The sequence below is a fragment of the Vagococcus martis genome, from assembly GCF_002026305.1.
Lineage (GTDB): Bacteria > Bacillota > Bacilli > Lactobacillales > Vagococcaceae > Vagococcus > Vagococcus martis.
On sequence record NZ_MVAB01000001.1, the window covers coordinates 634,385 to 749,727 of the forward strand.

The 115,343-nt window shown below is 34.0% G+C and carries 90 protein-coding genes, 3 rRNA genes, 1 other RNA gene and 5 pseudogenes (2 of these 99 running past the window's edge); 27 read left to right on the top strand and 72 right to left on the bottom strand.

The window, feature by feature from the left end:
• Positions 1-457, bottom strand: the beginning of a protein-coding gene (locus BW731_RS03065; RefSeq protein ID WP_079345611.1) for a YeeE/YedE family protein. Its footprint begins 857 nt before the window's first position; only the first 457 of its 1,314 coding nucleotides appear in the window; the start codon lies at positions 455-457; the stop codon falls past the left edge of the window.
• A gap of 163 nt (positions 458-620) precedes the next feature.
• Between BW731_RS03065 and BW731_RS03070 the strand changes: the two genes are divergently transcribed.
• Positions 621-1,511, top strand: coding sequence for a LysR family transcriptional regulator (locus BW731_RS03070; protein WP_079345613.1), 891 nt, complete (start codon positions 621-623; stop codon positions 1,509-1,511).
• Positions 1,512-1,529: 18 nt separating this feature from the next.
• Here the strand turns inward: BW731_RS03070 and dltD are convergent, their stop codons facing one another.
• The 14 genes from dltD to BW731_RS03135 form a co-directional block, all read right to left on the bottom strand.
• Positions 1,530-2,789: a D-alanyl-lipoteichoic acid biosynthesis protein DltD gene (dltD, locus tag BW731_RS03075; protein WP_079345615.1), complete on the bottom strand. Its 1,260-nt coding sequence runs from the start codon at positions 2,787-2,789 to the stop codon at positions 1,530-1,532.
• Positions 2,786-3,022 (bottom strand): D-alanine--poly(phosphoribitol) ligase subunit DltC, encoded by a 237-nt coding sequence (gene dltC / locus BW731_RS03080; protein ID WP_079345617.1) that lies wholly within the window; start codon positions 3,020-3,022, stop codon positions 2,786-2,788. Before dltC ends, dltD begins: the two co-directional genes overlap by 4 nt.
• 13 nt (positions 3,023-3,035) lie before the next feature.
• Positions 3,036-4,259, bottom strand: a complete 1,224-nt coding sequence (dltB, locus tag BW731_RS03085) for a D-alanyl-lipoteichoic acid biosynthesis protein DltB (RefSeq protein WP_079345619.1) — start codon at positions 4,257-4,259, stop codon at positions 3,036-3,038.
• Positions 4,259-5,770 (bottom strand): D-alanine--poly(phosphoribitol) ligase subunit DltA, encoded by a 1,512-nt coding sequence (gene dltA, locus BW731_RS03090; RefSeq protein WP_079345621.1) that lies wholly within the window; start codon positions 5,768-5,770, stop codon positions 4,259-4,261. Before dltA ends, dltB begins: the two co-directional genes overlap by 1 nt.
• 17 nt (positions 5,771-5,787) lie before the next feature.
• Positions 5,788-5,943 carry a teichoic acid D-Ala incorporation-associated protein DltX gene (locus BW731_RS03095; protein ID WP_079345623.1) on the bottom strand — a complete coding sequence of 52 codons (156 nt, stop codon included), beginning with the start codon at positions 5,941-5,943 and terminating at the stop codon, positions 5,788-5,790.
• A gap of 287 nt (positions 5,944-6,230) precedes the next feature.
• Positions 6,231-7,289, bottom strand: a complete 1,059-nt coding sequence (locus tag BW731_RS03100) for an IS30 family transposase (RefSeq protein ID WP_079345625.1) — start codon at positions 7,287-7,289, stop codon at positions 6,231-6,233.
• A gap of 1,335 nt (positions 7,290-8,624) precedes the next feature.
• Positions 8,625-8,740 (bottom strand): 5S ribosomal RNA (gene rrf, locus BW731_RS03105).
• A 78-nt stretch (positions 8,741-8,818) separates the two neighbouring features.
• Positions 8,819-11,730, bottom strand: a 23S ribosomal RNA gene (locus BW731_RS03110).
• Between the two features lie 227 nt (positions 11,731-11,957).
• Positions 11,958-13,516, bottom strand: a 16S ribosomal RNA gene (locus tag BW731_RS03115).
• Together the 16S, 23S and 5S rRNA genes form the textbook arrangement of a ribosomal RNA operon.
• Positions 13,517-13,845: 329 nt before the next feature.
• Positions 13,846-14,967: a DNA polymerase IV gene (dinB, locus tag BW731_RS03120; protein ID WP_079345627.1), complete on the bottom strand. Its 1,122-nt coding sequence runs from the start codon at positions 14,965-14,967 to the stop codon at positions 13,846-13,848.
• 239 nt (positions 14,968-15,206) lie between these two features.
• On the bottom strand, positions 15,207-15,881 hold the full coding sequence (locus BW731_RS03125; RefSeq protein WP_158080144.1) for a DUF975 family protein: 675 nt from the start codon (positions 15,879-15,881) through the stop codon (positions 15,207-15,209).
• Positions 15,868-16,017, bottom strand: coding sequence for a hypothetical protein (locus tag BW731_RS12580; RefSeq protein WP_158080145.1), 150 nt, complete (start codon positions 16,015-16,017; stop codon positions 15,868-15,870). Before BW731_RS12580 ends, BW731_RS03125 begins: the two co-directional genes overlap by 14 nt.
• A 76-nt stretch (positions 16,018-16,093) precedes the next feature.
• Positions 16,094-19,840: a helicase-exonuclease AddAB subunit AddA gene (addA, locus tag BW731_RS03130; protein ID WP_079345631.1), complete on the bottom strand. Its 3,747-nt coding sequence runs from the start codon at positions 19,838-19,840 to the stop codon at positions 16,094-16,096.
• The gene (locus tag BW731_RS03135) at positions 19,833-23,450 is read right to left on the bottom strand and encodes a PD-(D/E)XK nuclease family protein (RefSeq protein ID WP_158080146.1); all 3,618 of its coding nucleotides are present in this window, start codon (positions 23,448-23,450) and stop codon (positions 19,833-19,835) included. Before BW731_RS03135 ends, addA begins: the two co-directional genes overlap by 8 nt.
• 100 nt (positions 23,451-23,550) lie before the next feature.
• Here BW731_RS03135 and BW731_RS03140 point away from each other — a divergent pair, with 100 nt between their 5' ends.
• Complete coding sequence (locus BW731_RS03140) at positions 23,551-24,909, top strand: APC family permease (RefSeq protein WP_269844063.1); 1,359 nt, start codon at positions 23,551-23,553, stop codon at positions 24,907-24,909.
• Positions 24,910-25,026: 117 nt separating this feature from the next.
• Complete coding sequence (locus BW731_RS03145; protein ID WP_079345637.1) at positions 25,027-27,213, top strand: GH92 family glycosyl hydrolase; 2,187 nt, start codon at positions 25,027-25,029, stop codon at positions 27,211-27,213.
• Between the two features lie 14 nt (positions 27,214-27,227).
• Here BW731_RS03145 and BW731_RS13045 read toward each other — a convergent pair.
• Together BW731_RS13045 and BW731_RS03160 are read right to left on the bottom strand one after the other, a co-directional pair.
• Positions 27,228-28,888, bottom strand: a pseudogene (locus BW731_RS13045) (beta-N-acetylglucosaminidase domain-containing protein).
• 26 nt (positions 28,889-28,914) lie between these two features.
• Positions 28,915-29,970 (bottom strand): GntR family transcriptional regulator, encoded by a 1,056-nt coding sequence (locus BW731_RS03160; protein ID WP_079345643.1) that lies wholly within the window; start codon positions 29,968-29,970, stop codon positions 28,915-28,917.
• Between the two features lie 146 nt (positions 29,971-30,116).
• Between BW731_RS03160 and BW731_RS03165 the strand changes: the two genes are divergently transcribed.
• Positions 30,117-31,418 carry a glycoside hydrolase family 125 protein gene (locus BW731_RS03165; protein ID WP_079345645.1) on the top strand — a complete coding sequence of 434 codons (1,302 nt, stop codon included), beginning with the start codon at positions 30,117-30,119 and terminating at the stop codon, positions 31,416-31,418.
• Positions 31,419-31,435: 17 nt separating this feature from the next.
• The gene (locus tag BW731_RS03170) at positions 31,436-34,132 is read left to right on the top strand and encodes an alpha-mannosidase (RefSeq protein WP_079345647.1); all 2,697 of its coding nucleotides are present in this window, start codon (positions 31,436-31,438) and stop codon (positions 34,130-34,132) included.
• Between the two features lie 46 nt (positions 34,133-34,178).
• Here BW731_RS03170 and BW731_RS03175 read toward each other — a convergent pair whose 3' ends face one another.
• The 24 genes from BW731_RS03175 to fadE form a co-directional block, all read right to left on the bottom strand.
• Positions 34,179-35,126, bottom strand: a complete 948-nt coding sequence (locus BW731_RS03175) for a metal ABC transporter substrate-binding protein (RefSeq protein WP_079345649.1) — start codon at positions 35,124-35,126, stop codon at positions 34,179-34,181.
• Entirely contained in the window at positions 35,113-35,970 is an 858-nt protein-coding gene (locus BW731_RS03180) for a metal ABC transporter permease (RefSeq protein WP_079345651.1), read from the bottom strand. Before BW731_RS03180 ends, BW731_RS03175 begins: the two co-directional genes overlap by 14 nt.
• Complete coding sequence (locus BW731_RS03185) at positions 35,970-36,752, bottom strand: metal ABC transporter ATP-binding protein (protein ID WP_233120425.1); 783 nt, start codon at positions 36,750-36,752, stop codon at positions 35,970-35,972. Before BW731_RS03185 ends, BW731_RS03180 begins: the two co-directional genes overlap by 1 nt.
• 165 nt (positions 36,753-36,917) lie before the next feature.
• A complete protein-coding gene (locus BW731_RS03190; protein ID WP_079345653.1) occupies positions 36,918-37,112 on the bottom strand; it encodes a hypothetical protein in 195 nt (64 codons plus the stop codon).
• A gap of 16 nt (positions 37,113-37,128) precedes the next feature.
• Positions 37,129-37,818 (bottom strand): CPBP family intramembrane glutamic endopeptidase, encoded by a 690-nt coding sequence (locus BW731_RS03195; protein ID WP_079345655.1) that lies wholly within the window; start codon positions 37,816-37,818, stop codon positions 37,129-37,131.
• Between the two features lie 85 nt (positions 37,819-37,903).
• Complete coding sequence (locus tag BW731_RS03200) at positions 37,904-39,421, bottom strand: DUF1846 domain-containing protein (protein WP_079345657.1); 1,518 nt, start codon at positions 39,419-39,421, stop codon at positions 37,904-37,906.
• 59 nt (positions 39,422-39,480) lie between these two features.
• Positions 39,481-40,431, bottom strand: coding sequence for an NAD-dependent epimerase/dehydratase family protein (locus BW731_RS03205; protein ID WP_079345659.1), 951 nt, complete (start codon positions 40,429-40,431; stop codon positions 39,481-39,483).
• A 76-nt stretch (positions 40,432-40,507) separates the two neighbouring features.
• Positions 40,508-42,106, bottom strand: a complete 1,599-nt coding sequence (locus BW731_RS03210) for a CTP synthase (protein ID WP_079345661.1) — start codon at positions 42,104-42,106, stop codon at positions 40,508-40,510.
• 185 nt (positions 42,107-42,291) lie between these two features.
• Positions 42,292-43,479 carry a glycine C-acetyltransferase gene (locus tag BW731_RS03215; RefSeq protein WP_079348534.1) on the bottom strand — a complete coding sequence of 396 codons (1,188 nt, stop codon included), beginning with the start codon at positions 43,477-43,479 and terminating at the stop codon, positions 42,292-42,294.
• A 118-nt stretch (positions 43,480-43,597) separates the two neighbouring features.
• Positions 43,598-44,767: a SulP family inorganic anion transporter gene (locus tag BW731_RS03220; protein ID WP_079345663.1), complete on the bottom strand. Its 1,170-nt coding sequence runs from the start codon at positions 44,765-44,767 to the stop codon at positions 43,598-43,600.
• A 137-nt stretch (positions 44,768-44,904) separates the two neighbouring features.
• Positions 44,905-46,311 (bottom strand): dihydrolipoyl dehydrogenase, encoded by a 1,407-nt coding sequence (gene lpdA / locus BW731_RS03225; RefSeq protein ID WP_079345665.1) that lies wholly within the window; start codon positions 46,309-46,311, stop codon positions 44,905-44,907.
• Positions 46,312-46,323: 12 nt separating this feature from the next.
• Positions 46,324-47,928: a dihydrolipoyllysine-residue acetyltransferase gene (locus tag BW731_RS03230; protein ID WP_079345667.1), complete on the bottom strand. Its 1,605-nt coding sequence runs from the start codon at positions 47,926-47,928 to the stop codon at positions 46,324-46,326.
• A 46-nt stretch (positions 47,929-47,974) separates the two neighbouring features.
• Complete coding sequence (locus tag BW731_RS03235) at positions 47,975-48,952, bottom strand: alpha-ketoacid dehydrogenase subunit beta (RefSeq protein ID WP_079345669.1); 978 nt, start codon at positions 48,950-48,952, stop codon at positions 47,975-47,977.
• 3 nt (positions 48,953-48,955) lie between these two features.
• On the bottom strand, positions 48,956-50,068 hold the full coding sequence (gene pdhA / locus BW731_RS03240) for a pyruvate dehydrogenase (acetyl-transferring) E1 component subunit alpha (RefSeq protein ID WP_079345671.1): 1,113 nt from the start codon (positions 50,066-50,068) through the stop codon (positions 48,956-48,958).
• A 439-nt stretch (positions 50,069-50,507) separates the two neighbouring features.
• Complete coding sequence (gene mgtA, locus BW731_RS03245; RefSeq protein WP_233120426.1) at positions 50,508-53,036, bottom strand: magnesium-translocating P-type ATPase; 2,529 nt, start codon at positions 53,034-53,036, stop codon at positions 50,508-50,510.
• A 341-nt stretch (positions 53,037-53,377) separates the two neighbouring features.
• Entirely contained in the window at positions 53,378-54,037 is a 660-nt protein-coding gene (locus BW731_RS03250) for an MIP/aquaporin family protein (RefSeq protein ID WP_079345675.1), read from the bottom strand.
• Between the two features lie 22 nt (positions 54,038-54,059).
• Positions 54,060-54,923, bottom strand: coding sequence for a YtnP family quorum-quenching lactonase (locus tag BW731_RS03255; RefSeq protein WP_079345677.1), 864 nt, complete (start codon positions 54,921-54,923; stop codon positions 54,060-54,062).
• 21 nt (positions 54,924-54,944) lie between these two features.
• Entirely contained in the window at positions 54,945-56,231 is a 1,287-nt protein-coding gene (locus BW731_RS03260; RefSeq protein ID WP_079345679.1) for an acetyl-CoA hydrolase/transferase family protein, read from the bottom strand.
• Positions 56,232-56,233: 2 nt separating this feature from the next.
• Positions 56,234-57,058 (bottom strand): enoyl-CoA hydratase-related protein, encoded by an 825-nt coding sequence (locus BW731_RS03265; protein WP_079345681.1) that lies wholly within the window; start codon positions 57,056-57,058, stop codon positions 56,234-56,236.
• A gap of 15 nt (positions 57,059-57,073) precedes the next feature.
• Positions 57,074-57,928 carry a 3-hydroxybutyryl-CoA dehydrogenase gene (locus BW731_RS03270; protein ID WP_079345683.1) on the bottom strand — a complete coding sequence of 285 codons (855 nt, stop codon included), beginning with the start codon at positions 57,926-57,928 and terminating at the stop codon, positions 57,074-57,076.
• A 1-nt stretch (position 57,929) separates the two neighbouring features.
• Positions 57,930-59,063, bottom strand: a complete 1,134-nt coding sequence (locus tag BW731_RS03275; protein WP_079345685.1) for an acyl-CoA dehydrogenase family protein — start codon at positions 59,061-59,063, stop codon at positions 57,930-57,932.
• Between the two features lie 25 nt (positions 59,064-59,088).
• Positions 59,089-60,270 (bottom strand): acetyl-CoA C-acetyltransferase, encoded by a 1,182-nt coding sequence (locus BW731_RS03280; RefSeq protein WP_079345687.1) that lies wholly within the window; start codon positions 60,268-60,270, stop codon positions 59,089-59,091.
• Positions 60,271-60,544: 274 nt separating this feature from the next.
• Positions 60,545-61,447, bottom strand: a complete 903-nt coding sequence (locus BW731_RS03285) for a LysR family transcriptional regulator (RefSeq protein ID WP_079345689.1) — start codon at positions 61,445-61,447, stop codon at positions 60,545-60,547.
• Positions 61,448-61,626: 179 nt separating this feature from the next.
• On the bottom strand, positions 61,627-62,829 hold the full coding sequence (gene fadE / locus BW731_RS03290; RefSeq protein WP_079345691.1) for an acyl-CoA dehydrogenase FadE: 1,203 nt from the start codon (positions 62,827-62,829) through the stop codon (positions 61,627-61,629).
• Between the two features lie 290 nt (positions 62,830-63,119).
• Here fadE and BW731_RS03295 point away from each other — a divergent pair, with 290 nt between their 5' ends.
• Positions 63,120-63,542 carry a cupin domain-containing protein gene (locus BW731_RS03295; protein ID WP_079345693.1) on the top strand — a complete coding sequence of 141 codons (423 nt, stop codon included), beginning with the start codon at positions 63,120-63,122 and terminating at the stop codon, positions 63,540-63,542.
• 186 nt (positions 63,543-63,728) lie between these two features.
• On the opposite strand, the gene ffs is transcribed toward BW731_RS03295, so the two are convergent.
• Positions 63,729-63,827, bottom strand: an RNA gene (gene ffs, locus BW731_RS03300) — signal recognition particle sRNA small type.
• A 7-nt stretch (positions 63,828-63,834) separates the two neighbouring features.
• On the bottom strand, positions 63,835-64,365 hold the full coding sequence (tadA, locus tag BW731_RS03305) for a tRNA adenosine(34) deaminase TadA (RefSeq protein WP_079345695.1): 531 nt from the start codon (positions 64,363-64,365) through the stop codon (positions 63,835-63,837).
• Positions 64,366-64,449: 84 nt separating this feature from the next.
• On the opposite strand from tadA, the gene BW731_RS03310 reads away from it, so the two are divergent.
• Complete coding sequence (locus BW731_RS03310; protein ID WP_079345697.1) at positions 64,450-65,310, top strand: helix-turn-helix domain-containing protein; 861 nt, start codon at positions 64,450-64,452, stop codon at positions 65,308-65,310.
• Here BW731_RS03310 and BW731_RS03315 read toward each other — a convergent pair.
• The gene (locus BW731_RS03315) at positions 65,307-66,005 is read right to left on the bottom strand and encodes a zinc metallopeptidase (protein WP_079345699.1); all 699 of its coding nucleotides are present in this window, start codon (positions 66,003-66,005) and stop codon (positions 65,307-65,309) included. The two genes, BW731_RS03310 and BW731_RS03315, sit on opposite strands and share 4 nt — an antisense overlap.
• A 242-nt stretch (positions 66,006-66,247) precedes the next feature.
• Between BW731_RS03315 and BW731_RS03320 the strand changes: the two genes are divergently transcribed.
• The 5 genes from BW731_RS03320 (at position 66,248) to BW731_RS03335 (ending at position 70,883) form a co-directional block, all read left to right on the top strand.
• Positions 66,248-67,753, top strand: a complete 1,506-nt coding sequence (locus BW731_RS03320; protein ID WP_079345701.1) for a helix-turn-helix domain-containing protein — start codon at positions 66,248-66,250, stop codon at positions 67,751-67,753.
• An 11-nt stretch (positions 67,754-67,764) separates the two neighbouring features.
• Positions 67,765-68,943 (top strand): GGDEF domain-containing protein, encoded by a 1,179-nt coding sequence (locus BW731_RS03325; protein ID WP_079345703.1) that lies wholly within the window; start codon positions 67,765-67,767, stop codon positions 68,941-68,943.
• 75 nt (positions 68,944-69,018) lie between these two features.
• On the top strand, positions 69,019-69,531 hold the full coding sequence (locus tag BW731_RS03330) for a PHP domain-containing protein (RefSeq protein ID WP_233120427.1): 513 nt from the start codon (positions 69,019-69,021) through the stop codon (positions 69,529-69,531).
• 32 nt (positions 69,532-69,563) lie between these two features.
• Entirely contained in the window at positions 69,564-69,800 is a 237-nt protein-coding gene (locus BW731_RS12825) for a PHP domain-containing protein (protein WP_233120428.1), read from the top strand.
• A gap of 132 nt (positions 69,801-69,932) precedes the next feature.
• A complete protein-coding gene (locus BW731_RS03335; protein ID WP_158080147.1) occupies positions 69,933-70,883 on the top strand; it encodes an AEC family transporter in 951 nt (316 codons plus the stop codon).
• 41 nt (positions 70,884-70,924) lie between these two features.
• Here BW731_RS03335 and treC read toward each other — a convergent pair whose 3' ends face one another.
• Positions 70,925-72,547, bottom strand: a complete 1,623-nt coding sequence (treC, locus tag BW731_RS03340) for an alpha,alpha-phosphotrehalase (RefSeq protein ID WP_079345707.1) — start codon at positions 72,545-72,547, stop codon at positions 70,925-70,927.
• 15 nt (positions 72,548-72,562) lie between these two features.
• Positions 72,563-74,524, bottom strand: a complete 1,962-nt coding sequence (gene treP / locus BW731_RS03345) for a PTS system trehalose-specific EIIBC component (RefSeq protein ID WP_079345709.1) — start codon at positions 74,522-74,524, stop codon at positions 72,563-72,565.
• Positions 74,525-74,829: 305 nt separating this feature from the next.
• Between treP and treR the strand changes: the two genes are divergently transcribed.
• Positions 74,830-75,552, top strand: coding sequence for a trehalose operon repressor (gene treR, locus BW731_RS03350; RefSeq protein ID WP_079345711.1), 723 nt, complete (start codon positions 74,830-74,832; stop codon positions 75,550-75,552).
• Between the two features lie 52 nt (positions 75,553-75,604).
• Here the strand turns inward: treR and pnp are convergent, their stop codons facing one another.
• Both pnp and rpsO read right to left on the bottom strand, forming a co-directional pair.
• Positions 75,605-77,770, bottom strand: a complete 2,166-nt coding sequence (gene pnp, locus BW731_RS03355; protein WP_079345713.1) for a polyribonucleotide nucleotidyltransferase — start codon at positions 77,768-77,770, stop codon at positions 75,605-75,607.
• A 158-nt stretch (positions 77,771-77,928) separates the two neighbouring features.
• Positions 77,929-78,198: a 30S ribosomal protein S15 gene (gene rpsO / locus BW731_RS03360; RefSeq protein ID WP_071457431.1), complete on the bottom strand. Its 270-nt coding sequence runs from the start codon at positions 78,196-78,198 to the stop codon at positions 77,929-77,931.
• 246 nt (positions 78,199-78,444) lie between these two features.
• On the opposite strand from rpsO, the gene BW731_RS03365 reads away from it, so the two are divergent.
• Positions 78,445-79,830, top strand: a complete 1,386-nt coding sequence (locus tag BW731_RS03365; protein ID WP_079345715.1) for an ISNCY family transposase — start codon at positions 78,445-78,447, stop codon at positions 79,828-79,830.
• A 137-nt stretch (positions 79,831-79,967) separates the two neighbouring features.
• Here BW731_RS03365 and gndA read toward each other — a convergent pair whose 3' ends face one another.
• The gene (gene gndA / locus BW731_RS03370) at positions 79,968-81,392 is read right to left on the bottom strand and encodes an NADP-dependent phosphogluconate dehydrogenase (protein WP_079345717.1); all 1,425 of its coding nucleotides are present in this window, start codon (positions 81,390-81,392) and stop codon (positions 79,968-79,970) included.
• A 231-nt stretch (positions 81,393-81,623) separates the two neighbouring features.
• Between gndA and def the strand changes: the two genes are divergently transcribed.
• Entirely contained in the window at positions 81,624-82,187 is a 564-nt protein-coding gene (gene def, locus BW731_RS03375; protein ID WP_071457433.1) for a peptide deformylase, read from the top strand.
• Between the two features lie 48 nt (positions 82,188-82,235).
• Here the strand turns inward: def and BW731_RS03380 are convergent, their stop codons facing one another.
• Positions 82,236-83,030 (bottom strand): formate/nitrite transporter family protein, encoded by a 795-nt coding sequence (locus BW731_RS03380; RefSeq protein ID WP_079345719.1) that lies wholly within the window; start codon positions 83,028-83,030, stop codon positions 82,236-82,238.
• Positions 83,031-83,411: 381 nt separating this feature from the next.
• Here BW731_RS03380 and rpsD point away from each other — a divergent pair, with 381 nt between their 5' ends.
• Positions 83,412-84,023 carry a 30S ribosomal protein S4 gene (rpsD, locus tag BW731_RS03385; RefSeq protein WP_079345721.1) on the top strand — a complete coding sequence of 204 codons (612 nt, stop codon included), beginning with the start codon at positions 83,412-83,414 and terminating at the stop codon, positions 84,021-84,023.
• 49 nt (positions 84,024-84,072) lie between these two features.
• On the opposite strand, the gene BW731_RS03390 is transcribed toward rpsD, so the two are convergent.
• From BW731_RS03390 to BW731_RS03410, 5 genes and pseudogenes are all read right to left on the bottom strand, one after another.
• On the bottom strand, positions 84,073-84,975 hold the full coding sequence (locus tag BW731_RS03390; protein WP_158080148.1) for a magnesium transporter CorA family protein: 903 nt from the start codon (positions 84,973-84,975) through the stop codon (positions 84,073-84,075).
• A 70-nt stretch (positions 84,976-85,045) separates the two neighbouring features.
• The gene (gene mgtE, locus BW731_RS03395; protein WP_079345725.1) at positions 85,046-86,416 is read right to left on the bottom strand and encodes a magnesium transporter; all 1,371 of its coding nucleotides are present in this window, start codon (positions 86,414-86,416) and stop codon (positions 85,046-85,048) included.
• A gap of 15 nt (positions 86,417-86,431) precedes the next feature.
• Positions 86,432-87,316 (bottom strand): RluA family pseudouridine synthase, encoded by an 885-nt coding sequence (locus BW731_RS03400; protein WP_079345727.1) that lies wholly within the window; start codon positions 87,314-87,316, stop codon positions 86,432-86,434.
• Positions 87,313-88,131, bottom strand: a complete 819-nt coding sequence (locus tag BW731_RS03405; RefSeq protein WP_079345729.1) for an NAD kinase — start codon at positions 88,129-88,131, stop codon at positions 87,313-87,315. The genes BW731_RS03400 and BW731_RS03405 overlap by 4 nt, the downstream gene beginning before the upstream one ends.
• A gap of 52 nt (positions 88,132-88,183) precedes the next feature.
• A pseudogene (locus BW731_RS03410) lies at positions 88,184-88,795 on the bottom strand (GTP pyrophosphokinase); the annotation flags it as partial.
• Positions 88,796-88,929: 134 nt separating this feature from the next.
• Between BW731_RS03410 and BW731_RS03415 the strand changes: the two are divergent.
• Positions 88,930-89,511 (top strand): CYTH domain-containing protein, encoded by a 582-nt coding sequence (locus BW731_RS03415; RefSeq protein ID WP_079345733.1) that lies wholly within the window; start codon positions 88,930-88,932, stop codon positions 89,509-89,511.
• A 103-nt stretch (positions 89,512-89,614) separates the two neighbouring features.
• The gene (locus BW731_RS03420; RefSeq protein WP_079345735.1) at positions 89,615-90,214 is read left to right on the top strand and encodes a DsbA family protein; all 600 of its coding nucleotides are present in this window, start codon (positions 89,615-89,617) and stop codon (positions 90,212-90,214) included.
• Positions 90,215-90,257: 43 nt separating this feature from the next.
• On the opposite strand, the gene pepF is transcribed toward BW731_RS03420, so the two are convergent.
• Both pepF and BW731_RS03430 read right to left on the bottom strand, forming a co-directional pair.
• Entirely contained in the window at positions 90,258-92,069 is a 1,812-nt protein-coding gene (gene pepF, locus BW731_RS03425; RefSeq protein WP_079345737.1) for an oligoendopeptidase F, read from the bottom strand.
• A 23-nt stretch (positions 92,070-92,092) separates the two neighbouring features.
• Positions 92,093-93,238, bottom strand: a complete 1,146-nt coding sequence (locus BW731_RS03430) for a competence protein CoiA (protein WP_079345739.1) — start codon at positions 93,236-93,238, stop codon at positions 92,093-92,095.
• 103 nt (positions 93,239-93,341) lie between these two features.
• On the opposite strand from BW731_RS03430, the gene queG reads away from it, so the two are divergent.
• Together queG and yjeM are read left to right on the top strand one after the other, a co-directional pair.
• Positions 93,342-94,490: a tRNA epoxyqueuosine(34) reductase QueG gene (gene queG, locus BW731_RS03435; protein WP_079345741.1), complete on the top strand. Its 1,149-nt coding sequence runs from the start codon at positions 93,342-93,344 to the stop codon at positions 94,488-94,490.
• 188 nt (positions 94,491-94,678) lie between these two features.
• Positions 94,679-96,178, top strand: a complete 1,500-nt coding sequence (yjeM, locus tag BW731_RS03440) for a glutamate/gamma-aminobutyrate family transporter YjeM (RefSeq protein WP_079345743.1) — start codon at positions 94,679-94,681, stop codon at positions 96,176-96,178.
• 271 nt (positions 96,179-96,449) lie between these two features.
• Here yjeM and BW731_RS03445 read toward each other — a convergent pair whose 3' ends face one another.
• Complete coding sequence (locus tag BW731_RS03445) at positions 96,450-98,387, bottom strand: ABC-F family ATP-binding cassette domain-containing protein (protein WP_079345745.1); 1,938 nt, start codon at positions 98,385-98,387, stop codon at positions 96,450-96,452.
• Between the two features lie 187 nt (positions 98,388-98,574).
• Here BW731_RS03445 and BW731_RS03450 point away from each other — a divergent pair, with 187 nt between their 5' ends.
• Positions 98,575-99,210: a redox-sensing transcriptional repressor Rex gene (locus tag BW731_RS03450; protein WP_079345747.1), complete on the top strand. Its 636-nt coding sequence runs from the start codon at positions 98,575-98,577 to the stop codon at positions 99,208-99,210.
• 35 nt (positions 99,211-99,245) lie between these two features.
• Here BW731_RS03450 and BW731_RS03455 read toward each other — a convergent pair whose 3' ends face one another.
• A complete protein-coding gene (locus BW731_RS03455; RefSeq protein WP_079345749.1) occupies positions 99,246-99,836 on the bottom strand; it encodes a CPBP family intramembrane glutamic endopeptidase in 591 nt (196 codons plus the stop codon).
• A gap of 143 nt (positions 99,837-99,979) precedes the next feature.
• On the opposite strand from BW731_RS03455, the gene groES reads away from it, so the two are divergent.
• Together groES and groL are read left to right on the top strand one after the other, a co-directional pair.
• Positions 99,980-100,279 carry a co-chaperone GroES gene (gene groES, locus BW731_RS03460; RefSeq protein ID WP_269844047.1) on the top strand — a complete coding sequence of 100 codons (300 nt, stop codon included), beginning with the start codon at positions 99,980-99,982 and terminating at the stop codon, positions 100,277-100,279.
• Between the two features lie 26 nt (positions 100,280-100,305).
• Positions 100,306-101,934 carry a chaperonin GroEL gene (groL, locus tag BW731_RS03465; RefSeq protein ID WP_071457451.1) on the top strand — a complete coding sequence of 543 codons (1,629 nt, stop codon included), beginning with the start codon at positions 100,306-100,308 and terminating at the stop codon, positions 101,932-101,934.
• Positions 101,935-102,030: 96 nt separating this feature from the next.
• On the opposite strand, the gene BW731_RS03470 is transcribed toward groL, so the two are convergent.
• The 6 genes and pseudogenes from BW731_RS03470 to BW731_RS03490 all read right to left on the bottom strand — a co-directional run bounded on the left by BW731_RS03470 (position 102,031) and on the right by BW731_RS03490 (position 106,126).
• Positions 102,031-102,531, bottom strand: a complete 501-nt coding sequence (locus BW731_RS03470) for a phosphoribosylanthranilate isomerase (RefSeq protein WP_079345753.1) — start codon at positions 102,529-102,531, stop codon at positions 102,031-102,033.
• Between the two features lie 21 nt (positions 102,532-102,552).
• On the bottom strand, positions 102,553-103,218 hold the full coding sequence (aac(6'), locus tag BW731_RS12830) for an aminoglycoside 6'-N-acetyltransferase (RefSeq protein WP_408645959.1): 666 nt from the start codon (positions 103,216-103,218) through the stop codon (positions 102,553-102,555).
• A gap of 24 nt (positions 103,219-103,242) precedes the next feature.
• Positions 103,243-103,401, bottom strand: a pseudogene (locus BW731_RS13050) (NUDIX hydrolase); the annotation flags it as partial.
• A gap of 36 nt (positions 103,402-103,437) precedes the next feature.
• Entirely contained in the window at positions 103,438-103,833 is a 396-nt protein-coding gene (locus tag BW731_RS13055) for a cysteine hydrolase family protein (RefSeq protein WP_079345757.1), read from the bottom strand.
• Positions 103,834-103,953: 120 nt separating this feature from the next.
• Entirely contained in the window at positions 103,954-105,246 is a 1,293-nt protein-coding gene (locus BW731_RS03485; RefSeq protein WP_079345759.1) for a hypothetical protein, read from the bottom strand.
• A 142-nt stretch (positions 105,247-105,388) separates the two neighbouring features.
• A pseudogene (locus BW731_RS03490) lies at positions 105,389-106,126 on the bottom strand (IS30 family transposase).
• A 433-nt stretch (positions 106,127-106,559) separates the two neighbouring features.
• Between BW731_RS03490 and BW731_RS03495 the strand changes: the two are divergent.
• From BW731_RS03495 to BW731_RS03505, 3 genes are all read left to right on the top strand, one after another.
• The gene (locus BW731_RS03495) at positions 106,560-107,789 is read left to right on the top strand and encodes an ammonium transporter (RefSeq protein ID WP_079345761.1); all 1,230 of its coding nucleotides are present in this window, start codon (positions 106,560-106,562) and stop codon (positions 107,787-107,789) included.
• A gap of 25 nt (positions 107,790-107,814) precedes the next feature.
• Complete coding sequence (locus tag BW731_RS03500) at positions 107,815-108,156, top strand: P-II family nitrogen regulator (protein ID WP_079345763.1); 342 nt, start codon at positions 107,815-107,817, stop codon at positions 108,154-108,156.
• A 153-nt stretch (positions 108,157-108,309) separates the two neighbouring features.
• On the top strand, positions 108,310-109,587 hold the full coding sequence (locus tag BW731_RS03505) for an ISL3 family transposase (protein WP_079345765.1): 1,278 nt from the start codon (positions 108,310-108,312) through the stop codon (positions 109,585-109,587).
• Positions 109,588-109,750: 163 nt separating this feature from the next.
• On the opposite strand, the gene BW731_RS03510 is transcribed toward BW731_RS03505, so the two are convergent.
• From BW731_RS03510 to BW731_RS03540, 7 genes and pseudogenes are all read right to left on the bottom strand, one after another.
• A complete protein-coding gene (locus BW731_RS03510) occupies positions 109,751-110,260 on the bottom strand; it encodes a hypothetical protein (RefSeq protein ID WP_079345767.1) in 510 nt (169 codons plus the stop codon).
• 77 nt (positions 110,261-110,337) lie between these two features.
• Positions 110,338-111,666 carry a leucine-rich repeat domain-containing protein gene (locus BW731_RS03515; RefSeq protein ID WP_079345769.1) on the bottom strand — a complete coding sequence of 443 codons (1,329 nt, stop codon included), beginning with the start codon at positions 111,664-111,666 and terminating at the stop codon, positions 110,338-110,340.
• A gap of 80 nt (positions 111,667-111,746) precedes the next feature.
• Complete coding sequence (locus BW731_RS03520) at positions 111,747-112,163, bottom strand: NUDIX domain-containing protein (RefSeq protein ID WP_079345771.1); 417 nt, start codon at positions 112,161-112,163, stop codon at positions 111,747-111,749.
• Between the two features lie 24 nt (positions 112,164-112,187).
• Positions 112,188-112,658: a cysteine hydrolase family protein gene (locus BW731_RS03525; protein WP_079345773.1), complete on the bottom strand. Its 471-nt coding sequence runs from the start codon at positions 112,656-112,658 to the stop codon at positions 112,188-112,190.
• Positions 112,659-113,069: 411 nt separating this feature from the next.
• On the bottom strand, positions 113,070-113,276 hold the full coding sequence (locus BW731_RS03530; RefSeq protein ID WP_079348536.1) for a helix-turn-helix transcriptional regulator: 207 nt from the start codon (positions 113,274-113,276) through the stop codon (positions 113,070-113,072).
• 98 nt (positions 113,277-113,374) lie between these two features.
• Positions 113,375-113,815 (bottom strand): annotated as a pseudogene (locus tag BW731_RS03535) (phosphoribosylanthranilate isomerase).
• A gap of 82 nt (positions 113,816-113,897) precedes the next feature.
• Positions 113,898-114,251: a MerR family transcriptional regulator gene (locus tag BW731_RS03540; RefSeq protein WP_079345775.1), complete on the bottom strand. Its 354-nt coding sequence runs from the start codon at positions 114,249-114,251 to the stop codon at positions 113,898-113,900.
• Positions 114,252-114,408: 157 nt separating this feature from the next.
• Between BW731_RS03540 and BW731_RS03545 the strand changes: the two genes are divergently transcribed.
• Positions 114,409-115,343: the 5' portion of an IS30 family transposase gene (locus BW731_RS03545; RefSeq protein ID WP_079344899.1), read on the top strand. The gene runs 25 nt beyond the window's last position; only the first 935 of its 960 coding nucleotides appear in the window; the start codon lies at positions 114,409-114,411; the stop codon falls past the right edge of the window.

The window sequence follows — 115,343 nt, forward strand, 5'->3', positions numbered from 1 at the left end:
TTAACGTTCCTGAAGCACACCCACCAGCGAATATCATCCCTATCCCGAATAACATTCCTCCTAAAACAGTTGCCAAGTTCGCCATATAAACATTTTGTGTGCCTGGGATAATCGCATCTCCTTCATTGGCTAAAAAGGCTGGAATCGCACCATTTTGTGCTGCATACCATTGAATTCCCATAAATAGAAACATCGTAACAAAAAGCATAATTAATAGCGCTTTCGTTAAACTGCCTTCTCCTCTAACATAGATTCGTTTAATTCCTCCTGCAAATCCAAAGCGAGCTCTTGTTAGAGTTGCTCCTAATAAAACTCCTGAAAATAATTGAATAGGTAAAACTGCTTTTTCATTTCCAAGATAACTACCAAACATTAATAATAAAATCACAATAATAATTGCTATGAATGGTTGCACTCGGTTAAATGATTCCCTTTCATCGATGTGAACATTTTCCATCACATTTCCTCCTTTTTGTTACTTATTACACAATCTATATTAGTGCAAACTATCACAAAAAGAAAATAACGCTTTGTTATAGATCTATGCTATTTTATTATAGATAAACAAATCAGTCACTTAATGATGTATAATACAGGGGAAGGTATAAGGAGGAAGTAAGATGTTAGATTATCGGTATGATACATTTTTAATTTTAGTAGAAACAAAAAATTACACAAAAACAGCTCAATTATTAAATTTTACACAACCTGCTGTGACAAAACATATTCAATATATTGAAAAAGAACTAGGTGTGTCTCTAGTCAAGTATCAAGATAAAACATTAACGATTACACCTGAAGGGTTATATCTTTATAAAAAAATCAAATATCTAAAAAGTGAAATTCAACAAATTACCTCTCATTTGACGAATACAGTCTCTCTTCGCATAGGTGCTAGTAAAACTATTGGTGAATACTGGATTCCACAATATATCACCGAATATTCAAACCACTACCCAAAGTCAACTATTTCTCTGATGGTTGATAATACAAAAGGGCTAATTGAATTAATTCATGCTCACAAAATTGATTTAGCCCTCATATCAGGTCCTATTGAAGATAAATCCCTAATAAAAAATATTTTTTTTAAAGATAATATTATTTGTATTTGCTCCAATTCTCATCCACTAGCAAATCAAGAAGTATCTTTAAAAGATTTGGAAAATGAAACCGTTATTTTCAGAGAAAAAGGCTCAGGTATTAGTGATGCTATGATGCAATTATTTGATAAACAAAATCTATCGCTCGATTACTTTTCTCATAAACAATATGTCGGCAATATTAATTTAATTAAACAAATGATTTTACACAATAGAGGAATTAGTTTTATCTATGAATCATCCATTAATTTAGAATTAATGAATCAAACTATTAGTCAAATTCATCTAAGCGATATTGATTTACATCAAAATTTTTATGTCGTGATGAATCAAAATCAACCAATCAATGCATCAACTCGTTTTTTCTTAAACTCTCTAAAAGACACAAAAAAACCATTTCTCCCAATATAGGAAGTAATGGTTTTTATTTTACTGATAATCTTTCGTTTGCCATTCTTTACTGTAAAAAAGTTCTGGATTCATTTTATAGTCTGGTTTTTGATTAGATTTTAGAAATTCTTGTAAATAGGTATCCATTTCTAACCAACCACGCCATCCAATATGAATAGTATCTTCCATAAAATATTTTTCTCCACGCTTGTCAGTAAAATCAACAACATTATTAAATCCTTGAGATTTTAGTTGATAATTAATTTTCTTAGAAAAATCGTCTAACATCTCAGTCGATAATCCGGTATAGTCCGACCATAATTTATTGACTGGTGGAATAACAAACATGGCATCAATATTATTTTTATCTAAAAGTTCTAAAAACGCCTCAAAATCGCCATATTCAGGTGATGACATATAATTAAATTTCTTTTGAGAATCTTTTAACTTACCTTTCATAGGCATAATTCGATTTGAATAAAAACTATTAGAAATTTCAAATGGATTATTATCTGTTTTATCATGTCCAATTTTGTAAGCTAAAGTATCTAGTTCATTAAAATTATATTGATCTGGAAGTTTAGTTACTTGTTTATCAATACGTTTATTTTTAGACACAATACCAATTTGTCCAAATAATAAATCTTCATTTTTAAGACGTTTGTATTTATAATAAGCTTTTCTTCTATCAGCTTTTGATAATTCTTCGCCATTCTTTACTTTCAACAACATTTTCTTTAACTGTGTATCAGACTTAACACTTTCAAACTCAAGTAAGCGTCCAGCGACATATTGATCCGTTTTATCAGTTTCATCTAAGTCAACTAACCACTCATACGTTTCAATTGGTGAATAAAATAATGAGTACATTGGACCGGATACACCTTTTTTGACAAACCATTGAGGCGAAATAATAAACACAAGTTTTTTATTTTCCAATGGCTTTTTAACAGAGTTAAGCATAAAAAAGTGGGTTAAAGATTGCGTTCCTGGCGCTCCTAATAGAAACGGCTCATAAGACCTATCATATTTTTTTGCCAATACAGATGGATGGAAAGGATTCACACGGCTTAATTCGGATGAACCAAAAAAAGGTAAGTACTTTCCAGATTCCATTGCTTGTCGTTTTATTTCAGAACCTTTTAATACATTAACAGACATAGAAGATGCTGCTTGATGCACCTTCTCGTCTGATGGATCCTTAATAAACTCAATTGGTGAATATAATAAAGCGACTATGAACAGTGCTGCTACAGCAAATGGTCCAACAGCGAAAAATATCTTTTTCTTTAATGTCATGATTGTAAAGCTTCAACCTGTGCGATAATTTGTTCAGGAGTCGCCCATTCGCTTCTTTCATATTCAGAAACTGGTACTGTGATACCTAATTGTCCATCCACTTCAACTAACATTTGCACAGTTGCCATTGAGTCTAAGATACCTTCTTCATATAAATCGACAGTCATTTGATCAGAAAAATCTGTTCCTGTTAAATCTTCTAAAATACTTAAAATTGTCTCTTTTACGTTCATTTTTACCCATCTCCTATACTAAAATAAAGTGCTTAATTAGTGTATCTAAAAACCCTGAGAATATCAAGAAACTAAAACATACCGCATTAAATGTAATGAAAATTGCTAAAGCATGTGTAAAACGATTGCTTGGTAATTTGTCTTTGTGTTTCTTTTTATATCTCAACCATGCATCGTTAATACATATTAGTAACGCATGATAAATACCATATACGATATAATACCAGGTTAAACCATGCCATAATCCCATTAAAAGAAAAAGGCCAAAATAACCAACATTTGATGCCACAATTCGACTCTTAAACACTTTTTTCTTGAGTAATGTAAACATTAATCTCATGTATACATAATCTCTAAACCAAAACGAAAGAGTCATATGCCATCTATTCCAAAACTCTTTAATGTTTGGACTAATAAATGGTTTATTAAAGTTCATTGGTGTTTCATATCCTAGTAAATAACTCGTTCCAACTGCAAACAGACTATATCCTGCAAAGTCAAAGAATAAATAAAAACTATACACATACATATACCCAATTGTTCCTAATACAGGAGTGGTTCCTCCTAATGCAACACCTTGAACGGCTGGTAGTAAATGACTACCTAATACATATCCTATAATGAATTTATACAACAAACCTAAAAATATGTAATGAATGCCTTTTTGTAATAAATCAACATATTTTTCTTTATCTGGTGGATTCAAATAATCTTTTAAGAATCGACGATATCGATCAATCGGACCTGATGAAATCGTTGGGAAGAAAATTAAAAATTGAATATAGTACTTAATATTAAATTCTTTTAAAATCCCATCACGAATTTCCATTACCACTTGAACTGACTTAAATGTCAGATAAGAATAACCTAGAAAGGCCAAAATCGATTGAGAACCAAAGAATGGTGACAGTTTAATAATAAACATAGGTAATAAGTTCAGTAAGACAGCTAAATAGAACACACCACTTTTATTCTCTTTTTGTCTATATTTAAAGTAGACTGATGTTAACAGTGTTTGCCATATAATATAAGCAATTAAAGCTAACCCTTGCTTTGAATTTGGACCACCAAAACTAATCCATAAAAAGAAAATCGTTAGGAAATTTTGATACCACATCATCCTCTTACCATTTAACGATAAAATAATTGATGGGATAAATAATACACCTAGTAAAATAAAGTAAAAAGGTTTCTCGTAAGGAGTCAAGTACGGGATAAACTGAGTTAACTGACTCATTAACTATTCACCTCATTTATTAATTGTTTGCGGTCAACTTTTCCATTTTGCGTCATTGGAAGATTTTCCACATAGATAAAACGATGTGGTACCATATAGTCCATCACAGTTTTATTTAAATCTTCTTTTAATCGTTGTGTCAAAGCTCTCTCATCTGATGCGTCTACATCGTCTTCTAGAACAATGTAAGCAAGTAATTGTTGTACTTTCCCTGCTTTATTATATTTTGGCACAGAACACGCTGCTCGTACCTCTGTGAGTGTAATCAAATGATGGTCAATATCACCCAATTCCATACGATACCCATTCAATTTAATTTGGAAATCCATACGACCTTTATAAAACAATAAACCATCGTCTAAAAGACCTGCATCTCCAGTTCTATATGATGGAACACCCTCAAATTCAAAGAAAACTTCATTTGTTTTTTCAGGATTATTGAAATAACCAACTGAGACACTTGGTCCAGAAATAACAATTTCACCTATTTCTCCATCAGGTAATTTTTCACCTTTATCATTTAAAATATGAATTTCTGTATCACTTTTAACTTTTCCAAGAGGCACACGTTCATATTTATCTAATATATCAGAATCTAGTGAAATATTTGTAACAGCAACTGTTGTTTCTGTCGGACCATATGTATTGAATATCTTTGCATTCGGGAATCTCTCTAACAACTTTTTCGCTGTATTTTTGGGTAATTCCTCACCACAAAATTCAAAATTTTCTAAACTTGGTAAATGTTCTCCATCAAATTCAGGATTTAATAATACCATTTCAATTAATGATGGTGTTGATACCCAGACATTTAAATTCATTTCCGGAATTGACTTAAACAATAAAGGGAAATTCTCAATCATTGTTTTAGGCATTGGAATTAATGTCCCTGCTGTTAACAGTGCTGGATATAAATCCATCACAGACAAATCAAATGAAAATGGTGCCTGACATAAAAAGCGTTGGTTTTCTTTTAAACAAAAATCACTCAACATCCAACTAGTAAAACTAATTAGATTATTATAAGTAATCTGTACACCTTTAGGCTTTCCAGTTGTCCCTGAAGTAAAAATAATATAATAGATATCATTTTCACACACAACTTGTTTACCTAGGTAGTTTTTATTATTTTTCATTAAAGAAATAACAGTTTCTCTGTTATAAACATTCTCTGTATTAAGAGGCCATTCAGATAAAGATAAAACACATGATGCGTTAGCCTCTTCAACAATCATTGATACGCGTTCTTTTGGCGTATGATCATCAATTGGAACATAAGAATGCCCAGCTTTCGTACATGCTAAAAATGATACAACCATCATAGCTTCTTGCCCACCATAAACAATGATGGGTGTTTTAGAAGGATAAGTTTCTTCTAAATAACCTGCAAGAGAATCGGATAGTTCATCTAACTCTTTATATGTATACTGACGATCAGCTTCTTCAAAAAAGACAGTTTCCTCACTATTTAATGAAATGTCTTTAATTTTTGTTACAATTTCATTTAACATTATTCACTAGCTCCTTTTTAAAATTGATTATAAATGAAAGAGCCCCCACCTACGTGACTATATTGATACAAATAAATTAACACAAGTATAATAGCAGCATATAAAACGGAGCGAGCTATAAAACTTAACCATCTTTTTGTTGTATCTGGTATCTTTCTTTTTTTTAATTCCATAAAAACCACTCCCTTAGCTTCAACTTATTATACAATCATTTAAACCAAATAATATCAAACATATGATTGAAATCAAGATACGACCTAAGACGTATTTTATTTCCCGTATTTCTTAAAAATTCTTCATATATGATTCTATCATATATGAAGAATTTTTTATAACATTTTGTGTATTTTCATATTTTATTCTAGTTTTATTAATAAAAAATATACCTAAATTGCAATATTAAGTTAGCCACCTAGGCAAAAATATCTAAATTTCTATGTTATTCTATTAAAATCCATTTTTACCAACATGTTTTGATTTTAAGCTTTAGAATTTCTTCTAAAAATAATGTTGCTGGTTGTCTATAATTTAAGATTTTACGTGGTAAAAGATTAATCTTTTCAGTAGCTAGTTGAATGAACTGTTTTGAGTAGTGACAAATCGGAGTTCCTTTCGGAATAAATTGTCTTAATAAACCATTATGTCTTTCATTTGTGCCTCGTTCCCAAGAAGAATAAGGATGAGCAAAATAGACATCAGTTATTTGTTGGAGAGCATCATGTAGCGAGCTAAATTCACTACCATTATCAGCAGTAATTGATTGAAACATCTTGCTAAAGCTAGCTTGTCCGAGCTCAGATTTTAATCGATTAACAGCATAACAAACAGACTCTTCTGTGTGATCATCTAACACAACAGTAATCATGTAACGCGTTTTTCTTTCAACAAGAGTAAGTAGAGCATTATCATCTTTAGATTTTGAACCAATAACGCTATCTATTTCCCAATGACCAAAGCTTTCTCTATTGTTAACTGTACTTGGTCGTTCATCAATTGATTTTCCTAGTTCTTTTTTATGCTTACGACTTCTTTTCTTTTTAGATGAGAGCCTAAGCTTCATCTTGAGGTGATGGTTTCTAATAGGTAAAAATCCTTTATCAATATAGTTATAAAGTGTTTTAGTAGAAACAAGAGGTTTATCCCACGTCCTTAAGGACTTGACAAAACCAACAATGGCATCAGGTGACCAATTAAAGTCAATAATCTGTTTACAGGCATAATTAATAAAGTCAACAGCACTGAGTAGCTTAGACTTAGCACCACAACGTTTTCTGTTTTCTATATATTTAGCTTGTCCTGTTTCAGCAAAATAGAGTTGTCTAGGTTTGTTATTTTCTTTGATTTGTGTTGTTGTACCACGTTTCAGCTCATTATTTATTGTTTGATGGTGTCGACCTAATCGTTTACCGATTTCTCTATTAGAATCACCTCTATTATGCCAAACTTCAATAAGTTGTCTTTCCTCAAAGGAAAGATGTTTATAAGTCAGTTTTTGTGTGGTATTCTGAGTTTGCGCCATGATAAAAATTCCTTTCGTTGTTGGGTGGATACTTCAATGATACATGAATTTTTACCATGGTGTTTTTTTATTATTTTAGGGTGGCTAACTTGATTCTACAATTAACCAATAAAAAATATACTTTTTATAATCAAAAATAAATATATATTATTTTTAACATTCCTATTGTAAAAATAAAGTATACCAAAATTCTCTATTACCATATCTATATTCGCCGATTGTAAAATTAAGCTAGACAACAAAAAAATCATTTGAGATACACTCAAATTGTATTTCTGACAAAAGAAAACAGGGAGAATGACCACAAATGACCTATCCCCACTTACTACAGATGAACTCGTTTTATATAGAATCTTATTATCATACACATAAAAAAGTAATACTTGTTGCTAAGCTACTAAAACAAACAAAACAGACTATCTATAACGTTTACAAAGCTTTAATGAGGGACTATCTTCACTAGCTTACTACAGAAGATACAAAAATAATAAAAAGAATCGTGGCAAACGCCCTATTTTATGTTCTATCAGTACTATTTAGAAAAGGACTGTTTGATTTGACTGCATTATCTATGAAGGGAAAAATAAAAGCCAATGGTTATAAAGAAAAAAGGCAAACAATCCTTTTAAAAAAAAACATCCATCAACGTAATAGGGACTATCAATTCTTTAACCATTGAACTTGGTCACCTTGAAGATGACCAGATTGGGAGTATTTTTGAGTGTGTAGACAACGATATTTGGTCTAGCTTAATTGGACAAATGAACATTTAAAATTAGCATATCTATCAGATTTTATCAATTAACGTCATAGATATTTTTTCATTTATTCTCAAATTGACAAACTTACCCATTATAATAATTTTTATGGTGGAGAAGGTTTGTTTTTCGACTGAAAGTCTCTATTACCGGCCTAACCATAAAAGGATCAATGAAACTTTTACCTCATGCATCAGATTCACTCGCTAATCCTAAAAGAATCTCTTTTCTATAATGAACCTCCTATATAATTGATATATTGTGGTCGGGAAACCTAATTTATCTTATCATTTTAAGAGGCTTTTTTAACACCACGCTCAAAGCTATTTCTTCCACGCCCAGTACACGTGGTTTTTCTGTTTTGCACTATTTCGTACTCAATTGACTAAAGTCATTAATAAAAAAGTGAGAGAATCTCTTCCCTCACTCCAATTAATTCTATTTCTTTTTTAGATTTTTTTTATCAAAATTATTGCTCATCAATACGATTAAACATTGAACCATTTTACAAAGGGCCATTTTCAAAACATAAAAAAAAGGATATAAAAAACATTCAGTTTTCTAAATCCTACACTTAGCACGGCAACGTCCTACTCTCACAAAGGGAAACCCTTCACTACCCTCGGCGCTAAGAAGCTTAACTTCTGTGTTCGGCATGGTTACAGGTGTATCCTTCTTGCCATCGTCACCGCACTTATATATTATTGAGTAATTGCTCACTCAAAACTGAATGTTAAAGTTATCTATCATCATAATTGTCCACCGCTTATTTTGGTTAAGTCCTCGACCGATTAGTACTAGTCCGCTCCATACATCACTGTACTTCCACTCCTAGCCTATCTACCTGATCATCTTTCAGGGGTCTTACTTCCTTAAAGGAATGGGAAATCTCATCTTGAGGGGGGCTTCACGCTTAGATGCTTTCAGCGTTTATCCCGTCCATACATAGCTACCCAGCAATGCCCTTGGCAGAACAACTGGTACACCAGAGGTATGTCCATCCCGGTCCTCTCGTACTAAGGACAGCTCCTCTCAAATTTCCAACGCCCGCGACGGATAGGGACCGAACTGTCTCACGACGTTCTGAACCCAGCTCGCGTGCCGCTTTAATGGGCGAACAGCCCAACCCTTGGGACCGACTACAGCCCCAGGATGCGACGAGCCGACATCGAGGTGCCAAACCTCCCCGTCGATGTGAACTCTTGGGGGAGATAAGCCTGTTATCCCCAGGGTAGCTTTTATCCGTTGAGCGATGGCCCTTCCATGCGGAACCACCGGATCACTAAGCCCGACTTTCGTCCCTGCTCGAGTTGTAGCTCTCGCAGTCAAGCTCCCTTCTGCCTTTGCACTCTACGAATGATTTCCAACCATTCTGAGGGAACCTTTGGGCGCCTCCGTTACCTTTTGGGAGGCGACCGCCCCAGTCAAACTGTCCATCTGACACTGTCTCCCACCACGATTAGTGGTGCGGGTTAGAATGGTCATAACACAAGGGTAGTATCCCACCATCGCCTCCATCGAAACTAGCGTTCCGACTTCTACGGCTCCTACCTATCCTGTACATGTGTCACAAACATTCAATATCAAACTACAGTAAAGCTCCATGGGGTCTTTCCGTCCTGTCGCGGGTAACCTGCATCTTCACAGGTACTAAAATTTCACCGAGTCTCTCGTTGAGACAGTGCCCAAATCGTTACGCCTTTCGTGCGGGTCGGAACTTACCCGACAAGGAATTTCGCTACCTTAGGACCGTTATAGTTACGGCCGCCGTTTACTGGGGCTTCAATTTTGAGCTTCGCTATTGCTAACCCATCCTCTTAACCTTCCAGCACCGGGCAGGCGTCAGCCCCTATACGTCATCTTTCGATTTTGCAGAGACCTGTGTTTTTGATAAACAGTCGCTTGGGCCTATTCACTGCGGCTGAACTTGCGTTCAGCACCCCTTCTCCCGAAGTTACGGGGTCATTTTGCCGAGTTCCTTAACGAGAGTTCTCTCGCTCACCTTAGGATTCTCTCCTCGACTACCTGTGTCGGTTTGCGGTACGGGTCATTTGTTTCTAACTAGAAGCTTTTCTTGACAGTGTGACATTGAGACTTCGGTACTTTATTTCCCTACTCATCACAACTTGTCCTTAAAGATAAAAGCATTTGACTCTTATCAAGACTTGTTGCTTGAACGTGCACTTCCAGTCGCACGATCTCATAGCCTCCTGTGTCCCTCCATTGTTCAAACAAAACAAACGAGTACAGGAATCTCAACCTGTTATCCATCGCCTACGCCTATCGGCCTCAGCTTAGGTCCCGACTAACCCTGGGAGGACGAGCCTTCCCCAGGAAACCTTAGTCATTCGGTGGACAGGATTCTCACCTGTCTTTCGCTACTCATACCGGCATTCTCACTTCTAAGCGCTCCACCAGTCCTTACGATCCAGCTTCAACGCCCTTAGAACGCTCTCCTACCATAGAACCAAAGGTTCTATCCACAGCTTCGGTAACATGTTTAGCCCCGGTACATTTTCGGCGCAAGGGCACTCGACTAGTGAGCTATTACGCACTCTTTAAATGGTGGCTGCTTCTAAGCCAACATCCTAGTTGTTTGTGCACCCTCACATCCTTTTCCACTTAACATGTATTTTGGGACCTTAGCTGGTGGTCTGGGCTGTTTCCCTTTCGACAATGGATCTTATCACTCACTGTCTGACTCCCGGATATAAATGAATGGCATTCGGAGTTTATCTGAATTCGGTAACCCAAGACGGGCCCCTAGTCCAAACAGTGCTCTACCTCCATCATTCTCAAATCCGAGGCTAGCCCTAAAGCTATTTCGGAGAGAACCAGCTATCTCCAAGTTCGTTTGGAATTTCTCCGCTACCCACACCTCATCCCCGCACTTTTCAACGTACGTGGGTTCGGTCCTCCAGTGCGTTTTACCACACCTTCAACCTGGACATGGGTAGGTCACATGGTTTCGGGTCTACGACAACATACTCATTCGCCCTATTCAGACTCGCTTTCGCTACGGCTCCGCTTCTTCAGCTTAACCTCGCATGCTATCGTAACTCGCCGGTTCATTCTGCAAAAGGCACGCTATCACCCATTAACGGGCTCTAACTTCTTGTAGGCACACGGTTTCAGGTTCTATTTCACTCCCCTTCCGGGGTGCTTTTCACCTTTCCCTCACGGTACTGGTTCACTATCGGTCACTAGAGAGTATTTAGCCTTGGGAGATGGTCCTCCCGGATTCCGACGGAATTTCTCGTGTTCCGCCGTACTCAGGATACTCATAGGTGTGTTGTCAATTTCGTCTACGGGGCTTTTACCCGCTACGGCTGACCTTTCCAAGTCGATTCGACTATCCACAACAGCTACCACAGCTGAGTCCTACAACCCCAACAAGCAAGCTTGTTGGTTTGGGCTGTTTCCGTTTCGCTCGCCGCTACTAAGGAAATCGATTTTTCTTTCTCTTCCTGCAGGTACTTAGATGTTTCAGTTCTCTGCGTCTACCTTCTAATAGCTATGTATTCACTATTAGATAATATCCTATAAAAGATATTGGGTTCCCCCATTCGGAAATCTCCGGATCATAGCATACTTACTGCTCCCCGAAGCATATCGGTGTTAGTCCCGTCCTTCATCGGCTTCTAGTGCCAAGGCATCCACCGTGCGCCCTTATTCACTTAACCTTTTCTAACCTTACGGTTAGCTTTTTTTAATTAATGACTAACTAGCGATAGATAATCATTAATACATTTCACAGTTCTTTTTAAAGAAACTGTTCAACGCGGTGTTCTCGGTTTATGTTGATGTCTAACTTCAACTATCCAGTTTTCAATGAACAATTCGTTTGAGAGTAGACCTCTCAAAACTGAACAAAGTAAAGACAAAATGTGTTTTCCGTAATTATCCTTAGAAAGGAGGTGATCCAGCCGCACCTTCCGATACGGCTACCTTGTTACGACTTCACCCCAATCATCTATCCCACCTTAGGCGGCTGGCTCCAAAAGGTTACCTCACCGACTTTGGGTGTTACAAACTCTCGTGGTGTGACGGGCGGTGTGTACAAGGCCCGGGAACGTATTCACCGTGGCATGCTGATCCACGATTACTAGCGATTCCGGCTTCATGTAGGCGAGTTGCAGCCTACAATCCGAACTGAGAACAGCTTTAAGAGATTAGCTAAACCTCGCGGTCTCGCAACTCATTGTACTGTCCATTGTAGCACGTGTGTAGCCCAGGTCATAAGGGGCATGATGATTTGACGTCATCCCCACCTTCCTCCGGTTTGTCACCGGCAGTCTCGCTAGAGTGCCCAACTGAATGATGGCAACTAACAATAAGGGTTGCGCTCGTTGCGGGACTTAACCCAACATCTCACGACACGAGCTGACGACAACCATGCACCACCTGTCACTTTGTCCCCGAAGGGAAAGCTCTATCTCTAGAGTGGTCAAAGGATGTCAAGACCTGGTAAGGTTCTTCGCGTTGCTTCGAATTAAACCACATGCTCCACCGCTTGTGCGGGCCCCCGTCAATTCCTTTGAGTTTCAGCCTTGCGGCCGTACTCCCCAGGCGGAGTGCTTAATGCGTTAACTGCAGCACTGAAGGGCGGAAACCCTCCAACACTTAGCACTCATCGTTTACGGCGTGGACTACCAGGGTATCTAATCCTGTTTGCTCCCCACGCTTTCGAGCCTCAGCGTCAGTTACAGACCAGAGAGTCGCCTTCGCCACTGGTGTTCCTCCATATATCTACGCATTTCACCGCTACACATGGAATTCCACTCTCCTCTTCTGCACTCAAGTCCTCCAGTTTCCAATGACCTTCCTCGGTTGAGCCGAGGGCTTTCACATCAGACTTAAAAGACCGCCTGCGCTCGCTTTACGCCCAATAAATCCGGACAACGCTTGCCACCTACGTATTACCGCGGCTGCTGGCACGTAGTTAGCCGTGGCTTTCTGGTTAGATACCGTCAAGGTGATAACAGTTACTCTATCACTTGTTCTTCTCTAACAACAGAGTTTTACGATCCGAAAACCTTCTTCACTCACGCGGCGTTGCTCGGTCAGACTTTCGTCCATTGCCGAAGATTCCCTACTGCTGCCTCCCGTAGGAGTCTGGGCCGTGTCTCAGTCCCAGTGTGGCCGATCACCCTCTCAGGTCGGCTATGCATCATGGTCTTGGTAAGCCGTTACCCCACCAACTAACTAATGCACCGCGGGCCCATCCATCAGCGACACTTAAAGCGTCTTTTATGATCTCGCCATGCGGCAAAATCAATTATGCGGTATTAGCACCTGTTTCCAAGTGTTATCCCCCTCTGATGGGCAGGTTGCCCACGTGTTACTCACCCGTCCGCCACTCATTTCTTTTCGGTGGAACAAGCTCCGGTGAAAAGAAATGCGTTCGACTTGCATGTATTAGGCACGCCGCCAGCGTTCGTCCTGAGCCAGGATCAAACTCTCAATAAAAAGTTGATAACATCTTACGATGTTTAAGCTCATTTGTTTAAAACTTGCTAGCGAATTGTATTCACTAAATATGGTTTGTTTCTACATAGTAGAAACGCCCTACACATTTGGTTTGTCTTACTTTGTTCAGTTTTCAAAGGTCTAAACTTAGTTGCGTTAGCAACTTTTATATCATACCAACTATCGAAACATTTGTCAATAACTTTTTTAAAAGTTTTTAAAAGTTTGTTTCAATAATTTTGTATCGCTCGTAGCGACATGAATTAATATAACAATTATATCGCAATTCGTCAACAATTTATTTACATTTTTTTATAATTAATATTAAACTATCCTTTTTTAATAAAAAGTGGTAATTCAATTGCTTCATACATTTGTTTATCAAGTGTTGTTACCGTAACACCTACCAATCTAACATTAATAGTTTGCCAGTTTAATTCTTCCCAAATCTGCGTTGCATAAAAAAATATATCTTCAGATTGATAAATATAATGATTAATCGTTATGCGTTTTGTTGCTGTTTCATATAAATTATTTCTAATCTTTAATACAACTGTTTGAGCTTTTAATTCATTAGCAATTAACTTCTTACTCACTTCTTCAGCCATTTCCCTAATATTTTTCAAAACATCTTGTTCTTGCATCAGTGTTTTAGAGAAAGTCCTCTCTCTACCAATTGATTTTCTCTCACGATTATTTTCTACTGGATCATTATGGATTCCTCTAACTTTACGATATAAGCTGTAGCCTTTTTTCCCAAACAAATCAATCAAGGTCATTTCTGGAATGTTATATAAATCTTTCCCTGTATATACTCCTAGATCATGCATTAACGGAATAGTTTTCTTTCCAATGCCATAAAATTTTTCTATTGGTAACTCAAACAAAAACTTTTGTGCTTGTTCTGGCAGGATAACTGTTAATCCTTTTGGTTTTTCAAAATCCGATGCTATCTTGGCTAAAAATTTATTATAGCTTACACCAGCAGAACTTGTTAATTGAACTTTTTCATATATATCGGATTGAATCATTCTAGCGATTTTTATCGCACTTTTAATTCCTTTTTTATTATGTGTCACATCTAAGTATGCTTCGTCTAAAGATAAAGGTTCAATAATATCAGTATATTCTTTAAATACTTCATGTATTTGTTTCGATATTTCCGAATAGTACTCTCTATTTCCTGCTACAAATGTGGCATGTGGACATAATTCATAAGCTTTCTTGGCACTCATAGCCGAATGAATCCCGTATTTTCTTGCTTCATAATTTGCTGTTGTCACCACCCCACGACCGTTTGTATCTTTGGGGTGTTTTGCGATGACTAATGGGTTTCCTTTGAGCTTTGGATTATCTCTTTCTTCTATAGAAGCATAAAAAGCGTCCATATCAATATGAATAATTTTTCTTGATAAATCATTTATTAACGGAAATTTCAATCCATTTGACATTATTTGCCCTCCTAATAGAATGTGTGTTCGCTTTATTATATCATGAAGACACAAAAAAACCACCAAAGCCGTCGCTCTAGTGGAAATGAAGGTTGTAAATGATTCTATCTAAACTTAAATAGAAGTCAAAAACCAATTCGGGATAATTGGTATGCCACCCATCATACGACTTAAGACTTAAATAAATCTGACTATATGGTATCAATACACTAAAAAAAGAATGAGAATAATCTCATTCTTTAGAAATTCGTCCAAATCTCATCATCTTCTTCCACAACAGCTTCTAAAAATTTCCCTTTAGATAAATCATCATAGAAAGCTGCTTTTGTTGCATTTACATATGGGTTAATCCATAAGAAACCTATCCCTAATGTCAACAAACCTAGAAGATACCAACCTAAAAAACTAACATCTAGCCAAAATAATCTTTCTTTATGACCATTCATTAAGTCACGGCTTTCAGTAATAAATGACGTTGCTCCCATACTGCGAGTATCTCTTGTAGCTGCTAAGTCTTTATAAATAAAGTTTGCTTGTGAATATGAATAAATCTTAACAATACCCGGAATAATAAACAATAATGACCATAAATATCGGAAAATATATGTCAAAATATTAATTAATAATACTGGCACAAAGTCATTTCCATTAAATAACCGAAAAGACTGCCTAAAGGATAACTCTGCTTCTCTACCTTTTCGAATAACATCAAGAAATGTAAAAGAAATACCAATTGTTAAAAAAGTCATGACAAAACTCATAATTGGACTAGCAAAGGGGATAGATGTTACTGAAGCAAAGACCTCTGAAACATTTGAACTAAAAGAATCATCATCATACTCTTCTGCCCACATTATTTCTTCTTTGGCACTACCATAATCACTATCAGTTGCATCAAAATTATCCGTCGCCATCAACCCAATAAATATCGTGATTCCTATTACCAGAAGCATCGAAATTATTTGAATAATGGATGGCAACGGCTTCTTTCCAACGTCCTCTTAATGATTCTCTTGCTTGTTGTTTTAGCTCTTTAGATGACTTATACATCCTATCGCACCCTTCTCCTTTTTAATTTAAAATTATTTTATCACTTTTTTAAATAAATGAACATCTTTTATATCTTTTATATCATTTCTATAATGTCTCCACTATTCAATAGTATTAACTTAGATGACGTAACGGGGCGTTGGTAGATTTCTTCTAAGGCTAATTTATAAAGTGTCATCTGACCTTTATACCTGTCTGTTAATTTCTCTAAATCCTTTTGTGTACGTTGTTTAGGAACATAGTCTGTTTTAAAATCATATAAAATAAGCTCCTTATCAGTTAAAATAAAACCATCTATAATCCCGTGAATCAACACTTCATCATTTTTCTTTGTCACATAATCTTGATACAACTCTTTTGCTGGTAATAATAAAGAGAAAGGTTGCTCTCGTCTAATGACCTCATGATGATCAATCATGTATTGACCAAAATCTGATTTAAAAAACGTCTCAATAAGTTTTATAGGTAACCTGCTAGCTAATTCTTTTGTAAACACATCTTCATCAACGAGGTGCTGAACTAATCTTTCTAGTTCGCTCATTGTGGGTTGTTTATCTAAAGGTAGCATTTGTAATAGTAAATGAATAGCCGATCCGATGTCTGTAGACCCAATAACAACATCGCCTTGCATAAACTCTGGTTTTGCCATCTCTTTTACCACTTCACGATGGGCTTTTATTTGTCGTTCTTTCGAAAAATCAAGCGTTGGTAAATCTTTCATATCCGGATCTTCAAATAATCGTTTTACTTCTGATACTGATTGATAACTTGTTGTCATTGTGGCATCTTTTTCTGGATAAGAATAATTCAGTCGATCAACTACTTCTTTAAGTAACTTCACATTTGGTTCAATATCAGATTGTTTATACTCGATTTGTTCGTCTTGTTGCAGTGTATGATTAGCTAGAATAGCATCTTCTTCATAAAAATGAATGGAAAAATTACCAGGATGTTTTTTTAGTCCTGGTAGAACAGAAATTTCACTATCCGGGAAGAACTCTGCAAAACTTGGGTGTCTGACTAACGTCATCCCAACCCAATCCATTAAAGTATAACTTGATTGTCTTGTTGCTGTTGGTAACACCATATGATCCGTTTGTGCGGTTGTTTGCCATTTTTTATAGGCTGCATCCATACTTTTATAGGAACCAACTAGATATAATTTTTCTTCCGCACGAGTTAAGGCCACATATAATTTTCGCATCTCTTCAGCTAATAGCTTTTGTTTTTTATGCTCTCTTATCACACTGAATGGAAAGGTATCATATTCCACACGTTTGGTTACATCTTTATACTTTACTCCCACACCAAGTTCTTCATCAAATACAAATTTTCGTTGTCTTACATCCATTAGATTAAATTGTTTGGTCATATCTAGTAAAAAGACAACAGGAAATTCTAACCCCTTGCTAGCATGGATAGTCATGACTCTTACAGCATCAGCTTCTTCATTGATATTAGATGCTTCAGCTAAGTCTTTGTTCTTTTGCTGCATTTTTTCAATGAAGCGAATAAATTGAAAAAGTCCTTTAAAACTCATCTCTTCATAACTAGATGCACGATGATACAACGCATGTAGATTGGCTTTTCTTTGAGCTCCTGAAGGTAGTCCCGCCACATAATCAAGTAAATCTGTGTCTTTATAGATACGCCATATCAATTCAACCAAGCGTTTCCTTCTTGCTAGTTCACGCCATTCGTTAAATTGTTGATTAAAGGTCTCAATTATCTGGTATAACTCAGTTGTTGAGTCAGCTTCTTTCAAAAATTGTTTCAGAGCATCATAATAATAGCCTTGCATATCATAACTTTTAATTAAAACCATATCGTTTTCCACGATACCAACAATTGGCGAGCGTAATATTGCCGCTAATGCGATATCTTGATATGGGTTGTCTATCAATTGTAAAAGTGAAATCATGATTTTGATTTCAGTCGCTTGAAAATAGTTTTGTGTGTCATTAACCATCAATGGAATATCGTATTCTTTAAAAATATCAAGAATATCTAAATTATTTTTCTTAGTTGGTGTCAGTAACACAATATCTTTATAAGAAATCGGACGAGTCACTTTTTCTTTTTTATCAAACAATGGGAACTTTCCATCTATTAGTTCACGGATTTTTAGTGCAACTAAACGCAGTTCGCCTTCTGTTTTTCCGTCTAATTGAAATTCTAAAGAGTCTTCTACCTTATCTTCAGATTCCGTTTGATAAATCAATAATTCCGTATCATAATCCTGACTTTCTGGATAAGATTTATTTCCAACAATTAATTCAGCACTAGAATCATAATCTAATTGACCAAGTTCTTTATCCATTAATTGAGTAAAAACTAAATTGGTAAAATCGAGCACGTTACTTCGCGAACGGAAGTTTTCAGCCAAAATAATTCTACGACCATCATCTTCTGTAGCAAACTGCTCATATTTTTCTATAAAAAGAGTTGGGTCAGCTAAACGGAAACCATAAATTGATTGTTTTACGTCCCCTACCATAAACAAGTTTCCTTCATTCTTTGTAGGACGGCGTAACCAATATAAAATCGTTTCTTGTAGTCGGTTAATATCTTGGTACTCATCAACTAATATCTCGTTAAATTTATGACGGTAATAAGTCGATGCTTCCGACTCGACCCATTTACCGTCTTCAAATTTACGTAAAATAGCCAGTGTCAAATGTTCCAAATCATTAAAGTCGAGCACATGTCTTGTGTCTTTTTCTTTTGTAAATCGGTCAATAAACTGTTTGGTTACATGGATTAACTCGTGAATCAATGGTAGTGAAACTTCTAGTATCTCTAACATCTCTTTTGGACTTTGCTTAAAGTATTGTTTACGTACTTTTGAGATACTCTCTTTCACTTCATCACGAGTTGATTTTATCTCTTGGTACTCCTCCATCACTTCTTCAGAGGCTGTTTTTTTAGATGGTGCTTTAATTCGTGAGAAAGGTGTGCCAACTAGATACTCATAAAACTCATCCAATCGATCATCAGATAATAAAGATAACAGTGTATCGACAATTTCTTTATCACTCATCATTGTTTCGAGAGTTTTTTTCAATTCTTCATCACCTTGACAACGATTAACTAACTCATCAACAGTCGCTTGACTTAACACCAGCTGGTTCATCAATTGAGGCTTCATATAGTCTTGATACAGTGAGGACGTCACTAAACTATCACTTAACTGATAATTAATGAGTAAGTCATCCAACCATTTTTGTGGCTCTGAGTTGGCTTGAGCGAAAAGGTGTAAAGAAAAAATGAGTTCCATTAGTCCATTATCATTGCGGTCATTTGAAAAATTCTCTGTTAATTGATAAAAAATTTCTCTTTCCTCACCGTATAATTCTTCCCTTAATTCATCCCAAACATCTTCTTTTAACAAGAGATTTTCCGTTTCATCGGTTAGTAATCGAAAAACTGGATCAATATGAATCAAATAATAATATTTTTGAATGACTCGTAAACAAAAAGCATGCAATGTACTGATTGCGGCTGTTGGTAATAAACCTAATTGTTTGACCAAATGTTCTTTTTGCTTGTTATCAACTTCTTCGGTAATGGCTGATTGGATTGCCACTTTTATTCGCTGTTTCATCTCTTTTGCTGCTGCTTCAGTGTACGTTACAATTAATAACTCATCGACATTGACACCAGATTTTATTTTTTGAATCACACGTTCTACTAACACCGTTGTTTTACCAGAACCAGCAGAAGCAGAAATCAACAAATTATCCCCAGAATCATAAACAGCTTGCCACTGCTTGTCTGTAAAATGACTACTTTCGGGTTTTAACGGGATATTCACTTTACTCATTTGTCTCCTCCTTTAGCTCTGTTTGTATTTTTTCGATAATCGTTTCTTTGTCTAGCGACTCTAAACGATGATAATTATTTTCTGGTAGCATCACATCAAACTGACAGACACTACGATAAGGACAAAATCCACATGCTATTCTCTTTTGTTCTTTATAAGCTGGGTTTAATTTTGTACTACCCTCGTATATTTTTTCGCCTGCTTCTTTAAAGTTTTCACGGTTATGCGTGACTAAACTAGATAATTCGTCAGACGAAATAAAACTTGCCGACTTCATTTTGCCACTCTTTAGTTGCTGATAAGGATACACTAATGACTTAACTTGTGGATCTATCGTTTTATCTAAGTTTTCTAAAATCAACTCATCTTCAACCAATAAACCATTGTACCTATATTCCTCCAATAACCTTTCATCTAAAGTATCCGGTGAAAATTTCTCGTCAACACTGATGACAGGATTTTTGATATGCATATATAATGCCCCAGCAGGTTTTGCCGTTTGTCCAACTAATTCAACAGCATTGGTTAGGGCAACATCAAGATACGTAATCATCTGCATAGCTAAACCATAATAAGCGTCAACAAAATCAAAATTATGTTTACTTGATTTATAATCCACGACACTCAAATAAATATCATCTTCCAAGACCATTTTATCTAAGCGGTCGATTTTCCCTCTAACTTTGACTTTCTTTTTATTGTTTAAAACAATCTCTAAACTATTTAATCCAGCTTGTTTCAAAGACTCACCAAATAAAACTTCTGTTTGAATTGGTGTCATATTGCTTCTTTTAGCTTGTTCTTTTAACGATAAGCAAACTCGCTGAATTGTTTTTTCAAGCTGATAAGACACATATTTCATACGATTGGTCGTTGATAAAATAGAGAAACGCTTATCTCCCAGAACTTCTTGTAACACAGTTTGTGCCAAACGACTGACCTCGTCATCCGTCATATTTGTCAGTTGTACTTTTTGTTTAATCAATTCTTTAAAGAATAAATCTAGGGCTTCATGATAAAATTCTCCCGCCGCAGCTGGTGATAACTCAAACTGCTCTCTTTCCTGTAAGCCAAGACCATAACGTAAGAAGTATTTGTACTGACACTGGTAAAAATTCTCGATTTTTGAAACAGACGCATAAATCGTGTCACCATATAATGTATCAACTGAATGATTATCCAATGTTTCTGGAATATTTTTATGTGTCAGACTAGCAAACAATCGTTTTGACGCCACTGGTAATTCTTTATGAACACGTTTTTCTAATTGTAAGAATAACCATGGTACACATTCTTTATTTTCTTCATACGTTCTGTATGCCCCTATTAAATCACTTAGTAGGATTTTATCTGTAGAAATAGAATCTAGTACTGTTTCATCCGCTGCCAATCCCACTTCTTTATGCTCAATTGGGATAGCAAAATGACGACTTAGTTGCTCAACATATGGTGAGACTTTGACATCTTTTACTTGATCGCGGTTTTTGGGTGCACTTAGTACTATTTTCTCTGTCGCTGATAATAAAGCTAAGTAAAAAATGAACGGCTCATTTGCCATTGATTCAGTTAAACTATTATTTAAAAAGCTATCTGCTCTTAGTAACTGTGAAAAGACATCTCTTTCTTCATTACTTAACAATGTTTTATTATCAATTTTTTTAGGTAGCACTTGATCTGTTGCGCCAAAAATAAACGTCGCACGATATTTTTTAGCACGTACTCTATCAAGAGACGTTACCACGACTTCATCAATCGAAGCTGGGACTTTACTATAGCTAACCCCTTCTAACCCACTAAGTAAGATTTCTTTAAATATCTCAAATTCAAAAACATCTTCGCCTAATACATTATAATATTCATCCATTAAATCCATTAATGCTTGCCATGTTTGCTCGTGATTTTTTGCTTCCGTTAAATTACCACGTTCTATTTCTTGTTGTTGCATCGCTTGTAATTGTCTATCTACTCCAACAGCTAATAAAAATTGATAAAACAATACGATAGCTTCTTTATTAGTTGTTGCTTGTTTGATTTCTTTGAAAAAATTTAGCAAGAAATCACGAATTAAATGCCTAATATCATTTGATTGCTCTTGAATAATTTGCTCGTTGTCTAAAGATTCTTCATCCGTATCGTATTGATATGTTACATACTCCCAATCAGATTTTTTTATCCAGTCAGATCCACTATAGCCATAAGCTAAGACCACATTTTCAGTGTAGTCAACCGCTTGTCTAAAGGCTTGCATCTTTTCTTCCCACGTTTCAAAATCTTTTGTCAATTCAACATCAGGAAAACACAGCTCTGTTCTTAAAAAACGCATGACATCTTTGTATTGATAAAACGACTCATCCATTTTAAAGAGTGAACGTAACCATTCTACTAACGGGTGATTTGCCATGTCTTCTTCTTCATTGATGTAATAAGGAATGTCCATATCATCAAATACTGACATAATTTCAGACGTGTACGTTTCGATATCTCGGCTAATTAAGGCAATTTCTTCGTAACGATATCCTTCAGTAGAAACTAGGTCTCTAATTTTTGTTCCGATTGCTTTCACTTCTTGATATGTATCTGTGCAACTCCATAATGACAGTACATTCGTTACAAGATTGTCCTCTAATTTTTTAGGGACTAATTCTTGGAGGTTTTGCCATTCACTGGCAAGTTGTCTCATTGGTGTCATATTGGTTACTTTTTTTCGGTAATCAAACATCACAGGAATACTATTTTCTCTTGCTACATGATAGAGGTCTTGATACATTCTTGATGTATTATAAAATAATTGATAACTATCGAGTGTATTATCCTTTGGTGCCTGATCTAGAATAAAGTTCATTTTCACCTCACCAGCAACACGCATTAAAGTCTCGATTAGTTGTTTTTCAATCGCTGTAAAGTTAGTAAATCCTGATACAATAAATTGAACATGTGATAAATCTTTATCTTGTAAAAATAAAGCGAGTTCCGTCAATAAATCTTTATCAGCAATATGATGTGATATCAACATATCTTGATATGTTTGATAGATTAACTGAATATCCACTAATTTTGTGACATAGTCTTCTTGATTCGTTGACTCAAGAGTATCCACACCTTCTATTACCTCTTTTAATTCTAATGGAGAAATATTGCCTTGTTGCAATTCATTAAACAAATCTAATAACTGCTGAATAAATCCTGGACGATCTACTTCACGTTTAAATAAGACTAGCTCATCTTTACATGTGATCAAACTTTTTCTAATCAACATAAACTTCCCTGAATCACTTAGTCTAGTTGCTTGATAACTTTTTGTTTGCTGCATATAATACCACGCAAGCCTAGAAAAACTAAACACTTGTAGTCTCATGCTCGCCATATATTGTTGCGTACTAAATTTAGGTAGCGTATGCATTTTTTTCAGCACGTTAATCTCTGTTTCAAATTTGACATGGTTAGGTACTAAATAAAACACCTCATGATGCATAGATTTATCTAGCCATTCAACTGACATGGTTAGTAAGTCTTCTACAATGTCTTCATCTGCTGTATTTAATACAAACTGGAGACTCAATATTAACACCTCAATCCCTTTATTTATCTCCTTAATTTTAACATATCTCATCATTTAAAACTCTCTCATTACTTCTTTATAATTCATGAAATTTTCATTCAATTAATTGTTATTTATGATATATTGCTAATATTGAAATGGAGGTTTTATTATCGACGAGAAAAAACAATATGGTCTTTGGACCGCAATTGCGATGATTATCGGTATTTGTGTAGGGTCTGGAATCTTTTTCAAAGTAGGAAACATCCTAGCTTTTACTGGAGGTAACGTTTTCTTAGGTGTGTTGGTTTTTATCATTGGGGCGTTATGTATTATATTTGGTAGCCTATCTTTGACAAACCTAGCTGAACGCACCACTAAAAACGGTGGAATGGTTGCTTATTTTGAAGAATTCTTTTCAGAACCAGTAGCTAGTGCTTTTGGTTGGTATCAAACATTTTTATACTTTCCAACTATTGGTGTTGTGGTCTCATGGGCCGCTGGAACCTACACAACCCTATTACTGAACTTGCCACAAACTCTTCCCTATCAAATGGGTATTGGATTTTGCTATATGATTTTTTTCTATCTATTAAATATCGTGTCTAGTCAATTTGCTGGATGGTTTCAAATTATTTCAACCATCACGAAACTAATTCCTTTAATTGGTATTGGATTAATCGCTATTTTTTGGACGAAAGACACACCAATTGTTCCTGCTACTGTTACACTTGTTGAACCAACAGATGTTGGACTTGGTTGGTTAGCCGCTTTAGCTCCCATGGCTTTTTCATATGATGGTTGGCCTATTGCTCTATCTATTTCTCACGAAGTAAAAGGTGGTAGTCAAACGATGAAAAAAGCGTTGTGTTTTGGACCGATTATTGTATTAGTCGTTTATCTATCTTACTTTTTAGGTTTAACACATATATTAGGACCAGAATACATCTTATCAATGGGCGAGGGTGCTGTCATGGAGATTGGTGAAATGCTATTTGGTCATATTGGACAAAAAGTGATTTTACTCTTTATCTTAGTTGCACTATTTGGTGTGATTAATGGTGTCACCTTAGGACATATTCGTATGCCTTATGCTTTAGCAACAAAAAATATGTTACCAAACAGTCAAAAAATTATAGACAATTATCATCATAAAAAATCTGTTAGCACTTCAGCTATTATTGCCCTCTTAACTGGATGTGGTTGGTTTATCATTCACTACATCACACAAGCATTCCAATTAATGGGACTAGGTGATATTGGGGAAATTGCCATTGTTTTTGGTTACATGTGGTATATGGCTCTTTATTTTAAAGTCATTCAACTTTATTTAGATAAAGATATTAAAGAAACCTTCACAGGACTTATTTCTCCTATTTTAGCTATTGTTGGTGGATTAATTATTCTGTTTGGTGGTTTCTATGAAAATCCTATTTTTGAATTTGTATCATTTGGTATTTGTTTCCTATTTTGTTTAATGGGCTATATCACCTTTAGAAAAAACCAATCCAATAATATGATAAAACAGTAAAAAAAGAAACGATTTTTTTCGTTTCTTTTTTTATACCCTCTTTTTATTTCTCAATCAACATGTTATGATATATCATATAAAAATAAATTTAAAATGATATATCAAAGGAGAGTTTAAATGTTACTTTCAAACATCGATACACGTCATGGGACAGCTAATCAACATAGCTATTCTAATGGAAATACCTTACCTTATACCGGTGTGCCATTTGCAATGAATTACTTCTGCCCGCAAACCACACATCAAAATGGGAGTTGGTGGTTTCATCCAAAAGATCATACTTTTCAAGGGATCCGTTTAACACATCAACCAAGTCCGTGGATGGGAGACTTTTCTCATTTATTACTTTCACCTGTGTCAGGAGCAATAAATTCCACTGATTTATTTTTTAACCAAGGATCTTATCGGCCTGAAGAAGCAACTTTTCAACCACATTACTTATCAATTTATTCTGAAAGACATCGTATCTTAACAGAATTGGTAGCGCATACTTATGGTGCACATATAAGATTTACCTTTAACCGAAAAAATATGACAACCGGAATGCTTTTTACCGCTCCTGGTATTAAATCAATCACTATTAAAAACAATCATGTAACTGGCTATATTTCTAATATGGCTGGTTGTGAAGATAAAGAGTTAAAAATGTATATCGACCTTTCTTTTTCTACAAATATTGAGTCTTTAAAATGCCAAGAAAATAATCACATGATTGATTTAGGAACTCAATACAAAGGAGAAGAAAAAACACTTTATCTGTCATTTGACAAGTTAGATTCTGATGGAGTGCTTGATTTACAACTTGCGACATCATTTATTAGTCAAGAACAAGCGACACTCAACCTAGAACGTGAATTACCTCATACTTTTGATGAACATAAAAATCTAGCTGCAGATAAATGGCTAAATTATCTCAATCGAATTGAAGTGAGCGACAAAAATAAGGAAAAAGTCGCACTATTTTATCAAATGATGTATCGTTGTTTCTTGTTTCCACAGACCTGGTATGAATTAGACAAAGACAACCAACCAATTCACTATGACACGTTAACTAAAACCATTAAATCAGGTTATTACTATACTAATAATGGCTTTTGGGATACTTGTCGTTCACTTTTTCCTCTGTATTCACTTATCGCAACAGAAGAATATGAAAAAATGCTAGCAGGTTTCTATAACGCGTACAAAAATAGTGGCTATTTACCAAAATGGCTCTCTCCTGATGAGAGAGGTTTAATGCCTGGCACATTGATTGATGCTGTCATCGCTGACGCTGCAGTAAAACATATTGCGACAGACAAGATGCCTGATTTTCTTGAAGCCATGTTAAAAAGTGCCACAACCGTTAGTGGAAAGGATAATTATGGTCGATCTGGCACACTTGATTATCTAACTTATGGCTATGTACCAAATCACTATCACGAAAGTGTCAACCACACTCAAGATTATGCTTATAGTGATTTTTGTATTTCACAAGTGGCTGAGGTGTTAGATGATAAAAACTTGGCACAAAAATACGCTAAACAATCACTTAATTATCGAAACTTAATTGACTTTGACTATGGTGTCTTACGTTCAAAAGATAAAAATGGACAGCCAAGAACACCTTTTAATCCCTATGCTTGGGGACGTGATTATGCTGAAGGAAGTGCCTACCAAAATAGTTTTGCTGCATTTCATGATTTTAGCGGTCTGATTCAATCTCTTGGTGGAAAGGAACGTTTCAAAGAAATTATCACAGATTTGTGCAATTCTTACCCTATTTTTGATGTTGACGGATATGGCTTTGAAATTCATGAAATGAGTGAAATGGCAGCCATTGACTTTGGACAAATTGCCATTTCTAACCAACCTAGTTTCCATCTACCATTTTTATTTAACTATGTTGGAGAACTATCAACTACCCAACACATTGTAAAAGAATTACTATCAAAAGCCTTTAAATTAGGATTTGATGGCTATCCGGGTGATGAAGATAACGGTAGCATGAGTGCTTGGTTTGTCTTGAACAGTTTAGGGTTTTATCCTGTGACTCCAGGTAGTGGTGAATATGTCATAGGCATTCCTTTTGTTGATAAAGCGGTGATTCATTTATCAAATGGAAATGACTTAACCATTCAGACAAATAATAATGTCCCGCAATATCACTATTCCAAAAATATTTTGAGAAATAATCAACACTACAACCAGCTCTTCTTTACCCATAATGATTTAATGACAGGTGGAAACATAGAATTTGACTTATGCTTAGTTCCACCAATCAAACACTACACAGAAACTGATTTACCTTTCTCATTAACATAAAAAATCTAGCGGAATTATTCCCCGCTAGATTTTTTTAGATAGGTTTCATAATAAATAATCGGTATCTGACTTCCCACACGATGTTTTTTAGTCATTAACTCCTGATACAGAGTATGTGCTTTTTTATCATTTTTTGATATCATGGCTTGCCATAACTGGTCTTCTAACATCACTCTATCAAACCAAGGTGTAATCTCTGTCAAAAAGTTAGGATTGTTCATTTTTTTCAGTCTTTCAAATGCTTGACTTAATTCTTTCAAAATATCTGTCAAGGCATCAATATCTTGTAGATTTACTAACTGCTGCCACTCTACTGGTATGCTTGGTTCAATATGTCTGTTGGTAAAATGTTTTGATAAAATATCTAATGCTCGGGCATTCTCTTCTGTTTGACCATACTCCTGTAATACTTGATACCACATCGCTAAATCATTTGCTCGATCTGTTTGCCACATATATTTTGCACTGTGTCCAACCGTTATTTTAGAAAGTTCCCACTGTGCCATTGGGTTTAATACAATTCCATTTACATTATACTGTTCATCTGATAGATGCTTACTGCGATTGCTATATTGACTTAAAAAAATTAATTCATTGTCTTGTTCAAAATCATTAACCGGTACATTATCCCAAATAATCATCTGACGTCGATAAATATTAGACATTTTTTTATGTCTTCTGTTGTAATATGTCGAGATAGTGTTGTTGGACCTGTCCAAAACAGTGGAATATCTTGATGTAACAATCTTGTCAATTCTTCTAAATATGGAGAATCATAGTGATTATCATATTCTGTTGGACAAGCAACAAATTTAACATAAGGGATTTCTTCTACTAAACAATCATAAATAGTGTTCATCAAATAAGCATGCGCTTGAGCACTTGTTTTAAATTTTTTCTTCACATCATCACTTAATTCATAAGCAATATCATCCATTAATAATCCAAAATGCGTCACACCTAATTGCAACATTTGTTTCAATTTATGTTTTAATACAGATAAATCTGTGTCATCTAAATAATCCAAGTCATTTCCTGGACTTATCATATACCAAAAATCAACGTGATTAGCTTTTGATAGATTTAATAACTCTCTAAATTCATCTAGTTTCTCTTTGGGGTATAACTCTCGCCAAAGTTTTCGTTGATAGTCATCATCTTTTGGGGCATACATATAAGTGTTCATTCTCTGTGAAGATAAAAAAGTAAGACAATTCTTTCTCATCTCATGTGTCCATGGAATACCATAAAACCCTTCGATTACTCCTCTCACTTCAAATGACGGAGTATGCGTCACTTTTACTATCGGTAGAAATAACTGGTTTTTATTTTTAACAATCAATCTTTGTAATAATTCGATAGCAAATCGGCAGCCATTCATCGAGTGACTGTCAATCAAAATCGTCTTATCTTCCTTGATAGATAATAGAAAGCCATCATTTGATAGGGTTCTGTTAAATCGATGCTTGACTTGAAATTCTCCGTGTTCTTTCTCCCATAAAATAAATGGATGAGCTAAATTGCACTGGTCAAAACAATTATCTAAACTTTCAAATCGAAAAAACGTTCCCGAAAAAGTCATTGATATATTTTTACCTTCTACTACATGGTATTGTTTTGTAAACACCACATCATCATATTCAGCTAATACTTTCAACGTTTGGTCTATCATCATATGGTCATCTCTTTTCTACTATTCTTTTATGTACTTTGTCTTGGAATAATGGAAACAGGAATCACATTAACTAATGAGTAAACTGGTTCTTTATTTAACTGTTTAAGTAATACCTCTCCAGCGACTTCCCCCATACGATAGAAATCTTGTGCAATAGTTGTCAAAGGTGGATCAACTAATTGTGTGGCTTGAATATTATCAAACCCAATAATACCAATTTTCTCTCCAATATCCATGCCTTGTTGTTTTAAATACGTCATTAATCTAATAGCAACAATATCATTTTCACAGACTAAACCAACAGATTCTTTTTTGTTATGACACATAACGTCATAGACTGACTCAAAGAGCTGATCCATAGTTTGTACAGGTGTTTTCACAATATGTTGAGGTATTAAAGAGGCCTCGTAAACTGCTGATAAATAGCCCATGTAACGATCACGAACAGACGAACTTTCTGTTAGACCTGTCCCACTAACAAAAATAACCTCATCATAACCTTTACTGATTAACTCTTTTGATGCAAGAGAGCCACCAGATTCATTATCTGCTACAACGCAAGGGTAATGAATTTTTTCGATTTGTTTATCTAATAAAACGACTGGTATATTTTGCATATGGCATTGGTATAAAAAATCAATGCTTTCTTGCATATTAATGGGGTAATAAATCACTCCAGCATAATCACTTGATAAATACAGAGCATCCTCAGTCTGTAACCAGTCATGAGATTGCATGTGCAAACGATAATCTGATGCGTTAAGTGAAGCAAGTATTCCTTCTGCATAATTCCCTAATCCCTCATTTTGAGCAAACGGCATAACAAACAGTAAGGTATTATTTTTTTCTTGCTGTGCTACTTCTTGACGTTTTTTAACAAAACTTCCTTTTCCACGTACACGATAAATTAGTCCTTCTGTTTCAAGTTCCATTAGTGCTCGCTTAGACGTAATCCGACTAACATCATATTTTTCAGATAATTCTAATTCTGTTGGCACTTGTGTTTCTTCAAGATACACACCAGTTAGTATATCTTTTTTTAATTCTTGATATATTTTTTTATATAATGGCTGTTTTGACATCTTTTTCCCACTCCCGACTCCTTATTTTCATTGTATATCATACCATATATATCAAAATAAAAAATATAATGAAGCACTAGACACTTATAATGATATATCATATAATGGTAATTGTAAACAAAAGATATATCATTAGGAGGGCTATTATGGCTTATACTGAAATACCAAAATCAGTGCAACACTTTATGGAACAAATGACACAAAAATGTCACGAGGTCAATCAACCTAGATGGGCAGAAAACTTTAATGCAGGATTTGCTAATACATTACTAACCACTGTTCGACGTTATGATGATGGAACAACGTTTCTTTTGACAGGTGATATCCCTGCCATGTGGTTAAGAGATTCAACAGCTCAATTTCGTCCCTACCTAGTTATCGCGAAAGATGATGATGACATTCGTTCACTGATTACCGGCCTAGTTAAACGACAATTTAAATATATTAATATGGATCCTTACGCTAATGCTTTTAATGAAACCCCTAACAATAAAGGACATCAAACTGATCATACTGAGATGACACCCTGGATTTGGGAAAGAAAATATGAAATTGACTCATTATGTTACCCAGTCCAACTAGCCTATCTTCTATATAAACAAACGGGAGAAACATCTCACTTTAACGAAGATTTTCATGAAGGGGTAAAAAAAATACTCACTGTATGGAAAACAGAACAACACCATAATCACTCTCCTTATCGTTTTGAAAGAGACACAACAAGACTAGAAGATACTTTAACTAATGATGGAAAAGGCACACCTGTTGACGATACAGGCATGACATGGTCTGGTTTTAGACCGAGTGATGATGCTTGTCAATATGGTTATCTTGTTCCATCGAACATGTTTGCTGTGGTCGTTTTAGGTTATATTGTTGAACTCTATTCAACCTTATTTACAGACAATACTGTGCTAGAACAAGCAAATAAATTAAAAAAAGAAATCGATGCTGGTATTAAAGAACATGCCATTGTTAAAAATAATGATGGAGAAAATATCTTTGCTTATGAAGTAGATGGAAAAGGACATTATTCTATTATGGATGATTCCAATGTGCCGAGTTTAATGGCCGCTCCTTACCTTGGCTATCTAGATAAAAATGATCCACTCTATCTTTCAACAAGAAAAACATTGCTAAGTAAAGAAAATCCTTATTTTTATGAGGGAGAATTCGCTAAAGGGATTGGTAGCTCACACACACCTGAAAATTATGTTTGGCCAATTGCTTTGGCTATAGAAGGTCTAACAACAGATGATAAACAAGAAAAAGAACGGATTTTAAATTTACTCGTTGATTGCGATGGCGGAACACACTTGATGCACGAAGGATTTGACGTTAATAATCCAAATCACTTTACTCGAGAATGGTTTTCTTGGGCGAATATGATGTTTTGTGAGCTGGTTATGGATTACTTTGATATCACCATTAATGCACATTACAACTAAGCAAGGGAGATTCTGACATGAAAAATAAAAAAGTGTATATCATATCTCATAGTCATTGGGATAGAGAATGGTACTTACCTTACGAGCAACATCATATGAGATTGATTCGTTTGATGGATGATTTATTAGAAATTTTTGAAACCAATCCAGATTTCAATAGTTTTCACTTGGATGGCCAAACGATTATTTTAGATGACTACTTACAAGTACGTCCTGAAAAAAAAGAAGCGGTAGAACGTGCCATTAAAAACGGCAAATTACGTATTGGACCATTTTATATTTTACAAGATGATTTTCTTATTAGTAGTGAAGCCAACACGCGTAATACGCTGATAGGTCTAGAAGAAAGTAAAAAATGGGGAAATCCTGTCATGTTGGGTTACTTCCCTGATACCTTTGGAAACATGGGACAAACCCCTCAAATGATGAAAGAAGCAGGGATTAAAGCAGCAGCCTTTGGACGTGGTGTCAAGCCAACCGGATTCAACAATGCCGTGATCAATGACGAAAAATATGCGTCTCAATTTTCTGAAATGTGGTGGGAAGGACCAGATAGCACTAAAATATTTGGCTTATTATTTGCCAACTGGTACAGTAACGGCAATGAAATTCCAACAACGAAAAAAGAAGCAATTGAATTTTGGGAGAAAAAATTGGCAGACGCTAACCAATATGCTTCGACGGATCATCTTTTAATGATGAATGGTGTGGATCATCAACCCGTTCAAAAAGACGTTACACAAGCCATCGCTTTAGCCAATGAACTCTATCCAGATATTGAGTTTATTCATAGTAATTTTGATGATTATTTAGCTGCTGTCATGTCTGATTTACCTGACAACTTGAGTACAGTGACTGGGGAATTAACGTCTCAAGAAACAGATGGTTGGTACACATTAGCTAACACAGCTTCTGCTAGAATTTATATCAAACAAAAAAATACTGAAGTCCAACGACAATTAGAAAATGTCACAGAACCATTGGCAACTATGGCCTATGACATGACAAAATCTTATCCACACGATGAGCTTCGTTATGCTTGGAAAACCTTAATGCAAAATCACCCACACGACAGTATTTGTGGCTGTAGCGTGGATGAGGTTCATCGTGAAATGATGGCACGTTTTGATAAAGCATTAGAAGTTGGCAAATACTTATCAGATGAGGCTACTTTGGCTTTAACAAGCAATATTGACACAAGTAAACTACCAAAAAATAGTAAACCGTTTGTTGTTTTTAATACAGCTGGTGTCGAAAAAAATGACGTCATTGAAACAACGATTGAATGGATGCGTCGCCCATTTTCTGAAGGGAAGCCGAATGAATTATATGATGAATTAAAACAAATCGCCGAAACATTGAATGAATTTCATGTAGTAGATAGTGATAGAAATGTCATTCCAAGTGAATTAGTGACTGTGGATGTCGCCTTTGATTACGATTTACCAACTGACCGTTTTAGAATCCCTTATATGGCAATTTTTGTCACAATCAGATTATCTCTTGCGTCATTCAATGAAATGAGCTGGCAGTCATTTGCCTTAGTCGAAGGGGCATCCCAAACTAAGGATAAGACTTTGTTTGATAAAAACACTCAAACAATTGAAAATGATTATGTTAAAGTCGCTATACAAAATAATGGACTGATTGATATAACCAATAAAGAATCCAACATCACTTACCCAAGTGGATTAATATTTGAAAATGTAGGAGATATTGGGAATGAATACATTTTTAAACAACCGGAAAATGATATTCCTCTATACGCACATGATTTTCCTACGACAATTACCGTTGTAACAGATACACCATTAGTATGTGAAGTGTTGATTGAACAACAAATGATGATTCCACTTTCAGCGGAAGACTTATTACAAGAAGAAATGAAAGCTGTCATTGAAATGCGGGATAGACAAGCACAACGCAGTAAAGATTTAGGCACATTTACTCTTAAAACAACTTTAAGAGTAGAAAAGAATAATCGTCAAATTAAATGTCACACTGAATTTGATAATCAAATGCGAGATCATCGTTTACGCGTTCTTTTTCCAACTGGTTTAACAACAGAAACTCATGTTGCTGAAAGTATTTTTGAAGTAGTTGAACGACCAAACACTGTACAAAATAAACATTGGGAGAACCCAACAAATCCACAACATCAACACTCTTTTGTAGCGTTAAGAGATGAAAAAAATGGCATCACCATATCAAATTACGGTTTAAATGAGTATGAAATTCTAACTAACAATACTATTGCTGTGACATTGCTACGCGCTGTTGGTGAATTAGGAGATTGGGGATATTTCCCAACACCAGAAGCTCAGTGTCGTGGCAAACAATCGGTTGATTTTGCCATAGAAGTCACAACTGAAAACACATTATTTGATTCTTACAAACGTGCTCAAAGTTTCCAAATCCCAACAACAGTCAAACAAACAACACATCACACAGGCGTATTAGCTCCTAATTATCAATTCTTATCCATTGATGGTAAACAGTTTGCATTGACTGCTCTTAAAAGACAAGAGTTTGGAGAAGATATTATTACAAGAGGATTTAACTTATCCAATCAAACCTCTTCTACTCTTAACCTAGAAATAAATGAGTACACACCATTTGAAGCCAATATGATTGAAGAATTTAAAGAAAATACATCGGTCTCTACTATTATGGAACCTGCGAAAATCCAAACATTACGTTGGAAAAAGAAATAAAAAATAACACTCTATTTAGTCAGATGATTAAATAGAGTGTTTTTCGTTATTTCATTAATCCTTCATGAATGGTATCTAAATTCCATTTCAACATATCATAATAAGTATCTCCTGTTTCACCTTTTTTCGCTAATGAATCAGTAAATATCGTATCATAAATTGGAATACCTGTTTCTCGCGAGACAGTCTCCATACTGCGAGCATCCACACTTTGTTCAACAAATAGATTGGGCACTTTTGTTTGTTTAATCTTATCAATAATCTGACTCATCTGATCAGGTGTTCCTTGGTTTTCTGTGTTGATTTCCCAAATATACGCTGCATTTACCCCGTAAGCTTTAGAGAAATATTTAAATGCGCCCTCACTCGTTACAAGTAAGTTTTTCTCCTTAGGAATATCTGCGAAACGACTGGTATTTTCATTGTGTAACGCTTCTAATTTTTCTGTATAGGCTTTGGCGTTTTTTTCATAATCATCTTTATGTTTTGCATCTTTCTCAACTAAAACATCCTTGATGTTATTCACATAAGTGATACCATTTTTTAATGATAGCCAAGCATGAGGGTCTTGCTCACTTTCTTGCCCCTCACTCGTTAGATACATTGGCTCAACATTTTTACTGACAACAAAATAATCTTCATTTTCTTTTTTCTTACTTGTTTGCATTAATTTTAAGAACCAACCATTGCCACCTGTTTCAAGATTCAACCCATTATAGAAAATCACATCCGCATCGGTTGATTTTGAGATATCCTCAGGAAGTGGCTCATATTCATGTGGGTCTGTACCTCTAGAAACAATACTGTGAACATCAACATGTTCCCCACCCACATTTTCAACCATATCTGCAATAATCGAATTCGTTGCTACTACTTTAAACTTATCATTCGCTGAATTTTTCTCTGTAGATGATTCTCCCGTTGAGCATCCAGCTAAAACGAATAACATTAAACCGGCAATAATACTTGATAAAATAAGACTAGACTTCTTCAATGACAACTTCCTCTTTTCTTTTAAAAATGAATCCTTGTTTTGGTGAAAATATAAACGCAATGATAAAAAATACAACAGTGGTCAGAACAATAGTGGCTCCTGAAGCTAAGTTATAGGAATAGCTAAAGAATAAGCCAATCACTGCACTAACTGCTCCTAAACTACTTGCAATCACAATCATTGTTGATAACTTATCCGTTAACAGATAAGCTGTAGCAGCAGGTGTCACAAGCATGGCAACTACTAAAATAGTTCCTACTGTTTGTAGAGATGATACTGCAACAAGTGTTAAGAAAAACATTAAAGCATAATGAATAACTTGAACTTTTAGTCCGTAAGCTTGGGCCATGACTGGATCAAACGAGCTGACTAATAATTCTTTATAAAATAAAACCACAAATAAAATGACTGCAACCGCAACGGCTAATGTTGTGTACATATCACTTGGTCTAACTGCCAAAACATTTCCAAATAAAATATGATATAAGTCTGTGGAACTTTCAGCAAATGAGATTAAAATAATCCCTAAAGCGAAAAATGAACTAAACACAATCCCGATGGCCGTATCATTTTTTAATTTACTCTTTTGTGTCACAAAACCAATCAATCCTGCTGCCATTATTCCAAAAATTGATGCTCCTATCATGTAGCTACCACCAAGCATGTAAGACACCGCAACTCCAGGTAATACCGCATGAGAAATCGCATCTCCCATCAGAGACATTCCTCTTAAAATAATAAAGCTCCCAATCACACCTGATACAACACCTACAATGACAGACGTGATTAAGGCGTTTTGTAGAAAATCATATTTTACTAAACCTTCAATAAAATGTTGTATCATTAGTCATTCACTCCTTTAATTACAATTTCACCCATTGTTTCCCCGTAAGCTTGTTGGATTGTTGAAGTCGTAAATGTTTTTGATACTGGACCACTGGCGATTAACTTTTTATTTAAAATAATTAAGTTGTCAAAGTACTCTTTGGTTTTATGTAAATCATGATGAACAATCACAATTGTTTTCCCTTCATCTCTCAACTCTTGTAATAGTTCAACAATTAATTTTTCACTCACCATGTCAATCCCTACAAATGGTTCGTCTAAAAAGATAATATCTGCATCTTGTGCTAAAGCTCTTGCAATAAACACGCGTTGTAATTGTCCACCTGATAGGTTTCCTATTTGTCGTTTTGCAAAGTTCTCCATTTTTACTTTTTCAAGCGACTCTTTTACTTTTTCTCGATCCTCTTTTTTAGGTCGACGGAATAATCCTAAATTAGGATATGTGCCTAACATGACCGTTTCATCAACTTTTATTGGAAAAGTTAAATCAATGGCACTTCGTTGTTCAACATAAGCCACTTTCTTTCTGATTAAATCAATAGACTGCCCACCTATCGTGACACGACCACTATCTGTTTTAATCAGTCCGATAATACTTTTTAAAAATGTCGACTTACCTGCACCATTAGGTCCGATAATCCCTGTGATTTTTCCAGCCTCAATGGATAAGCTGATATCTTCTAAAGCTACTTTAGCTTGATATGATACTGATATATGTTGTACATCTATTGGTTCATGAGTTAAATACTCATAAGACATTGCTAATGCTTCTTCTTGCATTTCTTTCACCTTTTCTATTTTTTGGATTAATTTAAATAATTTTTAGGTTAACCTAAACTTAAAATCATTATAGCAAATGAGAATCGTTTTCACAACTCAATTGTTTATAAAAATGCATAAAAAAATAGACGACTATAACATACAGTCGCCTCAATAGATGTTTATTCAATTAAAAGAACCGCTTATATAAAAGAAATATATACCTATCATAATAAAAATAATACTTATAATATATTGTTTAACCATGCTTGTATCTCTAAATAATAATAACCTAGTTTTAACCCACGATTGAGCTAATGTACCAAAAATAATACCGATTGCAACCGCAATAAAACCTATTAAACGATACGTATCTTCCATGATGATTACACCTTTCTTAACTAATTAACTTAACAATCACTAAAAATAAACTAGATAGAATAGCTGTACTATTAAACAATAAATGGGCAATAACTGGTACCCAAATATTTTTCGACAGCAAATACATTAACCCAAATACCAAACCTGCGAAAACATACGGCATACTAGCTATAAAACTTCCACCAAAATTATAGTAATGAGAAAAACCAAATAATATACTGGATAAAATTAACATGATAGACACTAACATCTTATTAGATTTGTATACATACATACCTTCATAGCGATAAGTTATTTCTTCAACAAAGGCTACAATTAAATCAACTATACCAGCTAATACGGAAAACAGAAGTCCTAATGCAGTATCAATACTATAAGCATAACTATACACTGGATTTTTTGGAATAAATTGATTAAAAAACGGTCTAGTGATTTGAATAATAAATGAAGCTAAAATCAATGTAATCACAACGTATAATATATGGCGCCATTTCATCTTTTTAAAGTCTTTCCACTGATGTGATAACATTTCTTTTTTTGTGTTGATATCTCTTAAAAATAAACCAATAAACCAAAAAGCTGGAATAAAGAAATAGATATAACCATTTGTCCCTGCTATCGTTCTTGACAAGGTTAATATTAACAATGTTCCTATAAAAATAATGATGACTGATATAAAAGATTTTCTCATGCTATTGTCTTTCATTTTTCATTTCTCCCTTCAAAAAATAACAAGTAAACCTAACTCACATAGTGTATCGAGGTTTACTTATTATTTCAAGCATTTACTTTTAGATATAGAAAAGATTTTCTGATGAAAAGACTGGGTCACTGGTCACATTCATGCCCAATTTTTTAAGAACCTGTTCATCATCTTTGTTAAGCATAACGGTTGAGTGTGCTTCAACTCCGTCAAGATTAGCCAATTGTTCATAAGCTAGTTGAGCTGTTGGATTCGTTACAGCGCTTATTGATAATGCAATTAGGACTTCATTGGCGTTTAAAGCAGTCATTTTATTGCCTAATTCGTCCACTTTCATTTTTTGAATGGTTTCTAAAATAACAGGAGACAATAATAAAATGTCATCCGAAATATTAGCTAAACGTTTAATTGAGTTTAAAATAGCAGCAGCTGATGCGTCCATCAAATCTGATGTACGACCTGTTACAATTTCTCCAGTTGATAATTCAAACGCCATGACTGAAATTGGGTTAACAGCTTCTTCCCCTTCAGCCATTTCTTTCAACTTATCAGCATACTCTCTTGCAGGTAGTACTGGAAGACGATCTTCTTTTTTAAGTTCCATCTCTTCCATAATAAGTTGGATACGATTAACTACGTCCTCGTCAACCATTCCACGTTTATAGAAACACTCTGTATCAAAGCAACGACGAATAATTTCTTCTTTTGAAGCTTCTTTAACCACTTCGTCATCAATAATACCAAAGCCAACTCTGTTTACACCCATGTCTGTCGGTGATTTAAAAACTGACTCTTGGTTAGTGATTCGTTCAATAATTCGCTTAATAACTGGGAATGTTTCGATATCGCGATTATAGTTAACAGCGACCTCACCATAGGCTTCAAAATGGAATGAATCAATCATGTTGACGTCCTTCAAATCCACAGTTGCTGCTTCATAGGCGATATTTAAAGGGTGTTTCAATGGGATATTCCAAACTGGGAATGTTTCGAATTTAGAATACCCTGCCACTCGTCCTAAACGATTTTCATGATAAATTTGGCTTAAACTTGTGGCCAATTTTCCACTACCAGCTCCTGGAGCCGTGATAACCACAATTGGTTTTGTTGTTGGTATATATGGGTTTTCCCCAAAGCCTTCATCGCTGACAATTTGGTCAATATTATACGGGTAACCATCAATTGCCTCATGTGTATAAACTTTAATATTTCGTTTTTCCAATTTGTTAATAAAGATTTTCGTTGAGGGTTGGCCACTGTAACGTGTGATTAACACACTATTAACAGATAAGCCATACTCGTTAAACTCATCAATTGATTTTAAGATATCCATGTCATATGTGATGTTGTAATCACCGCGAATTTTATTTCGCTCAATATCGCCAGCATACACACAAATGATGACTTCTGCTTTATCTTTTAATTTTTGTAGTATTTTGATTTTTGAATCTTCATCAAAACCTGGTAACACACGTTTTGCATGTTTATCTCCGATTAATTTACCACCAAACTCTAAATATAGTTTATCATAATTATTTACACGTTCTAAAATAAACTTTGATTGCTCTTCAATGTATTTCTGAGAATCAAATCCTAGCTTTTTCATGGTTTTCCTCCTTAAAAGTTAGGATAAATGGTAAAATTGCAACCAACAATGATTAACACTTAACTTAACTTTTTCTCTAATTTTTGTAACATATCTTGTGTCATTTTATCTAAATCGTATTTAGGTTTAAATCCCCATTCCTCTTTAGCACAATGACAATCTAAACTATTTGGCCAAGATTCAGCAATCGCTTGAAGTTTTGGATTCACTTCATACGTCATTGTAAAATCAGGGCGATATTTTTGGATACTTTTTTCTATTATTTCAGGCGAGAATGACATAGCTGAGATATTAAATGCATTACGATGAACTAGCTTATCACCATCAGCTTTTAGTAACAGCATGATGGCATCAATCGCATCTGGCATATACATCATATCCATGTATGTCCCTTCTTTTATCGGGCAAACAAAGTGATTATTTTTTATCGCTTCATAATAAATTTCCACTGCATAATCAGTCGTGCCCCCACCTGGTAACGTGTTATAAGAAATCAAACCAGGAAATCTCACACCTCTAGTGTCTACTCCAAACTTATTATAATAGTAATCACATAATAATTCACCTGCAACTTTGGTGATACCATACATTGTTTGTGGGCGTTGAATCGTATCTTGCGGTGTATCTATTTTTGGTGTTCCTGGACCAAATGCGCCAATTGAACTTGGCGTAAAGAATAACAAACCAAGTTCTCTTGCTACTTCTAGTGCATTTGTTAAACCTGTCATATTAATATACCACGCATCTTGTGGGCGATCTTCAGCTACAGAAGACAACAATGAGGCTAGGTGAATCATTGTATCAGCTTTAAAATCATAGGCTAATTTAAACATGCGATCTTTATCTAATACATCTAATACCTCAAATTCACCATTCTCAACTGTTGGGTTCCCTTCAGCTAAACGAATATCTGTTGCTAATACATTAGCTGTGCCTAATTCTTTTCTCAGTCTTGCAACTAATTCTGTTCCTATTTGTCCTAAACAACCAGTTACGATAACACGTTCCATATCATTTCACCCTTCGTTATTTATGTTTTTTAATAACTCGAGTATATCATGATAATATGTATTTTTTGTTAACGTTCTAGTTATTTAAGCTAGCTCTAATAAATCCATTAAATAACGGATGACTTCTGTTTGGTCGTGATTTGAATTCGGGATGAAATTGACTTGCAACAAAGAAATCATTTGCTGGAATTTCAACAATTTCAACTAAACGATTGTCTGGCGAAACACCTGAAAAGACCATTCCCGCTTCTTCAAATGACTCGCGAAACGCATTATTAAATTCATAACGGTGGCGATGACGTTCACTGATTAACTCTTCACCATTATATAAGTCACGTGTTTTAGTGTCTGGTTTCAACTCGCATGGATAAGCTCCTAGACGTAACGTTCCTCCCATATCTTCTACACCTTCTTGATCTAACATTAAATCAATGATGTTATAAGGCGTTTCTGGTGCAGTTTCTTTTGAATCTGCTCCTTCAAGCATCAAGACGTTTCTTGCAAATTCAACACAGGCCATTTGCATACCCAAACAAATACCTAAGAATGGAATATTATTTTCTCTTGCATAACGAATCGCTTCGATTTTTCCTTCAATTCCTCGGTCGCCAAATCCACCTGGCACAAGAACCCCATCTACTGTTGATAAATAATCAGAGACATTTTCTTTTGTGACATTTTCTGATTGAATCCACTCAATTTCGATCTTTGTATCATGTTCATATCCAGCATGTTTTAATGCTTCCACAACTGATAGATAAGCATCAGGTAACTCAACGTATTTACCAACTAATGCAATACGTGTTTTGTGTTTTAAGTTTAGCACGTGTTTAGCCATTTCTTGCCACTCTGCCATATCTGCTTTAGGTGCTTCAATCCCTAAATGATCACACACAATATCATCCAATCCTTGTGCTTCTAAATTAAGTGGAATGTCATATAACGTCTTCACATCTCTTGATTCAATAACAGCTTCTTCAGGCACATCACAAAATTGCGCTAATTTTTGTTTCATTTCTTGCGGCACTTCTTCTTCTGTTCTAACAACTAAAATATCTGGTTGAATACCAAGACTACGTAATTCTTTCACACTATGTTGTGTTGGTTTGGTTTTCATTTCTCCTGCTGCTCTTAAATAAGGAATCAATGTTGTGTGGATATATAACACATTATCTTTACCAACATCTGCTTTCATCTGTCTTAGTGCTTCTAAAAATGGTAAAGACTCAATATCCCCAACTGTTCCGCCGACTTCAGTGATAATCACATCTGCTTCATTTGTATCAGCTGCTGCCATCATTTTTTCTTTGATTTCATTGGTAATATGTGGGATTACTTGGACTGTCGCACCAAGGTATTCTCCTTTTCTTTCTTTTCTGATTACCTCAGAATAAACTTTTCCTGTGGTCACATTTGAATGTTGATTTAAATTAATATCTATAAATCGCTCATAATGACCTAAATCTAAATCTGTTTCTGCCCCATCTTCAGTGACGAATACTTCACCATGTTGGTAAGGACTCATTGTTCCAGGATCAATGTTAATATAGGGATCAAATTTTTGAATGGTTACATTCAATCCACGATTTTTTAATAATCGCCCTAACGATGCTGCTACAATCCCTTTTCCAATTGAAGATACTACTCCACCTGTTACAAAAATGTACTTTGTCATAACATTCGCCTCTTTTCATATGTCTGTTATTTGGGGAAGATGATTCTTTAAAAAACAAAGAAAAGCCCCCTATTCATTCGAATAAGGGAGCTTTAATTTATGTCTATCTGCCTCTATCTTTCAAGAGTGCCCAAAAAGTATGATACAAGGGTTTTAGTGTTTCGTCAAGAATTTAATTTTGAAAATCATATAATTTTCATCTCTTTCCCAACTTTTTCATAAATCGCCACAGCTTCATCTAACATCTCTTTTGTGTGTGCTGCTGTTGGCATATTTCTAACACGTCCTGTACCGAGCGGAACGGTTGGAAAGACGATAGGTTTCACATATACACCTTCATCAATTAATCGTTTAGCAAATTCTTGTGCTAATTTTTCATCACCTAAAATAACTGGCGTAATAGGTGTTTCAGATTCACCTATATCATAGCCAATCGCTTGGAGCTTTTCTTTAAAGTAATTAGCATTTTCCCACAATGTATCCACATAAGATGGATCACTTTCCATTAAGTCTAACGCTTTTATGACGGCTGCACTAGCACCTGGAGTAAGAGATGTTGAAAATAAAAATGGTCGTGCTTGAGATTTTAGCCAATCAATCAATTTTTGACTACCGGCAACATAACCTCCGACAACACCAATTGCTTTAGATAATGTCCCCATTTGGAAGTCAACTTTATCTGATAAGCCAAATTCTTTCACTGTTCCAGCACCTTTTCCTAAAACACCAGAACCGTGAGCATCATCAACATACACAATCAAGCCATACTTTTCCGCAATCTCCATGATTTCTGGCATTTTTGCCACATCGCCATCCATTGAAAACACACCATCAGTAATGTACATCACTTTTTTGTATAATCCACTTTCAACTGCTTCTTTGGCTTTCTTATCCAAATCTTCCATGTCAGAATGATTCACTCGAATAATTTTTGCACCTGACAAGCGACAGCCATCAATAATTGACGCATGATTTAGCGCATCTGACAAAATCGCATCTTCTTTTGTCATAACAGCTGATATAGCACCCATATTGCAATTAAATCCTGATTGAAAAGCAATCGCAGCTTCAGTTCCTTTGAACTTAGCGATTTTTTCTTCTAACTCGCGGTGAATATCAAGCGTTCCATTAATCGTACGGACTGCTCCAGCTCCAACACCATATTTTTCAGTCGCTTCGTTTGCCGCTTCAATAAGTTCTGGATGCGTAGCAAATCCTAGATAGTTATTCGATGCCAGATTGATTTTTTTCTCACCATTGATTTCTATAATCGGTCCATTTGCACCTTCAACTACATCAATCGTTGAGTATAACCCTTTTTCTTTTAAGTTATCTAACCCTTCATCTAAAAATGTTTCTAACTTAGGACTCATGTGTGACATAATTATTCCTCCTATCATCTATTAATTTTATTATAGCGTTTTTTTATTGCTTATTCGACCATTATTAACAAACGATAACAAAAAAGACAATGTTATCATTGCCTTTTTACTATTTTTTATTTAATTTTGTCAATAATATAAGTAACCCATTTAATATGACACCACATAAAATCCCAATTGCTAAGTTCCCTGTATAGACGATAACAACGACAGTGACTACCATCACAGTACTTTCAATCATTTCCCATGATTTTACTAACTGTAAACTTTTCCAATCAAATGTGTCTCCTGCAACTGTTATCATAATCCCAATCAAAGCTGCCGTTGGAATCACCATCATGATGAGTGAGTTTAAAACAAAAATGAACAGTAGTAATGTCGTACCTGATACAAATGTTGACAAACGTGTTCGTCCACCTGATTTAACATTTATGACAGCTTGTCCTATCATCGCACATCCAGCTTGGCCACCAAATAATCCCGTAATAAAATTAGCCAGTCCTTGTGCTTTCACTTCACGTTTACTATCACTAGTTGAGTGTGTCATCTCATCTACTATAGGAACTGTTAATAGTGTTTCCATTAGTCCGATAAACGTTAATGAAATGGCTGTTGGTAAGATTATCCACAGTGTTTCTAAATTCATTGGTACAAGGGGTAAGCCAAATGATACATCGAGTGAGGACATATCTCCTAAATCACCAACAGTAAAGAAACTTCCTTTAAAAAAAAATGATAAGATAGTCATGACCGTAATAATAATCAGTGCTGGTGGCACAACTTTAATCACTTTGGGTAGTAAATATATGGCTAATATACTAACAATAACCATGACATAGCCAATCACATTTTGTTCAGGCAATTGTTGAACTTGTGCTAAAAAAATTGAAATCGCTAATCCATTAACAAAACCTATCATGACACTTTTAGGTATGTATTTCATGATTTTATGAATATTCAAATAGCCTAAAATAAATTGAAATATACCTGTTAATATTGTTGCTGCAATCATATAGTTTAGTCCATGAGACTGTACTAATCCTGCAATTACTAAAGCCATCGATCCGGCTGCAGCAGATACCATAGCAGGTCTACCACCAGTTAACGTAATGACTAATAAGGTAATAGCTGAAGCAAATAATGCCGACATTGGATGCACTCCTGCGATAATGGCAAAGCCTATAACTTCCGGTAAAATAGCCACAGAAGAAACCAATCCAGCAAAAATATTTTCACGTGGGTTCCCTACCCACTCATTCTCTTTTATACTAAGTAACACCTTTTTCCCTCCCTTAATTCTTTTCCAAGAAAATTATCATAACATAAACTTTTGAATAATACACGTTTTAAAAATAAAAAAAGCACCTCTGAAAAGAGATGCTTTATACGTCCGAACAAACAATGCTTTATTTAAAATTACATGTGAATTGGCATACCTAATGCTAACTCAGCTGTATCCATAACAGCTTCAGATAATGATGGATGTGAATGGATAGTTAAAGCGATATCTTCAGCATTCATTCCAGCTTCAACAGCTAAACCAATTTCTGCAATAATATCACTAGCACTAATACCAGCAACTTGTCCACCAACAATCACGTTGTCTTCTTTAGTTGTAACTAAACGTACAAATCCTTCAGTTTGGTTTAATGATAACGCACGACCATTTCCACCTAATGAGAATTTAGATGCTTTCACGTTTAATCCAGCTTCTTTTGCTTCTTTTTCTGTCATACCAACAGTTGCCAATTCAGGATCTGTAAAGGCTACAGCTGGCATTGCACGATAATCAACTGCTACTGGTTCACCAGCAATGGCTTCTGCAGCAATTTTAGCTTCATAACTTGCTTTATGAGCAAGTGCAGCTCCAGGAACGATGTCACCAATTGCGAAAATACTTTTCACGTTAGTGCGTCCTTGGTTATCAACTTTTACTAATCCACGATCAGTCATCTCAACGCCTAAGATTTCTAAACCTAAATCATCAGTGTTTGGACGACGACCTACAGTTACCATCACGTAGTCTGCGTCAACTTTTTCTTCTTTACCGTCAACTTCATAAGTTACAGTCACGCTATCGCCATTGTCAACAGCTTCTTTAGCCATTGCTTTTGTTACAACTTTGATACCTTTGTTGTCGAATTCTTTTTCAACAAGTTTAACCATATCTTTTTCAAATGTTGGTAAAATTTGTGGAGAACCTTCTAAAATTGTTACTTCAGCACCTAGGTTAGCATATGCTCCACCTAATTCAGCACCGATAACGCCACCACCGACGATAACTAATTTTTTAGGAACTTCAGTTAAGCTTAATCCACCAGTTGAATCAATAATACGTCCACCAAATTTAAATCCTTTAATTTCGATTGGACGACTACCAGTTGCAACAATAGCATGATTAAATGAATAAGTTTGCGCATGGTCACCATCGATAACACGTAGAGTGTTTTCATCAACGAAGAATGCTTCACCACGGATAATTTCAACTTTGTTTTTCTTAAGTAAGAATTCAACACCACCAGTTAATTTTGCAACTACTTGGTTGTTTTTCCATTCTTGAGTTTTAGAAAAATCAAGTGATACATTATCAGCAGTTACACCAAAGATAGCTGAATGCATTGCTTCTTGATATTTGTGTCCTGCACTAATTAGTGCTTTTGATGGAATACATCCGACGTTTAAACAAACGCCACCGATGTATTCTCTTTCAATAATTGCTACTTTTTGGCCCATTTGTGCTGCACGAATTGCGGCAACATATCCACCAGGTCCTGCGCCAATTACTACTGTATCTAATTCTAATGCGAAATCTCCTACAACCATTAACTATTCACCTTATCCTTCCATTAATAATAATTCTGGATCAGCTAATAAACGTTTAATATTGTTCATTGCTTTTTGTGCTGTTGCTCCATCAACGATACGGTGGTCAAAGCTTAATGATAATTTCATCATTCTTCCAACAACAATTTCTCCATCTTCGTTTACGACAGGTTGTTGTGTAATTGTACCAACACCTAAGATAGCAACTTCTGGGTAGTTAATAACTGGTGTAAACCATCCGCCACCAACAGAACCAATGTTACTAATTGTTACAGTACCATCACGCATATCAGCTGCAGTTAATTTACCTTCAATAGCTAAAGCTGCTTTTTCGTTAATTTCATCTGCAATATCAAACATGCTCTTAGTGTTAGCTTGTTTAACGTTTGGTACATATAAACCATGATCAGTATCAGTTGCGATACCAATGTTATAGTAATGTTTGTAAACAATTTCGTTTGTTGCGTCATCAATTGATGCATTTAATGTTGGGAATTTTTGCATAGTTGCAGTTAATGCTTTAACAACATATGGCAAGAAAGTTAATTTAGTATTTCTTGTTGCTGCAACATCTTTAAATTTCTTACGGTGATCCCATAATTTAGATACTTCAACATCATCATGTAATGTTACATGAGGTGCAGTATGTTTGCTGTTCACCATTGCTTTAGCAATTGCTTTACGTGTTGGAGTCATTTTTTCACGAACTTCAACTTCAGGCATACCAACAAATGGTGCTGCTGGTTTAGATGCTTCAGCTGCTGGTGCAACAGAAACTTTCTCTTCAGATACAGCAACTTTTTCAACTGATTGAGCTACTGGAGCTGAACCAAAGTTATCAATATCAGATTTAACCACACGTCCACCTTTACCTGTTGGTGTTACTAACGTAATATCAACACCTTTAGCACGAGCATATTGACGTACTGATGGCATTGCTAATACACGAGCACTTGGTTTACCAGTTGGCTCACTTGATGCTGCTGGTGTACTTGCAGTTGGAGCTGCTGCTGGCGTTTCAGTAGCTGGTGCACTTGTTGCAGGAGCATCGTTATGTCCTGGTGCATCAATTTCTACTAATACATCACCAACGTTTGCTACTGTTCCTTCAGGTACTAATACGTTAACTACTTTACCTGTTACAGGAGAAGGAATTTCTTCTACTGATTTATCATTTTGTACTTCTAACAATGTATCGTCTTCATTGATTGTATCTCCAGCAGAAACAAACCATTTTACGATTTCGCCTTCTGCGATACCTTCACCGATATCTGGTAATTTGAATTGGAATACTCCGCCTGTGCTAGCTGCAGGAGCACTTGCTACTGGTGCAGTTGCTTCTTCAGCTGGAGCGACTGTTTCTTCTTCATCTTCATGTCCTGGTGCGTCGATTTCAACTAATACGTCACCAACGTTTGCTACTGTTCCTTCTGAAACAAGAACTTTTAGTACTTTACCTGTTACAGGAGAAGGAATTTCTTCTACTGATTTATCATTTTGTACCTCTAATAACGTATCGTCTTCGTTGATTGTGTCGCCTTCTTTAACAAACAATTTAACGATTTCGCCTTCTGCGATACCTTCACCAATGTCTGGTAATTTAAATTTAAAAGCCATCTGTTATTTCTCTCCTTCTGTTGTGCATTCAGTTAATTTCGACTAATTAGAATGAATGAATTTCTCTTACTTTTTCTTCGATATCTGATGCATTTGGTAACCATGCACCTTCTGCTTGACCAAATGGATAAACTGTATCAGGTGCTGACACACGTCCGATTGGTGCTTCTAAAGAAAGAACCGCTCTTTCTGAAATTTCTGAAACAACTTGAGCGCCAACTCCGGCTTGTCTTTGAGCTTCTTGAACGACTACAACACGTCCTGTTTTCTCAACAGAGGCAATAATTGTATCTACATCTAATGGTGCAACTGTTCTTAAGTCAATGATTTCAACAGAGATGCCATCTTTTTCTAATGCTTCTGCTGCTTTGATTGCTTCACGAACCATTGCTCCGTAAGTAATAATTGAAACATCTGTTCCTTCACGAGTTACAGCTGCTTTATCTAAAGGAACTGTGTAAGCTTCTTCTGGAACTTCTTCACGGAATGAACGGTATAATTTCATGTGCTCTAAGAAAACAACTGGATCGTTGTCACGAATAGCTGAAATTAATAATCCTTTTGCGTCATATGGATTACTTGGGATAACCACACGTACACCTGGTGATTGAGCGATTAAACCTTCTAAGTTATCCGCATGCATTTCAGGAGTATGAACCCCACCACCAAATGGTGCGCGGATTGTAACTGGAATATTACGAGTACCACTCATACGGTAACGAGTACGAGCCATTTGTCCGATAATTTCATCCATTACTTCAAATACGAAACCAAAGAACTGGATTTCTGCTACTGGACGGAAGTTTTCTAAAGCTAAACCGAATGCTAAACCACCGATACCTGATTCAGCTAATGGTGTATCAAATACACGATCTACACCAAATTTTTCTTGTAATCCTTCAGTGGCACGGAATACCCCACCGTTATTACCAACATCTTCACCAAATACTAATACATCTGGATTTGCTTCAAGTTCTATTGCTAAAGCATCTGTAATTGCTTGAATCATTGTTTTTTGTGCCATGATTTAGTTCGACTCCTTTGCTTCAAATGTGTCAATTTGTTCTTGGATTAATTTAGGTGTTACTTCAAACATATTTTTCAAGAAATCTGAAACTTTTTGTTTTGGTGCTGCATCAGCTGCTTTGATAGCTGTTTTGATTTCTTCTTTAGTTTGTTCAATAATTTGTTCTTCTTTTTCTTCAGACCATAAACCTTTTTCTGTTAAGTAAATTCTGAAACGAGTTAATGGATCTTTTGCATGCCATTCATCTTCAACTTCTTGAGTACGGTATCTTGTTGGGTCGTCCCCTGATAATGTATGTGGTCCATAACGGAATGTTAATGTTTCAATTAAAACTGGTCCGTTTCCTGCTGCTGCCCATTCACGAGCTGCTTTAGTTACTTTATATACTGCTAATGCATCCATACCATCTACTTGAATACTTGGAATACCAGCTGCGATACCTTTTTGAGCTAATGTATTAGCTGCTGTTTGTAATTCACGTGGAGTTGAGATTGCATAGCCATTGTTTTGAATAAAGAATACAGCGTTTGCTTTGTAAGCTCCTGCAAAGTTGATTCCTTCATAGAAATCACCTTGTGAAGAACCGCCATCACCTGTATAAGTAAATGCAACGTTTGGTTTGTTGCGTTTTTTAAGACCTAAAGCTACACCAGCTGCTTGCACATATTGTGCTCCGATAATGATTTGTGGTGGCAAAGCTTGTAAGCTCTCAGCATATTCACTACCTGCTGCATGTCCTCTTGACCATAAAAATGCATCTCTAAGTGGTAAACCATGTTGAATTAATTGTGGAACATCACGATATCCTGGTAATAACACATCTTCTTTATCCATAGCAAATTGACTTGCTAATTGACTTGCTTCTTGACCAGCTGTTGGAGCGTAGAATCCTAAACGTCCTTGACGGTTTAATGCAGTTGAACGTTGGTCTAAAACTCTTGCCCATACCATTCTTGTCATTAATTCTACTAATTCGTCATCTGATAAATCAGGTAATAAATCTTTATTAACAACCTTACCATCTTTATCTAACACTTGAATCGTTGGAAAATCTGCGTTAATGTCTTCCATCAATGCTGCAAAATCAAGTGGGTTTACTTTTTTCTTAGCCATATTGTTACACATTCCTCTCTTTTTTACGTAATCATATTGGTTTCTCAAACAGGAAAAAAAACTGTATTACTTTTTTTCAATTTGACAAATTCAATTTAACATGACTTTATTCACATTGCAAGCAATCCGCTTGAATTATTTTGCTTTATTAACGCAATGGATGACGTACCGAAAACATAGTGAAAAATATCACTTTCTAGTTTTATTTTAGTTCATTCTTTTTATCCTATGTTAAAACAGTCAAAACTGTATTACTCAATATGAAAATCTGTTATATATCACCTTTTGTAAAAACGCTATCTTATCTAGCTTTATTTTCTAAACTAAAAAACAAACGCCTAAAATCATGAAGATATAAAAAAAGAACTCCTAACACGTAAGAGTTCTTTTTATTAGAAAACATTATTGTTTTTTCGTGAAGAAAGTGAGTTTTTTCACGTTATATCCATTCATGATATTTTTTAATGTATATTTTTTTGATTAATTGTTGTAAAACAAGATATGAAAAACTAATTCCTATTAACCATATCCAGTATTCACTAGGTAGTGCTCCAAAATCAAATGCTTGTCTAAGTGGTTCAAATAAAATAATAAATAATCCTGAACCAATTGCTAAACTACTCATAATTAACATTGGTGGACTGGCTATACTTTGAATGAATGGAATTTTTTCCGTACGAATGACATGCACAACCAGTGTTTGCGTAAATAATCCAACTAAGAACCAACCAGATTGGAAGACACTTTGCTGCGCAACTGTATTAGCTCCAATCACAAACCACATCACAGCAAACGTGATAATATCAAAAATACTACTGATTGGGCCTATGAAGAGAGTGAAATGCAACAGATTTTTTATATCAAATCTTACTGGTTTCATGATTTGCTCTTCATCGACATTATCCCACGGCATAGCAAGTTGTGAAATATCATAAACTAAATTCTGTATTAATAATTGAATTGATAACATTGGTAAGAATGGTAAAAAAGCACTCGCAACTAAAACAGAAAAGACATTCCCAAAGTTCGAACTAATCGTAATCATGATATACTTCATCATATTTTTAAATACTTTACGTCCTTCGAGTACCCCATCTTCTAATACAACTAAACTTTTTTCAAGAAGAATGATGGAGCTTGCTTCTTTTGTAATATCAGCCGCAGTATCAACTGAAATCCCAACATCTGCCGCTCTTAACGCTGGAGCATCATTAATCCCATCTCCCATAAACCCGACTGTTTCACCTTGATCTTTTAAAGTATTTATAATTCGTGCTTTTTGCATGGGGTTTAACTTCGCAAATAGTTGCACTTCATTCACTGCTTGTTTTAATTCATCATCATCCATAGTATCTATGTCTGTTCCAATATATGATTTATCAACTTCGATGCCAACATCACTACACACTTTTCGAGACACAATTTCATTGTCTCCTGTTAATACTTTTACATTGACTCCATGTTGATGCAATGAAGAAATCGCTGTAACTGCTGATTGTTTTGCCGGGTCTAAAAATCCAACAAACCCAACCAGTATCATATCTGACTCATCACTAACAGCATAAGTCGGTGTGTCATGGACATCTCGTTTATAAGCGACCGTAATCACACGCATCCCTTGTTCATTCATTCGTCTGTTTACATCTGACATTTGTTCAATCAACTCATCAGTTAGCGGAACAATTTCGTCATCAATTTCAACAGATGAACAGATTGCCGCCATCTCTTCAACGGCTCCTTTTGTTATCATCAATTGATGGCCGTCTCTTTTTAGCGCAACTGTCAAACGACGTCTAGAAAAATCAAATGGAATCTCATCTATTTTTTCAATTTTATCTGTTATCATTTTATCTGGATTGGTTTCATAATAATTAATAATGGCATGATCCATTAAGTTTTTCCAACCTGTTTGATAGTTTGAATTGAGGTAGGCCATATCTAATACTTTTTGATTTGAATCGCCTAAAGGACTAACATGTTCTACTAATACCACTCTATCCTCTGTAATAGTTCCTGTCTTATCAGTACAAAGAACCGTCATAGACCCTAAGTTTTGAATAGCATTTAATTCTTTTACAATTACTTTTTTCTTAGCTAGCGTTTGTGACCCTTTAGCTAAGTTACTAGTCACAATCATTGGCAACATTTCTGGTGTTAACCCAACTGCAACTGCTATTGCAAAGAAGAACGCTTGTGTCCAATCCCCTTTTGATAAACCATTTATCAAAAATACAACTGGGAACAATACTGTCACCATTTTTAGTAATAATTTACTGATACGATTTAAATCACGGTCAAAACTTGTTAACGCACGAGCTGTACTAGCAGATTTCGCAATATCGCCAAAGAATGTATCTTGACCTGTTCTTAAAATAATGACTTCACCTTGACCACTCAAGATATCTGTTCCCATAAAAACTAAATTATTTAAATCAATCGCTGAAGTGTCTTCATCAACTTTTACATCAACCTTATCTGACTCAAATTTTTCAACTGGCATTGACTCCCCTGTTAAAGAAGACTGATTAACAAACAAGTCTTTCGTCCAAACAAGAACCCCATCTGCTGGTATCATATCTCCAGCTGATAAGTACACAATGTCTCCAGGAACCACATCCTCCATTGGACGTTCTTTTATCTCGCCATCTCTTTTAACCGCACTAGTATGTTTCACCAAATTTTGTAATGACAGTGACTCTTTTTGTGCTTTAAAATCTTGTGCAAAACGAATAAAGGCACTGATTAAAATCATGGTACTCATCACAAGAACTGCTTCAAAATCTTTTGTTAAAGCTGAAACGATTAATAATGCTGCTAAAACATAAATAAATGGATCCATGAATGATTCAAGTAACACTCGATACCAATGCTTAGGTTTTTGCACATTCACTTTGTTCTCACCAAATTCATCTAGCCGTTTTTCAGCGTCTTCTGAACTCAGTCCATCAGGTGAGGTTCGAAACTCCATCATCAACTCTCGAACACTTAGATTAGACAGTTTTTTTTAGTTCATCATTTTTTTTATTGACTGCTTCTTCTTTTGCCATGTGCATTCCTCCTACAACTAAAGTCTCCTCCCTATCATAACATGCATAAGTATTCTTTTCATTTAATCTGAGTTTTTATAAATAAAGTGTACATTTTTTGTAAAAAAAATAGACAAAAACCTTAATTAGCCAACTTATAAAACAAATCATTGCATTTACTAATCATTTTATAACAGACTAATAGATTTATTAATTAATACTTAACCTCTAGATGAAAACAAAAAAACAACCACAGCCTATTGACCATGATTGTTTTAAGATATTATTCTTCTGTTTGTAATAATGTTTTTGCAATTACTGCTGCAATCAATCCACCAACTAATGGCGCTAAGATGTATAACCATAATTGACTCATCGCGTCACCTCCGACAAATAAGGCTGGTGACATACTTCTAACTGGGTTAACTGACATACCTGTTAATGGTACACCGATAAAATGTAGCATTGTTAAAGTTAAACCAATTGCTAAACCATTATATGATGTTTCACCTTTTTTACTTGTTACAGACATAATCACAAATACTAAAATGGCTGTTAGTGTCATTTCAATAATGAATGCACCAGCTGTTGAAATATCTTGATAAGTTGTTTGAGCTAGGTTATCTACACCTAAATCAGTCATTCCTAAAATTAATCTTAATAGACCAGTACCTAGTATTGCGCCAATCATTTGTCCAACAACATAAATAACAAATTCTTTGACATCCATACGTTTGTTCACTAAAAATGCTAATGTCACAGCTGGGTTTAAATGTGCCCCAGAAATTTGACCGATTGTATTAGCCGCAACCATAATAGCTAAACCAAAACCTAATCCAATACCTAATGTTCCAACGACATTACCACTTAAAACTGCTGTACCTGTACCAATAAAGACTAAAAAGAATGTCCCTATTACTTCTGCTAAACCTTTTTTTACCAAAATACTTCCCCCTATTTTACATTTACCTTATAATTCTTTCTCTAGAACGCTCTAGAGTGTCTACCTTTTCTTTACCCTCTTGGTCCCACTGAATCATACGATAAAAGGCATCATGATAGAAAATAAATTTATAATTGTTTTCATATGCTTCTTTTAACAGTTTTTCTTTATTTGCTATGGATGTCATTGGGTAATCATCATAAGCGAGTACCCATAAAGGATTTTGATGAGCGTGAGTTGGCATGATATCTGCCATATGAATCATCGTCTCACCGTTTTGTTCAAGTTTAATGACAGAGTGTCCATTGCTATGTCCACCTGTATGTATCATTGTAATACCTGGAAACACTTCAATTTCATCATCATAAATCACTACTTGATCTACGATTGGTTCCCAATTATACGCCCAATATGTACTTTTTGACCGGATATTCGGGTGTTGAAGTTCGTCCCACTCAATGGCTTGAACATATATTTTTGCATTTGGAAAGACAGATACATAACCACCATCGTCAGTTGGTTTAGTTAATCCAGTTGCATGGTCAAAGTGCATGTGAGTCATTAAAAGAACGTCAATGTCTTCAAAAGTCAATCCTAGTTCTTTTAAAGATGACTCAACTTCAGATTCCCAAGCAACACCGAAAATCTTCTTTTGTTTATCCGTAAATTTTCCATTTCCTACACCAGCATCAATCAAGTAATTTTTACCTTGATATTGAATTAAGATAGGATCTGTCGGTAACTCAATCTGATTTTTTTCGTTCACTGGATATTTTCTTGTCCAAACTGGTTTTGGTACAACGCCAAACATCGCTCCACCATCCAAACAAGTCATTCCACCTTCTAACCAGGTTAATTTCATATCATGAAACGTTAATGTATCCATCTGATTTCCTCCTAGTAGTGATTACATATAGTTCATTTCTTTAGCTTTTGCTTTTAGTTCATCTCTAAATTTAGGATGAGCAATATTGATTAATCTTTCAGTTCGTTCAAAGATTGTACTACCTTTAAGTTCCGCACTTCCATACTCAGTCACCACTGTATCAATATCATTTTTTGATGTTGCCACAGGTGCACCTTCAAATAAAGTTGGTACGATTGTTGAAATTTCATCATTTTTAGCTGTAGAGTATAAACAAATGATACCAGTACCACTCTCTGTTAAGCGTACCCCCTTCATAAAGTCTGATTGTCCACCTGTTGATGAATAGTAAAACCCTTTCACTCTTTCTGAATTACATTGACCAAGAAAATCCACTTCAATAGCAGAATTAATTGCAAATAAGTTTTTCATCTTACTAATTGTGTCAAAACTATTTGTATAATCACATGGTAACATCAAAATATCAGGGTTATTATCCATAAAATCATAAAGGCGCTTGCTTCCGATTGCAAAAGTGGCAACCGACTTACCATTATGAATCTCTTTTTTACTATTGTCAATAACACCTTTTTCAGCTAAATCTACTAATTTTTCTGGTAACATTTCAGTATGTAAGCCAAGATGTTTTTTATCAGTTAGATATTCCATAACAGCATTTGGCATTGCACCAAAACCAATTTGTAACGTGTCTCCATCTTTAACTTTTTTCGCAATTTCACGGCCCACAGCTAAGTCTTTTTCATTTGGTGTTGGACTTACTAATTCAGGCAGATCAACATTATTTTCAATTAAAGCATCAACTTGGCTGATGTGAATTGTATTTTTTTCACCAAACGTTCTTGGCATGTTTTCATTAACTTCAAGCACAATACGTTTTGCTCCTTCAATCAATGACGCAACGTAAGATGGACTAGTTCCTAATGAGAAGTTACCATCTTCATCCATTGGTGATACAGTTGCCATAATCACTAACTTGTCACCTTCACGTTTTTTTAAGATAGATGGAATATCAGAAAAATGATTTGGTAATAAGTCAATATTTCCTTCATTCATTTCTTTTCTATCCATTCCAGAAAGAAAAATAGAGATTTGACGTAATTTTGATTTATCTACATCAACCGTTGGAAAACTAGGTAACATACGATATAGGGAGTTGCCATCTAGTGTATCCATTTCTCTAATGGCATCTAATAAAGCTGGTGGTTCACCCGGCATTATAGGGAAAACAATCGCGTCTCCTGGTTCAATGACGCTGACCGCATCTTTTGCTGACTTAATTTTTTCATTATATAAGTTATCGTAATTCATGGTTAAACTCTCCTTATTATTGTCAGTTTTTTCTGAATTTTCAGTTTTTTTTCAAATTTAGGTTTACGTTTGTTAATGAAAGCGTCCATGCCTTCTGTTTGATCTTTCGTTGAAAACAGCGAGCCAAATACTTCTGCTTCAAGTCTTAATCCATTTGCTAAGCTCATTTCAATTCCTGCATCAATGACTTCTTTGCTTAGTTCTACTGCAAGTGGTGCATTCTTTTTAATTTGGTTTGCTAATTCCATTGCTTCGTTTTGTAAATCATCAAAACTTACAACTTTATTAACTAATCCCATACGTAGTGCATCTTCAGCTGAAACAATTTTTCCAGTAAAGATTAATTCTTTTGCTATACCTGTACCAACTAAACGAGCCAGACGTTGTGTTCCACCAAATCCTGGAATAATTCCCAAACCAACTTCTGGTTGGCCAAACTTCGCATTGTCAGAAGCGATACGCATATCACATGCTAAAGCTAATTCACATCCACCGCCAAGTGCAAAACCATTTACACAAGCAATTGTTGGTTGTCTTAATGTACTTAATTTAAGGAATACATCATTTCCAATTTCTGAAAACGCGCGTCCTTCAAAAACTGTTTTGTCTTTCATCTCAGCAATATCTGCTCCTGCAACAAATGCTCTTTCACCAGTTCCTGTCACTAGTAACACGTCTATATCCTGACGAGAACTGACTTCATCAATTGCTTTACTAATTTCTTCTAAAACACCTGTACTTAATGCGTTTAACATTTTGGGACGTTCAATTTTTAACGTTCCAACACCGTTTTCGACAGATAAACTTAAATATTTATATGATTTCATGAATGATTCCTCCGATTATTTTTTATAGTCGTAAAAGCCTTTTCCAGTTTTGTTACCTAACCATCCTGCTTCAACATATTTTTTAAGTAATGGAGCTGGACGATATTTAGAATCATTAAATCCATCATATAATACGTTCATGATAGCTAAACATGTATCTAAACCAATGTAGTCAGCTAGAGCTAAAGGTCCCATTGGGTGGTTTGCACCTAATGTCATTGATTCATCAATTTCTGCTGCTGTTGCAATACCTTCACCTAGTACAAAAATGGCTTCATTGATCATAGGGATTAAAATACGGTTTACCGCAAACCCTGGTGAGTCTTTAATATCGATTGATACTTTTCTCATTTTACTTGCTACATCAAGAATAGCTTTTGCTGTTTCATCACTTGTTGCTAACCCATGATTAATTTCAACTAATTTCATTAATGGTACTGGGTTAAAGAAATGCATCCCTACTACTTTTTCCGGTCTATTAGTTACTGAAGCAATTTCTGTAATAGAAAGTGATGATGTATTTGTTGCTAAGATTGTATGTTCTGGTGCTAGTGCATCTAACTGTCTAAAAATATCTAATTTGATTTTTTTATTTTCAGTAGCTGCTTCAATTACTAAATCAACATTTTTTGCATCTTCATAAGATGTTGATAGGGTAATTCTATCTAAAATTTCTTTTACTTCGTCTTCTGTTTTAGATCCACGTTTAACTGACTTTTCTAGAAACCCTTTAATTTTATCCAATCCGTTTTGTGTCGCAGTATCGTTAATGTCGTTCATATAAACGTTGTATCCAACTGTCGCTAGTACTTGAACAATCCCATTACCCATTTGTCCTGCTCCAACAACCATTACATTTTTAATATCCATTTTATTCTTCCTTTACTTTACATTTTTTATCTACCCATGGTTTTGCTATGATACTTCTTAATCTATCTGAAGATGAGCCGTAGATAGCTGTGATTTTAGCATCACGCACGAAACGTTCAATGTCGTTATTTCGCATATACCCATAACCACCACTCATATTAATAATGCTCTCAGTTGTTTCTATAGCGAGATTTGACGCTGTCAGTTTTGTCATCGCAACCATTCTCTCGTCTTGTTCTTGCCCTGAATTGATGACTTGCATCAATAATGATCTGGCAGAATAAATCCCTGTTTCAATATCAGCTAGTTTATATTGTGTTGAAGCCATGTCGATTAAGCGTTTTCCTAAATTCCTATCATAAGAAACATATTTCAACCCTCTATCTAATGCTCCACCAGCAATACCTAGTGATTGAGCGGCAACTGCTAAGCGATTTCTATTTAAAATTGAGTCGATTTGTGGTAATCCATTTACTACTCCGCCAAGTAGGTTGTCATCAGTTAATTGAACCTTATCAAGTTGGATACTTGCTACCGGAAGAGCTTTAATACCCATTTTCTTTTCAAGTTCGCCAACTTTTAATCCATTTGTTTTTTTATCTATAACAAAGATGGCATATCCTTGTGTTCCATCCAATGTAATTGTTTTTGAAGCAATTAATAAAACACTTGCTATTGGTGAATTAGAGATATAGTCTTTATTACCAGATAACACCCATCCTGTTTCAGTTTGGTGTGCAACTGTTTTCATTTCTTCAATCTCGCTACCTGTAATTGGCTCATTTAGAGCAAAGCATCCATAGATTTCTCCATGTAATGCTTTTTCTAAATAGCGTTCTTTTTGTTTTGTGGTGCCAAATGTTGAAATAGGCCAAACACAATGACTTTCTTGAGTTAATAATATACTTCCAAGTGCGGGGAAATTCTTTGAGACTAGACGAATGACACTTAAATAATCATGATACGTTAAGTCATTTAGATTTTTATACAATCGAGGGAGAATCGCCAGACTAAACAAATGAATCATTTGTTCTTCTGGAAATTTGTCCACAGTGTCATAATATCTTGCTGCTTTAGCAAGCTCTTGGTGAGAGTAATCAGTCACTTGTAATACTAGCTCATGTCTTTTATCCATTGTGTTGACTCCTTTATTTCAATAATTAACCACGTTTAACAACTAAAGCAATACCTTGTCCGCCACCAATACATAGTGTTGCTAAACCATTTTTAGCATCGCGTTTTTTCATTTCATGTAGTAATGACACTAAAATACGTGCGCCACTTGCACCGATTGGATGACCTAAAGCAATTGCTCCACCGTTTACGTTAGTGATTTCTTCTTTAAGTCCTAATTCTTGCATGACGCTCATAGCTTGAGACGCAAATGCTTCATTTGATTCAACTAAATCTAAATCATCAACTGTTAAACCAGCTTTTTCCAATGCTTTTTTAGTTGCAGGAATTGGTCCAGTTCCCATAATTGTTGGATCCACACCAGCAGAGGCATATGATTCAATTGATGCTAAAACTTCTAATCCTAACTCATCTGCTTTTTCACGTGACATTAATACTAAGATTGCTGCACCGTCATTTACGCCTGAAGCATTACCTGCTGTAACTGTTCCGTCTTTTTTAAATGCTGGACGTAAGTTTGATAACTTTTCTGCTGTAGAACCAAAACGTGGGAATTCATCATCTTTAAAGATGACTGGTTCACCTTTACGTTGTGGAATTTCGATTTCAACGATTTCTTCTTTGAAACGACCTGATGTAACGGCTGCTTCAGCTTTTTTTTGGCTTTTAGCTGCAAATTCATCTTGTTGTTCTCTTGTAAAACCAAATTTTTCGGCAATGTTTTCTGCTGTGATTCCCATATGGATTCCGTGGAAAGCATCGACTAAACCATCTGATAACATTGTATCGATTACTTTGGCATCTCCCATACGTTTACCCCAACGTTCACTTTCTAAAACGTAAGGTGCTTGACTCATACTTTCAGTCCCACCAGCAACAACAATCTCGTTGTCACCTAACATGATAGATTGAGCTGCAAGAACAACTGTTTTTAATCCTGAACCACAGACTTTATTAATTGTAAAAGCCGATTTTTCTTGAGGAATGCCAGCATTAATCGCCACTTGACGAGAAACGTTTTGACCTAATCCACCTGATAAAACATTTCCTAAAATAACTTCATCAACTAATGACGGATCTAGGTTAATATCTTTAAGAGATGCTTCTAGAACTTTTTTACCTAACTCAACTGCGTTCATGTTTTTTAGGCTTCCACCAAAACTTCCAATTGGACTTCTTCTTGCTGATACGATTACTACTTCTTTCACTTATATTTCCTCCTATAGCGTCAATTAATAAAGCGCTTCATTTACACTTATTATTTTATCCTTAATTCTAGTAAAAATCTAACAAGTAAATATAATTTAAACTATTAGTTAAACTAATAGATGTTTAAATCCTTTAAGAACAAGGATTTTATTACATACTTTCACAAAACAGCTCCATTTAATCTATAAATTTCTTTTGATATTCGATTAACTATTTATTTTAAAAATAAAAAGAACAAAAGACTAATCTCGTCTCGTGTTCTTTTATTATACTTTAAATTATTGGTTGATAGAAATAACTTAATATTGATTCATATACTTTACTCTCAACTTCTGAATAATTTGATTTTATCGGGCGACATAATAAGACGTTAAACGGAATGGGATCTTTAAACGGAATCTCTTTAAATAGCGATTTGTCCATCGTGCGTTCAATAGGTGACGGTAACACTGTTACTATTTTAGATTCTTGTGTTGCTTCAACTAAATAATCCCACGAAGATGATTGGAACATAATTTTGGCCTTACTTTGTATCTCTGCTAATTTATTTCTTACTAATTCATTTGTCGTAAAGCTTTCATTGAATGTACCGATTGGATAAGGCTCTAAATCTTCCCAGTTCAACATTTTTTTATAAGCCAGTGGATGATCATGGTAAACAAATGCTGTCATTTCATCAATTTGAATGACATGTTCTTCAAATGCTTTCGGATCTAAACTTGTCGGCTCAATTAAAATAGCATAGTCTAAATCATTTTGAAACAACATTTTTCTTAATTGATTACTACCACCCTCGATAATTTCAATTTGAATATCTGGATTGGCTAGAGTAAATTTCGGGAAAAATGAAGAAAAGAAAATACGTAAAATTAGCGAAGGAAGTCCTATACGAATCGTTCCTTTTTGCTTTGCTGCCTCTTTTCTTACCATATCATTCATCTGTTCATGTAGTTTTGTTATTTGTTGTGCGTAAGCGTAAAGCTTTTCTCCACTTGGTGTTAAAGAATCCAAACGCCCATTCTTTCTGTAAAATAATACTAACTCTTCATTTGCTTCAAAATTTATTATCAATTGACTCAATGCTGATTGTGTAATATGTATTTTTTTTGCGGCTAATGACAAATTACATCCACACTCGACAATATTCATAAAATAATACAACTGTTGAATATCCATACCTTTATCCCCTTTACTTTCCTATGTTTTAAGAATACTCATACGCTTGAAAAATATCAACATAAAAGCGTTTGTTCGACAAAAAAAGCTGCTAAATCCATGACTAATTTAGCAGCTTATACTCTTATTTAATTCAAAAGTTTATTGATAATTGGAAAATTTAATTCAATGATTAAAGATTAAACAAATGCACCTTGTCCAGTTAAGTAACGTCCAACAATTAGTGCGTTGATTTCATGAGTTCCTTCGTAAGAGTAAATTGCTTCACCATCAGCGAAGAAACGAGCTACGTCAGTTTCTAATGTAATTCCGTTACCACCACATACTTCACGACCTAATGCAACTGTTTCTCTCATTCTTAAAGCATTATGCATTTTAGCTAATGCAGAGTTTTCTTCTAAGAATTCACCTTGTTCTTGTAAGTTAGCTAATTGTGCAGAGTAAGCTAATGTTGCGACAACGTTTGCTTCCATACGAGCTAATTTTTCTTGAACTAATTGGAACGAAGAAACTTTTTTACCAAATTGGTCACGCTCTTTAACATATTTAAGTGCCGCTTCTAATGAACCATAAGTCATACCCATTGCTAAATGAGCGATGTCCGCACGTGTTGCACGTAAAATACGAGCAACATCTTTAAATCCATTAACATTTTCTAAACGAGTGCTGTCGTCAACTTCAACGTTATCTAAGTAGATATGTCCGTTTTGAACTTCTCTTAACGCTACTTTATTTTGGATAACATCAACTCTAAGTCCTTTTGAACCACCAGGTACGATGAAACACTTAATTTTATTATCAGCTGTATCACGAGCAAAAATTGGTAAGATATCAGCAGTATTTGCTCCACCAATCCAACGTTTTTCTCCGTTGATAACCCATTTGTCGCCTTTTTTCTCAGCAGTTGTTGCAAGTCCACCAGCAATATCTGATCCATGATCTGGTTCAGTTAAACCAAAACATCCTTGCCATTCAAATGACGCCACTTTTGGTGCGTAATGAGCGATTTGTTCTTCACTACCACCCATTAAGATTGTGTTGTAGCATAATCCACCATGAACTGTATAGAATGTTGCGATTGAAGCGTCTAATTTAGCAAGTTCTAAATATAAAAAGGCATTATATAATTCACTTGGTTTGCGTTTCCCTTCGCGCCCTTCAAATAATAATGGACTGTTCATTACACCAACTTTAGCAATTTCACCAAATGCTTCAAAGGGGAATTCAGCTTTTTCCCAGTGCTCATTAACAACCGGTTTTACTTTTTCTTCTAGAACTTTTCGTAAATTTTTAAGAACAGTGAATTCACCTTCAGTTAACCCTCTTGAAAAGGCATACAAATCTAACGGATAAAACTCTTTCAATTCTTCTAAATATGACATGTTGTGTTCCTCCAAAAATTTATTTTTTTGTTATTTCCTGCTTACAACCAAATAATAATCCGTTTTCACGAACATTGCTACTTAACAAAAATTATGTAAACTATTAGTTTTATTAATACTTTTATAAAACCCTTTCATATAAAGCTTTTATTCTATAGAAGTCTAACTATTTAGGGTTTTAAAAATATCATATATTTAAATTAGAATTATTATCAAATGATACTAATTACTTGAAAACGGATAAATTTATGATATGATTGAGATATAAAATAACATTGGAGGAATAAAAAATGACGTTTGATTTTACTGATAGAGGACAAAAACCTGTTGTAGAAAATGTCGAAGAATGGACTTTAGCTAATGACAATTACCGCACCACTGTATGGACTGGTAAGAAGATGCAAATGACGTTGATGTCTATCCAACCAGGTGATGATATTGGACTTGAAGTTCATCATGGTATTGATCAATTTTTACGTATTGAAGAAGGTAAAGGACTTTGTAAAATGGGAGATGCAGAAGATAATTTAACTTTTGTTAAAGAAGTGTCAGATGATGACGCGATTTTCGTTCCTGCTGATATGTGGCATAATGTAGAAAATATCGGTGACAAACCTTTAAAACTGTATACATTGTATGCTGGTCCTGATCATGTTCCTGGAACAGTTCATAAAACTCATCAGGATGCTATTGATGACCCTAATGAAGACTAAATAAATAATAAAAGAGGCTGACCTAAAAGTAACTTTTTATATAAAAATCACTAAACTAATAAAATAGAAATCCCATGAAATCAGGATTTTAATAAACTGATTTCATGGGATTTTTTCTATTTTTAGACTTTTGGGTCAGCCTCTTATTTTTATTTATATTTTTAAGACAAAAAAAAATAAGCTCAAGGCTTATATTTAATTCAGACACATGGCGGCACCAACTTAGTGCTGCTTCCTTCCAGATCTGACACGCTTCATCGGCCCACCATTGTCCTAGCCATAACGGCAAATATTATTGTACAACATTTTGCGCTATATTGCTAGCCTTTTTTTCTTCTTTCTTTTTTTGACGAATTGTTCTAAAAAAATTGGTTAAAATAGACGAGCATTCTTCTTCTAAAATCCCTTTCTCTACATAACAAAAATGATTAAATCGATTATCTTGTAACAAATTCATTAATGATCCTACTGTCCCACCTTTAGGATCCATTGCACCAAAAAAAACTTGGTCAATTCTGGATAGTAAAATCGCACCACTACACATAGGGCAAGGCTCAAGCGTGACAAATATTTGCGCTTTTTCGAGTCGCCAACTCTCCACGTTTCGATTTGCTTCTCTAATGGCAATCATTTCTGCATGCGTCGTCGCGTCTTGTGAAAACTCACGGACATTATGTCCTCTACCGATAACTTTACCATCTAATACCACGACGGCACCAATTGGAACTTCTCCCATTAATTCTGCTTTTTTTGCTTCTATTAGCGCTTCTTTCATAAATTTTTCTTTGTCATCAGTTGACAGTACTACTTCTCTTAAAAACATGATTAACCCCTCTATAAAAAAAATAATTTTGGTGCCCATATTTATGATAGAATAGCTTTAACGAAAAATAAAGGGTGAGTTACTTTGAACAGTCAATCTCTGCAAGCTTTATTTCCAAATGGCACAGTTGAATCAGTCTATAGAGACACAAAGACACATTTAGTTATCCCTCTTGATAGTGGCTATTTTTATTTAAATAAAAACGATTTATCTCCTAGAGAGATTACATTAATTACAGAATTACTGATAAACAGGCAACCTGAAAAATTGGAAAACCACCATGTTTGGTATAATATTTTATTCAATCATGGTGAATTACCAAATACACCCAAACATTACCGTATTATTCAAATGAATCTAAGAAAAAATACGAGGAACAAAGATAGTTGGCTGGCCCATTTTTCGAGTTTATTTGATTGTGTAGTAGATTATTTCTTTGTTGATGGCACCACAGCCATTATTGTCGAGGAACAAACAAGTATCTTTTACTCTAAAGAAGACATTAAATCAATGATTCTAACACTGGAAGCTGAGTTTTTAATTCAGGCAACTGTTTTTGTTGGAAAATACCAAGCTATATCTCATGATCTTATTGACTGCTTTAATGAAGAAAATACCATTTTCAAACTATATAGTACGTCGTTTCATGCAAATGATGTGTTTGAGTTTCAAGATGTTGCTCTTGAGTATTTAACAAAAAAAGCCATCCAGGACAGTCCCTTGATGACTAATTTATACAATACAACGAATTTTGATGAAGAAACGATACTGATGATAAAAACCTTATGGCAAGAGCAAGGTAATATCACTTCAAGTGCTAAAAAGCTCTATACTCACCGTAACACACTGCAATATAAGTTAGATAAATTTTCAGAGCAAACAGGTATTTCATTAAAAAACATGACTGATTTGACTCTTTGTTATCTACTTATTCTCTCACTCTAGTTTCTATTATTGTTACCAAATAATAGAAATAGACGTAGTACTTGGAGTAATGAAGCAACTGCTGCTGCCACATAGGTTAAAGCTGCTGCAATCAGAACTTTTCTAGCCATCGCTAACTCATCATCATCTAAGATATGGTTATCACTTAAAATAGCTAATGCTCGTTTAGATGCATTAAATTCAACTGGTAACGTCACAACTTGGAATAAAAAGGTTAAGGCAAAACACCATAAACCAATTGTCACCAAAGCTGGTGTTGTGCTGAAGAAGATAGCACCAATCAAGATTAATGGAATAGATATTTTAGCACCAAAATTCACGACAGGAACTAAAGCAATTCTTAACTTTAATGGAGCGTAGTGTTTTTGGTCTTGTACCGCATGACCACACTCATGAGCTGCAACACCTATGGCTGCAACGGATCTTGAATCTGCTACAGTTTGCGATAAACTCAGTATCTTCGTATTTGAATTGTAATTATCCGTCAAATCTCCTGATATTTGTTGTACACCAACATTATGGATACCAGAGTCTTGTAAAATCAAACGAGCGACATCTGTTGCTGTGTACCCTTTTCTGTTCATTACTTTGTCAAATTTCCGATAAGTACTGTTGACATAACTTGATGCTAGCATCGAAATAAGCATCCCAATAATAACTAGAATATACGTACTATCAAAAAACGGGTAAAACATTATATAAGCCTCCTTACTATTAATCATACTGTCATTGTAACAGATTTTATAAAAAACGTTTATAAATTACAGTTGAAAAATAACCAAATATATATATTTAATGGTGTTTTAATAAATTCTTAATATAAAGTCAACTCTTTTTGGTTAAGTAGATTTTTTATACAAAATAAGGTATCTTAATAAGAGACGGCTCTAGTAAAATGTTATAATATATAAGCACTTATTATGAAAGGAATACATCTATGCGCGAACTTCTTGATACACCCACTCAACGTAGAATTCATATTTTAGAACAATTAAATGAAGTCTCAGATTGGATTAGTTCTAACGAATTAGCTAAAAGTAATAATGCTTCACTAAGAACAATAAATAACGACGTAAGTTACCTTAAAGAAAATTGGTACCCCCATCTGTTAATTGAAACGTCAAAAAAAAATGGGGTTAGGCTTCAAACGCAACCCAGTAGCCATATTGAGGTTGTTTATCGATATGTTTTAAAAAATTCTGAAGCATTTCGATTAATTGAATCAGTATTCTTTGATACAACGTTAAGCATTGAAAAATGGGGAGAAAAGCTCTTTATCAGTGAATCTTCTCTTTATAGAATTACTAGTGATATTTCTAAATCATTAAGTAAATATGGACTAACCTTAGAAAAAAAACCATGTCGAGTTGTTGGAAAAGATGAATTTTTTGTACGGTTTTTCTATACTAGTTATTTTTTTGAAGCCTATCAAATAACCGAATGGCCTTTTCCTTCAGATAAGAAGAAAACGATACAATTTGTGAAGGATATTGTCGATTATTATAATGAAGATGTTTCTGAAAAAGATATTCTATTAATAAGCTATATTTTATGTATTTCGCTTACTCGTCAAAGTCAAGAGTATTTTATTGAAGGTTACGATAAAGGAATTTTTACAAAAAAAATGTATCATTCTATTGATAGAAAATCAGATGATTTGGAAGAGATTGTGAAAGATTATGGTTTAGTCATCAATGATCAACTGATTTATGATTTAATGTTTTCTCTTTACTATCATTTAATTAATTGGCACTCTGAAGAAGAATATCTTCATGTCACCAAAGAGGTTAAACACTTGATGAAAAACATTCGTAATGTTTTTGACTTTACATTAACCAATAAATTATCTGATAAAATAGAAAATTCACTGAAACATATTTACTTACAACATACCATCTATCCTTTTCCAAACTATATTATTTTCAATAAAAATTTTTATAATGCTGTAGCTATTAAAAAATTATTTCCAACGATGTCTTTAGTGATTGAACAAGAACTAATTAAACTTGAAAAATCGACTAATTTTCCTTGGCACACCGATTATTTTTATGAAGTTCTCTGTACTATGATGATTCAATGGACTGACTTGCCTACCCTTTTAGAAACAAAAAAACAAAAAGCAAAAATATTAGTCATGAGTAGTTTAGGACAAGATCATTCAGACTTTTTATCGAAAATGATTCACAAGAACTTTGAAAACAAAGCAATCATTGAGCCATATATGAAATCAGTTATTTTTATTGAGGATATTCCTAAAGAGTATTTCTTAGGCTATGATATTATAGTGAGTACTTTTGACTCTGAATTATTACCACAAGATAAATTAGTTGTCATTGATGATATTCCTTCAAATTCAGATTGGGGAACGATTCGTAGGGCTATAAACAATACACATCAATTAGATGAAAAAGTTATTACTTATTTAAATAATAATTATTATTAGGGAGCTTTAATATGCTTAATTTTGTTAATGCAATATTGGTAAATTTGTCTATTATCGTCAGTATTTCTTTGACACTCTACTTTCTATCCATCAGACAATCCCTAAAAGACAGCCAGCTCGAGACTGATTTTATTAATACTTCGGGCATGCTTTCATTAACTAAGACACATCAACTTATTTTAGGAATAATCGTTGGTATTTTATGCTTTTTTATTTCTTTAAATAAAATACCTGTTCCATTATATAAAGGTATTTCAGTAGATGTAAGATATCTTCCTATTTTCTTTTCTATCTATTATGGCTCTATTTTAATTGGTATTACGAATGGTACTACTTTAATAATTCTTAAATTAATTCAATACTCTCTTAGGGGTGCTTTTGCTTATGAGTATTTTAATAATATTTTTCTGACATTATCACTTGTCATATTAGCTTCTATTATCAAAAAGCAGCATTTATCTCAAAAAAGGGCTGTTCTGATATTTTTAATTGTTGCATTGACTATTCGCTTTATTACATTTTCTATTATTTTTTATCCAATTTGGCAGTTAGATAATTTTATTAATTCAGTCGTATACATGACCATTTTTTCCATCGTTTTTCTTTTTACAGCTTGGTTAATTGACTCTTCTATTTCTATTTCAAAGAGGGTACATATTTACAGAACTGCTTCTATCTATGATCATCTCACAAAATTATATAATAAAGAATCCTTTTATTTTTTCTTAGATCATGCTTATAATGATTTGATTATGAACCAATCATCTTGTGGTGTAGCTGTTATAGATATCGACAACTTTAAATCTATAAATGATAAATATGGGCATTTAGCCGGAGATCAGGCATTAACTCATGTAGCGAATCTTTTGACTAAAAATAAAACACCAATTGAATCTCCTAGAATATGTCGTATTGGAGGAGATGAATTTGCAATGGTCTTTAAAGCACCAATTGATGACCCTGAAAGTTACCTTAAAAAAAAGTTATCTAGCATTCATCATGTGGAATTTAGTTTTAATAATCAGTCAATTCATATTAACCTATCATGTGGTCTAGCTATTATTAATAAAGACCCCTATTCTGAGAGTAAAATTAGTACAGATGATTTATTTACTCTAGCAGATACAGCTCTATATGATGCAAAACGAAATGGAAAAAATCAGTTAATCGTTACCCATCATGATATATAAAAAGCTTTAAAACTGGAATGAATCCAATTTTAAAGCTTTTTTATACATACAGACTATGGACTATGGAGGTTTTTTATGAACTACTACGATCAACACTTGCACACGCACCATTCGTTTGATTCAAACGAAACTTTTGAAAACTATTTAAAAACTTATTCTCCTACTTACTTCGTTTCGACAGAACATTTAGATTTTGATAATCCATATGTCAAAGGTGCTGACAGCATCCCGGAATTTAAGGCATATAAAAAGGAGATTGAGTCATTAGATAAAAAACATGAGACAACGTTACTTAAAGGAATTGAAGTAGGGTATGTTGACTATCAGCATGATAGAATTACTTCTTTTTTAAGTGAAAAGGACTATGATATTATTTTACTTAGCATTCATCAAAATGGCATATTTGATTATATGGATGATGATGTTCTAGCACTAGAGGTTGTCGATTTAATTGATGATTATTATTCTCGTATGTTAGATGCCGTGAAAAAAGTGGATTTCGCTAACGTGTTAACCCATTTTGATTACGGAATGAGACGATTAGACTTATCGGTTGACGAATTTAAAAAAACGCTGAACCGTATTTGATTGATATTTTTAAAACAATCATCGAGAAAGATATGGCGTTTGAATTAAATGCTAAAAGTTTTATCAAATATAGAAATAAAGCGCTGTATGAATATGCCATCCCTTTATACATTTCATTAGGTGGAAAGTTGTTTACACTAGGGTCTGATGCTCATGTTGCTGAAGATTACGAACTTGGATTTGAAGAGATGGGTTCCTTACTAAAAAAACATGGTATATATGAGTTAGCTATTTACCAAAAACAAGAATTAACTAATGTTGAATTATAAAAGAGCAGAGTTTTCCTCCTCTTTTATAATTAAAACCACACACAAAATATATAGAAATTTCTTATAATATTAACCAATGTGTTTCATCTCTAAGTTAAACTATTGATTGACTATCATAAGGAGATGACTTCTATGTTAACAAGCTATTCAACGATTCTTGTTTTGTTTATTATTATTGCACTGGGTTATATATTGGCGAAAAGAGGTATTTTCACAAATGACGTCAGTTCTGCCCTTTCATTCTTTGTGATTAACTTTGCCCTACCTTTAGAAATATTCCTTCGAATTATGCGTGATTTTAACAAACAAAAACTAGAAAACTTATTTAAAGAATCTTTTTTTCCAGTCCTCGTTATTGGTTTCGTGCTTATCATTGGTTACTTTAGTTCCTCACTTTTTAAAGTAGCTAAAGAACAAAAAGGAGCGTTCACCTTATGCTTTGCTTCACCAAGTGCCGCATTTATTGGGATGCCGATTATTTTAGGTTTATATGGTGATAAAGGACTTCCTTATGCTTTACTTGTTTATGTGGTGACTAGTTTATCTACATGGACAATCGGTATTACTCTTCTCAACCGAGATAGTGAACTGAGCACTCATACACACACACCGTTTGATTTATCACGAACTATCAAAGAATTACTTAGTCCACCAATTGTTGCATTTATCATCGCTAGTTTACTCGTTGTGCTAAATATCCCTCTACCTTTTTTTGTTAAATCATTATTTGGCTATATCGGAAATACCACATCAGCTTTAGCCATGCTGTTTATTGGAACAACTATTTTTCGCACGGGAATTAAAAATCTGACATTTTCAAAAGAAGTATCGGGGATTCTTTTTGGTAGATTTTTCATTACACCTTTAATCGTTCTTTTATTCGCTCATCTATTTCATATTTCAAATATTATGGGAGCTGTATGTTTACTTCAGTTTAGTATCCCTGTTTCGAATACAGTAGCCATTCTAGCTGGCGAAAAACATGTAGATGTTGGTTTTACGGATTCTTCATTAACCTATTCATTGTTAGCCTATCTTTTTCTTTTCCCTATTCTGATGAAACTTGTTACAGTCTTTTTTTAAATACAAAAAACCAACGACTATATCGGTCGCTGGTTTTTCTATTATTTAGTATAAATACCTGTTGTCTGATAAGGTTCTAAGGTCAGTTTTTTCGTAAAAGAAATAGTATCGATATTACTTATTAAAACTTCACCGTTTAAAAACTCATCTGGAATATCAATTGTTACGGCTTCATGTGAAAAGTTGTTTAAGACAAGTAACGCTTCGTCATCAAATCGTCTCACGTAACCAAATATTCTCGTATTTGGAACGTCAAAAGGTGTATAATCTCCTTTTGATATGACTGCTTTTTCTTTTCTTAATTGGATTAGCTTTTGATAAAAAGTGAAAATAGTTCCTTGTTCTAATTCATTTTCTACCGTAATGTCAGTATGCTTCCCTGTAGATAACCAAGGTGTACTTGTACTAAATCCAGAGTGTTCCGTCGAATCCCACTGCATTGGTGTACGTGAGTTATCTCTCGATTTTGCTTGGATAATTTCCATTGCCTTCTGATGATTTAAACCTTCGCTAATTAAAATATCATAAGCATTATGTGTCTCAACATCTTGATACATTTCCAGTTCAGAAAATTCAGGATCTAACATGCCAATCTCTTCTCCCATATAAATAAATGGTGTCCCACGATTTAAATGGATGGATGCAGCTAACATCTTAGCGCCACGCTCTCGATAGTCTTTCCAATCAATAAACCGATTAAGTGCTCGTGGTTGGTCATGATTATTCCAAAACAAAGCATTCCATCCCTTTCCATCACTCATACCCTCTCCCCAAGCATGTAAAATAGATTTCAATGCCTCAAAATCATAAGGCATTTTAGTCCACTTTTCACCATTTTTATAATCCACTTTCAAATGATGAAAATTAAAAATCATGCTTAGTTCTTCTCTATCAGGTGCGGTATAAAGAATGCCATTTTCGATAGTAGTTGAACTCATTTCCCCCACTGTGACAATCGATTTGTCATGTCCAAATGTTTTTTGGTTCATCTCATGAATAAATTCATGGGCAATTGGTTTATCAGTATATTCAAACTTACCAACCTGATCTTCTGCGTCTTTTAAGACCTCATCTTTTCCAATGACATTAATCACATCAAAACGCAATCCTTTTACACCTAAAGCTGTCCAAAAATCAACTACCTTATATAGTTCCTTTCGAACATTTGGATTACGCCAATTCAGATCAGCTTGCGTTTTATCAAATAAATGTAAAAAATATTTATGTGTATCACCAAATTGAGACCATGCATTTCCACCAAATTTTGATTCCCAGTTAGTTGGTTCATCTCTTAATATAAAGAAGTCCTGATAATAAGAATCTCCTGCCAATGCTTTTTTAAACCACTCATGTTCAATTGATACATGATTTAACACCATATCTAGCATAATATCAATCTTTTTTTCACGTGCTTTTTCTACTAGTTCTTTAAAATCTGCTTCTGTGCCAAATATTGGGTCAATCGCTGTATAGTTTGAGATATCGTAGCCATTATCTTTTTGAGGACTTGGATAAATCGGATTTAACCAAATCATATCAACACCTAACGTTTCTAAATAGGGTAATTTTTCAATAATACCTTGTATATCTCCTACTCCATCCCCATTTTTATCATAAAATGATTTTGGATAAACTTGATAGATTACTTTGTCCTTAAAACTCAATGACGTCACTCCTAACTAAATTGTTTTAACTTGCAAAATTCCTGTGTCATTTGTCACGTTACCATCTTTGATTATCGGGTCTACTTGATAACTATCTGAATTAGTAATGACCACTTGTGTTTGAGTTAAAAATCCTGACTCTCTAATACCCTCTATATCAAAATCTAGTAATAAATCACCAATCGTCACTTTATCGCCTTGTTTGACATGTGTTTCAAAATACTGTCCATTTAAATTAACTGTATCTAGGCCAACATGTATCAACATTTCAATTCCATGATCATCTACAATACCTATTGCATGTTTACTAGGAAATACTAAACTTATCGTTCCGTTCATCGGTGCGTAAACATGACCTTCCATCGGCTCAATGACCACTCCTTGTCCCATTGTCCCTTGAGAAAATACTGGATCTTTTGAATCAGTAATTGGTGATAACTCTCCAACTAATGGTGCATAGACCGAAACAACTTCACTAGCAACATTTTCAGGTGTCACAGGTATGCTTAAGCTATCATCAATAGGTGAAATAGCTTCACCAACTCTGTCTAGCTGATTGAAAATACCTGCTCTTCTAAAGAATAATGTTAAAATAAATGGGACTATAACCGCAATAATCATCCCTATAAAGAATACCCCATAATATTTTGGCATGATAGCTAAAATACCTGGTAAGCCACCAACACCTATTGATAAGGCTCTAACACCAAATAATGTCACAAATAAACCAGCTATCCCACTACCAATCATAGCTGCAACAAATGGATACATATATTTTAAATTAATCCCAAACATGGCAGGTTCCGTTACACCTAACCAAGCTGAAATAACTGATGGAACAGACACTTGTTCTTCTTTTTTATTTCCTCTATGAGCATATACAACAGCTAAAACAGCTGCTCCTTGAGCAATATTTGATAAACAAATCATTGGCCAAAGATTCGTTGAGCCAAAATCTGCTACTAGTTGTTGGTCAATGGCTAACGTTGTATGATGTAAGCCTGTAATAACAAGTGGTGCATAAAAAGTACCAAATACAGCAGCAAATAGCCAATTAAGAGATGATGTTAATCCAGTATTTACAACTGTTGAAATAGCAGAACCTATTTTCCAACCAATTGGTCCTAATATTAAATGAGCAGCTAAAATAGTTGGTAATAAAGCAAAAAACGGAACAAATATCATTGAAATAGCTTCTGGAATATGTTTCCTTAAAAATCTTTCTAGATATACTAACATAAAACCTGCTAACATAGCTGGTATAACTTGTGCTTGATAGCCAATTTTATCCATGGTAAAGAATCCAAAATCCCAACTCCAGTTAGCTGCAATATCTGCTGCACTAGTTGAGTTGACTGAATAAGCATTCAAAAGCTGTGGAGAAACTAGTGTAATCCCTAAGACAATTCCTAGTATTTCTGTTCCTCTCATTTTTTTAGCGATACTCCATGTAATCCCTACTGGAAGGAAGTGAAAAATAGCCTCACCTGGTAACCATAAAAAGCCATTCACACCGTTCCAAAAAGTTGATGACTCTGTAATCGTTTTGCCATCTAAAAATCCCATCGGTACCGCTTCTAAAATATTTCTAAATCCTAATATTAATCCCCCAACAATAATTGCTGGTAATAATGGCGTAAAAATTTCTGCAAGCATGGTGACTGCTCGTTGTAACATATTTTGATTTTGTTTTGCCGCTGATTTTATTTCTTCTTTTGTTCCACCTTGGATTCCTGCTACAGACATAAATTCTTCGTAGAACGTTGGTACTTCATTTCCAATAATAACTTGAAACTGTCCAGCATTGGTAAAAATACCTCTCACACAAGATATTTCTTCTATTTTATCTTCTTGTGCTTTAGAGGGATCATTTAGTACAAACCTCATACGTGTTGCACAGTGCGTAACTGCCGCAATATTTTCTTTTCCACCGACATAGTCTAGTAATAACAATGCATCTTGATTAAATTTTCCCATCTTCTTTCTCCTTTCACTTGTATGTACAAGTTATGTTAAATAAAATATACACCCTAAGTCTTCGTTTGTAAAGCGCTAACATAGTGTTCACACGTTATATCAATCTCATTTCACATTTTTATTTAATTAATAACTTGATTATTTAGTTTATTTACTAATAAAACATCAACATGTATATAAAAAACAATACAACACAACCTTTGAACAGCTACTTTATTAAAATTTTCTCATTTAAACAAAAAGAAGTATCACCTATTTTATACTTACTACAAGTTGTTCGAACAAGTTGAAAAGGAGTTAGTTACATGAAAGCTTATGAAATAATTTATCAAACAATTGAAAACAGTATTTTAAAAGGTGAGTACAATCCGGGAGATTTTTTACCTAGTGAGAATCAATATGTGAAACAGTTTAAAGTATCAAGAGATACTGTCAGAAAAGCATTGAATTTATTAATGACAAATGGATATATCCAAAAAATACATGGCAAAGGATCCATGGTTTTAAAAAGAGAACAATTAAGATTCCCTATCTCTGGTTTAATAAGTTACAAAGAATTACAACAAGCATATGGATATGATAGTATCACTGATGTCGTCTCATTAGAAAAAATAAAAATTTCAGAAAAATTAAGTCGTCTCACGGGATTCGAAAAAGGTGAAGATGTCTGGAAAATAATAAGAACAAGAGAAATTGATCATCAAAAAGTAATTTGCGACACAGATTATTTGTTATGTCGATTAATTCCTAATTTAACACGCGAGATTGGAGAGGATTCCATTTATAAATATATCGAAAAAGAGTTAGATTTACAGATTTCTTTTGCCGAAAAAGAAATTAGGGTTGTTCCTTTAAATCAATTAGATAAAGACCATTTAGATTTAAATTCACAAGATAATAATATCGTGTCAATTCAAAGCCGTGTCTTTTTAGCTAATGCCGAACAGTTTCAATACACAGAAAGCAGACATCGTGTGGACAAATTTTTATTTTATGACTTTGCAAGAAGAAACCCTTCAACTATCTAATATACTAAGAAAAAATCACCCACTAGATAACTCTAATGGGTGATTTTGGGTTTTATTCAGATTTTTCTTTTGTTTCTTCTTTTTTCTCTTCTTTTGGTTTTTCAATCATTGCTTTACGTGAAGCATTAACGCGTCCTTGACGGTCAATTTCTGTCACTTTCACAAGAATTTCATCGCCTAATTTAACCACATCTTCTACTTTATTCACACGTTCATGTGAGAATTGAGAAATATGCACTAAGGCATCTTTCCCTTTGAATAAGTTAACAAAAGCACCGAATTTTTCAATTCTTACAACTTTAGCTAAGTATACTTGTCCCACTTCAACTTCACGAACTAAATCTTTAATGATTTCAATCGCGCGGTTGATTTTATCTTGATCTTGATGGGCAATACTTACATTACCATCTTGATCGATATCAATTTTAACGTCAGTTTCTTCGATAATTTTGTTGATGGTTTCGCCACCTTTACCGATAACGTCTTTAATTTTTTCAGGTTTGATTTGAATCATTTCAATCTTAGGAGCATATTTACTTAACTCTTTACGAGGTTCAGCGATTGTTGATGTCAATTCATCTAGAATTTCCATACGTGCTTTTTTCGCTTGAGTTAGAGCTTCTGTTAAGATAGCTTCTGTAATTCCTTCGATTTTAATATCCATTTGTAAGGCTGTAATACCATCTTTTGTTCCGGCAACTTTAAAGTCCATGTCACCTAAGTGGTCTTCCATACCTTGAATATCTGTTAAGATAGTGTAGTTATCCCCATCCATTACAAGTCCCATTGCAATACCCGCAACAGGTGCTTTGATTGGAACCCCGGCATCCATTAAGGCTAAGATTCCTGCACAGATACTTGCTTGAGAAGAAGAACCATTTGATTCTAATACTTCTGAAACCACACGAATCATGTATGGAAATTCTTGTTCATTTGGGATAACTTGTGCCATCGCACGTTCACCTAATGCACCATGTCCGATTTCACGACGACCTGGTGATCTCATTGGTCCAGTTGAACCAACTGAGTATTGTGGGAAGTTATAGTGATGGATGAATCGTTTGCTTTCTTCCACACCTAAACCATCAATAATTTGATGTTCGCCAAGTGGTGCTAATGTACAAACTGATAAAGCTTGCGTTTGTCCACGAGTAAATAATCCAGAACCATGCACACGAGGTAGAATACCAACTTCTGATGATAAAGGACGAATTTCGTCAATTTTACGACCATCAGGGCGAACTTTTTCTACAGTGATTAGGCGACGAACTTCATTTTTTTCCATGTCTTCTAAAATTTGACGTACTTCTTTCATCCATTTAGCAGACTCTTCGTTTTCAGCAAATTTTTCTTCATAAACAGCGATTACTTCATCTTTTAAAGCTGAAATGTTGTCTTCACGAGCTAATTTTTCTTCTGTTTGAATGGCTTGAGTCATACGAGGCATATAAATATCATTGATTTCTTTTTCTAACTCAGCATCAACTTGTAATAACTCGATTTCCATTTTTTCTTTGCCGATTTCATTGGCAATTTCTTCTTGGAAAGCAACCAAACGTTTAATTTCTTCATGACCGAATAAAAGGGCACCTAACATATCTTCTTCAGATACTTCTTTTGCACCACTTTCAACCATGTTGATGGCATCTTTTGTTCCAGCTACTGATAATTCAATCGTTGTATTTTCAGCTTGTTCAACAGTTGGGTTGATAACATACTCACCGTCAACAAAACCAACTTCAACACCAGCAATCGGTCCATTAAATGGAATATCAGATACACATAAAGCTAAAGATGAACCTAACATTGCTGCCATTTCAGGTGAGCAATCTTGTTCAACACTCATAACAGTGTTCGTAATTTGAACTTCATTACGGAATCCTTCAGCAAACATTGGACGGATTGGTCTATCAATTAAACGAGCAGTTAATGTTGCTGTTTCACTTGGACGGCCTTCACGTTTAATGAATCCTCCTGGTACTTTTCCAACAGCATACATTTTTTCTTCATAATTAACTGTTAGTGGGAAAAAATCAACATCTTTAGCTTGTTTTGAAGCTACAGCCACACTTAATACCACTGTGTCACCATATCTTACTAAAACTGCTCCATTTGCTTGCTTGGCTAATTGTCCGATTTCAACAGATAATGGACGGCCTCCCCAAGTTGTTTCAAAAACACGTTTTTCACTATGCACTATAATTTTTCTCCTTTGCATACTCGAGGTGAACAGACTACTAAACAAATATCAATCATCTCAAAAATTTAAGAAAACTCATATTTGCATAGTAGACAATCAGCTCATCCTCGGTTTTTATTAAAAGAAAAGCGAGATCAAAACGACCTCACTTATCCTCCTATTTTTGACTCAATTGATTAACGACGTAAGCCTAAACGTTTGATTAATTCACGGTAACGTTGAACATCATTTTTACGTAAGTAAGCTAATAAGTTACGACGGTGACCAACTTTTTTCATTAATCCACGGTATGAATGGTGGTCTTTTTTATGCACGTGTGCATGCTCGTTTAATGCATTAATTTCTGCAGTTAATACAGCAATTTGTACTTCTGGAGAACCAGTATCTCCTTCGTGACGTGCGTATTCTTTAATGATTTCGTTCTTGCGTTCTTTTGAAATTGCCATGTCTTTCACCTCTTCTATATTATTTCCCCAAAACTGAGTATATCGTTGGTGATTCGATGTACCAAGTAATAGGCATGTGACGATTTATCACACAATGGTACTTTACATGATTTTTAGCATAAAAGCAACTGTTTCATACACTTAATTCTCGTTTTTATCATTCGAAAGTGATAATGTCCTAAGTAGGTCGAAAGACAAAATGTCCCAAAATGATAAAATAACTTTATGAAAAGGATAAATCTAACAATGAATGAAACCAAAAAGTATCAAGTTATTAAAGCTGTCGCTGAAAATAAAAAACAAAAAAAGAGAGCTAGTGTTGAACTTAATTTATCTATACGACAAATTAACCGTTTAGTGAAATCATACAGGGAAAATGGTAAATCAGCATTTGTCCATAAAAATCGAGGGAGAAAAAATAAGCACTCTGTGCCTGAAAAAGTAAAACAACAAATAATCACTAGTTATCAATCGTTTAGTATTAAACCAAATATTAAGCATTTTACTGAAATACTGAAAAACGACCATCATATCTGTTATACAGATACTACAATTAGAAGCATCCTGTACAAAGAAAAAATACTTTCACCAAAGGCTCAAAAAAAGACAAAAAGAAGACTCAAACAATTAATAAAGCAAGAAGGTCAACAAACCAAACAATCAGAGAACCTATTGGTTCCAAGAGCTGAAGACTACCTAGAACTCCCTGAAAAGACCCATCCTAGTCGACCTAGAAAAAAATACAAAGGAGAATTAATTCAATTAGATGCTAGTTCATATAATTGGTTTGGAAATCAAATAACTCATCTTCATTTAGCTATTGACGACGCATCAGGTAATATTGTTGGCGCTTATTTTGACCAACAGGAAACGCTCAATGGTTATTACCATGTTCTTCATCAAATTCTGACAAAACAAGGGATTCCTGCCACTTTTCTAACAGATAAACGAACCGTCTTTGAGTACAACAGAAAATCAACAAAAGCTGTAGAAGAAGATACGTTCACGCAGTTTGGGTTTGCTTGTCATCAATTAGGTATTGACATAAAAACATCCTCTATTCCTCAAGCAAAAGGTCGTGTAGAACGTTTAAATGGGACAGTGCAATCAAGATTGCCTGTTGATCTTGAGATAGCAAATATACATTCTATAGAGGAGGCTAATCAATTTCTATCTGTATGGATTCGAAAGTTTAATCGACAATTTGGTCACAAAACTGCAGAAAGTGTTTATGAAACTTCTCCTACAACAGCTGAAATTAATTTATTACTAGCTACTGTCTCTCATCGTATAGTCGATAATGGCCATCATATTAAGTATCAAAATAAATTTTATCTTCCAACGGAAGGTGGTAGCGACAAATATTTTACAAGGAAAACGAAAGCATTAATTATAAAAGCTTTTAACGGGGAGATTTATGTTAATATAGCAGAAAAAATTTATCCTACTAGACGATTAAAAAACCACGAGACCTATTCAAAAGAGTTTGATGGGGTTTCTTCAGATATAAAAAAAGAAAGACGCAAGTACATTCCACCACAGTCACATCCGTGGAAACTTGAGTCTTTCAAAAGGTATCTTCAAAGTATTGACCGTACTATCGAAGAATATGAGGCTGAAAAAACAGCCTGAAACAAAAAGTACCTTATTTTACCAATAATGGTCACATTAGTGCAAGTTTTACGCAGTAAAGATTGCGCTAATGTGAGCCCTCATTTTGGGACATTTTTATTTTCGATTGACACTGTTTCATACACTTAATTCTCGTTTTATTCATCTTTTTTGTACCAATCATAATGAAATATTCCGTCTCGATCTTTTCGCTCATAAGTATGTGCACCAAAATAATCTCTTTGTGCTTGAATAATGTTGGCTGGTAAGTCTTTTGAGCGGTATGAATCATAATAAGAAATCGCCGAAGACAAGCTTGGTACTGGTACACCTAGTTTAACTGCTAAAGAAACAACTTCTCTTATATCACTTTGGTATTCTGATACAATACTTAAAAAGTAGTCATCTAACATTAGATTTTTTAGTGTTGGATTCTTTTCATAAGCATCTGTGATTTTTTGTAAAAATTGTGCTCGTATAATACAGCCTTCACGAAATATTTGAGCGATTTCTCCATAATTTAATGACCAATTGTATTCATTACTTGCCATCATCATTTGTGAGAATCCTTGTGCGTAACTCATAATCTTACTAAAATATAAGGCTCTTCTGACTTTTTCTATCATGACGTTTTTATCTATATTTTTTATAGTGGCGTTTGGTCCTGGTAAAATACGACTTGCCTCGCATCGCTCTTCTTTTAAAGCTGACATAAATCTAGCAAAAACTGCTTCTGTTACAAGAGGTAATGGCACGCCTAAATCAAGTGCATGCTGACTAGTCCATTTCCCAGTTCCTTTATTGCCTGCTTTATCTAGTATGTGTGTGACGATGTAATCTTGCGTGTCTAAATCATCTTTCTTCATTAATAATTCAGATGTAATCGTCATTAAGTAGCTGTTTAGTTCGCCATCATTCCACATACTAAAAATATCTGATACTTCTTCGATACTTAGATGAAGCCCTCTTGTCAAAATATCATAACTTTCAGCAATCAGCTGCATATCACCATACTCAATACCGTTATGAACCATTTTAACAAAATGTCCTGCCCCGTCTGGTCCAATATAAGACACACAAGGTTTTCCATCATGAGCTTTAGCTGCAATATCTTCAAATAAAGGGTTAATTAAATCATATGCTTCACGTTGACCACCTGGCATGAGTGATGGACCGTTTAGTGCACCTTCTTCCCCACCAGACACTCCTGAACCTACAAAATTAATGCCAAACTCTTTCAAGTAGTGACTTCGTCTGAGTGTATCAGTATAATGGGTATTTCCTCCATCAATCAGCACATCATCTTTATCTAAATAAGGTACTAACTGCTCAATCATAGTATCTGTTATCTTCCCAGCAGTTACCATCAGCATTATTTTTCGAGGTGTTTCAATTGATTCAACAAAAGAGTCAATTGTTTCAAATCCTTTGATGTTTTTTTCTGGATGATTTTTTAAAAACTCATCTGTTTCATGATAAAAATGACTGTAAACGGACACGCTATATCCTTTCCCTTCACTATTTAAAGCCAAATTTTTTCCCATAACACCTAATCCGACCATACCAAACTGCTGCTTACTCATTTAATCAATTGCCTCCTGTAGCTTTTTTCATTAGTTATAAATCCTTTAGAATAATAACATAACTGATTTAGTTTCTTAGAAAAATATGAAAGTTTTCATCGTTCTATTACCAAATTAAAATAAGTAAAAATAACATTTATTAAGGGTTTAAGCGATTTATTTATTTCTCAAGGTTTTCATTTTATGGTAAAATGAAAAGTACTATATTAGAAAAGAAAGGAAGGGATATTGATGATTACAATGGATGATATTATCCGTGAGGGGCATCCTACCCTTCGTGAAGTTGCCAAAGAAGTTGAGTTACCTTTATCAGAAGAAGATATTGAACTAGGTAAACGTATGCAAGAGTTTTTAAAAAACAGTCAAGACCCAGAACTTGCAGAAAAATACAAACTACGTGGTGGTGTTGGACTTGCCGCACCACAATTAAATATTTCAAAACGCATTATTGCAATTGAAATTCCTAGTCAGTCAGAAGAAGATACTGAACCACTTTTAAGCACTGTCATGTATAATCCCAAAATAGTCAGTCACTCAGTTCAACAAGCTGCTCTTGAAGAAGGGGAAGGTTGTTTATCTGTTGACAGACCAGTACCAGGTTACGTTATTAGAAACGCACGAATTACAGTTACTTATCATGATATAAATGGTGAAGAACATAAAATTCGTTTGAAAAATTATATGGCCATTGTGGTACAACATGAGATTGATCATATCAATGGTATTATGTTCTACGATCATATTAATGAAGAACATCCAAATTATGCACCAGATGATGTTATTTTTATCCAATAAAAAACTTGTCATACAAATTGTATGACAAGCTTTTTTTGTTTTACTCGATTAATCTAAATAGTGAACAGATTCATCTTTATTCAACCAAGAATAAGTTAACCCAATAACCAATCCTCCACCAATAAAGTTACCAATGAAAGTAAAAATCAAATTGGTCGCTACTGCACCAACCGTCATTCCAGCAATTACTCCACCTGATGAGAAGTATGCTAATGGGAAATAAATGAAGTTGGCGATAACGTGTTCAAATCCTAAAAACGTAAAAATAAAGATAACTAAAATAATCCCAAATAAACGACCTACATCATCCTTTAGCTTCATTGACATTAAAACAGCCAGATTAACAATAACGTTAGCAAAAATTCCTTCAACTAATGTTTGAATGATACTTTTTTCAAATTTTCCTTCAACCAAATGAGTCAGAAAATTATCAGCTGGTAATCCTTTAAAAGCTCCAGTAAGAGATAACATATAAGCTATAACTAGTGCACCGATTAAATTAAACAGCACGCAAACTAGCAATATTTTTAACGCACGACTTGGTGCTAATTTCTTTCGGTACGTCGCAACTGTCATATACATCATGTTAGATGTTCCAAGTTCTGCATTAAGAAAAATGATTAAAGCTAATCCCAAACCAAATGCCATCGCATATAAAGTTTTTCCCGCTGCCGGGTCTGTAAATTTCAATCCTAATCCTATTGCAATCGCTGATCCTAAGCTCAGATATAGTGTTGCTAATACCGAACGCATCGCGTATTTTCCAAAATGTTTTTGGATTAATTCATCTTTTTTTTCGATGGACGCATCTAGTTTGGTCATCAATTCTGAATGTTGTGCCATTGTCTTATTCCTTTCTTTGATAACATTGTTATTTTTTGAACAAACTTTTATTTACAGTAGATACTATATCTTAAAAACTCATCCAAATCTACTAAAAGTTTAATAAAAATGTGGATAAAATACGTCAAATTTTTCTATTTAAACTTTTCTACAAAACATCAATTAATTCTTGTCTTTTCAAAATTGATAAAGTATAATGAAATTTGTGTAAAATAATGCAGCTAGAAAATAAGTAGCACGTTTATTAGTTTATTGCCTTTATGGGTTCAATTGCGTAACCGCGGCTGCAAAGGTGAAGATTGAAGAATAAACTAAGCGTCTATTAATATTTTCAAGAAATTATTTTACTCCAAATAAAAAATTATATTGGAGGATTTTTAAATGTCTCGTTATACAGGACCAAGTTGGAAAATTTCTCGTCGTTTAGGCGTATCTTTATCAGGAACTGGTAAAGAATTGGCTCGTCGTCCATATGCACCAGGACAACACGGACCAAACCAAAGAAGAAACAAATCAGAATATGGTATGCAATTAACTGAAAAACAAAAATTACGCCATATGTATGGTTTAAATGAACGTCAATTCCGTAATCTTTTCATGAGAGCTGGAAAAATTAAAGAAGGTAAACACGGTGTTAACTTTATGGTTCTTTTAGAACAACGTTTAGACAACGTAGTATACCGTCTAGGTTTAGCTACAACTCGTCGTCAAGCACGTCAGTTAGTTAACCACGGTCACGTTTTAGTTGATGGCAAACGTGTTGACATCCCTTCATATGAAGTGGCTGTTGGACAAGTTATCTCTATCCGTGAAAAATCTAAAGATTTAACAATCATTAAAGATGCTGTTGAATCAACTTTAGGTCGTCCTTCATTTGTAAGCTTTGACGCTGAAAAATTAGAAGGTAGTATCACTCGTTTACCAGAACGTGATGAATTACCACAAGAAGTTGACGAGTCTTACGTAGTTGAGTTCTACAACAAATTACTATAAGATTATCAATTATCTTTATACAAAAAAGAGATGGCGCGCCATCTCTTTTTTATTTCCTCTTATGATTGATAAACATAATTAACCAGATAATTAGAATTACGGATAAGATGACCACATAAATCCATTCATAATCTGACGACAAGCGTGGCAGGTCAATATTCATCCCATAAAACCCTGTAATTAACGTTGGAATAGCTAACGCTAAGGACCAAACTGTTAAAAATTTCATCGTATCATTTAAGTTATTATTCATAATACTATCGAAAATCCGAGCAATTCGGTCCACGATGTCTGATTCAAGTTCAGTCATATGAGCTACTTGATTTGCCTCGATTAACGCGTCGTCCAATCTTTCCATTGTTTGTTCATCAAAACTTCTCCCTAACCTTGAACGTTTCATTTGCTCTAGTATTTCTAGGTTATTTTCAGATGCACTCAATAAAAATGTCAGTGTTTGTTGTAAATAAGATAAGCGAACCAAATCTTTATTTTTCACTCTTTCAGTTAACAAATCATCCATCTGATGACGCTCTTTTGAAATTTCTCTTAAAATAGGTAAGTATCTATCAATCAATTCACGAATTAATTCAAACAAAAAAATCATTGGTGTTGCTGAACTCACCTGCTCGATACTTTCTTTCACACCTTCATAACTAATCGTACTTTCCGCTTCATTAAACGAAAATAACATGTCATCTTTTACCAAAAAACTAACTGGTCTTGACACATAGCGAATGTCTTTTGGTTGCTTTGTCGGAACATGAATCACAACCAACTCTATGTCATTGACAGAATCAGTAATATAATTACTTCGTTCATAAATATCCATGACATATTCAAGCGTTTCCTCTGGTATTTGAAACTCGTTTCTTAATATATTCTTTTCACTCGTTGATAAATGATGTGTTTCTATCCATTTGAATGACGGATTTATCTGATGTTCTACCAACATGATCATTGTCTCCTTTTTCCTTTTGTTAAATAATAAAAAAGAAGTCACATCATATGACTTCCTATTATCATTAAACACTTCCTATAATTAACGGCATAAACAAACCTGCTATATTAAAGTAAATCAACACACTGGTCAAATCACTTAGTGTCGTAATAAACGGACCACTTGCTACTGCAGGGTCAAATCCAATTTTTTCCATCAATATTGGAATTAGACTACCAGCTAAATTCGCAATCGTAATCGCACAAAGCATGGCTATTCCAATGACAAGCCCTAACGGAAAATTTTGTTTCCAAAAACCAACAACTAAGAAAATAACCACACCCGTTACTGCTCCTGTGATAATCCCTGTTAATATCTCACTCATAATTAATGAGAAAAAGTTCAGTTCTTTATCATCAGAGACAGCTAGTTTTCTAACTGCAACGGCTAATGATTGCGTTCCTGCATTTCCAGCAGTACCGGTTATCAAAGAAATAAATACAGCTAAAATACTCGCTTCACTAATCAGCACTTCATAGTGACTTATCAATGACGCTGTCGACATACCTAAAAACAGAAGTGTTACAAGCCACGGCAATCGTTTCAATGCAGCTTGAAAGGAACTTTCAGTTGTTGCTTCAACATCGACCCCGGCCAAACCAGAGTAATCACTCGCTGCCTCATCATCAATAACGTCAATGATATCATCAACAGTAATAATCCCTAATAAATGGTTATTATCATCAACGACTGGAATAGCAAGAAAGTCATAATCACGAATCATTTTTGCAACTTCTTCTTGGTCTTCATTTACACCAACACTAATCACACGCTCGCCCATCATCTCTTCAATCATCATGTCATCATCACTCACAATTAAATCTCTTAGCGAAATAACACCCACTAATTGATTGGTTAAGCTGACAACATACACATAATAAATGATTTCAGCTTCTTGTGCTTTTTTCTTTAAAAGCGTTAAAGCAGAACGAACTGTTTGATTCGCTACAATCGATACATATTCTGTCGCCATGATTGAGCCGGCTGTTTTATCTTCATAATGAAGCAGTCGTTTCATATTAACCGATGTTTCGGGTTTCATACGATCTAGATACGTTCTAGCAGTTTCTTCTTCTAACTGACTCAAAATATCAACCGCATTATCGGTATACATGTTTTCTAAAATAGCCACGACATAATTAGGTGACATCTCTGTGATATAATCTGTCAATCCTTCATGGTCTTCCTCGATGACATCAAGCATATCAGCCATCTCTTTGGGTGACAAATAAGCATACATCAGATGACGTTCTTTTTTATCTAAAGATAAATAAAATTGTCCCTGTTCATACAAATGCCAATCAAGAAACTTTTCCCTAAAAACATCCATATTCTGACTTTGCAATAACTTTAGCAATTCTTTTTCTTGTTCTTCTTTGTTTAACACTTCTGTCATACCAACGAACTCCCCTTACTCTATTAACTCTTTCATATCATTTGGTAATGGCAACTCAAATGTTAACTCCTCTCTTGTAAACGGATGTAGGAAAACTAACTTCTGACAATGAAGTGCTTGCCTATTCAATCCTTTTGTTAAGTCCCCACCATACAACTCATCTCCAATTAACGGACATCCAATCTCTGAAAAATGCACACGAATTTGATGTGTTCTTCCTGTGTGTAACTGTACCGCAACTTGTGCGATATCTTGACTTTTTTCGACTAATGTATATTCAGTTAATGCTTGTTGTCCACTTTCTATGACGCATCGTTTAATAATCGATGTGTTATCTCGTCCTATAGGTAAGTCAATCATCTCATGCTCGCTTAAACGAGATAAATCGCCACCAACTAACGCATGATAATATTTCTTTAATTCACCCGACTGAAGTTGTTTATCCATCATGGCATGTGCAAATCCATGTTTAGCAAACATCATTAACCCAGTTGTGTCTCGGTCAAGACGCGTCACAACATGTATCACACGATTGACATAATTTTGCTGATTATAATAATATTTGACGTAGTTCGCCATTGTACCATTTTTATGATATTGTGATGGAATAGATGCCACTTCTGTTGGTTTGTTAACAATCAACAAATGCTCATCTTCATACACAATATCTAAACTAGATTCAAAAGGAAGCATCGTTTCGTGCTCCCCTTCATCTGGAATGATAATGGTAACAATATCGCCTAATTTTACTTCAAATTTTGTATTTCTCACTTGTTTGTTTACTAAAAGTGTTCCACCTTGAAACTTAATTTTAGCTAATAATCGTCTTGAAACGCCTTGATTATTTAAAAAACGTTTTAACGTAATCTTATCTTCATCTACTGTCCAGCTAAATCTCATAATCTCTCGCTACTTTCTTTTGAAGTTCCTATAAAGGCATTATTCACACGACGCCAAAAATGTGTATGTCGATACAAAGCAAAATGAATTCTTTTTTCTGATAAGCAGAATGTTACATGTTTGATGTTTGAATTTGTTAAAGATAAATTATCTACATGCAAACTATATGTTTCTCTTTTTTTCATATCTAATCTGATCCATTCATCTGGTGCAATAATCATAGGAGACCCTAATGACCGATATACTCGGTTATTTAGCGAAGCTATCTCATTTAATTGTAAAGTATTAACACGAGGATGTACCACCGCACCACCTAAACTTTTACTATACGCTGTTGAACCAGTTGGGGTTGAAACAGATAATCCATCTCCCCTATAGCACTCAAATAGCTCATCCTTGATGAAAACATTGGCTACCATCGTACGATCCACATTTTTAATTGTCGCTTCATTAAGTGCTAAAAAATGTCTATCTGGCATATTATTGGTGTATGTCAAACAGACATCTAACAAAGGATAACTCACACTATTTTGCTTTTCTTCTTTTAAACTTCGAACAAGTTCATCAATTTCATAATCACGCCAATCCGTATAAAATCCTAAATGACCCGTATGAACACCGATAAAACGCACAGTATCCAACTGACTTTCGTACGCATGAAACGCACTCAATAAAGTCCCGTCACCACCGATTGTAATAACCACATCTGGTTTTTTTTTATCTAAAATAAACCCAGCTTTGCGTAACTTTTCCAATAATTCTTGAGTTACTTTTCTAGATGTTGGCTTTCGATTGGAATACACTCTAATTCTCATCGCTTTCACCTCTCTTTTCATTAACATATCGTTCTAAATGCTCTAAATCTCGATAAGAAAAGAGATGTTGAGCTTCTTGTATCTCATCACGAATTTTTGACATTTCTTCATCCAATAAATATGCTGCTTCAGCGGTTAACTCCAGGCGTTTATTGATTTCTTCTGGAAATTCACCGTCATACTTATAGTTCAATGAATGTTCAATCGTTGCCCAGAAATTCATCGCAAGCGTCCTAATTTGTATTTCAACATAGATTTTTTTCTCGCCCATAATGAGTTGAACTGGGTATTCTATCACTAAATGATACGATCGATACCCACTAGCTTTTTTATTGGTAATATAATCACGTTCATGAATAATTTTTATATCCGTCCTCTTACGTAGTAAAGAGACGACTTCATATATATCTTCTACAAATTGACACATAATTCTAAGACCTGCAATATCTTGCATCTCGTCTTCTAATCGATTTAAATCAATTCCTCGCAATGTTGCTTTAGTTAAGATGCTATCTTTCGGTTTTACACGCCCAGTGACAAATTCAATTGGGGTATGTAAATTATTCTCTTTGTATTGTGTTCTAATATTTCTGAGTTTCACTTTCAATTCCGAAACTGCCTGTTCGTATGGTGCCAAAAATAATTGCCAATTTCGATTTTCCATTTCATTCGCCACCTTTACTGTCAACATACATGCTATATTTTAACATAATTACCCATAAAAAGTTAGCACGCTAATAAGACAAGATAGTTGTTTTTTCATAAACAATTCATTACACTATTCGCGAGGTGAGGAATGTGGCAAAAGAGATAGAAATAGAATTCAAAAACATGTTAACTAAAGATGAATTTCAGCAATTATTAACAACTTATTTTCCTGATACCCCTGCTTTTTCTCAGACAAATTGTTATTTTGATACACCTGATAACACGTTGAAAGAAAAGTCAATGGGACTTAGACTAAGAAAAAGACAAGGAAAAAATGAATGCACTTTAAAAGTACCAACTTCCAATACAAATGCTTATCAAGAGATTACAGATTCTCTAACTGAGAAAGAGATTAACACTTTAATCAAAGAAGAAAGAGTTCCACTTGGTAGAGATGTGGCTAATTATCTGGAATCTATTGGTGTAGCTGTAACCGATTTAAAAAAGATTGGCTTTTTAACGACATATAGACGTGAAAAAAAATTAAATAACGAGTGTTTACTTGTACTTGATGAAAGTCATTTTGGAAAAACAGTTGATTATGAACTTGAAATGGAGGTCACTGAATCAAAAAAAGGGGAATTGTTTTTTAATGATTTTCTAATAAAAGAAAACATAAAAAGACATCCTGCTAGCAAAAAAATAGCACGTATGATAGAATATCAAAGTTAACTTTCAGACTTTAAAACAAAAGGCATTTCCCTTTTGTTTTTTCTATATTTTTGTTACATTATACGTGAGAAGTAGAACATTTTTTTATAAGGGGGGGGACGTAATGGTCGAAATTTATCTATTTGTGAATCCATTAGATGAGCTTTGTTTGTTATCTGAAAAGCGTTTTTTAGAGGCAATAGAGAAAGAAAACAACAAAGTCTACTTAAAATTAATTCCAGTATTAAATCCCTTAATTATACAACACTACCTGATTGATAATAATTACCCAACAAATGACCTGACTCATAGAAACCAGTTAGTTGAAACGATCTATTCGGCTTGTCTAGATGTTAAAGCTGCTCAACTACAAGGAAAAAGAATGGGAAGAAAATTTCTTTTTCATTTGCAAGATTTAGTTGGGAAGAAAAAAATGGCCTATTCTGAGGAATTAGTCGATACCATCTTAAACAAAATTAACGCTGACAAAGAAACATTTAAATTAGATAGACAATCAAAATTAATCAAAGATTTTTTCAAAATTGATCAACAAGTGGCTAATGAAATGGGTGTCAATCGCTTTGCAAAGGCCGTTATTTTTAACTATGACTCGACACGTAATTTTGGTGTCTTGATCGATGCTTTTTCATCATCAGATTTAATTAAACAATTACTAAAATCAGAAGATACCAACAGTTGCTGTGCCAAAATACTTAAATACTAAAAAGGAATGCCCTCATCATTAAGAGCATTCCTTTTTTATTTGATTAAAATGACTCAATTAACGCTTCTAACTCGTCTAAACGAGCTTCAAAGACTTTCATTGTTTCTTCAATATAAGCAGATTGCGTCATGTCTACTCCCGCGCGTTTCATCACTTCGATTGGATAGTCACTACTTCCTGATTTCAAGAATGTTAAGTAGTTTTCTAACGCACCTTCTTCTTTACGGATAATTTTATCCGCTAAAGCGGTCGCTGCTGAAAATCCAGTTGAGTATTGATACACATAGTAGTTATAGTAGAAATGAGGAATACGGCTCCACTCATAAGCAATTTCAGGGTCACGTTCTACTGAATCACCGTAGTATTTAGCATTTAACTCACCATAATACTCGCTTAAGTAATCGCTTGTTAATGGTGTTCCTTTTGCATCTTCAGTGTGAATAAAATGTTCAAACTCAGCAAATTGTGTTTGTCTAAAGATTGTTCCTTTCACACCATCTAAATAATGATTTAAGATAAAGGCTCTAACTTTAGGATCTTTTTCTGTTTTTAACAAATGATCTGTTAATAAGTTTTCATTCGTTGTTGAGGCAATTTCTGCTAAGAAAATAGAATAATCACCATATACATAAGGTTGATTTTTTCGTGTGTAGTAACTATGAACACTATGTCCCATTTCATGAACTAACGTGAATAAATGATTTAAACTTTCATGCCAGTTTAATAAAATATAAGGTTTTGTATCATAACTTCCTGAAGAATAAGCACCACTGCGTTTGCCTTTGTTTTCAATCACATCAATCCAGCGATCGCTGTAAGCTTCTTGAACGATTTCTAAATATTCTTCACCTAATGGAGATAACCCTTCAAGTGATTTTAATTTTGCCTCGTCATAAGTGTAACGAATTGGTGCATCTCCTAATATTGGTGTATACATATCATACATATGTAGTTCGTTAACATTTAATAGTCGTTTACGCAATGCCACGTAACGATGTAATAATGGTAAATTTTTATGTACCACATCAAGTAATGTATCATAAACAGATTCAGGAATATGGTTAGCACTTAAAGCTGCTTCACGTGCTGAACTGTAGTTTCTGATTTGAGCATTGAAATTATGTTTTTTTACATGAGACGATAATGTGCTAGCAAATGTATTTCTAAATTGTTTATAAACTTTGTATAACCCTTCAAACGCTTCTTTACGTACTTCACGGTTTGTACTTTCCATTAATTGACCATACATACCTGAAGATAATTGCACTTTTTGTCCATCTTCATCTGTCACAATCGGAAACTCTAAATCAGCATTGTTTAATACAGAAAATGTATGACTTGACGCTGAGAATATTTCACTTGCTCCAGCTAATAGTGCTTCTTCTTTTTCAGATAACGTATGAGCTCTATCTGCTGTAATTTGAGTAATAAAGTGACGATAGATTTCTAAACCTGCTTCTTCTTTAAAGTATGAATCAATCGTATCATCAGATAACGTTAACACTTCTGGGCCAAACCATGAAACAGCTTCCCCTGCTTTAGCAGCAATAGTACTTGCTTTTGCATAAAGTCCTTGGTAAAGTGCATCACTTGTGTCTTGGTCATTTTTTAAATGTGAGTACACATAAATTTTTTCTGTCGTACGATGAATAGACAATACATATTCAATCGCTGATAGAAAAGCTTTCGCACCATTTTTTAATGTTCCTTGATACTCACTTGCTTTTTCTAACTCTGCAGTCAATGATGTCAACGCCTCATTAAACGCATCATCTGATGCAAAAATAGGAGTTAAATCCCATGTTAATTCCTCTGGTAATTCCGAACGATTTGGTAATTGTTTTGTTTCACTCATTTTAAGTAACTCCTTTCTCATTATCACTTAATAATCATATCATATTTTAACGGAAGAGTTAGTCTTTCACTTCTTTTTTTAAAGAATTTTTTGAATTGCTCGTTATTCATCACACTTTCCTCATCAAAACATAACATATCCGTACCACTTAATTTCACCACTTTTATTTCCTGTAAAAAACTAACGTACAAAGATAAACAATAATCAACCACTTGATGTTCTCCCAAATTTGCATAGTCATCTATTGCTTCAAGTGGTAAATTTTCTAGCACATCTTGTTGCAACTCACGATATGTGAGCATTTTTTTATTTTGTAACACTTCAAAAGTAAGCCAACGAATCCGTATATCCTCTCCTCGCAGTAAAGGATGAAAAAAATTAGGGAAATAAAGATAAGGTGGTAAGTGAGCTAAATGAAGGTTGTGTTGATAAAAATATTCTTGCAAATCTTTAACGGTATTATCTGAGCATAGTAGCTGATCAGATAACTGTTTTCGTGTATTTAACATCTCTTCAAATGGCTGTTGAATCAAATACTCTGCCTTTAAGCCACACTCTGTCAATATATTAACTAATGACATCTCACCCAAAGAAAACTGTTTTTTTCTTGTTACTATTTTTTTGTTTTTTGAAAAAAGATAATAAGTTACGACTAAGAGATTATCTTCAACTAGTAAACAAAAATCAACATACCCTCTAAAGCAGTTAAAATAAATAAAATGCTTTTTTAATTCTGTTAGCTTCACTTGTTTGCCTAAACGACTGCCTAAAACCCAAAATACTTGATAACCATGCTTTTTATATTGTGTTGTTCGTTCAATCAACCTTTCAATACTAAGAGAACTACATTGAAATTCAATTGCTAATTTATTTTGTATCAAAACATCTGCTCGTTGATTAATTTCAGGAAGATATGCCTCTAGTTCATACTCTAGTCCAAAAGTGGCACAATTTCGCGCAATCAACGATTTTCCTTTTAAATGTTCTAATGTCTCTGGCTCACTCGTAGCCTCACAATTTGATAGTGTTTTATGAGCAAAATGTGGGAATTTTATCTTCCCTTTCTTTAAAATCACTTCATTTTGACAACATGGACAATAATAGATTTCTGATTTTACTGCTTCATGACTACTAATCAATTGTTGTGCATCATTTTTTGCTATCAACATCCTTCTCACCTCTTTAACTCAATATTCGTAAAAATAAGAAAAAGGTTGAAAAAAAGAGAGGATTATCTGATACTTAATGAAGAATTGACTGGAGGTATATCTTGTGGATACTGAATTATTGAAACAAAAAATAATTGAAGCAAGTAAAGATATAGGCATTGATAAAATTGGGTTCACAACGGCTGAGCCCTTTGACCATTTAAAAACAAGTTTAATAGAACAAAAAGAAAACAATCATACAACAGGATTTGAGCATGGAAATATTGATGAACGACTCTACCCTGATTTAATTTTTAATCAACCACAATCGATTATTTCCATTGCACTTGCTTATCCGACTCGGATGAACGAGCGACTAAAATCAGTTCGTGGTGAAAAACGCGGGAAATTTGCTAGAGCATCTTGGGGAACTGATTATCATCATATTTTAAAAGATAGATTAGATAAATTAATCACATTTATTAAAGAACAAGCACCCAAAGAGTTAGAATTAGATTTTAAGCCAATGGTGGATACTGGTGAATTGATTGATGTCGTGGTAGCGCAACGTGCTGGTCTAGGTTTCATCGGAAAAAACGGCCTACTCATTACAGAAGAATTTGGTTCATACGTTTATCTTGGTGAAATTATTACTAATATTCCTTTTGAACCAGATACACCTATGGAAAATCAGTGTGGTGAATGCACGAAATGTATCGACCAATGCCCAACTTCGGCTCTTTTAGGAGATGGACGCATGAATGCTCAAAAGTGTTTATCTTACCAAACGCAAACAAAAGGCTTTATGCCAGAAGAATATCGACCTAAGATTCGTTCAATTATTTATGGATGTGATATTTGTCAGGAAGTTTGTCCCTTCAATAAAGGAAAGAATTTTCATTTTCACGAAGAAATGGAACCTGATCCAGAAATTGTGACACCTTTGTTAAAACCTCTATTAACTATTTCAAATCGTGAATTTAAAGAACGTTTTGGTTATCTTGCAGGGTCATGGCGAGGAAAAAAACCGATTCAACGAAATGCTATTATTGCTTTAGGAAATGTGAGAGACAAAACCAGCATTCCTCATTTATTAAGCTGTATCGAACAAGATCCACGACCAGTTATACGTGGAACTGCTGCTTGGTCTTTAAGTAAAATTGACCCAACAAATCCTGCTATTTATGACTTTTTAGTTGAATACCTTGAAAAAGAAACAGACGAAGAAGCAAAAGAAGAAATGAGAAACGCTATTGATAGAATGAGAATTTAAAATAAATATAAGATAGTTGACCTTTTTTGTTAAGAATTAGATAACAGATAAGTAACAATTTAATAAACATTTTAAAAGAACTGAGTAAATTTACTAACATTTTACTCAGTTCTTTTAATCTTTTCTTAGAATCTTTGATACTATAACTGTGGGGTATAATAAGGTATTTCAAATTAAGGAGGATTTTTATGACAAAATCAACAAAAAAGGTAACCCTGTTCGGTTTAATCTTAATGATTTTTACCTCAGTGTTCGGGTTCGGTAATGCTCCAGTCGCCTTTTATCGTATGGGATATGGTGCTATTATTTGGTATATTTTAGCAGCACTCTTTTTCTTTATACCATATGCACTAATGATGGCTGAATATGGGTCGACATTCAAACATGAAAGTGGTGGGATGTACACTTGGATGGAAAAATCGGTTGGACCAAAATATGCGTTCATCGGGACATTCATGTGGTATACATCTTACATTATTTGGATGGTAAATGTGTCTACAAAAGTATTTATCACCCTGTCTACAACTTATTCAGGGTCTGATAAAACAAATTATTGGAGTTTGTTTGGACTTGATTCCACTCAAACAATCGGGTTACTAGCTATTTTATTTATTATCATCGTGACATTTTTTGCAGCAAGAGGGTTAGATAAAATCACAAAAATCACTTCTGTCGGTGGGATTGCCGTTACATTTTTAAATGTGGTATTAATCATTGTCAGCTTGATTATTTTAATCTTTAACAAAGGTCAAGTCGCTCAACCGATTGAAGGAATGAAAAGTTTTATTGATTCTCCAAATCCAGGTTTCAACTCTCCTCTAGCTATTATTTCATTTTTAGTATTTGCTATTTTCGCTTATGGTGGACTAGAAGCTGTGGGTGGATTAGTAGATAAAACAGAAAATGCTGAGAAAAATTTTCCTAAAGGAGTTATTCTTTCAGCGATCATCATCTCTATTGGGTATGCATTAACCATTCTTTTATGGGGTGTGTCAACAAACTGGGATTCTGTTTTAAGTGGTGATAATGTCAATCTAGGTAATATCACTTATGTCTTAATGAATAATCTAGGATTTGAATTAGGTCGAGCAATTAATTTATCCACAGATACTGCTTTAGCTATTGGGCATGCATTTGCTAGATTTACAGGTTTATCCATGTTTCTAGCTTACTTAGGTGCTTTCTTTACTTTAATCTATTCACCACTAAAAACGATTATCGAAGGAACACCAAAAGGACTTTGGCCTGAAAAAATGGTTAGAGAAAATGACAAAGGCATGCCAGCTTTTGCTATGTGGATTCAATGTGTGATTGTGGTTCTTATCTTAGCTTTAGTGTCATTTGGTGGGAAAGACGCACAATCATTCTATAATGTGTTAACCTTAATGGTAAACGTCTCCATGACGATTCCTTATCTATTTTTAACGGGTGCTTTTCCAGCATTTAAACAAAAATCAGATATTGATCATTCAATCAATATCTTCAAAACCAAAACACAATATATGGTGAGTACGATAGTCGTCATGGCTGTCATTGGTTTTGCTAATATCTTTACCATTATCGAACCTTTATTTAGAGAAGGCGGACCTGTCTGGGGAGATACACTATGGCAAATTGCTGGACCGGTATTATTCTCATTAATTGCCTTACTTTTATTCAATCGATATGAACGACATACAAAAAAATAAACTAAAAACAGCCAAGGCATGATGCTTTGGCTGTTATTCTTTGTATATTTTATTATAGAAGATTAATTCGTAAATCAACACAACTAAAGAGATAAGTGCCACCACGACAAAGAATTTTAACATCACATATAAATTAGTTGAATACCTCAACCAAAGATAGAATAAAAAGAGAATCACTATCAATTTACCTCGTGCATTCAGTTTATTTGTAAGAAATACTCTAATCCATCTTTCTTTCTCATAAGTGACACCTTCTTTCATTTACTTGTAATTAAAACGCCTCTAACTCTAATGAAGCATGCTCCCAAGATTCTAATAACGTTTCTTGTTTACTATAAGACTCTCTTAGTTCTTTATCTAACTCCAAGAGTTGCTCGTGATCTTCAAGTACTTCTGGTTGTTCCATCTCTTTTTGAATTGCTTCAATTTTTTCTTCCATCTCTTGTAAATCAACTTCTAATGATTCCACCAATCTCTCTAATTTCCGCTGTTCTTTTTGTCTTTCTTTTGATTCTTCGTAACTTAGTTTAACCTTTGTCATGTGTTTCGTTGGATTATCTTGTTCACCATCCAGTAATGCGTTACGTTCCTCTTCTTCTTCTTTTTTCTCGATGTAGTAATCATAATTCCCATGATAATAAGTACTACCATCTTCTGACAACTCTAAAACGCCTGTCGCAATTCGGTTAATAAAGTAGCGGTCATGAGAAACAAATAGCAATGTGCCATCATATTCGATTAAGGCATTTTCTAATACTTCTTTACTATCTATATCTAAGTGGTTAGTCGGCTCATCTAGAATTAAAAAGTTATCACGTTGCATCGCTAATTTGGCTAATGCGACACGGGCTTTTTCTCCCCCACTTAATAAATTAATCGTCTTTTTAACATCTTCTCCAGAAAATAAAAAGCTACCTAATAAAGTACGAATATCTTTTTCAGGTGTCGTTGGGTGCTCACGCCACAATTCTTCCAACACGCTTTGACTTCCACTAAGTTTTCCTTGCTCTTGGTCATAGTAACCAATATCTACTTTATGGCCAATATCAGCTGTTCCTTTAATAAATGGGATATCTCCAATAATACTCTTTAATAAAGTCGATTTACCAACTCCATTTGGGCCAACTAAAGCAATGGCTTCTTGTTTACGCAAAGCTAGATTAATCGGTTCACTCAAAATAAGATCATCATACCCCACTGCCACATCATCCAGCGTTAGCACTTCTCTACCTGACGTGCGATTTATTTTAAATAGAAAATGAGCTGATTTCTCATCACCTAAAGGCTTCTCTAATTTTTCCATTTTTTCTAATTGTTTACGACGACTTTGTGCTCGTTTTGTTGTTGATGCCCGTACAATGTTTCGTGCCACAAAGTCCTCTAGTTTTGCAATTTTATCCTGTTGCTTTTCGTATTCTTTTTCTTCTTGTTCTAATCTCTCAGCTTTCATTTCTAAAAATTTCGAATAATTACCTTTATAATGACTAATTTTTCTTCGACTAATATCATATACTTCATTCACAATCTTATCTAAGAAATAACGGTCATGGGATACCATCAAAATAGCCCCACGATAGCCTTGTAAATACCATTCTAACCAATTTAATGTATCAATATCTAAATGGTTAGTCGGCTCATCTAAAATGAGTAGATTAGGTTTTTCCAATAACAAACGAGCCAATGCTAAACGAGTTTTTTGACCACCTGATAGATTTTGAATTGGTACATCAAAATAGCTTTCATCAAAACGAAATCCATGTAAAACAGATTTTATTTCAGACTCATAACCATATCCATTCATTTCATTAAACTCATGTTGTAATTTATCGTAATCTTTTAGTACTTGTTGATATCTTTCTTCATCATCATGGATATTTGGATCGGCGATGTTTTTTTCTAATTGTCGTAAGTTTTTTTCCATCTCTTGAACATAGTCAAAGACACTTAGCATCTCTTCCCAAATCGTTTTATCTGATTCTAAACCAGTATGTTGGTCTAAATAACCAATTGTTAAATCTCTTGTTTTCGTAACTAAACCTGTATCTGGCTCTTCAATGCCAGCTAAAATTTTTAATAATGTCGATTTACCTGCACCATTACGTCCAACAAGCGCAATTCGACTTTTATCTTGTATATCTAATTGTATGTTTTCAAATAATACATCATCTCCAAATAACCTAGAAACATTATTAGCTTGTAATAAAATCATGACGTCCTCCATCTTTTAACTTCTAAAAACAGTTTATCATAAAACACAAGATATGTTTGGTATATTTATCGTTCAAAGTTACTCAAGTGTAAGCGTAAAAATTGCTTTTATCCCTTAGTAAAGGTATCCTATTAACGTGAACTTTATAACAATGAGGGTATAAGATTGAAAAGTGAGGGAAATTATTATGAAAGACACGACTATTCCAAAGGCAACTGCCAAAAGGTTACCTTTGTATTATCGATATTTGAAATTTTTATTTGATTCAGGAAAGAAAAAAGTCTCTTCAACCGAGTTAAGTGAGGCTGTGAAAGTTGACAGTGCTACTATTCGACGTGACTTTTCTTATTTTGGGGAATTAGGTAAACGTGGTTACGGGTATGACGTGGAGAGTTTAATGACTTTTTTTGCTAAAACGTTAAATGAAGATCGTTTAACAAATGTAGCTCTTGTCGGTGTTGGTAATTTAGGACACGCATTATTGAACTACCGTTTCCATCAAAGTGATAGTATTCGTATCAGTGCTGCATTTGATGTTAAACCTGATATTGTTGGTCGCATACTTGATGGCGTTCCTGTCTATGATGCTAATGATATGGTTGAGCAAATTCGTGCACAACATATTGATGTTGCCATTTTAACCGTCCCACCAGCACATGCACAAGAAAATGCTGACCGCTTAGTTGAAGCTGGAATCAAAGGCATTATGAATTTTACACCAATTCGTATCAACGTTCCAAAAGATGTGCAAATTCAAAATGTTGACTTAACAAATGAAATGCAAACATTAATCTACTTTTTGTCTAACTATAAAGAAGACTAAATAAAAAGCTTATCGACCGCTGTCGCTAAGCTTTTTTAATTTAGCCAAAGCACTATCCCATTCATCACCATATGTACCAGAATAGATGTTAAAATACTTCCACTTTTTTTATAAATATATGAGAAAATAATGCCCAAACCAAAATAAATCATCAGATTTCCACTCGTGTGCATCAACATAAAAAACAAAGCACTTATCACCATTCCCACCCAAATCGGTAATTTTTGTCCAATCCAATTGACAAAACTAAACCGAAAAAACAACTCTTCCATGATAGGATTAAATAAGATTGATACAAACAAAAATAAATACGTTCGTTGGCTTGGTATATCTGTATTGAGATTTAATCTAGGAAAAATAATATGAGTGATAAATAAAACTCCCCATTGGATCATAAAACTTAATAACAGTCCTACAACTCCCCACCCTACTATTTTTTTTATAGAAAAAGTTGATGTTGTTAACGTATCTTTTTTTGTTGTTTTAAAATAAATAACCAAAATAAAAAATACTATGACACTATAAAGCAACATAGTTTGATTGTCATTTAATGAAAGAAATAAATGACCGTTCAATAAAAATAAATATAAAAAGCTTGTATACACCATATTTTGATTCAATGTCATCTGTGTTTACACCTATCTTTTCTATCGTTGATTTTGATATCTTTTCTTATTGTATCAAAATACTTGCAAAAAAAAACATTTATCTGTATTATAAAAGATGTGATTAGCACTCGATAAATAAGAGTGCTAAAAAATATAAAATTATGGAGGGATACACATTGTTAAAACCATTAGGAGATCGTGTTGTTATTAAAGTAAAAGAAGCAGAAGAAAAAACTGCCAGTGGATTAGTTTTAACATCAGCTTCAAAAGAAAAATCTCAAACAGGTGAGGTCATTGCTGTTGGTGATGGTCGTACTTTAGAAAATGGGGCAAAATTATCCGTATCTGTAAGCGTTGGACAAACTGTCCTATTCGAAAAATATGCCGGTCAAGAAGTAAGTGACTCTGGTGAAGATTATTTAGTACTACACGACAAAGATATAATCGCAATCGTAGAATAAAAATAAAATGATGAGGTGAACAATAAATGGCAAAAGATATTAAATTCTCTGAAGACGCTCGTAGCTCAATGGTACGTGGTGTTGATACATTAGCAAATATTGTAAAAGTAACATTAGGACCTAAAGGACGTAACGTTGTTTTAGATAAATCATTTGGTTCTCCATTAATTACAAACGATGGTGTGACTATCGCTAAAGAAGTTGAACTTGAAGATCGTTTTGAAAACATGGGTGCTCAATTAGTGGCTGAAGTAGCTTCTAAAACAAATGACATCGCAGGTGACGGAACAACGACTGCAACTGTTTTAACTCAAGCAATCGTTCGTGAAGGACTTAAAAATGTGACTGCTGGGGCAAACCCAATTGGCATTCGTCGTGGGATTGAACTTGCTACTAAAAAAGCTGTAGAAGAATTACATGCTATTTCTAAAAAAATTGACTCAAAAGAATCAATTGCACAAGTAGCTGCTGTGTCTTCTGGTAGCGAAAAAATTGGTGAACTAATCTCTGAAGCAATGGAAAAAGTTGGTAACGACGGTGTTATCACAATCGAAGAATCTAAAGGGATTGAAACTGAATTAGATGTCGTTGAAGGAATGCAATTTGACCGTGGTTACTTATCTCAATACATGGTAACGGACAACGATAAAATGGAAGCTGTTTTAGAAAATCCATACATCTTAATTACAGACAAAAAAATCTCTAACATTCAGGATATTTTACCTTTATTAGAACAAATCTTACAACAAGGCAAACCATTATTAATCATTGCTGATGATGTTGATGGCGAAGCTTTACCAACATTAGTATTAAACAAAATCCGTGGTACATTCAACGTGGCTGCTGTTAAAGCTCCTGGATTTGGTGACCGCCGTAAAGAAATGCTACAAGACATTGCTGCTTTAACTGGCGCAACTGTTATCACTGAAGATTTAGGATTAGATTTAAAAGACACAACAATTGATGCGTTAGGTTCTGCAAGTAAAGTGGTTATCGACAAAGATAACACAACAATTGTTGAAGGAAATGGTGACAAACAAGCAATTGAAAACCGTGTATCATTAATCCGTTCTCAAATTGCTGAAACAACATCAGACTTTGACCGTGAAAAATTACAAGAACGCTTAGCTAAATTAGCTGGTGGTGTTGCTGTCATTAAAGTTGGTGCTGCAACTGAAACTGAATTAAAAGAATTAAAATTACGTATTGAAGATGCGTTAAACGCAACTCGTGCCGCTGTTGAAGAGGGTATTGTTGCTGGTGGTGGTACGGCATTTGTTAACGTATTACCAAAAGTCGCTGAACTTGATGTAACAGGTGACGAGAAAACTGGTGTGAACATTGTTGTTCGTGCTCTAGAAGAACCAGTTCGTCAAATCGCTGAAAATGCTGGTATGGAAGGTTCAGTTGTCGTTGATAAATTGAAACAAGCTGATGCAGGTGTTGGATACAATGCAAAAGATGATACTTGGGTTAACATGATTGATGCTGGTATCGTTGATCCAACTAAAGTATCACGTTCAGCTTTACAAAACGCTGCAAGTGTTTCTGCATTAATCTTAACAACTGAAGGCGTTATTGCTGACAAACCAGAACCAGAATCTGCCGGAATGCCTGGCGGTATGGATCCATCAATGATGGGCGGTATGATGTAATCTCTTTAAAAGAGAAATATTGATATAAAAGTAACCACATGAGGATTGAGTTCTCATGTGGTTTTTTGATGTGGAATGTGATGTGATTTTTATAAATTAATTTATTTTCAGGAGTTCTTTAAGATATTCTATTTTTTCAAAATCTTTGTTATTATTACCATTTGCCCTATAACTATCCTTACTAGAAGCTAAATAAATTTTAAGGTATGCTTCTGTAGATGGTGTGTAAAACTCAACATCGTCCCGTTTGTTCCATTCTAAATCATTTAAAGATACGTTTGCAAAAATAGGTAACGTGTCAATAACACCGTACTCTACAGAAAAATCATCTTTGATAAATTCGTGTTCATGCAAATCTATTAAAGTATACCCTAAGTCTTTCATAATTAACTCTATATTTTCCCAATCATCAATTCTTTCATCGTCAGGAGCTTCCCAACCTCTAGGGTCACCTTTGACGTGAATGTCAATATCTCTGGAATCCCAATTCTTACGTGTGATAAATTCTAAGCCTAATGAACCCATTAATAAAGGTGTTATACCTATATCATTTAATTTTTTTGCTATTTTTAAAAATTCATTTAATTTATTTTTCATAATATCACCCCTACTCTTAGTTTATTTTTTAACAAAATGAATATTACGACTAACTTCTCTAAAACCAATCTGTTGATGAAATAACAAACTATCTAAATTTTCTAATTCACAATCACTAGCAAATTCTCTACACCTTTTATTTTTAGCCCATTCTTCCCCTTTTAAAACTAATGCTTTGGCAATTCCTTTTCTACGATACGAACTCTCTACAAAAACACCTTCTAAATAACCACAAGGCTTATTTTTTATTCCCTCTACATAATCATTTCGAATTTCAAATTGAGCAAACCCCACAACCTCTTGATTCACCAAATAAAGATAAATCATAGATAACCTATTATTAAGTATCTTTTGAAATTCACATTCTAATTCCTCATAAGAACTATTTCGATAAATATTTCGAGCTAATTGTATTAATTTATCTATGTGAGTTAACTTACATTCTTCAATGACTCCTTTATTCCTTCTTTCGCTTTCGTGACTTATCATTTCTTGAATCGCTGGATAAGTAAAACTTTCAAGTTCACTATCTAAAAAGAGTACTTCTTCCATTTCGTACTCCAATTTATTCGAAATTTCTTCTATTTCTGCAACAAATACTTGTCCATAATCCTCTAATCCATCTTTTTCTACACCTAATATGAACAACGGTTTAATGGTAAACTTAATAGCTCCTGTTTCCTCCATTAATTCTCTCTTAGCACATTCTTCTATTGTTTCATTAGGTTCTCGATGACCACCTGGTATTTCAAAAGTGGTTCTATCTTTATGTCGTACATAAACAGTTTTTCCTTTATACTTGGCTACAATCATTGCAATAATTAATTGCTCATCATTTATTTCTTCTAATTCATATGTTTTTAACTTCATTTATTCACTCCTAACCACCTAAAATTTTCTATTTTATTATTTATCAATTACAAAATCAGAGCATTTAACTAAAGTCGCTCCTTTATTTTTCAGATGTTTATTAAATATGGTTCTAAAAGGTTTTATAATCGAATCATGACCATCTTCTACTAATGTTACCTTGAAATGTTTTTGTAAGGCACTCTTACAAGTCGCTTGAACACAAGCATTACTCATTAAGCCTGTTACAACAAATTCATTAGGATTTAATTCATTTACACTATTACAAAATTCTTCTGATGAAAATGAACTTGGCTTACTCTTTGTTATCACATAATCAGATTGAGTAAAATGTAGTTTGCTATATAAATTTCCTACACCAGTTTGCTCTACATAAATGATTGGTAAATTATTATTTTTGAAATAATCGACTACTGAATTAACATTCTTTATAAATCTTTTCTTTCCTAATAACGAAGACGTTGTAGCTTCCTATATATCAATAACTAATAATACTTGTTTATTCATGAAAACACCTTTTAAAGACATTTGAAGTCATTCGCACATTTACTTTTAAAATCTAAGAGCTGTAAATAATCCCAATAAATTAATATAGTTATGAAAAAAAATAACACTCAATCGTATTTCTTCACATAATTTTGAAAGTTGTTTTTTATACATTTTTTTTACAATTCCAATATGATAGTAATCGTCACTCACAAAAATTTTAAATAATATATAAGTGTTAGTTACTTTTTTTAAACCAATTTGTTTCAAAATAATATTAATAGATTCACTTATCTGTTCATAACTATCATCTAAATGATTAATAGTTAAATAATTATTGAATTGTAGAAACGAAAATATTCTTTTGTGAGGTTCTTTTTGCAAATCATAAATTGATTTATAAGGATAATTTTTTATCAAACTTTTCTTGTGATTTTGATAGAAAACTTCTACATTTCCTATCTCTTTAACAGAAGTAACGAGTAGATTTTCTGCCTTAGGAGAAATGATTTTAGAAATGGCCAATACCTTATTTAAATAGTTTAAATCTACTGATTTATTCGTTTTATTAAGAAAGGAGATAAAAAAATTATAATATATCTTTTTCTTACTTTTTTTAATTTTTTTGTCATAAATTTTCAACTTTATAGCAATTTGTAAAATAACCATACCAAAAGCAGTGAAACCAGTAATATTAAGAGGTATTTTTAAACGAAAGTAAAGAAAAAGCATAAAACAAACTAGAAAAATATAAAAAATAATATCGGAGACCTCGTATAAGTCTATTTTTTTAAGAAAGGTTTGAATAATATTTTCCTCCCTATCAATGGCTATAGGTTCTGGCAGAGAAAATTGAGTAACATATTTATCATGTATCCAAGTTTCGTAACCACCAGATCCAATTGAATTACCTATAATGTTAAAGTCTTCAAACTTTTCATAAGCTGTACTATTTTCAAAGGAATTGAATAGTTTAATCCAATATTCTAGTACTTCGCTTTCATCGCTCATTAATATTACATCGAAACAACTTATTTCAACCCACTGTGAATCTTTAAAGTACATTTTAATTATAAGAATAAAATCTTGATACATATTTAATAGATAAGGATAAGCAGCTTCTATATATCTGGTATTATAAGTTAATAATTCTATATAACTTTTTGAGGGTATTTTGATACACTCCAATTTCGGAGAAAACTCTATATCTTCTCGAACAGCTTTAAAAAAGTCTTTAGTATGTGTTATTATATTTTCCTTATCTTCATTTCTAAATCCTAAAAACCAAAAAAAAGGCATTGAATATTTGGCCTCAAATACTGTGGTAGTTTTATTACTCAGAGTAGAATAATTTCCCATGTAATGAATTCTCCATTTCATAATTGATGATATTCGACAATTTCCTTAGAAATAAGAATATTATTTTCAAAATATCTCTATTTTTTACTTTTTTCATGATACCATAAATTTAATTAATTGCACTTTATATATTTTTCATTTGTCAAATTAAGCTAGACAAAATATCATTGTCTACATAACTCAAAAATACTTCCAATGGTGTTTTATAATTTAATGATTTTCTAGGAATATTATTTCTTTTAGATGCGATAGAGTGGATAAAAGATTCCTCAACTCCGTTGAAATCCATTTGTTTAGGCAATCCATCTTTACGTAATAACCCATTAGAGTGTTCATTTAAGCCTCGTTGTGACGGTGTTCCTGGATCGGCAAAATAAACATCAATATCATTTAGATTGCTGATTGATCTCCAATTAGAAAATTCTTTACCACAATCGAATGTGATTGATTTAAATAGATGGCATGGAAGCTTTTTAAACCAATTATTTAAACTATTTTCGATATCTATTGCTCGTCTGCCTATTGGTTTTAACGTAATAATCACTTTCTATAGTCTTTCAACGAGTGTGATAACAGCACTTTTATGATTTTTTCCAACAATTTTGGCATCTGGAGTCCATCCTTGAACAATCTTCTTTTGAATGTATTCTGTTTCATTATCAAATAAAGAAATAGGACGTCTGCCACAATTCTTTTTATTATTTTTGTATCTTTTATAGTAATCTAGTGCAGATACCCCCTCGTCAAGAGCTTTGTAAATATTATAGATAGTCTGTTTTGCTCGTTTCAATTGTTTCGCAACGTATGTTCCTTTTTTCTTTTGACGATAATAAGATTCTATCAAAACTAGCTCGTCTGTAGTAAGATGTGTATAGGTCATTTGTGATTACTCTCCTTGTTTTCTTTGGTTTGAAATACAATTTGAGTGTATCACAAATGATTTTTTTTTAGTTGTCTAGCTTAATTTTACAATTGGCGTAATATCCCCCCTACTCTTAGTTTATTTTTTTAACAAAATGAATATTACGACTAACTTCTCTACACTCTTTCTTTTCAACTCATTATTCCCCTTTAAAAAAAACACTTATTTCCATGAAAATCATTCATTATTTTTATTTCTCATTACAATGAGATTATAACCTTTTAAACAGCCTAGTTTAAACGATTATAACCATCATAGTACATTTAGTATAATTATTTACTAAATGTTTTTTTACCAAATCATCAACATATTTCTTCCATCATTAAAATGATTATGATAGCATTATTATATTATTTTAATGAAATTTTCATAAAAAAGAAAGGATGATAATATGAATAGTGGAGATATTAGTTTTATACTGGTCTGTTCGGCTTTAGTTTTTTTAATGACTCCGGGGTTAGCATTTTTTTATGGAGGACTATCAAGACGAAAAAACATCATTAATACTATGATGATGGTCATTTTTACTTTAGGTTTAGGTTCTGTATTATGGTATGCCTTTGGATACAGCTTATCTTTTAGCGGAGAGAATAGCTTCGTGGGTAATCTTGATAAACTATTCTTTAAAGATGTTTCTCTAAATACTGGATTAAAAACTGATAGCACGATCCCTGAAGGTTTATTTGCAGCCTTTCAGATGATGTTTTCATTAATCACAGTGGCAATTATTACCGGTTCTGTTGCTGGGCGAATGCGATTTTCGGCCCTTTTTATTTTTATAACGGTTTGGTTGATTGTCGTCTATTATCCTATGGCTCACATGGTTTGGGGCGGTGGTTTCTTAGAAGAAATCGGCTCAATCGATTTTGCAGGAGGAAATGTTGTCCATATTAGTTCAGGTATAACTGGACTTATTCTAGCGATTGTTTTAGGAAATCGACGTGGCTATAATAAATTGGAATATCGTCCACATAATATTCCGTTCATTGTGTTAGGTGCTGGTCTTTTATGGTTTGGATGGTTTGGATTTAATGCTGGTAGTACTTTAGGTGCAAATAGTTTAGCAGTGCATGCTTTAATCGTCACTCATGCTTCAGCAGCGATGGCGATGTTATCCTGGATGTTAATTGAAAAAGTATTAATTGGTAAACCTACAATTGTTGGTGCTTCTACAGGTGCAATCGTCGGATTAGTTGCCATTACACCAGGTGCGGGATTTGTTCCATTATGGAGTGCTTTACTTATCGGATTTTTAGTTAGTCCATTTTGTTACTTCTTTATTGGCGTTATTAAACGTAAATTTGGCATTGATGATGCTTTAGATGCTTTTGGTTGTCATGGTGTTGGTGGGATTTTCGGTGGAATAGCGACAGGAATCTTTGCTGAAAAATCAATTGGTGGTGTTGACGGACTGTTATTTGGTGGACTAGACTTATTCATCGCTCAAATAATAAGTATCATCGTCACATTACTATTTGCTGGAGTTGCTAGTTTTGTTATTATCAAAATCATCAAAGTGTTTATGCCTATTCGCGTATCTGAAAAAGAAGAAATTCAAGGTTTAGATGTCACTGAACATGATGAAACAGCTTATCCTACTTTCTTAGGTATGGATAATTAAAATAATACTTACAGGAGGTAGCAAGATGAAAAAAATCGAAGCAATCATCAGACAAGAAAAATTGAATGACTTACAAGAAGCTTTATATAAAGAAGCTGGCATTAAAGGGATGACCGTTTCTCAAGTACTTGGTTACGGGAACCAATTAGGATGGAAAGAATATGTTCGTGGTCAAGAGATTTTAACAACCTTAGTTCCAAAGTTAGAAATCAATATGGTTGTATCTGATGAGTTATTGGATACAGTCACAAACATCATTATTGAGGTTTGTCAAACTGGCGAAGTTGGAGATGGTAAAATATTCATCTATAACGTTGAAAATGCGATACGTATTCGAACGAGGGAAACCGGTGATTTAGCTTTATAAAAGAGTGAGACATTAATATAAGGCTGTACACTAAATCGTGTTGATAGATTAAATTCTGTCAATGCGATTTTTTGTTTTAGGCATAGAAAAAGGGGCATTCTTATTGGTAAAATTAAGTCGTCTATAACTAACATTACAAAGGAGAATACCCCTATGGATAATAATACAAGAAAACTACTCAATTTAACAGATGATTCTCTTATTTTTAATGAGGATTGGTTGTCTCGCGAAGCGAGAAATAACCGCTCAGTTAATATGATTATAGGAAGATTAGTGAATAAAGATAAGCAATGCAAGAAATGTGGATTTGATCAATCCGTTAAAAACGGAACGTATCAAACCATTAGTCAATTGCCTGAAGTTGAACGTCGTCCAACTTATCTGAAACTTCACAGAGAGCGTTACCTTTGTAGAAACTGTGGATCAACTTTCAGTGCTTCTACTTCTCTAGTAGATGACTATTGTCAAATTTCTAAACAGCTTAAATACCAAATTGCTTTTGACTTAAAAGATAATCGATCACGTAAAGAAATTGCAGAATGTCACAGTGTCTCTGAAAACACTGTTAAACGTGTGTTAGTATCATTTACCAATAACCAGCAACCGAATTTTAACTTCTTTCCCACGGCTCTTTGTGTAGATGAGTTTAGCTCTACTTCTGATTGTCATGCTGGAATGAGCTTTATTTGTGCTGATGCGACATCTAAAAAAATAATCGATATCTTACCTGATAAAAGATTACATAAGTTGGTTTCTTACTTTATGAAGTATTCCAGAAAATCACGTTTAAAAGTAAGATTTTTGGTCATGGACATGAATGCAAGTTACGGTCAACTATTAAAAACAGTCTTTCCAAACGCCGAAATCGTCACAGATCGATTTCATATTATTCAACATATTAACCGATCTTTCAACACCTTAAGAATAAAAGAAATGAATCAACTAAAACGCCACAATCAAGAGGAAGGAAAGCAGTATCGAAGATTAAAGCGTTATTGGAAACTCCTTTTAAAGGACAGTTTTGAATTAAACTATAAACACTTTTATTATCGTCCTTTATTCAAGAGAAATATGTCATCTACCGAATTGGTAGATGAGTTACTTTCTTATAGTTCTCTATTAAAAAAAGCGTATCATTTTATCCAAGAATTAAAGTATGCTTATAGAACCAACGATTATGTCTTATTTTTAGAGTTATGTTCAAAGATACCTGTTGAATTACCAAAGTATTTTAAAGATAAATTCAAGATATTTGGTAAGTTTTCCCAAGGAGTTATGAATGCCTTTAAATACTCCTATTCAAATGGTTTCTTAGAAGGCATTAACAATAAAATTAAAGTGATTAAACGTGTTGCCTATGGCTATCGAAACTTTCTACTATTCAAACGACGTATCTTTTTGATTCAAAATCAAGTTTTTCAGGTTAAATAAAAAAGCGAGAGAATTTCTTCCCTCACTTCAATTAATTCTATTTTATTTTTGAGACTTTTTCATCAATATTATTGTCCATCAACACGATTTGACATAGAGCCTAATATAAAAGTAACCACATGAGAAATAGCTACTCATGTGGTTTTTTGTAGAGAAAATTAGTTTACTTGATGACAAAAACGTTATTAGATAAAATATCAGTATTTTTAACAGGTGTGTTATGAATATCTAAAAGTTCTAAATCATGTAATTGATTTAAAGGTCTTACATCCGTTATATACGAATTCGATATATCTAAACTCTTTAACTTATTAAAATTAGTAACAAAGTCCAAAGATTCTAGTCGACTATTCGGTATGATTAAGTTTGTCAAATTAGTCATATTTTTTATTTTATCTGGCAAAAGAGTTAACCCATAATCATAAGAAGACATGTATTCATCATTGATTCTAACAGCGAAATCCGAATTTGGATCGATTTCAAGATAAATTAAATTTGGAAAAGGTAACTGATTCAATGTTCCCAATAGCAAACTTGACTCTAATAACGTTAACTCTTCAACTGAGGGAATCGATTCGATTTGTTCCGACTTACGATCAAAATCAATTTCACTTTTTTCTAAGGTAAGCTTCTTTAATTCTTTTAAAGAACCAAGTGTCGATATATTGATCATCTCAGAAACGTCCTTGATTATTAGTTCCTCTAGAGATGACACATTTCTTAAAGTGCTTAAATCCAACTCATTACTTGCTACAACGGATAATTTTTTATATTAGATGATTTTTCTATAAGTTCTAAAAAATCTGCAGATACAGTCACTTCCGTTAAATTTTCTAAATTGCTTAAGCTAGTTGTTTGAATATTATCAGAATATGATTCAAACTGAAGACTTTTTAAATTCTTTAACGACGCAATACTTTCAATATTATTAAGTTGGCGATTTCCTTTTAATTGTAAAGAAATAATGGTTTCTTTATCAGTGATATCTTTGATATCATGAACAAATGTATTATCTAAAGATAATCTCTTTAACTTAGGCATATTCTTTACAAAATCAATGTTGTTTAGCTTATCACCTGATTTTATAGATAGGTTTTCTAAATTAGCCAAGCTATATAAACTAGAATAATCCGAAATTTTTGATACATTACTAAGTGTTAAACTATTTAATTTACTAAAATTTGATAACCATGAGATGTCCTTTAAATTGTAACAGTCTATCATAAGACTTTTAAGGTGATCAAGTTCCTTCATACTCTCTACACTTACATCTTCAGCTAAATAAGTGATGTCTAAATTTTCTAATTTCTTAAGTTCTTGTAAGCGATGAAGCTGATCATCTGTTCTAACTTGTACTTTTAGGTATTTTAATTTTTCTGGCTGAGGTAACGCATCTAAAATAACATCTAACGACTGATTAAAATGACCGCCATAAAATATTAAATTATCTAAATTTTTCAAAGAAAAGCCTTCCCATATTCCCTCTATATCAGACGTATTATTAAAGTCCAAATACGTTAGTCTACTGAAACTTGTAAAATCTAGGGCATGTAAAGCTAAGTCTGTAGACAATATAATTTTTTGGGTTTCAAAGTTATCAAAAGGATTGCTCCAGTTTTTAAAACTGTAAGTTATAGTCCAATTATCAGAAAAATCATCTGACGTAACAGATATATACTTAATCTTTTTTAATTCCTCTGGTTGGATGTTATCAATCTTTTTTCGAAAAACTTGTTCGACAAAAGCTACCCCTGCCTCAGATTCAGGTTTTTCACGATAAGCATAGGCTTCACTTTTGATGTTAGTATTCACACTATTATTAGTCACTGTATTCTTTGAGACAATGCCTAAAATGACAATTGCCATTATAATAGTTGTGACAAAAACAAATAGAATAATCATTAAAGATGAATTATTTCTTTTCTTATTCGTTTCATTATTAATTATGTAGTTATTTACAATATTTTTTTCATCATCAATAATAAACTCTGACTGACAAGAACTACATCTTGCTAGATGATTATTTATTATTTTTAATTTACCACCACAATTTGAACATTTTAAGTTAACAAATTTCATATAATGATCTCCTTGAATATAATATAAACTGATTATATCAGAATAATCAGTTTTTCACTCTGTAATGTGTCATTCTATTCTCATAATTCTTTTCTTGATAGTCTATTTTTAATGGTGCTTTGAATAGCAGGATAGGTATTTTCTTCAGGTTCATCCTCAATAAAAATCACTTCTTCTATCTCATGCTCTAGTTTATCTGAAAATCCTTCGATTTCTGCTGAATAAACTTGCCCATAGTCTTCTATTCCATCTCTTTCAACGCCTAATATGAACAAAGGATTGAGAACAAATGTAGTAGCCACTGTTTCCTCCATTAATTCTCTTTTAGCACATTCCTCTATTGGTTCATTTAATTCCCTATGTCCACCAGGTATTTCAAAAGTCGTTCTATCTTTATGACGAACGTAAACATTTTTTCCTTTGTGTCTTGCAACAATCATCGCAATAACTAGTTGATCATCACTTATTTCCCCTAAATCATATGTTTTTACTTTCATATAGTCACCTAATATTTTCTATTTTTACTTATCAGATATAAACTCCGTACAACTTATCAAATTAGCACCTTTTTTACGTAAAATCTTATTAAAAACACCTCTCATTGGTTTAATGATAGAATCATGTCCGTCTTCAATGAGCGTTACCTGGTATCCCTTTTCTAATGCACTTTTACTAGTTGCTTGAACACAGGCATTGCTCATTAAACCTGTAACCACCATCTCTGTAGCTCCTAATTTATCTAAAATCTGACAGAAATCACTTGATGAAAAAGAACTTGGTTTATTTTTTGTTATAACATAATCTGATTCACTAACAAGTACTCCTTTGTGTATTTTTCCAGCACCACTTTGTTTCACATAAATAATTGGTAAGTGATTCTCTTTAAAATATTGAATGACTGAATTTACTCTATTGATAATTTTTTTCTTTCCCAGTAAAAGCGCCGTCGTATTATTTTGAATATCAATTACAACTAATACTTGATTTGCCATATTATTCCTCTTATTTCTATAAAATTTTATCTTTTTAAATGGATTAATCTAACCCATATTTTTTTCGTTTAACATAGTAAGTCACTCCAAAAACAATTGAATCAAATGCAAAACTATCCAATCTTAGAAATGGATTATTTGTCAAAATTATTCCTCCTGACTCCCCCACACTGATTATACATTGCAACAATTTAGAGTATGGATGAGGTAATAGCACACTACCTAATACCTGTAATAAATGAACGGATAAAATGACTAAAAAACTAATTGCAAATGATTCATATAGTGCTTTTTTCTACAGTTCATCAAATTTTTTGAAATACTTACAAGCCATAACTAAACTAGTCATTGAATAAATAACTAAAAAAGCAATTATTAATAACGACAACTCCTATCACACTTTTCATTTCATTATCTTCCAGAATTTAATTGAAAAATATCTTCTACTTGTAGATTAAAATACTCGGCAATTTTTAAAGATAACTCCAAGCTTGGGTTGTATTTCATTTTTTCAATTGCCGTCATAGTCTGTCTAGAAACACCTAATGCCTCAGCCATATCTGTTTGTTTAATATGTCGTTCTTCACGAATCTCTCTAATATGATTAACAACTGTTATAGACAATGGTATTTTCCTCCTATAAAAGTAAAGATATCTTTACTTTTATAATAACTTACGTTTAAAAGAATGTAAAGATATCTTAATATATAATCCCATTATTCTTTTGCTAATTGTTCCTTCAAGTAATTAATTTTTTGAAAATCTTTCTGATTATTATTATCTGCTCGATAACTATCTCTACTAGATGCTAAATAACTTTTATAAAAAGCTTCTAACGAAGGAACATAAAATTCAACACCCTTTTGACTATGTCGTTCTAATTCATTGAATGATACACCAGCAAAACTAGGCAACGTATCGATAGAACCGTATTCAACTGATGTATCTCCTCGAATAAATTCATGTTCATGCAAATCGATTAGTTGTTAATCCAAATTTTCCATCATATTTTTTATCATTTCCCATTCATCAATTCTTTCTTCATTTGGTGCCTCCCAACCTCTAGGAGCACCTTTCACATGAATATCAATACTCCTAACATACCAATCTTTTTTTGTCGTATATTCCAAACCTAGTGAAGCTATTAACAAAGGGATTCTACCCTATTTATTTAAATGTATAGCTATTTCTAAAAACTCTTGAAATCTATCACTTATTTTCTAGTTCTTCTTTACTACATTAATCTAGTGCCAACTGTAACTGGTTTGAAATAATCTCTAATGTTTTCTTTTGCCTCGTTAAAATCTCTAATTCCTTTTCTACTCTTTCTAATTCATCATTAATTATTTGAAGGTTGGACTTCCACTGCATTGTACTACCGCAGTCTTTTTTATTTTTTTTTATTTGCTTTAACACTCGAATCGATAATCCCATGTCGCGTAATTCTCGAATGTTTTTAAAATCAGATCTATCTATATCCTCAAAAAAATACTTTCCATTTACTTTTGTTGGAGTGAGTAATCCTTCTTCAATATAATATCTTACTGTTTCTCTAGTTGTCTCAAATGTTTGGATAAACTCTCCAATGTACATAATGTAAATTCCTCCTTAAAAGTTATTGCCATGTGGTGCACCACCTATGATTTAATAAACCACGCCGATTGTAAAATTAAGCTAGACAACTAAAAAATCATTTGTGATACACTCAAATTGTATTTCCAACCAAAGAAAACAAGGAGAGTGATCACAAATGACCTATACACATCTTACTACAGACGAGCTAGTTTTGATAGAAGCTTATTACCATCAAAATAAAAAAGGAACATACGTTGCGAAACAATTGAAACGAGCAAAACAGACTATCTATAATGTTTACAAAGCTTTTGATGAGGGATTATCTGCACTAGATTACTATAAAAGATACAAAAATAATAAAAAGAATTGTGGCAGGCGTCCTATTTCTTTATCTGATAATGAAACAGAATACATTCAAAAGAAGGTTGTTCAAGGATGGACTCCAGATGTCATTATTGGTCGTGCTGAGTTTCCTATCTCATGTTCTATCAGTACTCTTTATAGATTATTTAAGCAAGGACTGTTTGATTTGACCGCATTACCTATGAAAGGTAAAAGGAAAGCGAATGGTTATAAAGAAAAAAGAGGTAAACAAGCCTTTAAAAGAACCATCCATCAACGTAATAAGGACTATCAACTCTTTAATAATGAATTTGGTCACCTTGAAGGTGACACAATTGTTGGAAAAGATCATAAAAGTGCTGTTATCACACTCGTTGAAAGACTATCGAAAGTGATTATTACGTTAAAACCAATAGGCAGACGAGCAATAGATATCGAAAATAGTTTAAATAATTGGTTTAAAAAGTTTCCATGCCATCTATTTAAATCAATCACATTCGATTGTGGTAAAGAATTTTCTAATTGGAAATCAATCAGCAATCTAAATGATATTGATATTTATTTTGCCGATCCAGGAACACCATCACAACGTGGCTTAAATGAAAACTCTAATGGGTTATTACGTAAAGATGGATTACCTAAACAAATGGATTTCAACAAAGTTGAGGAATCTTTTATCCAATCTATCGCTTCTAAAAGAAATAATATTCCTAGAAAATCATTAAACTATAAAACACCATTGGAAGTATTTTTGAGTTATGTAGACAA

Coding starts and splice junctions, on each gene's coding strand:
- BW731_RS03095 (WP_079345623.1), bottom strand. CDS start 5,943: ATGGAATTAAAAAAAAGAAAGATACCAGATACAACAAAAAGATGGTTA.
- BW731_RS03315 (WP_079345699.1), bottom strand. CDS start 66,005: ATGTTTTACCCGTTTTTTGATAGTACGTATATTCTAGTTATTATTGGG.
- BW731_RS03235 (WP_079345669.1), bottom strand. CDS start 48,952: ATGGCACAAAAAACAATGATTCAAGCAATTACAGATGCTTTAGCAATA.
- BW731_RS03190 (WP_079345653.1), bottom strand. CDS start 37,112: ATGGAAGATACGTATCGTTTAATAGGTTTTATTGCGGTTGCAATCGGT.
- BW731_RS03445 (WP_079345745.1), bottom strand. CDS start 98,387: ATGATTTTATTACAAGCTAATAATGTTTCTAGGTTATTTGGAGATGAT.
- pdhA (WP_079345671.1), bottom strand. CDS start 50,068: ATGGCTAAGAAAAAAGTAAACCCACTTGATTTTGCAGCATTGATGGAA.
- BW731_RS03510 (WP_079345767.1), bottom strand. CDS start 110,260: ATGATCAATATATCGACACTTGGTTCTTTAAAAGAATTAAAGAAGCTT.
- treR (WP_079345711.1), top strand. CDS start 74,830: ATGAAAGCTTATGAAATAATTTATCAAACAATTGAAAACAGTATTTTA.
- BW731_RS03470 (WP_079345753.1), bottom strand. CDS start 102,531: ATGAAAAATAAATTAAATGAATTTTTAAAAATAGCAAAAAAATTAAAT.
- BW731_RS03380 (WP_079345719.1), bottom strand. CDS start 83,030: ATGGCACAACATTCAGAATTGATGACCAAACTAGATGCGTCCATCGAA.
- BW731_RS03165 (WP_079345645.1), top strand. CDS start 30,117: ATGGCTTATACTGAAATACCAAAATCAGTGCAACACTTTATGGAACAA.
- tadA (WP_079345695.1), bottom strand. CDS start 64,365: ATGTTTTTAAGAGAAGTAGTACTGTCAACTGATGACAAAGAAAAATTT.
- BW731_RS03215 (WP_079348534.1), bottom strand. CDS start 43,479: ATGAGTCCTAAGTTAGAAACATTTTTAGATGAAGGGTTAGATAACTTA.
- BW731_RS03295 (WP_079345693.1), top strand. CDS start 63,120: ATGACGTTTGATTTTACTGATAGAGGACAAAAACCTGTTGTAGAAAAT.
- yjeM (WP_079345743.1), top strand. CDS start 94,679: ATGACAAAATCAACAAAAAAGGTAACCCTGTTCGGTTTAATCTTAATG.
- BW731_RS03285 (WP_079345689.1), bottom strand. CDS start 61,447: ATGGATATTCAACAGTTGTATTATTTTATGAATATTGTCGAGTGTGGA.
- dinB (WP_079345627.1), bottom strand. CDS start 14,967: ATGTCAAATGGATTGAAATTTCCGTTAATAAATGATTTATCAAGAAAA.
- BW731_RS03230 (WP_079345667.1), bottom strand. CDS start 47,928: ATGGCTTTTAAATTTAAATTACCAGACATTGGTGAAGGTATCGCAGAA.
- BW731_RS03205 (WP_079345659.1), bottom strand. CDS start 40,431: ATGGAACGTGTTATCGTAACTGGTTGTTTAGGACAAATAGGAACAGAA.
- BW731_RS12825 (WP_233120428.1), top strand. CDS start 69,564: ATGGCGTTTGAATTAAATGCTAAAAGTTTTATCAAATATAGAAATAAA.
- mgtA (WP_233120426.1), bottom strand. CDS start 53,036: ATGGAGTTTCGAACCTCACCTGATGGACTGAGTTCAGAAGACGCTGAA.
- dltD (WP_079345615.1), bottom strand. CDS start 2,789: ATGACATTAAAGAAAAAGATATTTTTCGCTGTTGGACCATTTGCTGTA.
- lpdA (WP_079345665.1), bottom strand. CDS start 46,311: ATGGTTGTAGGAGATTTCGCATTAGAATTAGATACAGTAGTAATTGGC.
- pnp (WP_079345713.1), bottom strand. CDS start 77,770: ATGCAAAGGAGAAAAATTATAGTGCATAGTGAAAAACGTGTTTTTGAA.
- BW731_RS03525 (WP_079345773.1), bottom strand. CDS start 112,658: ATGGCAAATCAAGTATTAGTTGTAATTGATATTCAAAATAATACGACG.
- BW731_RS03255 (WP_079345677.1), bottom strand. CDS start 54,923: ATGGATACATTAACGTTTCATGATATGAAATTAACCTGGTTAGAAGGT.
- BW731_RS03450 (WP_079345747.1), top strand. CDS start 98,575: ATGAAAGACACGACTATTCCAAAGGCAACTGCCAAAAGGTTACCTTTG.
- BW731_RS03100 (WP_079345625.1), bottom strand. CDS start 7,289: ATGGCGCAAACTCAGAATACCACACAAAAACTGACTTATAAACATCTT.
- BW731_RS03145 (WP_079345637.1), top strand. CDS start 25,027: ATGTTACTTTCAAACATCGATACACGTCATGGGACAGCTAATCAACAT.
- BW731_RS03320 (WP_079345701.1), top strand. CDS start 66,248: ATGCGCGAACTTCTTGATACACCCACTCAACGTAGAATTCATATTTTA.
- BW731_RS03210 (WP_079345661.1), bottom strand. CDS start 42,106: ATGACAAAGTACATTTTTGTAACAGGTGGAGTAGTATCTTCAATTGGA.
- pepF (WP_079345737.1), bottom strand. CDS start 92,069: ATGAGTGAAACAAAACAATTACCAAATCGTTCGGAATTACCAGAGGAA.
- BW731_RS03265 (WP_079345681.1), bottom strand. CDS start 57,058: ATGAAATCATATAAATATTTAAGTTTATCTGTCGAAAACGGTGTTGGA.
- BW731_RS03200 (WP_079345657.1), bottom strand. CDS start 39,421: ATGAAAAAGCTAGGATTTGATTCTCAGAAATACATTGAAGAGCAATCA.
- BW731_RS03070 (WP_079345613.1), top strand. CDS start 621: ATGTTAGATTATCGGTATGATACATTTTTAATTTTAGTAGAAACAAAA.
- BW731_RS03485 (WP_079345759.1), bottom strand. CDS start 105,246: ATGGGAAATTATTCTACTCTGAGTAATAAAACTACCACAGTATTTGAG.
- BW731_RS03275 (WP_079345685.1), bottom strand. CDS start 59,063: ATGGATAAAAGACATGAGCTAGTATTACAAGTGACTGATTACTCTCAC.
- BW731_RS03455 (WP_079345749.1), bottom strand. CDS start 99,836: ATGACATTGAATCAAAATATGGTGTATACAAGCTTTTTATATTTATTT.
- BW731_RS03390 (WP_158080148.1), bottom strand. CDS start 84,975: ATGTTGGTAGAACATCAGATAAATCCGTCATTCAAATGGATAGAAACA.
- addA (WP_079345631.1), bottom strand. CDS start 19,840: ATGAGTAAAGTGAATATCCCGTTAAAACCCGAAAGTAGTCATTTTACA.
- BW731_RS03180 (WP_079345651.1), bottom strand. CDS start 35,970: ATGATACAACATTTTATTGAAGGTTTAGTAAAATATGATTTTCTACAA.
- BW731_RS03495 (WP_079345761.1), top strand. CDS start 106,560: ATGAATAGTGGAGATATTAGTTTTATACTGGTCTGTTCGGCTTTAGTT.
- BW731_RS03135 (WP_158080146.1), bottom strand. CDS start 23,450: ATGAGATATGTTAAAATTAAGGAGATAAATAAAGGGATTGAGGTGTTA.
- dltC (WP_079345617.1), bottom strand. CDS start 3,022: ATGAACGTAAAAGAGACAATTTTAAGTATTTTAGAAGATTTAACAGGA.
- def (WP_071457433.1), top strand. CDS start 81,624: ATGATTACAATGGATGATATTATCCGTGAGGGGCATCCTACCCTTCGT.
- gndA (WP_079345717.1), bottom strand. CDS start 81,392: ATGAGTAAGCAGCAGTTTGGTATGGTCGGATTAGGTGTTATGGGAAAA.
- BW731_RS03330 (WP_233120427.1), top strand. CDS start 69,019: ATGAACTACTACGATCAACACTTGCACACGCACCATTCGTTTGATTCA.
- rpsO (WP_071457431.1), bottom strand. CDS start 78,198: ATGGCAATTTCAAAAGAACGCAAGAACGAAATCATTAAAGAATACGCA.
- BW731_RS03125 (WP_158080144.1), bottom strand. CDS start 15,881: ATGGCGACGGATAATTTTGATGCAACTGATAGTGATTATGGTAGTGCC.
- groES (WP_269844047.1), top strand. CDS start 99,980: ATGGAGGGATACACATTGTTAAAACCATTAGGAGATCGTGTTGTTATT.
- BW731_RS03270 (WP_079345683.1), bottom strand. CDS start 57,928: ATGGATATTAAAAATGTAATGGTTGTTGGAGCAGGACAAATGGGTAAT.
- BW731_RS03505 (WP_079345765.1), top strand. CDS start 108,310: ATGGATAATAATACAAGAAAACTACTCAATTTAACAGATGATTCTCTT.
- BW731_RS03400 (WP_079345727.1), bottom strand. CDS start 87,316: ATGAGATTTAGCTGGACAGTAGATGAAGATAAGATTACGTTAAAACGT.
- BW731_RS03500 (WP_079345763.1), top strand. CDS start 107,815: ATGAAAAAAATCGAAGCAATCATCAGACAAGAAAAATTGAATGACTTA.
- rpsD (WP_079345721.1), top strand. CDS start 83,412: ATGTCTCGTTATACAGGACCAAGTTGGAAAATTTCTCGTCGTTTAGGC.
- BW731_RS03405 (WP_079345729.1), bottom strand. CDS start 88,131: ATGAGAATTAGAGTGTATTCCAATCGAAAGCCAACATCTAGAAAAGTA.
- mgtE (WP_079345725.1), bottom strand. CDS start 86,416: ATGACAGAAGTGTTAAACAAAGAAGAACAAGAAAAAGAATTGCTAAAG.
- BW731_RS03420 (WP_079345735.1), top strand. CDS start 89,615: ATGGTCGAAATTTATCTATTTGTGAATCCATTAGATGAGCTTTGTTTG.
- treP (WP_079345709.1), bottom strand. CDS start 74,524: ATGGGAAAATTTAATCAAGATGCATTGTTATTACTAGACTATGTCGGT.
- BW731_RS03520 (WP_079345771.1), bottom strand. CDS start 112,163: ATGAAAGTAAAAACATATGATTTAGGGGAAATAAGTGATGATCAACTA.
- fadE (WP_079345691.1), bottom strand. CDS start 62,829: ATGTCATATTTAGAAGAATTGAAAGAGTTTTATCCGTTAGATTTGTAT.
- BW731_RS03335 (WP_158080147.1), top strand. CDS start 69,933: ATGTTAACAAGCTATTCAACGATTCTTGTTTTGTTTATTATTATTGCA.
- BW731_RS03515 (WP_079345769.1), bottom strand. CDS start 111,666: ATGAAATTTGTTAACTTAAAATGTTCAAATTGTGGTGGTAAATTAAAA.
- dltB (WP_079345619.1), bottom strand. CDS start 4,259: ATGAGTCAGTTAACTCAGTTTATCCCGTACTTGACTCCTTACGAGAAA.
- BW731_RS03195 (WP_079345655.1), bottom strand. CDS start 37,818: ATGAAAGACAATAGCATGAGAAAATCTTTTATATCAGTCATCATTATT.
- BW731_RS12580 (WP_158080145.1), bottom strand. CDS start 16,017: ATGTATAAGTCATCTAAAGAGCTAAAACAACAAGCAAGAGAATCATTA.
- groL (WP_071457451.1), top strand. CDS start 100,306: ATGGCAAAAGATATTAAATTCTCTGAAGACGCTCGTAGCTCAATGGTA.
- BW731_RS03430 (WP_079345739.1), bottom strand. CDS start 93,238: ATGTTGATAGCAAAAAATGATGCACAACAATTGATTAGTAGTCATGAA.
- BW731_RS03325 (WP_079345703.1), top strand. CDS start 67,765: ATGCTTAATTTTGTTAATGCAATATTGGTAAATTTGTCTATTATCGTC.
- dltA (WP_079345621.1), bottom strand. CDS start 5,770: ATGTTAAATGAAATTGTAACAAAAATTAAAGACATTTCATTAAATAGT.
- BW731_RS03185 (WP_233120425.1), bottom strand. CDS start 36,752: ATGCAAGAAGAAGCATTAGCAATGTCTTATGAGTATTTAACTCATGAA.
- BW731_RS03540 (WP_079345775.1), bottom strand. CDS start 114,251: ATGTACATTGGAGAGTTTATCCAAACATTTGAGACAACTAGAGAAACA.
- BW731_RS03260 (WP_079345679.1), bottom strand. CDS start 56,231: ATGAATTACGATAACTTATATAATGAAAAAATTAAGTCAGCAAAAGAT.
- BW731_RS03365 (WP_079345715.1), top strand. CDS start 78,445: ATGAATGAAACCAAAAAGTATCAAGTTATTAAAGCTGTCGCTGAAAAT.
- BW731_RS03170 (WP_079345647.1), top strand. CDS start 31,436: ATGAAAAATAAAAAAGTGTATATCATATCTCATAGTCATTGGGATAGA.
- BW731_RS03160 (WP_079345643.1), bottom strand. CDS start 29,970: ATGTCAAAACAGCCATTATATAAAAAAATATATCAAGAATTAAAAAAA.